The sequence below is a fragment of the Amycolatopsis sp. NBC_01488 genome, from assembly GCF_036227105.1.
Classification (GTDB): Bacteria; Actinomycetota; Actinomycetes; order Mycobacteriales; family Pseudonocardiaceae; genus Amycolatopsis.
The window spans coordinates 3,144,700-3,256,661 of sequence record NZ_CP109434.1; the positions used below are offsets into that span (position 1 = coordinate 3,144,700).

Below are 111,962 nucleotides of genomic sequence, written 5' to 3' on the forward strand. Positions count from 1 at the left end.
TCCTGCCGCCGCTCACCCTGACCGACGACGAGCTGACGCAGGGCCTGTCGATCATCGACGAGTCCATCAAGGCCGTCCTGAAGAAGTAAAGGAGTACGAACGTGCTCGTCCGCACGCTCGACGAGATCACCGACACCGACGCCGACATCAAGACGGAGAACTGGCGCAGCAAGCGGATCATCCTCGCGAAGGAAGGCGTCGGCTTCTCGGTGCACGAGACCACGCTGTACGCGGGGACGGTCAACGACTTCTGGTACGCCAACCACATCGAGGCGGTGTTCATCACCTCCGGCGAGGGCGAGATCGAAGACCTCGCCACCGGGAAGGTGTACGAGCTCAAGCCGGGGACGCTGTACCTGCTCAACGACCACGACAAGCACCAGGTCCGCCCGAAGACCGAGATCAAGTGCGTGTGCGTGTTCAACCCCCCGGTGACCGGCCGCGAAGTGCACGACGAAAACGGCGTGTATCCGCTGATCACCGAGGAATAAGCACCGGAAAGGAAAACAGGAGGCGAAGCCCGTGACGCTGATGGACACCCGGGTCGACGACACCTACCCGACCCGGATCACCGGTACGCCGGCCCACCTGCCGCGCGTGCACCCCACGGTGTGGGATACCGAAGCCGACGGTCCGATCGATGCCGCCACCCTGGCGAACCACGAGACCAAGGGCTACACCGTGGTCGAGGACCTGCTGTCCGTCGGCGAGGTCCAGACGTACTGGCAGGAGCTGGTGCGGCTGTCCTCCGACGAGGAGCTGACCCGGGACGAGCGTGTGATCACCGAGGCGAAGACCGGTGAAGTCCGGTCGATCTTCGACGTCCACGAGATCTCGGACCTGATCGCCGAGCTGGTGCGCGATCCGCGCGTGCTGGACCGGGCCCGGCAGCTGCTCGGCTCCGAGGTGTACATCCACCAGAGCCGCGTCAACTACATGCCGGGGTTCAAGGGCACCGGGTTCTACTGGCACTCGGACTTCGAAACCTGGCACGCGGAGGACGGCATGCCGGCCCCGCGCGCGGTCAGCTGCTCCATCGCGCTGACGGACAACTACCCGTTCAACGGCGGCCTGATGATCATGCCGGGCTCGCACCGGACGTTCGTCCAGTGCGCCGGCGAGACGCCGGACGACAACTACAAGTCGTCGCTCAAGGACCAGCGGGTGGGCGTGCCGAGCGAGGACGACATCACGAAGATGGCGGCCGAGCACGGCATCGACCAGTTCACCGGCCAGGCCGGCTCGGCCCTGTGGTTCGACTCGAACATCATGCACGGCTCCGGCAACAACATCACCCCGTACCCGCGCTCGAACATCTTCCTGGTGTTCAACAGCGTGGACAACGCTTTGCAGGAGCCGTTCGCGGCGAGCGCCCCGCGGCCCGCGTTCATCGCCGGCCGCGATTCGACGCCGATCTCGCGGTAGCCGCACAGCCCGCTAGTGACCGACCCGGTGCGCTTTGTTACGGTGTCGCCACCGCGCGGGCGTGTGGTCCGCGCAACAGACGTCTTCGCTGACGACCGTCGGGTGCTTCGCTCGGGGTGAGCTCACCCGCCCGGTCGCCGGCGGTGACGGACGGGCGGACCGCGCCCCCTGGCGGCCCGGCCGAAGTTCCAGCACGACCCCGTACCACCGGATCGGGACCGGTGGTACGGGGTCGTGTCACGTCCGGCCCGGTTCGCCGGTGGATGCCGCACCTCGTCCGGCTCCCCGCTGCGGAATCCGCAGAGCGACCAAACCTCCTGGTTCCGGGCCCGCGGAGTTCCCGACGGGGTGGTATTCGTCAGCGGGTGACCACGGTAGGTTGATTTTTCCGGCGAGGGAGACGCCGGCCCAACCGTGAACCCCCGGGGAGGTGGGCGCGAGCATGGCCGAATGCCGGTTCCAGCTGCTCGGGCCCGTCCAGCTCTTCGACGGCGACGTCGCCGTCCCGATCGGCGGTCCCGGGGTCCGCGGCCTGCTCGCCCTGCTCGCGCTCAAGCCCGGCAAGGTCGTCGGCCTCGACGAGATCATCGACGCCCTCTGGGGCCACGACCCGCCGGCCACGGCGCGGACCATCGTCCACGGCAACGTCTCGCACCTGCGGCGGATCCTCCGCGACATCGACGGCCCGAGCATCCTGACCACCCCGCCGGGCTACCGCCTGGAGGTCGAGCCCGACCGGATCGACGTCCACCGGGCGCGCACCCTGCTGGACCGCGCGTCCGCAGCCACCCCGGAGACGGCCGCCGCGCTGCTGGCCGAGGCGCTCGCGCTCTGGCAGGGACCGGCGCTCGGCGGCGTGCCCGATTCGTTGCAGGCGCCCGAACTCGAGGACCTGCGCCGGGCGGTGCACGGCGCCCGCGTCGACGCCGACCTCGACCTCGGGCGGCACGCCGAGCTGATCGTCGAGCTGAGCCCGATCGTGCGCGCCGACCCGCTCGCCGAGCGGACCGCCGGCCAGCTCATGCGCGCGCTGTACCACGCCGGGCGCCGCGGGGACGCGCTCGAGCTGTACCGGACCGTCTCGCGCGCCACCCTGCGCACCCTGGGCGTCGAGCCCGGCGCCGAGCTGCGCTGGCTGCACGAGCGCGTGCTCAACGACGACCTCCCGGTGCGGGACGCCGGCACCCCGGCCACCGCCGACCAGCCGGGCAAGCCGATTTCCCAGCTGCCCGCCGCGGTGCCGAACCTGGCCGGCCGCGCCGACGAGCTGGCCTGGCTCGACGGCCTGGTCACCCGCGCCGAGGCCGGCGAGACAACGATCGCGATCGTCACCGGGACCGCCGGGGTCGGCAAGAGCACGCTCGTCGTGTGGTGGGCGCACCGGGTCGCGCGGCGGTTCCCGGACGGTGTCCTGTTCGCGTCGCTGCGCGGCTTCGACCCGCACCACCCGCCGCTGGAAGCCGCCGACCTGCTCACGCAGTTCCTGCTCGGCCTCGGCGTCGAGACCGCGAAGATCCCCGAGCAGCTGCACGAACGCGTCGCGCTCTACCGGTCGCTGATCGCCGGACGGCGGATGCTCGTGCTGCTCGACGACGCCCGCACCGCCGAGCAGGTCCGCCCGCTGCTGCCCCCGAGCGCGCGGACGATGACGGTGGTGACCAGCCGCTCGCGCCTCGACGGGCTCGCCGTGTCGAACGCGGCCAAGCAGCGCGTCCTCGGCACGCTCGCGCCCGACGACGCCGTCCGGCTCATCGAAGAGCTCGCCGGCCCGGCCGACCTCAACCACGCGCTCGCGCGGCTCTGCGGCTACCTCCCGCTCGCGCTCCGCATCGCCGGGGCGCGGCTCTCGGCGAGTGCGCAGCGCACCGCCGAGGAGCTGGTCGACGAGCTGGGCAACGAGCGCACCCGGCTGGCCGGGTTGCAGGTCGAGGGGGCCGAAGACGGCGTGCGCGCCGCCTTCGACGTCTCCTTCCGCGGCCTGCCCGGCGAGATCGCCGAGACGTTCCTGCAGCTCGGCGTGGTGCCCGGGGTGATGGTCGGGCCGCACCTGATGGCCGCGGTGGCGCAGATCCCGGTCGTCGAAGCCCGGCGCCGGCTGCGCGCGCTGGCCGCGCACAACCTGATCGCCGAGACCGCGCGGGACGTCTTCGCCCCGCACGACCTCGTCTGGCTCTACCTGCGCGAACTCGCCGAGCACGAGCTGGGCGAGAAGGAGCGCGACGAAACGATCGGCTGGACGGTCCGCTACTACCAGGCGGTGGCCGACCGCGCGCGGCGCCGGCTGGGTCACGTCGCCGATCCGCTCGACTTCACCGGCGTGCTCGCCGACGAGGCGATGCCGCCGCTGACCGGCTTCGCCGAGGCACAGGACTGGTTCGCGGCCGAGTGGCCGAACCTCCTCGCGGCCCTCGACGCCGCGTACGCCGCGGGCCGCTACGACGACGTCTGGCGGCTGGCCCTGCTGGGCCACGCCTACCGCGTCGCGTGCCCGCTGCTGGACGAGTGGACGCGGATGGCCGACCTCGGCGTCGCCGCCGCCGAAGCCGCGGGCGACGTCGCGGGCCAGTGCTGGCTGCGGCTCGCGCGGTGCGAGATCGCGCTGACGTTCGACCTGCCCGGGTTCGGCTTCGCCGACGCCGAACGCGCGGCGGCGCTGTCCGCCGGGTCCGCCGACTCCCGCCTGGTCACGTCGGCCGACCTGCACCTCGGCCGCGCGCTCAGCCGCCGCGGCGAGCACGAGAAGGCCATCGGCCGCCTGACGCGCGCGATCGCCGAGGCGCCGGACGTCACGTTGCGCGGCCAGGCGCTCAGCAGCTGCGCGCAGGCGGAGAAGCGCGCAGGCCGCCTGTCCGACGCGATCGCCCACCAGCTCGCCGGGCTGGCGATCGACCGCTCACTCGGCGACGACGACCGCGTGGTCGTCTCGCTGGACAAGCTGGCCGAGCTCACCCTCCGGGCCGGCGACCTGGAGGCGGCGGAGCGCCACGTCTGGGAAGCGATCGACCTGGCGATCAGCCGTGAGTTCGCGGCCCGCGAGGGTGCGTTGAGGCTGACGCTGGGCCGGGTGCTGCGGGCGCGCGGTGATCTCGACGGCGCGCGGGAGCAGCTGGCGTTGTCGGTGCGCATTTACGAGCGGGTGCATCCGAAGCTGGTCGGCGAGGTCCGGACGGAGCTCGCCGAACTGCAGTGAGGATTTCGCGTGACAACTCTCCGGCGGGGATCCACATTCGTGGGGAGGATTTCGGTTGCGAATGGATCACGGCCCCGGAACCGTGGTCGATCCTTAGTGGATTCTTAGTGCCCCCGGGCAGCGTCCGCGTAGGTTCGGAAGGGCCGGCTGAGCCCTAGGGGAGGGGCAGGCTGAGACGCCGGCGCCGGGCCCCGTGCGGGAAAACCCCGCCGGGGCCGGGAGCCGCCAGGAGCGGCTCGTGGCGGCCCGGCCGGCCGACTTGGGGGTAGGCCGGCCGGTCGCCAGGCTCGGCGGAAGACCTCAGCTCACGTTCGCCGTGCAGAGCGCGATCGTCGTCCCGCTGTTTTCCGCGACCTTCTTGCCGTCGACCAGAATGGCGCAGCTGATTTCGTTGTTGAGTTGCGAATTGCGGGTGTCCGCGGTGAGCGTCAGCAGGTACGAGCCATTGTTGTAGGACGCCTCGCCCTGCCACGCGTCGGTGCTCGCGGGCGCGTTTTCGGTCCGCTGGTCCGACAGGCTGCCGTAACGCACGGTGGCGCCGCCGGCGGAGGTCACCTGGAACGTCACGGAGTGCTTGTCCCCGGCCACCGCGGGCAGGTGCAGCCCGGCGTCGCCGCCGCCGATGAAGGTCGAGTACAGCAGCACCCCGGCCGTCGAGAGCAGCGCCACGACCGAGACGACGCTCGCGGTGACCGCGAGCCCCCGGTTGCCCACCGTGCCCTTTTTCGCCTGGACCAGCCCGATGACCGCCAGGACGAGCCCGATCCCGCCCAGCGGCCACGCGACGAATCCGAAGTCCGGGACGAAAGCGACCACCAGGGCGGCCACGCCGAGCAGCAGGCCGGCGATCGCGAGGATGTTCCGCCCGGGCTTCGCGTTGGCCTGACGACGCTCCGTGGCCGTCACCGGTGGCGCGGGCCGTCCATGGCGCGCGGCGGTCGGCGGCGGGTACTGCGGGTCGGTCATCATGCGGGCCCCTTCGGGTGCGAGTGCGACGACGTTAACCCATAAGAGTGCCCCCGAACGAAATTGTTACATTCTGGAAAAAGTCATTGTCCCACCATTTTGCGCGCGGTATCGGTATTTCCTGACATCGCGGGCAGGGTGTGGCCCGGTGATCAATGGGAAGAATATCGGAGTTCCCACTGTTCGGCCGCCCGTCTGGGGAGATCACGGCGTGACCTCGCAGCGGAATCGTAAATACCGCACGGACATCCGCGTACCACCGTGGGGCCTACGACGACCGTCGGTACCACCGTTCAAGACGAAGGTCGTATACCGGACTTCTCAGTCGAAGAGGCTCACTTCGGGAGTGATTTCGAGGAGTTCGAAAACGGGACGGCCGCGCCGGCCGTCGATCGTCGTCGTGCGCACGACGCGCAGCCGGGCGGTCACCGGGCGGTCGAGGTTCTCCTTGATCTCGTCGAGCAGGTCCGGCGCCACCGCGCCCTGGATCGTCCCGCCCGACTCGCGGTCGAGGTAGAAGATCCGGCGCCGGGTGCGCACGCCGTCGAGCCGCCCCCGCACCGTCTCGTAGCCGACGGCCTCGCGCGACTCCCGGAGGCTGCCCTGCAGGATCCGGGCCTGCTCGGTGGTCATGCTGCGGGTGACCTGCTCGCCCGCCGTCGGCGTCAGCGCCATCCCGATGCCGGCGTTCTTCGCGACGGCGTTGACGATGTCGCTCACGGCGTTGCGGACGGTGTCGCGCTGCAGCAGCACGGCGTCGAGCGCGCCGTCGTCCGAGCCGTTCGCCGGCAGGAAGTCGCACAGCTCCTTGACGGCCCGCTCGGACAGCGTCTCGATGCCGTCGACGATCAGCGCGTCGTCGGAGACGTCGAGCTCCGGGAAGCCGAAGAAGATCGCGTTGCCCGCCTGGCCGCGCTGGATCAGCGGCGCCTTGTCGCGGTCGGCCTGCTGGACCTGGGTCACCTCGCCGGACGGGTTCCGGATGATGTGCCCGATCTTGGCCGTCGCGTCCTGCAGCGCGCGGCTGATGTCGGAGAACGTGTAGGCGTCGATGATCTGCTCGCCGATCACCGAGACGTGCAGCAGCGGCGAGCGCGACGTCCGCTCGAACTTGGCGTTCGCGGCCATCGCCGACGCGCGCGCGAGGTCGTCGAGCCACGTGCCGCCGGGGATCTCGTCGGCGATGCGCCGGAACGCGTTCCTCACCAGATCATCTCCGGGTAGCCCTTGCCGCCTTCGGCCCAGACCTCGGCCCAGACGTCTTCGTCGCCGGGGCGGCACAGGAAGCCGTCCAGCATGCCCCCGACCGGCTGAACCTGATCGAGGTACATCGCGGGCTGCCCGACGATCACGCCGCGCAGCGTGAGCAAGCCGTACAGCGCCGACCGGCCGGCGTCGTCGAGCCGCTTCAGCGCGCCCCACTCGTCCGGGATGAGGACGACGTCGAGGCCGCGCGGCGGGTGCGCGGTGCGCGTGACCAGCTCGCCGCCGATCCAGGCGCGGCCGGACGGCATGATGCGGCGGGCCACGCCGAGGTAGCTGTTGAGCGCGCTGAAGAGGATCTCGCGGTCGTTCTGGTGCGGTGCGTCGAAGACCAGGCGCTCGTAGACGTCGGCGAGGTCGCAGGCGTGGCGGCCCGGCGGCAGCACCTGCTGGGGCGTCCAATGGGGGAGCGCCACGCCACTCCTCCTCGGCCTCGCTCACAGTGCGTAGCCGAACTTACCAGGATGGGTGTCAGCCACCGCGTCCAGGCTGCTGCGGCCACCGCGGGGTGGCCTCTTCGTTCTCCGGCCAGGCCGGTTCTTCTTCGGTGGGCCAGTCCTCGGCCTCCGTGCCGCGCTGCGGCGGCAGCGGAAGGTGTCCCTCCCGGTGGCCGACCGGCTCGGGCTCGTCGTCGACGGGTTCGGCCCGGTCGGCTTCGGGCTGCATCCAGGCCGCGGGGATGAACTGCGTCTGCTCGGCGGCCGCCGGTTCGGGCTCGGGTTCGTAGTAGGCGTCTTCGACGGGCTCAGGGGTCGCCTTCGGGCGCTGCGCGGTGCGCAGGACGAGCCACGAGGTGAGCGCGCCGAGGGCGAAGGCGATGATCAGCCACAGCCAGATCTGCCCGAACAGCCACACCATTTGCTCACTCACCCCTCAAACGACCATGATCTCGACGCGCCGGTCCTCTTCGCCGCCGGTGGCCGGCCGGGTGTCGCCCAGCCCCCGGGAGGTCACGCGCTTGGCCGTCAGCCCGTTGGTGGTGAGGATCCGCGCGACGGCCCTGGCGCGGTCCCGGGAGAGCTTCAGCGCGGCGCTTTCGCCGCCCGGCCCCCGGCCGACGTGACCGGTGACGCGGTACCGGAAGGTGTCCGGCGACTTGGCGAGCGCGATCGCGACGGCGCGGGCGGCCTGCTCGCCTTCCGGGGTGAGCTGGGCGGTGTCCGGCACGAAGGTGATCGGCGCCTCGGCGAGCATCCGGTCGATCTCGGCCTGCACGCCGGCCTTGTCGGTGGGCGGCGGCGGGGCGGTGGCGCTGGTGGTCGGCGGCGGGCTGCTGGTGGCGGGCGCGGTGGTCGGTACCGGTGCCGGTGTCGCGCTGCTGGGTGCCACGGGCGTGACGTCGCCTTGCAGCTGAGCGGTCCGGACGCCGTCGACGTTCTGGACGATTTCGAGGGCGCGCAGCGCCTGGTCGGGGGCGAAGCCGCTGAGGCTGGCGTCCCGGCCGTCGAAGGTGACGTTGCCTTTGGCCAGCCCGGCGCCGACGAGCGCGGCCCCGGAGTCGGCGGTGAGATCGCGCTCGATGGTCCCGCCTCGAGCCCAGGTGACGGCCCCCGCCAGCAGCGCTGTGACCAGCACCGCGATCGGGACCACGAGGATCCAGCGCCGACCACCGGACATAAGGGGACTGTAAGCCCGGGGAAGCGGGTTGGCGACCTGGAGAAGGGTGGTCGTCCACAAGTTGTCCCCAGGTAAGTCGACATGTGGACAACTGGCTGCGCTGTGATCGCTCCGGCACTTTGTGTCAGAGATGGGCGATACGATGGACTCGGGGCAGCCCCCCTGGGAGCGGCGGGGGATGTCTGTGGGGCCTTGGGCGCCGGCAGGAGGAACCTCGCGAACCGGGCCAAGACGCGCGAAGGCCACCACCGGGCGATCCGGCGGTGGCTCCGAGGAAGCGTCAGCTGGCCTGCTGCCGCGGCTGGGCGTTGTCCGGCACCTCCAGCACCTCCAACGGCACCTCGAGCACGTCCAGCGGGACCAACGGCGCCAGCTGCGGCCGCTTCGGGGACAACCCGTCGCCCATCGACTGGCCGCGCAGCTGGCGGCGGATCCAGGGCAGCAGGTGCACCTTCGTCCACGTCAGGTCGGACCGCCGCGAGTCGATCCACCGCGAGGGGGCCGCCTCCGACGGCCACGGCTCGCGCCAGTCGCCCTCGATCGGGATGCCCAGGACCTCGGCCGACTTCAGTGCGATGCGCCGGTGGGCCTCCGGTGAGAAGTGCAGCCGGTCGTCGCTCCAGGCGCGGCGGTCGTGGAGTGGGCCCATCGTCCACAGGTCGACCATGCGGGCGCCGTGGCGCTCCGCGATCGCCCACAGGTGGGTGTTGTAGATCGCCACCTTGCCGCGCAGGACCGACATCACCGAGAGGACCTTCGTGTCCGGGCCGTTGAAGATCAGGACCGGGATGCCCGCTTCGCGCAACTTCGCGACGCCTTCCTCGAAGCGCGCCGCCACCGCGTCGACGTCCGCACCGGGGACGATGATGTCGTTGCCGCCCGCGCACAGCGTGACCAGGTCGGGCTTGAGTTCCAGCGCGATCGGGAGCTGCTCGTCCATGATCTCGTCGAGCATCTTGCCCCGGAGGGACAGGTTCGCGTACTGGAAGCCGGTGCGCCCAGCCGCCAGGATCTCCGCGAGCCGGTCGGCCCAGCCGCGGAACGAGCCGTCCGGCAGCTTGTCGTTGAGCCCCTCGGTGAAGCTGTCACCGATCGCCACATAGCTGTCGAATCCGTACACGTTGGGTCCCCTTCCCGTCCTGCGACCGACACACTCCCCGACATGTAGTTGTACACCCCAACTAACCATCCGGGCCCCACCGGTGTTCAGCCTGCGGTAACAGTGTCTTATCTTGTCGGCCTTCCCCGCCTCTCTATTACGTAGTCTTCACCCCTCGCATGCCGTGACACAGCACACTCGAAGGCAAACACCAGACAATTTGTGGCGAAGATCTCCCTGTCCACGGCCTCCCGTGCACGATCCGGCAGGCTGGAGACGTGTCCGCAGAACCCCGTGAGTCGCTCGCGCAGATCCTCGGCGGCCGCCGGGGCGCGCTCGACGCCAGCATCCCGCCCGCCGGCTTCGTCGTCGGCTGGCTCGCGGCCGGGCAGTCCATCGCGTGGGGCGCCGGCACCGCCATCGTCGTCGCCGTCGCGCTCGGGGTCTACCGGATCGTCCGCGGCGGGAAGGTCCGCGCGCTGGTCGTCAGCCTCGCCGCCGTCGTCGCGGCCGCGCTGATCGCCCTGCACACCGGCCGGGCCCAGGACTTCTTCCTGCTGCAGCTGATGTCCAATGTGGCCAGCGCGCTGCTCTGGGCGGCCAGCATCGTGGTCCGCTGGCCGCTGCTCGGCGTCGTCGTCGGACTGGTGCTCGGCCAGAAGACGCGCTGGCGCCGCGACCCCGTGCTGCTGAAGGCGTACTCGCGCGCCAGCTGGGTGTGGGTGTTCGGCCAGTACACGCTGCGCGTGGTGATCTACGGCCTGCTGTGGTGGTCCGGCCAGGTGATCGCGCTCGGCGTGGCCCGCACGGTGCTCTCGTGGCCGCTGGTCGCGCTGACCGTGGCGGTGAGCGGCTGGGTGCTCTACCGGGCGTTGCCCGCGGAACACCCCGGCCTGCGACTGGCCCCCGAAACCGGCCCGGACGACGTACCCAGGACATAAGGCGGCCCCCGGCGAGGGGGGAGGGTCCGGGGGCCACTGCCTACGTTACCCGGACTACCCGGGTTCAGTCGACGCTTTGACGTGTTCGCGCCGCGTTTCGCGGAAATTTTAGGGAAATACTGGTCTAGCCACCCCTTCGCCGAAGGCGTCCACGGCTGCGAGCCAGGCCGCCCCGAGCACCCCATCCGAGCTGGTCAGCACCTCAAGACCGGCCAATCCACGGCGAACGAGGGCGCCGACCGGGCTCTTTCCGGTCAGCACCGAGCCCACGAGCACCACGGGGGTCGTTTCGCCGGGTTCGCGTGCGGCGAGGGCGTTGCGGACCAGAAGTTCCGCCGCGTGGGTGACGATTTCGCGCGCCGCGGGCTCGCCGGCGTCGTGCGCCGCGCTCACCAACGGCGCGAAGCGGGCGAGCCGGACCGGCGCCTCGGCGTTGGCCGCGGTGATCAACGCCCGCGACGCCGCGAGCCGCTCCGCGTCGGACCGGACGTCCACACCGGACGGTCCGAGCGCGGCGGCGAGCACCGCCGACGGGAGTCCGGCCAGGGGAAGGCCGCGCCCGAGAGCCTCCAAAGTGGATCGGACGGCTTCGCGGCCCAGCCAGAACGCGGACCCTTCGTCGCCGAGCAGCCAGCCGTAGCCGCCCGCGGTGCCGGCCAGCCGGCGCTTGCGGATCCGGCCCGCGATGGAACCGGTGCCGGCGACGAGCACGGTGCCGTCCGGTGCCGACGTCGCGGACGCGTACGCCACTTCGGCGTCGGCGACCACCCGTACGCCGGTGAGTCCGATCCGCGCCCACGCCGCGTCGAATTCCGCCGCCACGCGCACGTCGCTGAGCTTGCTGACCCCGGCCATGCCGACGACGCACGCCCGCACCGCGCCCGGGTCGTGCGTGCCCAGCGCGTCGGTGATCGCGTCGGCGATCCGCCCCGCGGCGACCTCCGGCGCGTGCGCGTTGGGGTTGGCGCCTTCGCCGCGCCCGGTACCCAGGACGACGCCGGCGGCGTCGACCAGGGCAGCCCTGGTCGACGTGCCGCCGGCGTCGACGCCGATCGCGAAGCTCACCTGGTCTTGGTCACCTTCAGCAGGCCGCGCGGGCTGTCCGGGTCGCCGCCGCGGGCGAGCGACAGGCCGAGCGCGATCCGCTGGATCGGCAGGATCTCCAGGATCGGCGCCAGCTCTTCGACCGTCGGCGCGACGTCGATGCGCAGCGCCGCCGGCACCTCCGAGGCGGCCGAGCCGACCGCGAGCACGTCCGCGCCGCGCTTGCCGACGGCCTCGAGGACTTCGTGCATCGCCTGCCCGCCCTGCCCCTTGCTGGTCACCGCGAGCACGGCGGTCTCGCCGTCCACCGCCGCGACCGGGCCGTGCAGCAGGTCCGCGCCGCTGTACGCGCGAGCGGCCAGGTAGCTGGTCTCGGCGAGCTTGAGCGAGCCTTCGAGCGCGCTGGCGTAGGAGTAGCCGCGGCCGGTGGTGAGGACCCGGTCCACGAAGCGGTACCGGTCGACCGCGCGCTGGACGCCCTCGGCGGCGCCGTCCAGGGTCTGCTGCGCCAGCTCGCCGATCTTCTCGGCGTCGGCCGCCTTGCCGCCGCGGACCGCGTCGATCAGCAGGTAGAGCGCCATCAGCGTCGCCGAGTACGTCTTGGTCGCGGCGACGGCCTTCTCGACGCCGGCGCCGATGTCGACGCCGAGCTCGGACGCCGCCCGCAGCGGCGAGTCCGGGGTGTTGGTGACGGACACCGTCAGCGCGCCCTGGTGGCGCGCCGTTTCGGTGACCTCGATCAGGTCGGGCGAGCCACCGCTCTGGCTGACCGTGACGAACAGCACGTCCCGCAGATCGGGCCGCGCGCCGTACAGCGTCGCCGTGGACGGGGAGACAAGACCAGCCGGAAGGCCGAGCAGTACCTCGATCAGGTACTTCGCGTACAACGCTGCGTGGTCACTCGACCCACGCGCCGCGAGCAAAGCGAAGCGCGGAGGCCGTTGTGAGATCTTTTCCGCCACCTCGGCGATTTCCGCCTGACGCGCGACCAGTCCGGCCAGGACGTCCGGCTGCTGGGCGATCTCCGCGGCCATGTGCTCGCCGGGCCGTTGTTCGGTCATCATTTTCCTCTCCACCTCCGGCATTATGTACCGGACTCAGGCGGCGTCGGTCAGGTCTAGACCAATGTTAGTGGGGCGGCGCGTTTGGGGAAAAGGGTACGTTTCTTACGGGGACGTGGCGTGCGATGAGGGAAGACATAGGGAGTCGGGCATGTTGGAGACCACCACCACGGGCGAGGCGGCCGCCGTCGCCGGGATGCGCGGGCAGCGCGAGCCCAAGTACTGGGCGCTGAAACAGCACCTCCTCGACCTCCTGGACGTGCTGCCGCCGGGGTCGCCGATCCCGACCGAACGCGCGCTCGCCGGGGAGTTCACGGTCTCCCGCACCACCGTGCGCCAGGCGCTGGCCGACCTGACCGCCGAGGGCCGCCTGCACCGCGTGCAGGGCAAAGGCACCTTCGCGGCCGAGCCGAAGCTCGCGCAGCGGCTGCAGCTGTCGTCCTACACCGAGGACATGCGCCGGCAGGGCCTGAAGCCGTCTTCGAAGCTGCTGGAGCTCGAGGAGCTGCCGGCCGAGGGCGACCTCGCGAAACTGCTCGGAATCCGTTCTGGCGCGAAAATCCTTCGCCTTCGACGGCTTCGACTGGCGGACTCGCAGCCGATGGCGCTCGAGACTTCGCACCTGCCGGCCGGCCGATTCCGCGGGCTGCGCAAGCACGTCTCGGCGGGCGGTTCGTTGTACGCCGTTCTCCGCGAGCACTACGGCGTGGAACTGGAACGCGCCGAAGAGTCGATCGAGACGTCGCTCGCCGGTCCGGAAGAGGCGGAAATGCTCGGCGCCGACGTCGGCATGCCGGTGCTCCGGCTGACCCGGCACTCGTTCGCCACGGACGGCAAGCCGGTCGAGTACGCCCGCTCGGTCTACCGCGGCGACCGGTACAAGTTCGTCACGACGCTGATGCCGTGACCCGCTGTTGACGGCGGTCTCCGCGAACGGTGGAGTAAGCAGGTGACTGCCACCGAAGACACCGGGATCCGCTGGGGGACGCACGCCGCCCGCGGCGTGCTGGCCACCACGATCCTCGGGTCGGGCATGGCGATGCTCGACGGCACCATCGTCAACGTCGCCCTGCCCCGCATCGGCGCCGAGCTGAACGCCTCCGTCGCCGGCCTCCAGTGGATCCTCGACGGCTACCTGCTGGCGCTCGCCGCGCTCATCCTGGTCGCCGGCTCCCTCGGTGACCGCTACGGGCGGCGCCGCATGTACCTCATCGGCGTCGTCTGGTTCGGCGTCGCCTCCGGGCTGTGCGCCGCCGCCGTGTCGACCGAGATGCTGGTCGCGATGCGGATCCTGCAGGGCGTCGGCGGGGCGCTGCTGACGCCGGGGTCGCTCGCGATCCTCCAGTCGTCCTTCGCGCACGACGCGCGCGCCCGCGCGATCGGCGCCTGGTCCGGCCTCGGCGGCATCGCCGCGGCCGCCGGCCCGCTGCTCGGGGGCTTCCTCGTCCAGGTCTGGTCGTGGCGGCTCGCGTTCCTGATCAACGTCCCGATCGCGCTGGTCGTCGTGCTGATGGCCCGGAAGTTCGTGCCCGAGTCCCGCGACCCGGACGCGACCGGGCACCCGGACTTCGGTGCTGCCGCGCTCGGCGCGATCGGCCTCGCCGGGGTCACCGGCGCGCTGGTGGAGGCGCCCGGACGCGGCATCGGCGACCCGATCGTGCTGGTCGCGGGCCTGCTGGGGATCGCGGGACTGGCCGCGTTCGTCATCGTCCAGCACCGCTCGCGCGAGCCGCTCGTGCCGCCGTCGCTGTTCCGCGACCGGACGTTCACGCTCTCGAACGCCCTGACGTTCGTCGTCTACGCGGCGCTCGGCGGCGTGATGATGCTGCTGGTCATGCAGCTGCAGGTGTCGTTGCACTACTCGCCGACGGCGTCCGGCCTGGCCGGGCTGCCGCTCACGGTGATCATGCTGCTGCTGTCCGGGCGTTCGGGGGCGCTGGCCCAGCGCATCGGCCCGCGGACGCAGCTGGTGGTCGGTCCGATCGTCGTCGGCATCGGGATGCTGCTGATGCTGCGCATCGCGCCCGGCGCGTCCTACCTCGGCACGGTGCTGCCCGCGGTCGTCGTGTTCGGGCTCGGCCTGGCGACGGTCGTCGCCCCGGTGACCGCGACGGTGCTCGCCGCGGCCCCGGACCGCTACGCCGGTGTCGCGTCCGGCGTCAACAACGCCATCGCGCGCTCCGGTGGGCTCTTGGCGGTGGCGGTGCTGCCCGCCGCGGCCGGCCTGACCGGCGAGGCGTACGCCGACCCGGTGGCGCTCACCGCGGGCTGGCGGACGGCGCTGGTCATCTGCGCCGCGCTGGCCATCGTCGGCGGCCTGATCGCGCTGGGCATCCACAACGGCGTGCTCGAACCGCCGTCGGAGGCACCGGCGCCGGATTCGGCCGCGGACGAGTCCCCGCACCTGGGCGAGTGCTACCACTGCGGCGTCGAGGGCCCGCCGACGCACGTGCGCCGCGGGACCCCGGTCGCCGGCGCCTAGCCCGCGAGGATCTCGGCGAACAGCGCCGGGTCGGCGTTGCCGCCCGAGACGATGGCGACCGTGCGCCCGGCGGGCAGCTCCCCGGCGTGGAACAGGTACGCCGCCGTCGCCACCGCGCCGCTGGGCTCGGCGACCAGACGGGCCTTCCGGGCGAGGGTGCGCATGGCCTCGCGGATCTCGTCCTCGGTGACCGTGACCATCGCGTCGACGACCTCCCGCAGGTGCGCGAAGGTCAGCTCGGACGGCTGAGCGCGCAGGCCGTCGGCGATCGTGCGGGCGCGGTCGGCCTGCGGCCAGTCGACCTGGCGGCCGAGGCGCAGCCCCTCGGTCGTGTCGCCGGCCAGCGCGGGCTCGACGCCGATGACCTTCGCGCGCGGCGCGCGAGCCTTGATCGCGGTGCCGACGCCGGAGGCCAGCCCGCCGCCGCTGACCGGTACCAGCACGACCTCGACGTCGGGGAGGTCCTCGGCGATCTCGAGACCCGCGGTGCCCTGCCCGGCGATGATGGCCGCGTCGTCGTAGGGCGGGATGAGGGTCAGCCCGCGTTCGGCGGCCAGTTCGTGCGCTTTGCCCTCGTGTTCGCCGATCGGCACCTCGATCACCTCGGCGCCGTACCCGCGGGTGGCCTCCACCTTGATCCGCGGCGCGACGTCCGGCACGACGATCACCGCGGGCACGCCGTACTGCTGCGCGGCGTAGGCGACTGCCTGCGCGTGGTTGCCGCTCGAGTACGCGATGACCCCGCGGGAGCGGCTTTCGTCGTCGAGCGCGGCGATCGCGTTGAACGCGCCGCGTACCTTGAACGCGCCGACCGGTTGCAGATTTTCGGGTTTGAGCCACAGGGTTCCGCGGGGATCCCAGGTCTGGAGCAACAAGGGTGTGTGCACGGCGACACCCTGGACGCGCTTCGTCGCCGCCTCGATGTCGGATATCGTCACCAGTTCCATGTGCCGAGTATGTCAAGAAAGTGTTCGATCAGCACTGTCTATTATGGACAGTGTGAGTGGTCCTCCTCACGTCGTGGCAACGTGGGGAGTTCCTCGCGCGCCCTAGACGTTGGACAGGGGAGAAGACTTACTACCGGATCGGGATCATGAGCAAGGAGAACGCAGCGGCTTCCGAAGCGAAGGAAGAGAAGTCAGGCCTGAGGATCGCGCAGGTCCTGGCGACGGCGCTCGCGGCGGTGACCGCGGCGCTGCTGGGGTCGACGCTCGGCGTGGCGGGCACCGTGGTCGGGGCCGGCGTGGCGAGCGTGGTGTCGACGGTCGGCGGTGAGCTCTACCTGCGCTCGTTGCAGCGCACCCGCGAGGCGGCGCTCAAGGCGCGTCAGCTGGCGACGTCCGGGATCCGGCGGCGGGGTCACGCCGGGCCGGAGGTGCCGATCACCGACCAGCCGACGGTGCAGCTGGCCAAGCCGCCGGAGGAACCTTCGCGGTTGTCCGCGCGGCTGCGGAAGCTGCGCTGGCCGTTGATCATCGGGACGAGCGTGGTGGCGTTCGCGGTGGCGATCCTGGCGGTGGTCGGCGTCGACGCGGCCACCGGCGGCAAGGTGGCGGGCGGCACGGGCGCGAGCATCGGCAAGATCTTCGGCGGCGGTTCGGGGGGCACGGATCCGGCACCGTCGACCACACCCACCACCAGCACGAACGACACGCAGGTGTCCCCGAGCGAGACCCCGTCGACGACCACGGAGACGACCACCCCGCCGACGACGTCGAGCGGGTCGCCGTCGACGACATCGACAACACCCAGCACCACGGCCCAGCAGCCGACGACGTCAGCCCCGGCGACCAGCCAGGGCGCGGTGACCACCCCGACCCCGTGACGTCGGTCAGGGGAGCCGGGAGCGGAGCGCGCGGGCGGCGGCCTCGGGGTCCTCGGCTTCGGTGATCGCCCGGACCACCACGATCCGCGACGCGCCCGCGTCGAGGACCTCCGGGAGCCGCGAACCGTCGATGCCGCCGATCGCGAACCACGGCCGTGACGGCGCGGCCGCAGCCGTCGCGCGGACCAGGTCCAGCCCCGGCGCCGACCGGCCCGGCTTCGTCGGTGTCGGCCAGCACGGCCCGGTGCAGAAGTAGTCCACGCCCGGCTCCGACGCCGCCGCCGTGGCCTGCGGAACCGAGTGCGTCGAGCGCCCGATGACCACGTCGTCGCCGAGGATTCGCCGGGCCAAGGTCACCGGGATGTCGTCCTGGCCCAGGTGGAGCACGTCCGCGCCGACCGCCAGCGCCACGTCCGCGCGGTCGTTCACCGACAGCAACGCCCCGTGCCGGGCGCACGCCTCGGCCAGCACCTCCAGCGCCGCGATCTCGCCCGCGGCTTCCAACGCGCCGGTCTTGTCGCGCAGCTGGATGATGTCGACGCCGCCGGCCAGGGCCGCGTCGGCGAACGCGGCCAGGTCGCCGCGGGTCGTGCGGGCGTCCGTGCACAGGTACAGGCGCGCGCTGTCGAGGCGGGCGCGGATCTTGTCACCGGAGAGGGCGGGCATAGCGGCGACCGTACCCCGCGAGTTAAGGTGGATGGGTCCGCACGGGAGCCCGAGGACGGGCTGAGAGGGAGCTGCCGCTCCGACCGTGGAACCTGATCCGGGTCATGCCGGCGCAGGGAGCGTGATTCCCATGACGAACACCCTGGCCGTCGTCGGTGGCGGCGTGATCGGCCTGTCCGCCGCGTGGCGCGCCGCCGCGCGAGGCCACGCGGTCACCCTCCACGACCCCGAACCCGTCCGCGGCGGCGCGTCCTGGCTGGCCGGCGGCATGCTCGCCCCGGTCACCGAGGCCTGGCCCGGCGAGGAAGACGTCCTCCGCCTCGGTGAGGAGTCGCTGCGCCGCTGGCCCGGCTTCGCGAGCGACCTCGCGCAGGAGGGTGTCGACCCCGGGCTGGCCGAGCACGGGACGCTCGTCGTCGCGTTCGACAGCGCCGACGCCGGCTACCTCGACATCCTCGCCGGGCACCTGCACACGCTCGGCCGCGCGGCCGAGCGGCTCACCGGGCGGGCGGCCAAGCGGCTCGAACCGGGGATCGGATCCGTCCGAAGTGGACTCCACGTGCCCGGCGACCTGGCCGTGGACAACCGGAAGCTGCTCAACGCGCTGTACGCCGCCTGCGTCAACCACGACGTCCGGTTCGTCCGGGAACGCGTGGAACAACCCCCGGCCGCCGACGCCGTCGTGCTCGCCGCCGGCGCCTGGACCGGACGGCTGCACCCGCAGCTCGCCGACGCCGTCCGCCCGCTCAAGGGCGAGATCCTGCGTCTCAAGCCCCGGCGCGGCTGCCTGCCGCCGCCGACGCACACCGTGCGGGCCGTCGTCGAAGGCCGGCCGATCTACCTCGTCCCGCGCGGCGACCAGGAGCTGGTCCTCGGCGCGACGCAGTACGAAGCGGGTTTCGACCAGGCCGTCACCGCGCGCGGCGTGCGTGAGCTCATCGAGGGCGCCGAACGCGTCTTCCCCGCGATCACCGAGTACGAGCTGGCCGAGACCGCCGCGGGCCTGCGCGCCGGCAGCCGGGACGTGCTGCCGTACGTCGGCGTCCTGGACGACGGCGTCTTCGCCGCGACCGGGCACCACCGCAACGGCCTGCTGATGGCTCCCGTGACCGCGGACGCCGTCCTCGCCTGGCTCGAGGGTGAGAAGCCGCCGGAAGGCATCGAAGCGGCTTCGCCCGCCCGCCTGCACCAGAAGGAGCACGTGTGATGGAGATCAAGCTCAACGGGACGTGGACGGAGTTCCCGGACGGCGCGACCGTCGCCGACGTCCTCGACGCGTCCGGCGGGCAGCGGCCCGGCATCGCCGTCGCGGTCGACGGCGTCGTCGTCCGCCGGAGCGACTGGCCCACCACGGCCGTGCCCAAGGGCGCGGGCGTCGACGTGCTCACCGCGGTCCAGGGAGGCTGAAGTGGACGGAGAACCGCTGGTCATCGGCACCCGCAAGCTGACGTCCCGGCTGATCATCGGCACCGGCGGCGCCGCGAACCTCGCCGTGCTCGAACGCGCGCTGGTCGCGTCCGGCACCGAGCTGACCACCGTCGCCATGCGCCGCGCCGACGCGGAAGGCGGCTCCGGCGTCCTCGAACTCCTGAGGAGGCTCGGCATCGAGCTGCTGCCGAACACCGCGGGCTGCCGCACGGCCGCCGAAGCCGTGCTCACCGCGCAGCTCGCGCGGGAGGCCCTCGGTACCGATCTGATCAAGCTCGAGGTGCACGCCGACGACCGGACGCTGCTGCCGGACCCGATCGAGACCCTCGACGCCGCCGAACGGCTGGCCGCCGACGGGTTCACGGTGTTCGCCTACACGAACGACGACCCGGTGCTCGCGCTGCGGCTGGAGGAAGCCGGCTGCGCCGCGGTGATGCCGCTGGGCGCGCCGATCGGCACCGGCCTCGGCATCCGGAATCCGCACAACATCGAGCTGATCGTTTCGCGGGCGGGCGTGCCGGTGATCCTGGACGCCGGAATCGGCACGGCGTCCGACGCGACGCTGGCGATGGAGCTCGGCTGCGACGCCGTCCTGCTGTCCACCGCCGTCACCCGGGCGACGGACCCCGAACGGATGGCCGCGGCGATGCGGTCGGCCGTCGTCGCGGGTCACCTGGCCAGGAGCGCGGGGCGCGTGCCGCAGCGGTTCTGGGCGCAGGCGTCGAGTCCACCCCGGTGAACCGGGGTGCCTTAACGCCGAACGTGCACCGCGAACCCGTAAGGTGGACGGCACTTTCCGGCGCATCCGCGGCGGGGCCAGGGCAGAAGGAGCCAGCCGTGACCACTTCGGTTCAGGACACCTCGGGCAGGTTGTACCTCGCCGTCGGCAGGCTGTCCCGGTCCCTGCGCCAGGCCGGCGTGCCCGGCCCGGGCCACGGCGCCATTTCGGCGCTCGCGACGCTGGTGATCTCCGGGCAGCTGCGCCTCGGCGACCTCGCAGCGAAGGAGGGCGTCGCCGCGGCGACGATGTCGCGGATCATCGCGTCGCTGGTCGAGGCGGGGTACGTCAGCCGCGAGTCCGACCCGGTCGACCGCCGCGCGTGGCTGGCGAAGGCGACCGAAGAGGGCGAGCGGCTCGTGTCCGGCGTCCGGTCGACGCGGGTGCAGGAGCTGAACCGGCGGCTCGACCGCTTGACGCCCGAGCACCGCGAGGCCCTGACGGCGGCGATCCCGGCGCTGGAGGCGCTGATCGCGGACGAGGACCGCTGAGCCGTTCCGGTTGCCGCGGAAGAACGCCGCAGCGAGCGCCGTGAATGACTCGTTCCTGGCGTTCGGCCGGGCGCGTGCTCAGCGCTCCTCGGGTGCCAGCCGCCAGAAGGCCGACACCGGTCCGACCTTGGCGCCCATCGGGTAGGCGTGCTCGACCGCGTGCGAGACGAACCACTTGCCGTACCGCGCCGCCTCGACGACCGGCATGCCCTTGGCCAGCCCGGCCGTCAGGGCCGACGCCATCGTGTCGCCCGCGCCGTGCGTGTGCGGCGTCGAGTACCGCTTGCCGGGCAGCTCCACGAACGTCGAGCCGTCGAACAGCAGGTCCACGCACTCGGGGTCGGCCTGCAGGTGGCCGCTCTTGACCAGGACGTACCGCGGGCCCATCCGGTGCAGCACCACCGCCGCGGTGTGCATGCCCTCGCGGTCTCGCACGGTCATGCCGGTCAGCAGGCGGACCTCGTCGAGGTTCGGCGTGAGGACCGTCGCGCGCGGGAGCAGCTCGTCGCGCAGGGCGTGCAGGCCCGCTTCGTCGAACAGCGGGTGACCGTGCATCGACGCCGCGACCGGGTCGACGACGAACGGGATCTTCTCGTCGCGGCCGATCCCGGCCTCGTCGCACGCCTCGGCCACCGCGTGGATGATCTCGGCCGACGCCAGCATGCCCGTCTTGGCCGCGCCGACGCCCATGTCCGCCGCCACGGCCTCGATCTGCCCGGCCACGATGTGCGGCGGCAGGTCGGCGCGATCGTGCACGCCGAGGGTGTTCTGCACGGTGACGGCGGTGACCGCGACCAGGCCGTGCACGCCGCACGTCAGGAACGTGCGCAGGTCCGCCTGCAGCCCGGCGGCGCCGCCGGAGTCCGACCCGGCGATGGTCAACGCCGAGGGAGGGCTCGAGGTCATGGTCATCCCGACTTCTGGTCTAGGCCAATCGGCCGCTTTTCCTTCATCAAGAGTCAACCACGGTGGCACATTGTGGGGGCTACTCACCAGTTATGGGCGAAGGAGCCTGGATGAAGCTCTTCTCGGTGGTCCTCCTCACGGCCGGTCTCGTGCTCTCGGGCGCGACCGCCGCCAACGCGGACAGTCCCAAGCTTTCCCACGTCACGACGGTCGGCGTGCACAACACGTACGACCCGGCGGCCTACGGCTACCTGGCCCAGGCGCTCGACGCCGGCTCGTCGCTGATCGAGCTCGACGTCTGGCCGGACTTCTTCACCCACGAGTGGAAGGTCAGCCACTCGAACCCGTTGGGGAACAACAACAACTGCGTCGCGGCCACCTCGGCGTCGCAGCTCTACAGCGGCGGGACGAACAAGAACCTCGAGTACTGCCTCGACGACATCCGGATCTGGCTGGCCGCCCACCCCGGGCACACGCCGGTCACGCTCAAGCTCGAGATGAAGACGGGCTTCTCGGACAACACCGGCATGGGCCCGGACGAGCTGGACGCGACGTTCCGCGCGCACCTCGGCAGCGTCGCGTTCCGCCCGGCCGAGCTGCTCGGCGGCTACGCCACGCTCGACGACGCCTCCAAGGCGGACAACTGGCCGTCCGTGGACGCGTTGCGGGGCCGGGTGATCACCGAGATCATCCCGGGCACCGTCGAGGAGGGGAACCCGACCGACACGCTGCACACCGACGTCGAGTACGCGCGGTACCTGGTCGGGCTGAAGAACGCCGGCAAGCTCGGCGACGCGAACATCTTCCCGACCGTGCACGGCGCGGCCGGCGGTGACCCGCGGGACAAGTACACCGCCGACCTCAAGCCGTGGTTCGTCGTGTTCGACGGCGACGCGAGCGCGTGGGTGACGCAGACCGGGCCGTGGTGGTACGACGCCAACCACTACTACCTCGTGATGACCGACGGCCAGAACGTCGCGCCGGCGATCGACGCACACAACCCGACCGTCGACCAGGCCAACCAGCGCGTCGCCGACCTGGCGAAGCAGCACGCGTCGGTGATCACGTCGGACTGGACCGGGCTCACGACGGTGCTGCCGCAGGTGCTCGCCCGGGGTTAGCCGGTCAGCACGAGCGGGAAGGCCTGCTCGCCGTGGACCTGCAGCTGACCGGCTTCGATCAGTTCCCCGAGGTCGGTCAGCCCGCTGGTCCTCAGTCGAGGCAGAACTCGTTGCCTTCGACGTCCTGCATCACGATGCACGACTCGTTCTCGCCGTCGGCGTACAGCACTCGTTCGCACACCGCGCCGAGCGGGATCAGCCGGTCGCGCTCGGCCTCGAGCGCGGCGAGGCGTTCCGCGCCCACGAGCCCGGTGCCGGCGCGCACGTCGAGGTGCACGCGGTTCTTGACGACCTTGCCTTCGGGAACGCGCTGGAAGTACAGCCGCGGGCCCGCACCGGTCGGATCGACGCAGGCGAACGCCGCGCCCCGCCGCTCGGGCGGCAACGAGCGGTCGAAGTCGGCCCAGCTGTCGAACCCCGCGGGCGCGGGCGGCACGACGTAGCCCAGCACCTCGCACCAGAACCGGGCCACGCGCTCGGGTTCCGCGCAGTCGAAGGTGATCTGTACCTGCCTGATCGTCCCCATGGGCTCACCGTACTGGCGCGCCGCGCGGCTGCGGTAGTCGATCAATCCCACCCCCGCGGTGATGCCCGGTACCGGGGTGAGCCCGGACTTCTCGCGCAGGACGTGGACCGCCAGGACGTGCCGGCCTTCGGCGACCAGGGTGTCGATCTCGTCCCGCAGCGCCTCGGGCAGGAGCCACCACAGCTCTTCGTCGGTCACCGGCCCAGTCTGGCAGCGCGGCCTTCCGGTTCGCGCGCGGTTTACCGGTCCAGCACCCAGAACGGGGACACCGGCCCGACACCCGCGCCGAGCGGATACGCCTCAGCCACGCAGCGCTCGATGAACTTCTTGCCCGCCGCCACCGCGTCCGGCACCGAAGCGCCCTTCGCCAGGGACGACGTGATCGCCGACGCCAGCGTGTCGCCGCCGCCGTGGGTGTGCTGCGTCTCGTACCGCGGGCCGCTCAGCGAGATGAACTCGGCGCCGTCCGTCAGGAGGTCCACGCAGTCCGGCGTGCCCTGCATGTGGCCGCCCTTGACGAGCACCCATCGCGAACCGAACTCCAGCAGCGCTTCGGCCGCCGCGCGCTGGGAAGTCGTGTCGGACACGGAAATGCCCGTCAGCAGGCCGACTTCGACCAGGTTCGGTGTGATCAACGTCGCGCGCGGGAACAGCTCCGTGCGGATCGCTTCGAGGGCGTCTTCCCGCAGCAGGGCGTGCCCGGTCATCGACGCCGCCACCGGGTCGACCACCAGCGGGAAGTCCATGCCGATCTCGTCCAGGGTCTTCGCCACCGCCCGGATGATCTCGGCGGTGGCGAGCATCCCCGTCTTGGCCGCGTCGACGCCCATGTCGGACGCCACCGCCTTGATCTGCGCGGTGACGATGTCAGCCGGGATCTCCGTGAAACCCTGCACGCCCAGCGAGTTCTGCACGGTGACCGCGGTCAGCGCGACGAGCCCGTGCACGCCGTTGGCGAAGAACGTGCGCAGGTCCGCCTGGATGCCCGCACCACCGCCGGAGTCGGATCCGGCGATGGTGAGGGCGGTGGGCGGTGTCACGGCTGCACCACGGGCAGGTAGACCTGGTTGCCGGACTCGGAGAACTCCGCCGACTTCTCGGCCATGCCGGCCTCGATCGCTTCCACAGTGGACAGACCGTGCTCTTCGGCGTACTTGCGGACGTCCTGGGTGATCCGCATCGAGCAGAACTTCGGGCCGCACATCGAGCAGAAGTGCGCGGTCTTGGCCGGTTCCGCGGGCAGCGTCTCGTCGTGGAACGAGCGCGCGGTGTCCGGGTCGAGCGAGAGGTTGAACTGGTCGTTCCAGCGGAACTCGAAGCGGGCCTTGGACAGCTCGTCGTCCCACTCCTGCGCGTACTGGTGGCCCTTGGCGAGGTCGGCGGCGTGCGCGGCGATCTTGTACGTGATCACGCCGGTCTTGACGTCGTCGCGGTTCGGCAGGCCGAGGTGCTCCTTCGGCGTGACGTAGCACAGCATCGCCGTGCCGTACCAGCCGATCTGCGCCGCGCCGATGGCCGACGTGATGTGGTCGTACGCCGGCGCGATGTCCGTCGCGAGTGGACCGAGGGTGTAGAACGGCGCTTCACCGCAGAGCTTTTCCTCGAGCTCCACGTTCTCCTTGATCTTGTGCATCGGCACGTGGCCCGGGCCCTCGATCATCACCTGGACGTCGTGCGACCGCGCGAGGTGCGTCAGCTCGCCGAGCGTTTCTAGCTCCGCGAACTGGGCCCGGTCGTTGGCGTCGGCGATCGAGCCGGGGCGCAGGCCGTCGCCGAGGGAGAACGTGACGTCGTACTGCCGCAGGATTTCGCACAGTTCTTCGAAGTGCGTGTACAGGAAGGATTCCTGGTGGTGCGCGAGGCACCACGCGGCCATGATCGACCCGCCGCGGCTGACGATGCCGGTGACGCGCCGCGCGGTCAGCGGGATGTAGCGCAGCAGCACGCCGGCGTGCACGGTGACGTAGTCGACACCCTGCTCGCACTGCTCGATGATCGTGTCGCGGTAGATCTCCCACGACAGCTTTTCCGGTTCGCCGTCGACCTTTTCCAGTGCCTGGTAGATCGGTACGGTGCCGACCGGGACCGGCGAGTTGCGGATGATCCACTCGCGCGTCTCGTGGATCCGCCTGCCGGTGGAGAGGTCCATGATCGTGTCGGCGCCCCAGCGGGTCGCCCAGACCATCTTGTCGACCTCTTCCTCGACCGACGACCAGACGGCCGAGTTGCCCATGTTGGCGTTGATCTTCACCAGGAAGTTCTTGCCGATGATCATCGGCTCGGACTCCGGGTGCTTGCGGTTGACCGGGATCACCGCGCGACCGCGGGCCACCTCGTCGCGCACGAACTCCGGGGAAACCCTTTCGCGGGCGGCGATGTACTCCATCTCGCGGGTGATGACGCCCTGTTTGGCCCAGCCGAGCTGGGTGTTGTGCTCGCGCCCATCGGCCCACCCGGCGCGCAGCCGGTGCAGTCCACTGTGGACGTCAATGGTGGCTTCGGGATCCGTGTACGGGCCCGAAGTGTCGTAGACGTCGAAGTGTTCGCCGTTCGAGAGGTCGATCCGGCGGGCCGGAACCCGGAGTCCGGATTCGGTCTGGTGGTAAACCTTGTGCGATCCCGTGATCGGACCCGTGGTGACGGAGACGTGTTTGTTCTCCAGCGTCGTCAACGACTTTCACTCCCTACGCCGGCATTACCCGGTCAGGTTCATGCGGTCGGTGACGCCTGCGAAACGCAAGTCACCCTCTCAGCCCGCCATGGCGCGAGCTCCCGCGTTGGTGTTGTGCCCCCGACCATGCCACGCCGGGTCGGGATACTCAAGTCCGCTCACCTCACCCGACCAGTTCGGCCGGGGTGGCGTAGACGTCGACCATGGCTCCGTTGCGGAGCACGGTGATCGGCAGCGGGGTGCCGATCACTTCCGCGAACAGCTGCCGCTGGATGCCCTGGGCGTCCGAGACGCGGGTGCGTCCGACGGTCAGCACGAGGTCGCCCGCCTTGAGGCCCGCCCGGTCCGCGGGGCCGCCGGCGACGACTTCGCGGACTCGCAGCCCGGCGCTCTGCCCGGTGCGCTCGGCGACGTCGTCGGGCAGCGGCGCCGGGACGCCGACGACGCCGAGGTACGCGCGCCGCACCCGGCCTTCGACGACGAGCGTGTCGATGATCCGCCGCGTGGTCGCGTTGATCGGCACCGCGAGCCCGAGCCCGACCCCGGCGACCGCGGTGTTGACGCCGACGACGCGGCCTGCGGAGTCGGCGAGCGCGCCGCCGGAGTTGCCGGGGTTGAGCGCGGCGTCGGTCTGGATGACGTCTTCGATCACGCGGGTCGCCCGGCCCTGCCGCACCGGGAGGGCGCGGCCGAGCGCGCTGACGACGCCGGCGGTGACGGTGCCGGAGAAGCCGAGCGGGTTGCCGACGGCCACGACGAGCTGCCCGACGACGAGCCGGTCGGCGTCGCCCAGCTGAGCGGCCGACGGCGTTTCGCCACGCGCCCGCAGCACGGCGAGATCGGACAGCGGATCGGCCCCGACGACGTCGAAGGGCACCTCGCTGCCATCGGCGAAGGTGGCGACCCCCCGCCGGTGGTCGCTGACGACGTGGGCGTTGGTGAGCAGGTGGCCGTCATCGGCGAAGACGACGGCCGACCCGCTGCCGCGCGCGAGCTGGACCCCGGCGACGTGCGGGCCGACGGTCCTGGCGACCGTGCTGACCGCGCGCGAGTAGGCGTCCATCGCCTCGTCCATGACTGCACCTCGATTACACCGTTGCACGTACTACAAGTGTGCGCCGGGAAATCGGGGAAGTCCGTTCGCTGTTCGTGAACCGCCGGCCGGACCAGTGACGGTCAGTGGTTCACCGGATCGGACCATGCGCCGGTGAAGGATCGGCGGCAGACTCCCAAAGCGCTTCTGTAACGGTGCAGAAGCGATCTTCTGTGGGGTTGATATGCGCAAACTCATGTTCGGCGCCCTCGCCGGGCTGCTGGTCACCGGCTTGATCCCGGGGATCGCGGCGGCCCAGGGCGAGGCTCCCGGCGCCCCGGGCGCCCATCCCAGCTGGCTGCCCGCGAACAAGACCGGCTTCGGCACCGCCCACGACCGGTCGAGCAACGTCTGGTTCACCCTCCAGGGTGGCCAGCTGTCCGAGGTCTACTACCCGGACCTGTCGACGCCGAGCGTCCGGTCGATGAACTTCGTCGTCACCGACGGCCGCAGCTTCGCCGTCGCCGACTACACCGCGAAGTCGCAGCAGGTCCGGCGCACCGACGACGACAGCCTGACCTACGAGCAGACCATCACCGACGACCAGCACCGCTGGCGCCTGCGCAAGACCTACGTCACCGACCCGGCCGCCACGACCGTGCTGGTGGACGTCGACTTCCAGTCGCTGACCGGCCGGCCGTACCAGCTCTACGCGGTCGCCGATCCGGACCTGACCAACGACGGCTCCGACGACTCGGCCGCCCGCAAGGGTGACGCCGTCACCGCGCAGGACGCTTCGAACGCCGCCGCCCTCACCGCGAAACCCGCCTTCGTGAAGACCAGCGTCGGCTACGCGGGCGCGTCCGACGGGAACACGCAGCTCACGAAGACCTTCAAGCTGACCCAGTACGACTCGGCCGCGAAGGGCAACGTCGTGCTGACCGGGCAGACGGACGCCGACGGCGTCCGGAACCGGCACGTCACCCTCGCGCTCGGCATGGGCGCGAAGGCCGCCGACGCGCTCGGCAGCGCGCAGGCGTCGCAGCGACGCGGCGTCCGCGACATCACCCGCGCGTACGACCGCGGCTGGGAGCAGTACCTGCGCGGGGTCAGCAAGCCGCCGTCGTCGCTGAAGACCGACGCCGAACGCGACCTCTACAAGGCGTCGATGCTGACCCTCGCCGCGAGCGAGGACAAGCAGCACCCGGGCGCCTTCATCGCGTCGCCAAGCATGCCGTGGCGGTTCGGCAACAACGATCCGGAGTGGTCGCCGTCCGGCACCTACCACCTGGTCTGGCCGCGTGACCTCTACCAGATCGCCACCGGCCTGGCCGCCGGCGGCGACACCGCCGCCGCGAACCGCGCGGTGAGCTACATGTTCGGCACGCAGCAGCAGCCCGACGGGCACCTGCCGCAGAACAGCCGCGTCGACGGCGTGCCGTACTGGACGTCGGTGCAGCTCGACGAAACCGCTTTCCCGATCGTGCTGGCCCAGCAGCTCGGCCGGACCGACCTGTGGCCCGGCGTCCGCGAGGCCGCCGACTTCATCCTGGGCTACCGGGGCCCGGACGGGCAGGCTTCGCCCTACACCCAGCAGGAACGCTGGGAGGAGCAGGACGGCTGGTCCCCGTCGACCATCGCCTCGGTGATCGCCGGGCTCGTCTGCGCCGCGGACCTCGCGTCGCACAGCGGCGCTCCGGCCGACGCCGCCCGGTACCTCGCCGCGGCCGACAAGATGAAGGCCGACCTGCCCAAGCAGACGATCACCACGAACGGGCCGCTGTCGAAGGACCCGTACTTCGTCCGGCTCACCAAGGACGCGAACGCCAACGCCGGCACGACGTACAACCTCGGCAACTCGAGCGTGACGATGGACCAGCGCGCGGTCACCGACGCGGGCTTCCTCGACCTGGTCCGGCTCGGCATCTACCGCGCGGACGACCCGGTGATCGAGAACAGCGTGCGCGTCACGGACAAGGCCATCGCGTTCACCACGCCGACCGGGCAGTTCTGGCACCGCTACACGAAGGACGGCTACGGCGAGCAGGCCGACGGTTCGCCGTGGGACTACACGTTCCCCGCGGGCAGCCGCACGACGTTCGGCCGGCTGTGGCCGCTGCTCGCCGGCGAGCGCGGCGAGTACGAGCTGACGCTCGGCGACCCGTCGTCCGCCGCGCGGCGGCTGCGTGACCTCGGCCGGGTGAGCAGCTCGGCGGAAACCATGCCGGAGCAGGTGTGGGACGAGAACCCGCCGTCGGGCCAGACCGGCTTCCCGGCCGGCACGCCGACCACGTCGGCGACCCCGCTGGCCTGGACGCACGCGCAGTACGTCCGCCTGGCTTGGGACGTCAAGGCGGGCTCGACCCTGGAGACGCCGAAGGTGGTCCGCTGCCACTTCCTCGGCTGCTGACCCGGGTCCACCGCAGCTGGTCGTGAGTGGGAAACAGTGTTCTAACCCTGTTTCTCGCTCACGACCGGGGCGGGTCAGAGGACGGCGCCGTCGTCCTCGGGGGTCTTCGGCGGCAGCCACGAGTTGCCCGGAACGCCCCACTTGTTGGCCTTCAGCATCTTCTTCGCCGCACGCGCGTGCCGCCCGACCAGGCGGTCGAGGTAGATGAAGCCGTCGAGGTGGTCGGTTTCGTGCTGCAGGCAGCGCGCGAAGTAGCCGGTGCCCTCGACCTCGATCGGGTTGCCCTCGACGTCGAAGCCGGTCACCTTCGCCCACTTCGCGCGGCCCGTCGGGTACGACTCGCCGGGCGCCGAGAGGCAGCCCTCCCAGTCGTCGTCCGGGTCCGGCATGGTCTCCGGGAGCTCCGACGTCTCGAGCTTCGGGTTCACGACGAGGCCCTTGTGCCGCACGCCTTCGTCGTCCGGGCAGTCGTACACGAACACCCGCAGGTCGAGGCCGATCTGGTTGGCCGCGAGGCCGACGCCCTCGGCGGCGTACATCGTCTCGAACATGTCGTCGGTGAGCGTGCGCAGCTTCTCGTCGAACTCGGTGATCTCCCGAGTCGGCTGGTGCAGCACGGGTTCGCCGGCGATCACGATGGGGTGGATGGTCACGGCGAGCCAGTTTAGTCGGACCCTTCTGGTAGACCTGCATCAGACCGTGACGCGCCGACGCGGATGCCCACGTCGGCGTGGGCTTCCGTGGTTGAATGGCGCCCGCGGAAGAGCTAGGTCTGATTCGCCATGACGCCCGATTGAGAGGGACTCGGATGGACGCCGCGGAGTCGATGGCTGAGCCGCAGCCGTCGCCGCCGAAGCCCGTGCCCGGCCTGACCGAACGCGAGGTCGAGATCCTCGCGTTCGAGCGCCAGTGGTGGCGACACGCCGGGGCGAAGGAGAACGCCATCCGCGAACGCTTCGACTTGTCCGCCACGCGCTACTACCAGCTGCTCAACAAGCTGCTGGAGAAGCCGGAGGCGATCGAAGCGGACCCGATGCTGGTGAAGCGGCTGCGCAAGACGCGCGCCACCCGCCAGCGCAAGCGTGGCGCCCGGCGACTGGGGATCGAGCTGAAATGAGCGTGTTTTCGGGAATGTCCCGGCCGATGAAGGCCGCGGGCGTCGCCCTGATCGGGGTGGCCATCATCGCGGCGGTGATCGGCGGGATCTCCGCCCTCAACGGCGGCGGGTCGAACGAAGCCGGTCCGAGCGGCACCCCCACCCAGCCGGGCACGTCCGGCGGGCCGTCGACGCCGCCCACGACCTCGTCTTCGCCGTCGACCCCGCCGACGTCGACGTCCACTTCGCCGGCCTCGCCGTCGCCGACCACGCCGCCGCCCGGGCAGCCGACGTCACCCGCCCCCGGCCAGCCCGGTGACCACCAGGCGGGCAACAAGTGGGTGACCGTCCGGGTCTTCAACAACTCCCTGATCAAGGACCTCGCCCAGCGCGCCGCGGACGACTTCCGCGGCGGCGGCTGGACCGTCAACGAGGTCGGCAACTACTCGCAGGGCACCATCCCGACGACGACGGCGTTCTACCGCCTGGGCACCGACGAGGAAGCCGCGGCGAAGCAGCTCGCCCAGGAGTTCGGCATCAAGGCCGAGCCCCGCTTCCCCGGGATCGAGAGCGCGAGCCCGGGCGTGATCGTCATCGTGACGAAGGAATACGAGTCCGGCCACAAGGGCAGCTGACGGGGCTTCGGGTGGCGCTCCCTTTCATTCCCCGGACTGGGTTTTCGCGTAGGCCTCCAGGGTCGCGAGCTGGGCCGGGTCGAGGCTCGGGCGGACCGTCTTGCGGGCCGTCTCCAGGTGCGCGGCCGTGACTTCGCGGGCCTCCAGGGACTCACGCATCGCCGTCAGCGCCGCCTCGCGGATCAGCGCCGCGCAGTCGGCCGCCGAGTAACCGTCCAGAGTGGACGCGACCTCGGCGAGGTCCACATCGGACGCCAGCGGCGTGTTCTTCGAGCTGGCCGCGAGAATCGCCGCGCGGGCCTCGGCGTCCGGCGGCGGGACGTAGACGCGGCGCTCCAGCCGTCCCGGCCGCAGCAGCGCCGGGTCGACCAGCTCCGGCCGGTTCGTCGCGCCCAGCACGACGACCTCCCGCATCGGCTCGACGCCGTCCAGCTCGGTCAGCAGCGCCGCGACCACGCGGTCGGCGACGCCCGAATCGGACGACTGGCCGCGGCGCGGGGCGAGCGCGTCGATCTCGTCCAGGAAGATCAGCGACGGCGCGGCCTCGGCGGCCCGGCGGAACAGCTCCCGCACCGCGCGTTCGGACTCGCCGACCCACTTGTCCATCAGCTCGGCGCCCTTGACCGCGAAGACGTTCAGCGCGCCGGTGCCGGCCAGCGCCCGCACCAGGAACGTCTTGCCGCCGCCGGGCGGGCCGTAGAGCAGCACGCCGCGCGGCGGCTCGACGCCAAGCCGGGCGAACGAGTCCGGGTACCGCAGCGGCCACAGCACGGCCTCGGTGAGCGACTGCTTGACGTCGACCATGTTCCCGACGTCGTCCAGCGTCAGGCCGCCGGTGGCCAGGTTGTCCGAAGTGGACATCGAGACCGGGCGAACGGTCGCCAGCGCGTCCAGCAGGTCCTGCTGCGAGATGCGCGGTTCGTCGGCTTCGCGCTGGCGCAGCGCGGCCCTCAACGCCGCGTCGCGACGCAGGGCGATCAGGTCGGCGGCGACGAACCCCGGCGTCCGTTCGGCGAGGACGCCGCAGTCGATGCCCGCGTCGAGCGGGACGTCGCGGAGCAGGACGTTCAGCAGTTCGCGGCGCGTCTTCGCGTCCGGCAGGGCCAGGCTGAGCTCGCGGTCGAGCAGGTCGGCGGCGCGCAGCCGCGGGTCGGCGGACTCCGCGCGGGCCGTCGTCGCGACGACGGCGAAGCGGTCTTGCCGCAGCGCCGTCCGCAGCTCTTCCAGCACGACGGTCGCGACCGGCGGCGGCGTGGCCGCGGGCAGCAGCGCGTCGACGTCGGTGAGCAGCAGCACCGACGGCCCGTCCGCCGCGCGGACCGCCTCGCGCAGGCGGGCGACGGCGACGTTCGGGTCGAGCACCGCGAGGTTCGGCGCGGCCACCGGCACCACGCGGATGTCGGCTTCGTTCGCGACCGAGCGCACGAGCGTCGCCTTGCCGACGCCTTCGGGGCCGGAGAGCAGGACGCCGAGGTGCGCGGGCGCGCCGAGCCGGGCCAGCAGCTCGGGCCGGTGGAACGCCAGGTCGAACCACTCGGCGAGCTTGCGCGCGGCCGTCTCGGCGCCGATCAGGTCGGCCAGCGGCACGACCGGTTCGACGGTCTCTTCGACCACCACTTCGTCTTCGACGACCTCCGCGTCGATCCACTCCTCGGCCGCGGTCACGGCGGAGGTGCGGACGAGCGCGGTCGCCGTCCGGGGCGCGGCGGGCTCGGGCGCCGGCCGCGCGCCGTCGCGCCAGACGACCACTGTGGACGGTCCGACCGCGACGGTGCCGGCCGGCTCGGTCGCGGTGACGGTGAGCAGCTCGTTCGTCCAGGTCGCGCCGATCGCCCGCGACAGCTGGCCGCGCAGGCCGGCCGGGTCGGACCCCGGCGTCGGCGCGAGGTCCTGCGGCAGCAGGGAAACGGCGTCGCCGACGGTGAGCACCTTGCCGATCAGGGCGAGCCGCAGCATGTGCGGGCTGACCGAGACACTGGCCAGGCGCGACCCGGCGACGGTGACCGTCTTCGCCGCGGCGACCTCGGCGGGCGCGACCACGACCTCGGCGCCCTCGGTGACGCCGAGGTTCGACATGGTGACGTCGTCGGTGAGCACGATGCCGGGCACGTCGGCCTCGTCGGCGGGCGCGGCGAGGGCGGCGCTGACCCGGGCGCCGGTGAGGCGCACGGCGTCCCAGGCCCGCAGGCCGAGCGCGTCGAGGACTTCGGGGTGCAGCCGGACGACGCCGCGGCGCGTGTCCAGCGCGGACGGCGTGTGCCGGACGGTCAGCGTGATCTGCGGGTGGCTCACGCCGTTCACCCTAGCGATCCGGCGGCCTCGGAGGAGGTGATGTGCCGGGGAACCCGTGTCGACCCCTCAACCACAGGTGATGCCCCTTCAATCACGCGTGATGCCCCGCTGATCACGCGTGGTGCCGCTCGGATCACGGGTGATCGCCGTACCGGAACGGCGAACTCGCGTACCCAGACGGTCGGCTCGCGTGCCTGGAGGGTCGGTTCGCGTGATCCGGGGCGTGACTCGCGTGATCAGGGAGCGATCTCGCGTGATTGGAGACGTAACTCGCGTGACTGGGAGGGCATCTCGCGTGATTGGAGGGGCATCTCGCGTGATTGGAGGGGTATCACGTGTGATTGAGGGGGCGACGCGGCTACTTGCGGCGGAGGCCGATCTGGCGCCATGAGCGGCGGCGCGGGCCTTGGCCGTTTTGGCTGCCTCGGGGGGTGCGGACCGTCTCGCCGGTGCGGGGGAGGCGGACCGCGCGCATCGCGGCGCCCGCGACGCGGCGGCGCAGCGGGGGACGCAGGCCCAGGCGGCGCGGGGAGCGGGCGCGGCGGATCGCGCGGCGCTCGCGCGGCGGGACCGTCCAGGCCTCCGGGTGCGCGGCCAGCCAGCGGTGCCGGTAGACCGAGTACGGGATGTGCGCCAGGTACAGGACCATCGCCGCGATCAGCGCGACCAGCGGGAACTGGATGATCGCCGCGGCCAGGAGCGCGACGCCGATCAGCAGCGGCGCGATCGCCTTGGCCGGCGCCTTGACCGTCTTCAGCGACAGCGTCGGGATGCGGCTGATCAGCAGCGCCGCGATGGCGATCGTCCACGCCCACACGACCCACTGCGACGACCACCAGCCGCCACCCCACTGCAGCCAAGCCACCAGCGGCAGCATCGCCAGCAGGCCACCCGCGGGCGCCGGGACGCCGACGAAGAACTCGCTCGCGTACGCCGGCTGCTCGGTGTCGTCCAGCAGGGTGTTGAACCGGGCCAGCCGCAGGATCATGCAGACGGCGAAGATCAGCGACGCCACCCAGCCGATCCGGTCGGCGCCGGTCTGCCAGACGTAGATGACGAGGGCCGGCGCGACGCCGAACGAGATGCCGTCGGACAGCGAGTCCAGCTCCGCACCCATCTTCGACGTCGCGTCGAGGAGGCGGGCGATCCGGCCGTCCAGGCTGTCGAGCACCGCCGCGATGCCGATCGAGGCGATCGCCATCGCGTAGTTCTTCGTCAGCGCGAACTGCACGGCCGACAGGCCCGCACACAGCGCGAGCACGGTGATGGCGTTCGGGAGCAGCCGGACGCCGGGGGTGGTCACGCGGACCATCGATCAGCCTTTCGCAGGCGCGGCAGGGAGTTCGGCGATCACGGTCTCGCCGCCGACCGTGCGCTGGCCCTTGGCGACCAGCACGCGCGAGCCCGGCGGGAGGTAGAGGTCGACCCGGGAGCCGAAGCGGATGATGCCGTACGTCGCAGCCGCGCCGACCTTGTCGCCCTCGCGGATCTCGCAGAGGATGCGGCGCGCGACCAGCCCGGCGATCTGCACGACGACGAGCTCGTGGCCGTCTTCGGTGCGCATCAGCACGGAGTTGCGTTCGTTGTCGTCGCTGGCCTTGTCCAGGTCGGCGGAGAGGAACTTGCCCGGCCGGTAGGCGACGCGCTCGATCACGCCGTTGGCCGGCACGCGCTGGACGTGCACGTCGAACACCGAGAGGAACACGGACACGCGCATGCGCGGCTCGGCGGGCAGGCCGAGCTCGGCGGGCGGGACGGCTTCCTCGATCAGCGACACGATGCCGTCGGCCGAGGCGAGCGCGACGCCGTCACGTGGCGGCGGGACCCGCTTCGGCTCGCGGAAGAACGCGGCCATCGCCACGGTCGTGAGCGCCCCGAGGACGCCCAGGCGCTTGGAGAACCGGCGGGCGACCAGCGTCGCGACCGCGCCGCCCGCCACGAACGGGCGGCCCGCGGGGTGCATCGGCGGCAGCGTCTCGCGGGCGAGCTGGAGGGCGTGCGCGACTGGGTTGCCGGCGGGCTCCGGCCGGGTGCCGCTCATGGTCGGGTCCCCTGGTTTCGTGTCGGAAGAACGGTTCGGCGCCGGAGTCCGGCGGCCGCGTACGGGCGCCACCACGCTACCGCTGCCCCAGGCGGGGCTCGGCGCGTGCCCCTGGTCGGCTCCCTCGTGAGGGTGTCCCCGCCGCGGGTGGGAGCGGCCACATCCCGGTAACGCAAGGTCGAATTCGGCGACAACACTCTGTAGTTGACGCCGTTCGGGGCGCTGCCGAGCGCATCCCGCCCGATCTTGTGAGGGGACGATGAACGACCACCGCGATCCCGCCGACGCTCGTCTCGACGAGCTCCTGGGCGCGTGGTGCCGGGAGATCGACGAGGTGCCGGTGCCGCGGCTGGTCGACCCGGTGCGCGCCGTCGACGTCGTCATCGAGGCGAAACGCGGCCGGGTGCATGCGCCCCCCGACGGCGCAGGCACCCGGCCACCGGGCGATGCGCGTGAGGGCACACTTTAACCGCCGGAGCGGCATCGATCACGATTCGTCCGGCAAACGTTACGAACGGTCACTCGGGCGACGGCCGATACCGGTCGCGAGCCGCAGGATCGCCAGCAGCACGACGGCGCCGAGGATGGCCACGCCGAAGCTCGGGAAGTCGAAGTCGAACGTCTTCGCCTGGCCGGTCGCGAGCCGGTAGAGCAACCCGCCCAGAGCGGCGCCGACCACGCCGACGAGCACGCTGACCAGGCAACCCTGCCGGCGCCGGTCCCGGCCGCCGACGACGAGGTTGGCGGCCCAGCCGACGATCGCACCGAAGATCACCCACGCGACGAAACCCATGCCGGGAGCTTACGCGAGCAAACGCACAAGAGCTATTGCACAAGAGTTGTTGTACAATTACTCTTGTGCGTCATGAGCGAGAAGGACATCCGGGATATCCGGGACTCCAAGGTGCTGGCCGCGGTGTCGCACCCGCTGCGGCGCCGGTTGATGGAACTGCTCCACCTCGACGGCCCGGCGACGGCGTCGATGCTGGCGGGCAAGACCGACCAGGCGGTCGGCAACATCAGTCACCACATGAAGGTGCTGGCCGCGGCCGAGCTGGTCGAGGAGGCCCCCGAGCTGGCCCGTGACCAGCGGGAACGCTGGTGGAAGCGCAGCGTGAAGACCCTGCGGTGGGCGTCCGCGGACTTTCCCGACGACCCGATCGCCGAGGCCGCCGAGGTGCTGACCCTCGACCACCAGACGGCGATCGCGCGCGAATGGATCGCCACCCGGGAGACCTACCCGCCGCAGTGGCGTGGCGTCGCGTTCAGCACGGACACCTGGATGCGCCTGTCCGCCGCCGAACTGGAAGAGCTGAACGAACGGGTCCTGCTCCTGCTGGCCGACTTCGAGAACCGCGCCGAACCCGGTGACGGCGTCGAGCGGCACGCGGTCTTCTTCGCCGCGCGGGCTTCGCTGGGCAAGCCGTGAAGGGGCTCTGGGGGAACAGGGACTTCCGGCTGCTCTGGACCGGCGAGACCGCGAGCATGCTCGGCAGCATGGTCGCGGGCACGGCGTTGCCGCTGGTCGCGGTGGTCACGCTGCAGGCGAGCACCTTCGACGTCGCGCTGCTGACAGCGGTCGCGTGGCTGCCGTGGCTGGTCGTCGGCCTGCCCGCCGGCGCGTGGGTCGACCGGCTGCCCAAGCGGCCGGTGATGCTGGCCTGCAACACGGTGTCGATGGCGGTGTTCGGCAGTGTCCCGCTCGCGGCCGCGTTCGGGGCGCTGACGATGCCGTTGCTGCTGGCCGCCGCTCTGCTCGGCGGCGTCGCGAAGGTGTTCTTCACCCTCGCCTACCGGGCTTACCTGCCCGCCCTGCTCGGCACGGACGACCTCCTGGAAGCCAACGCGAAGCTGCAGGGCAGCGAGTCCGCGACCCAGGTCGGCGGGCCCGGCCTGGCCGGGCTGCTGGCCCAGGCGTTCGGCCCGGTCAGCGGCATCCTCGCCGACGCGGTCAGCTTCGGCTTCTCCGTGCTGTGCGTGCGGGCGATCCGGGTGCGCGAAACCGTGGCCGTCGCGCCGCGGACACCGTTGCGCAGCCAGATCGGCGAAGGCCTGCGGTTCGTCGTGGGCGACCGGTACCTGCGGTCGCTGATGGTGTTCGGCGCGGTGTCGAACCTCGCGCTGACCGGCTACAGCTCCATCCAGATCGTCTTCCTGTCGCGCACGCTCGGCGCCGCGCCCGGCCTGGTCGGCCTGGTGCTCTCGCTCGCCGCGGCCGGCGGGATCCTCGGCGCGGCGCTGGCCGGACGGCTCGGCGCGCGCTTCGGCACCGCCCGCGCGTTCCTGCTGTGCGAGGTCGCCGCGGCGCCGATGATGGTGCTCGGGCCGCTGAGCGGGCCGGGCTGGCGGCTGTCGCTGTTCGTCCTCGGCGTGTTCGGCGTCTGCGCGGGTGTCGTCGCCTCGAACGTGCTGACCACGACGTTCCGGCAGAGCTACTGCCCGCCGGAGCTGTTCAGCCGGATCACCTCGAGCGCGTCGCTCACCGCCTACGGCACGATCCCGCTGGCCGGGGTACTCGGCGGCGTGCTCGGCGAGGCGATCGGCGTCCGGGAGACGCTGTGGGTGGCCTCGGTCGTGCTGGTCGCCGCGCTGCCGATCCTCGCGCCCTTCCGGAAGCTGCGCGACTTCCCGGTCACAGCAGCAGGACGTCCACCTCGTCGCCAACCGCTGCCGACGTGACGTCTTCGGGCAGCACGATCAGGCAGTTGGCCTGGGTGAACGCCGCGAGCAGGTGCGAGCCAGGGCCGCCGCGCGGCCCGACGATCCCGGTGACCTCCCCGTCCGACGGCGTGAACACGCCCCGGCGGTACTGCCGCCGTCCGGCCGGGGAGGGCATCTCCTCGGTCAGCCGGGCCCGCACGTGCCGCCGGGAGACGTCGGCGTGGCCCAGCGCCGTCAGGATCGCCGGGCGGAGGAACGCCTCGAACGACACCAGGACGCTGACGGGGTTGCCGGGCAGGGTCACCACCGGCACGCCCTGCCAGCGCCCGCAGCCCTGCGGCCCGCCCGGCTGCATCGCGATCTTCGCGAACTCGACGCCCTGGCCGGTCAGCGCGTCCTTCACCACTTCGTACGCGCCCGCGCTGACCCCGCCGGAGGTGACCAGCAGATCGGCGTCGGCGAGCTTCGGCTCGATGACCTTGCGGAACTCCTCGACGTCGTCCACGACGCTGCGGACCACCTCGACCTCGCAGCCGAGCTCGCGGACCGCGGCGGCGAGCATCACGCTGTTGGACTCGTAGATCTGGCCGTGCCGCAGCGGGGCCGGCGCGTCGATCAGCTCGGTGCCGGTCGAGGCGATCAGCACCCGCAGCGGCCGGTGCACCCGGACCTCGGCGAGCCCGACGGCAGCCGCCAGGCCCAGCTGCGAGTGGCCCAGCACGGTCCCGGCGGACAGCGCGACGGTGCCTTCGAGGACGTCTTCGCCGGAGCGCCGGATGTGCGCGCCTTCCTTGGCGGGTGCGGAGATCGTCACGGTCTCGGTGCCACCGTCGGTGTCTTCGACCATCACGACGGCGTCCGCGCCGGGCGGCAGCGGGGCGCCGGTCATGATCCGGTGCGCGGTGCCGGCTTCGAGCGTCCCGACGTCGACGCGGCCCGCCGGGATGTCGTCGGCGACCGGCAGGGTCACCGGCACTTCGGCGACGTCGGCGGCCCGGACCGCGTAGCCGTCCATCGCGGAGTTGTCGAACGGGGGCAGAGAGACGCCGGCCCGCACGTCCTCGGCCAGGACGAGGCCGGCCGCGGCGGCGAGGGGCAGGGCGGTCGCGGGGGAGGTGCCGAGGAGCGCGGCAACCCGGTCGCGGTAGTCGTCGACGGAGATCACCGGACCATCCTCCACCCCCGGGAGGGGCGTGCAAGACTCTGCGTCGTTCGAAGGCACGCCACAGGGGAGCACGCATGCAGGTCGGAGTCCGTCAACAGCCCTCGTTCGCCGTCGCCCGGCTGATGCTGGCGCCCGGCGAGCCGTGCCAGGTGGAGTCCGGCGCGATGATGGCGACCAGCTACGGCGTGCAGGTCCAGTCGCAGGCGCAGGGCGGGATCATGAAGGGCCTCGGCCGCGCGTTCCTCTCCGGCGAGTCCTTCTTCATCTCCACCTTCACCGCGCCGCCCAACGGCGGCTGGGTCGACGTCGCGGCCAACCTCCCCGGCGACATCCAGGTGATCCCCCTCGACGGCCGGATCGGCTGGGCCGTCACCCGCGGCTGCTGGCTCGCGTCGTCGCACGGCGTGCAGACCGAGACCAAGTGGGGCGGGATGAAGAACCTGATGGGCGGCGAAGGCGGGTTCCTGACCCACGCCACCGGCCAGGGCCAGCTGCTCGTCGCCTGCTACGGCGCCGTCGAGACGATCACGTTGCAGCAGGGCGAGATGGTGACGATCGATACCGGGCACGTCGTCGCGTACGCCGACACCGTGCAGTACCAGATCCGGAAGGTCGCGACGGGCATCATCCAGTCCATGAAGAGCGGTGAGGGCCTCGTGTTCGACTTCGTCGGCCCCGGCCAGGTCATGACGCAGACGCGCAACCCGTCGGCGCTGGTCAGCTGGCTCGTCTCGCACGTCCCGTCCCGCTGATGCGCGTCCAGACCCGGCACACCCCCGGCTTCGGCGTCGCCCGCGTCCTGCTCGACCCGGGCGAGTCCGTGCAGGCCGCGCCCGAGACGCTGCTCGCGAGCCGCTTCGGCGTCACCGAGGCGGCGTCGGCCCGCGGCGGGGTCCGCGCGGGCAAGTCCACGACGGCCGTCTACACCGCGCCGTCGGACGGCGGCTGGATCGACTTCGCGCCGCTGCGCCCCGGCGACGTCTACCCGCTGGAGCTGGGCGGCGGCACGGGCTGGTCGGTGCACCGCGAGGCCGTGCTCGTGCGGCCTTCGACCGCCCGGCACGACCCGAACTGGACGCCGTTGCAGCAGCTCTTCGGCGCCGACTCCGGGTTCCTCGAGCACTACAGCGGAACCGGGCCGCTCGTGCTGGCCGCGCCCGGCCCGGTGGACGCGTTCGAGCTGGGGCCGGCCGAGCTGGTCACCGTCCGGCCGGACTACCTGCTGGCCTACCCCGACTCCGTGCAGTGCCGGCTGCGGGCACTCGATCCCGGCGGGCCGCAGTCGGTGCGCACGGGCGAAGGGCTCGCGGTCGACTTCGCGGGGCCCGGGACGGTGCTCGTGCAAGCGCGCAACCGCCGCCTTTCCCGCTCGTGATCTTCGGACGAATTGCCCATTGCCGAGGGGAATAATTCCGGTAGCGTGATTGGCACTTCCGCCGCTGGCATCCGCTCGGGCCAGCGGATCCTTTGTGCTGAGGGAGGGCGCCGTGGCTGTCGGCACCGTCAAATGGTTCAACTCGGAAAAGGGCTACGGGTTCATCGAATCCACCGACGGTCCGGACGTGTTCGTCCACTATTCGGCCATTCAGGCCGAAGGATTCCGCACTTTGGACGAGGGTGACCGCGTCGAGTTCGAAGTCCAGTCCGGGCGTGACGGGCGGAGTCAGGCGGCGGACGTCCGCAAGGTGTCGTAACCACCGCGATCACCCGATTGGCGAACCCCCGGCAGCCTCGGAACCTGGGACGTTAGGCTGCCGGGCGTGACAGGCGATGTGTCGGGGGACCTCACCGGTCGCCGGCTGGGCAACTACCGCATCGACGGGGTGCTCGGCAAAGGCGGCATGAGCGTGACCTACAAGGCCACGGACGTGCGCCTGGGCCGCAAGGTGGCCCTGAAGGTCATCGGGGACCACCTCGGGACCGACGCCGAGTTCCGCGAGCGGTTCGTCGACGAGGCGCGCAACACGTCGGCGATCGACCACGCCAACGTCGTGCCGCTGTACGACTTCGGCGAGCTCGACGGCATGCTCTACATCGCCATGCGGATGGTCGACGGCGGCGATCTCGCCGGCCTGATCGCCGGCGGCCCGATCGCGCCCGCGCGCACCCTGACCATGCTCGACCAGGTCGCGGACGCCCTCGACACGCTGCACAACCGTGGTCTGGTCCACCTCGACGTCAAGCCGGCCAACGTGCTCGTGACGAAGAAGGAGACGTCGCGCGAGCACGTGTACGTCGCCGACTTCGGGCTGACCCGCCGCGGCGCGACGGGGCACCGGACGCGCGGCGGCGACTTCCTCGGCTCGCCGACGTACGCGGCGCCCGAGCACCTGCGCGGCGAGCCGCTGGACGGGCGCACCGACCAGTACGCGCTGACGTGCGTCCTCTACGCGTGCTTGACGGGGAGCCCGCCGTTCAAGGGCGACGTGCCGACGGTGATCAAGGGGCACCTCAACGGCGAGCCGCCGGCGATCTCCCGCGCCGTCGCGCTGCCGCCGGCCATCGACGAGGTCATCCGGCGCGGCATGGCCAAGAACCCGGCCGACCGCTACCCCAGCTGCGTCGAAATGATCGCCGCCGCCCGCCGCGCGCTCGGTGCCCAGGCGGCGTCGGACACCCCACCGGGTCCTCCCGGGTCCAATTCGGGGGGAATTCCCGCGCTGCAGCGCCTTGGTCAGGTACAACAGGGGCCGCACCAGAACAGCGCACCGCAGGGAGAGGGGGTCCCCGTGCACCCGTACGGAGGACAGCAGCAGCCCGGCTACGGCCCGGGGCCGCAGGGTCCGCAGGGCCCGCCGCCCCAGGGCCCGCCGCCTGGCTACGGCTACCCCCAGCAGGGCCCGCCGCCCGGGATGCCGCCGCAGGGCCCGCCGCCCGGCTACGGCTACCCGCCTCAGCAGGGCCTGCCCCCGCAGGGCTACGGCCAGGACCCGATGCGGCTGCGCCCGCCGATGCCCGCGGGCGGCGCGGGCGCGTTCCACCAGCCGAAGAGCGGCGGCGGCGCGAAGTGGGTGTTCATCATCCTCGGCGTCCTCGTCCTGGCGGGCCTGGTCGTGGGCGCGATCTTCCTGTTCGGCGACAGCGGCGGCAGCGGTGGCGGCGGCACGACGACGGCCCCGAACATCCCGGTCGGCCCCGGCGGCTCGCAGAGCACCCCGACGTCGTCGCTCAAGACCCCGCCGACGTCGATCTCCATCAAGCCGGGCAACTGAATCCGTGCGGCGCTGAGCTGGCCTTCTTGCACTCTCCCCCCGAGAGTGCTAAACACGGACTTGGCACTCGACGCCGTCGAGTGCCAAAGGTCGGGACGGTGAGGCTGGCCCCCACCCGGGTCCAGTCGTCCGTCGCGGGCACCGAGCCTGGCCGAGGAAAGAGTCCTGCTGCCGCCGCTGCAAGAACCACAGCGCGGCGGCTGCGCCCAATACCGGAGGACCACACCGCAATGGCCAAACTGATCGCGTTCGACGAGGACGCCCGCCGCGGTCTCGAGCGTGGCTTGAACATCCTCGCCGAAGCCGTCAAGGTGACCCTCGGCCCGCGGGGCCGGAACGTCGTGCTCGAAAAGAAGTGGGGCGCGCCGACCATCACCAACGACGGCGTTTCCATCGCCAAGGAGATCGAGCTCGAAGACCCGTGGGAGAAGATCGGGGCCGAGCTCGTCAAGGAAGTTGCCAAGAAGACCGACGACGTCGCGGGTGACGGCACCACCACCGCCACCGTGCTCGCCCAGGCCCTGGTCAAGGAAGGCCTGCGCAACGTCGCGGCCGGCGCCGACCCGATCAGCCTGAAGCGCGGCATCGAGGCGGCCGTCGAGGCCATCACCGAGCAGCTGCACAAGGCCGCCGTCCAGATCGAGACCAAGGAGCAGATCGCTGCTACCGCCTCGATCTCGGCCGCTGACCGCACCATCGGCGAGCTGATCGCCGAGGCGCTGGACAAGGTCGGCAAGGAAGGCGTCGTCACCGTCGAGGAGAGCAACACCTTCGGCCTCGAGCTCGAGCTCACCGAGGGCATGCGCTTCGACAAGGGCTACATCTCGGGTTACTTCGTGACCGACCCGGAGCGTCAGGAAGCCGAGCTGGAGGACCCCTACATCCTCCTCTTCGGTTCCAAGATCTCCACCGTCAAGGACGTCCTGCCGCTGCTGGAGAAGGTCATCCAGTCCGGCAAGCCGCTGCTGATCATCGCCGAGGACGTCGAGGGCGAGGCCCTGGCCACCCTCATCGTCAACAAGATGCGCGGCACCTTCAAGTCCGTGGCCGTCAAGGCGCCGGGCTTCGGTGACCGCCGCAAGGCGATCCTGCAGGACATCGCGATCCTGACCGGTGGCCAGGTCATCTCCGAGGACGTCGGCCTCAAGCTGGAGAACGCGGACCTGTCCCTGCTGGGCAAGGCCCGCAAGGCCGTCATCACCAAGGACGAGACGACCATCGTCGAGGGTGCGGGCGACGCCGACCAGATCCAGGGTCGCGTCAACCAGATCCGCGCCGAGATCGACAACTCGGACTCGGACTACGACCGCGAGAAGCTGCAGGAGCGGCTCGCGAAGCTGGCCGGCGGCGTGGCCGTCATCAAGGCCGGCGCCGCGACCGAGGTCGAGCTCAAGGAGCGCAAGCACCGCATCGAGGACGCGGTGCGCAACGCGAAGGCTGCCGTGGAAGAGGGCATCGTCGCCGGTGGTGGCGTGGCCCTGATCCAGGCCGCCGAGGCCGCGTTCGCGGGCCTGAAGCTCGAGGGCGACGAGGCCACTGGCGCCAACATCGTCAAGGTGGCCGTCGAGGCCCCGCTCAAGCAGATCGCGATCAACGCCGGCCTCGAGGGCGGCGTCGTGGTGGAGAAGGTCAAGGGCCTGCCGCAGGGTCACGGCCTCAACGCCGCCACGGGTGTCTACGAGGACCTGCTCGCCGCCGGCGTGCCGGACCCGACGAAGGTCACCCGCTCCGCGCTGCAGAACGCCGCGTCCATCGCGGCGCTGTTCCTGACCACCGAGGCCGTCGTGGCGGACAAGCCGGAGAAGGCTTCGGCCGCTCCCGCCGACCCGTCCGGTGGCATGGGTGGCATGGACTTCTGAGTCCGGTCGCTTGACTGGAAAGCCCGGTCCGCTTCGGCGGGCCGGGCTTTTCTCATGGCTTGGTGAAGAACCAGACGGCGTACGCGCCGAGGATGACGACGCCGAGCGCGAGCACGCCGAGGCCACCGAGCCAGGCGGTGCTCGCTTCTTCCGCCTCCATCGCGACCACGATGGCGCCGATCCCGGTGAGCAGGATCCAGATCGCGAGCGCGGCGGCGGCGTAGAGCACGGTCTTGGTGACGGTCGTGCTGCCGGTGTCGTGGACGGCGAGCGCGACGAAGGCGGAGAAGGCGGTCAGCCCCAGCCCGGCGATCAGGTAGAGCCCGCCCAGGATCCCGACGACGATCTTGGCGGCCCGTCCGCTCCCTTGATCCACGACCGCGAACCCTAACCCCTCGTCCGGGGTGCACGTCGAGCTTTTTGGGCTGGTCGGCCTACGGTGCTGCGCCGAACGGCCCGGACGTCCCCTTGGCGTCCGGGCCGTTCATCGTGCCGCGTCCCCCGACGGCGGCGTTCCCCCGGCCCTCTGTGTCCGGCGGGCCCCGGCTCCCCCTGCGAGCCGGCGCCCGCCCGGTGTCAGGAGTCCTCTTCCGGCGTCAGGATCGCGGCGGCGACGTAGACCGGGATGGCGATGCCGACGGAAAGGAAGACGGCGGCGACCATGCCGATGCGCAGCACGCTGGCGTCGATGCCGAGGTAAGTGGCCCAGCCACCGCAGACACCGGTGAGCATCTTGTCGCTCGTGCTGCGTCGGAGCTTCTTGGTGGTTTCCGGGGTGTACACGCTGTTCGTCATGCGGCAATGTTCGCTCGCCGGGGCCCTGGCCCACATCGGGAACGGCCCGGACCCCGACCCTGAACTTGCCCTCGGGGAAAACCGGAAGCTCCCGGGGGTGGCCGCCCGCTGCCGCGAGTTGTCCCCAGGCGGGCCGTGATGTGGACAGATCGCTGCCGCGGGCCCGATTTTCCGGCTTCCGTCGGTGGCCGCCGATACGATGGACTCGGGGCAGCCCCCCTGGGAGCGGCGGGGGACGTTTGGTCCCGTGGCGGCGGGATCCTCGCAGCAGTGGCCACGAGTCCGCCCCCGGCTAGCTCAAACCCACGTTCTCTCCACCCCGGCGATCTCGACCTCATCGTCTACTCGCTGCGCGAGTGGATGCGGCTCGCCCTCACCGGGAACCCGACCGTCCTGCTGCCGCTGTTCGTGGCCGGTCACGAGATCGTGCGGATCACCGAGCTCGGCCACGAGCTGCGTGCGAACGCCACGAAGATCGTGTCGCGGCAGGCCGGCCTGCGGTTCGCCGGCTACCTGCGGACGCTGGTTCGGGGTGGCTCGTGCGGGCCTACCGCGCGGCCTGAGGTCGTGAGTGTGGAACAGGGTTAGAACCCGGTTCCACACTCACGACAACCCGCGCACCCGCTCGAGCCGGGCTTCCCACGCGGCTCGCACCTCGGCCGACGCCGCATACGCGTCCGTCGGTTCCGGCGCCTGTCGCGGCACCGGCAGGTAACCGTCCACAGGGGACAGTGGTGACGTGCAAACATCACCTTCCAGCAACGAAATCGTCCCCAGTCCACACGCGAACTCCAACGAAGGCAGCGCGCCCGCCAACGCCAGTCCCGCCGCCAGGCCGACGCTCGTCTCCACCGCCGACGACACCACGCACGGCAGCCCGCACGCCTCCGCGACCTCCAGCGCCCGGCGCACGCCACCCAGGGGGGCCACCTTCAGCACCGCGATGTCCGCCGCCCCCGCGACCGCCACCTTCAGCGGGTCCTCGGCTCGGCGGATCGACTCGTCGGCGGCGATGCGGACCGGGACGCGACGGCGGACCGCCGCCAGGTCCTCGATCGTCGGGCACGGCTGCTCCGCGTACTCCAGGCCGCCCGCCGCCTTGTCGAGGTCGGTGATCGCGCGGACGGCCGTGTCGACGTCCCAAGCCATGTTCGCGTCGATGCGCACCGCGCCGGCCGAGCCGAGCGCGTCGCGGACCGCCGCCACCCGCTCGCAGTCGTCCGCCACCGAGGAGCGCGGGTCTGCCACCTTCACCTTCGCCGTCCGGCAGCCGGAGGCGCGGACCAGCTCGTGCGCCTTCTCCGGGCTGACGACCGGCACGGTCGTGTTCACCTCGACGCGGTCGCGGACCGGCGCCGGCCAGCCCGTCTCGCTCGCTTCGAGCGCCGAGCGCAGCCAGGGGACGCTCTCGGCGTCCGAGTAGTCGGCGAACGGGCAGAACTCGCCCCAGCCCGCCGGGCCGGGCAGCAGGACGCCTTCCCGGACCGTGATGCCGCGGAACCGGTTGCGCAGGGGGATCGCGTAGACCTTCATCACCGCCGATCATGCCATCCCCGACTTTGGCAAACGGGTGCCGAACAGCGCGTTTCCGGCCAGAATGACTTCGTGGTCCTCGACTTCCGCGTGCTGGGTCCGGCCGAGGTCACGGCAGACGGCCACCCGGTGCCACTCGGGGGCAGCCGGCCGTTGATCGTGCTGGCCGGGCTTCTGCTGCGCGCGAACCGCGTCGTGCCGGTCGACGAACTCGGCCGCTGGCTCTGGAACGACGATCGCCGCCGCTCCAAGGGCGCGCTCCAGACGTACGTGCTGCGCCTGCGCCGCGCCCTCGGCGACCAGGTCGCGATCCGCACCGAGAGCGGCGGCTACCTGATCGAGCTCGACGACGACCTGCTCGACCTCTCCCGGTTCCGCGCCCTCGCCACCCGGGGCAAGGCCGCGATGGACCGCGGCGAAAGCCGTCGGGCGGCCGCGCACTTCGCCGAAGCGCTCGGGCAGTGGCGCGGCCCGGCGCTGCTGAACGTCGAGTCGGACGCCCTGCACCGCGACGAGGTCGGCCAGCTGGCCGAAGAACGGCTGCGCGTCCGAGAGCAGTGGGCGGACGCTCTGCTCGACGTCGGCGAGTACGGCACCGTCATCCCCGAGCTGACCAGGTTGACCAGGGAAAACCCGCTGCGGGAGCGGCTGCACGAGCAGCTGATGACCGCGCTGTACCGGTCGGGCCGCCAGGCCGAGGCGCTCGACGTCTACCGCCGGATCAGCGGCGTGCTGGCCGAGGAGCTGGGGCTCGATCCCGGGCCGTCGCTGCAGCGCACCCGCCAGGCGATCCTCACCGGGACCGACGACCCGGCCCCGGTCCCGGGGCGCTACCGGCTCGGCGTCGAGCCGCAGGTGCCGCACCAGCTGCCCGCCGACCTGCGGGCCTTCTCCGGGCGCGACTGCGACCTGAAGGCGTTGCACGCGCTGCTGCCGGAAGCCATCGACGCCGACACGTCGACGCCGATCGCGTCCGTCGAAGGCATGGGCGGCATCGGCAAGACGACGCTGGCCGTCCACTTCGCGCACGAGATCGCCGACCGGTTCCCCGGCGGGCAGGTCTACCTCAACCTGCGCGGCTACGGGCCGGGCGAGCCGGTCGAGCCGTCGGCGGCGCTGGAGGCGATGCTGACCGCGCTCGGCGTGCCGTGCGAGGCGATCCCGGACGACCTCGACGGCCGCGCGGCGAGCTGGCGGACGCACAGCGCGGGACGGCGGCTGCTCGTCCTGCTCGACAACGCCAACCGCACCGAGCAGGTGCGGCCACTGCTGCCGGGGCCGGGCTGCCTGGTCGTGATCACGAGCCGCTGGCAGCTGCGGACGCTGGTCGCGACGCACGGCGCGCGGCGGATCGCGCTGGAGGAGCTCGGCGAGGAGGACGCCGTCGAGCTGCTCGCGTCGTCGATCGGCCTCGATCGCGTCGCGCGCGATCCCGCCGCGACCGAGCGGTTCGTGCGCTACTGCGGCGGCCTGCCGCTGGCGATCCGGATCCTCGCGGTGCGGGCCGCGCAGTTCCCGGACCTGCCGCTCGACGAGTTCGTCGACTCGCTCGAGGCCGACCTGCTCGGCTCGTTCGACCTCGCCGACGGCGAAGGGACGAACATCCGCTCGGTGTTTTCGTACTCCTACCAGGCACTCGAGCCGGCGACGGCACGGCTGCTGCGGCTGCTCGGGCTGCCCACCGGCGTCGACTTCAGCGCACCGGCGGCGGCCGCGATCGCCGGTCTGGACCTCGCGACGACCCGGCCGATGCTCGAGACCCTGACCGCCGCGCACCTGCTCGCCCAGCCGCGCCCGGGCCGCTACCAGTTCCACGACCTCATCCGCGCGTACGCGGGCGAAGTCGCTTCGCAGGTCGACACGGCTTCGCAGCGCGACGCGGCTTTGGACCGGCTGCTGGACTGGTACCTGGCGTCGGCGCTGAACGCGTCACGCCGGATGCGGCCCGAGCGCTACTACCGGCTGCTGGAACTCGACGACCTCGACGGCGGTCTCGAGTTCTCCGGGTACCACGACGCGCTGGACTGGTTCGGCGAGGAAGCGGGCAACCTGATCGCCGCGGTCCACCTGGCGCGGCGCCGGCGTGACGACGTCTGCTGGAAGCTCGCGTGGCTGCTGCAAAGCTATTTCGTGACGAGCTCGCGGCTCGACGACTGGCGTTCGGTGTTCGCGGTGGCGCTCGAAGCGGCGCGGGCGAGCGGTCACCGGCCGGGCGAAGCGGGCATCCTCAGCGGACTCGGCGTGGTCAACGGCGTCGCGCGCCAATACGACGAGTCGCGCCGGTTCCTCGAGCAGGTGCTCGCGATCCAGCGTGAACTCGGCGCCCGCGAGGGCGAAGCGCGGGCGCAGTACAACCTGGCGATGGCGGCGCACAACCTCGACGACTACGCCTGGGCGTACGAGCACGGGATGCAGGCGCTGGAGATCGTCCGCGAGCTGGGGCTGGGCGCGTTCGAGGCGAGTGTGCTGCGGGCACTGGGCGACATCTGCACGTCGATGGGCGACCACGAGCAGGCGCTGCGGCTGGCCGACGCGGCGCTGGCGGTGCTGGGCCCGGACGGCGAGCCGGTGGACACGCGGTTCACGGTGCACACGCGCGGGCTGGCGCTGGTGGGTCTCGGCCGGGTGGCCGAGGGAATCGCGTGCATCCGCGACTCGGTCTCGATGTTCTTCGAGATGGGCGAGCAGTACGAGGCAGCGGACGTGCTGGCCCAGCTGGGGACGATCCACCTGCGGAACGGCGATCGGGCGCTGGCCCGGGAGTGCTGGGTGCGCTCGGTGCGGCTGCTGACGGAGCTGGGCCACCCGGACGCGGACGACGTCCGTGCGAAGCTGGCGGCTTTGGTGGGCCCGGGTTCGCCGGGCTGACGCGCGCGGTGGCGAGGGGCGCGTGGCGGACCGCCCGCGTGCCGACCCCCAGCGACAGCACGCAAGCCGGTCCGGCCCGCGTGCCCACTCAAGCCGATGGCGCTCACTGTCCACTCACTGTCTCGCCGACGGGGCCACGCCGAGCAGATCGGCGAGGGTCTCGGCGTTGCGGGTGCCTCGACCTTGACGTCGTTGTCGAAGTAGACGTGGACGTCACGCTTCCCGCTGTCGTGCCAGGCCCGGATCTTGTCGGCCCACCCGCGCAGGGCGCGGTCCGAATAGCCGCTGACGTACAGCTCCTCGTCGCCGTGGAGGCGGACGTAGGCGAAGTCCGCCGTCTGGTCCTCGAGGAACGGCCACTTGCCCGCGGTGTCGGCGACGACCAGGGCGATCCCGTGCTTTCGCAACAGCTCTTTCGCCGCGGGCTCGGCGAAGCTCGGGTGCCGGACCTCGAGCGCGTGCTGCAACCGCTTTCGCGGCCCGGCTTCGAGGTACGGGTCGCACTTCAGCTTGTCGTCGTGCTTCGTCGCGAGCTGGGCCGCCTCGGTGGTCGTGCGTGGGAGGAGGGCGAAGAAGCTCGCGAGCCGGTCGGGGTCGAACGTCAGCCTCGGCGGCAGTTGCCAGAGGAACGGGCCCAGCTTCGCGCCGAGGGCGAGGACGCCGGAGGCGTAGAAGTTCGCGAGCGCCGTCTCGACGTCACGGAGCTGCTTCATGTGCGTGATGAAGCGGCCGCCCTTCACCGCGAAGAGGAACCCGGCGGGCGTTTCGTCGAACCAGGCGCGGTAGCGCTCCGGGCGCTGCAAGGAGTAGAAGGAACCGTTGATCTCGACGGCGTTCATCCGCCGCGACAGGTACTCGAGTTCTCGGCGCTGGGCAAGGCCTTGCGGGTAGAACACCCCGCGCCACGGCGGGTAGCGCCATCCCGAAGTGCCGATGCGAATTTCGGCGATCGCTCTCACCGCCTTTCCGCGGTGGGTGATGCCCGCTCGCCGGTGCGGCCAAACGCGTTCGCGTCCGCGCCGTCCGGACGGGTGGACCGCCGGGCGGGACACGTGACCTGGTTTTGTGGACGCCCGTCTGAGGGGGCCTTTGCTGTGCTTGCTCATCGGGGCGTCCAGGAGGTGAGTGCTGCTGGTTCGAAAAGACTGTCCTCACCCGGACGGGCAGGCGACGGGATGACCACCCAGCTCTTTTGGGCTGCCCGCCCGGCCGGCTTCTATGCCCAGGAGAACCGCCAAACCCGCGACTGCACCAACCCCGACGCGTACTCCCGCAGATTTCCCGGCTGCCCCGTGAACGTCGGCAGGCTGAACGCCCGGTGCTCCGCCGCCACCGTCAACGCCCGCGCCTGGTTCCTCGGCGGCGCCGACACCGACAGCTCCAGCGTGTCGAAGCCCAGCACCACCAGCGTCGCGCCGAAGCGGTCTTCCCAGCTGCGCAACACCGCGGACAGCTCGGCCACCTGGTCCGTGCACTTGATCATGCCCGTCCAGCCCAGTAGGGCCGGGATGTCCGCCGGGCGCTCGGTCTGGACCAGGCCCAGGCGGTGCGGGGCGCGTGCCGAGAGGATCGAGCCGGTGTTGCCCGCCTCCGCCAACGGGTCCGACCGGCGGGGGCTGCGCTTCGCCAGGCCCGGGAACCGCGCGCCGAACGGGCGGAGGCACGCGCCGTCGCAGCAGGAGCCGTCCCACCAGCGGGACAACGCCCCTGCCACGTCGGCCGAAGCCACCCGGTGGCCCGCCGGGGCCAGGCGGCCGCGGTCGTCGATCCAGTCCTCGCCGTTCGCCGCGAAGCGCTGGTCGTGGGGGATCAGCACCGGCCACAGCCCCGACCGCTCGAACTCGGCCACGCAGCCGAGGTAGCGCTCGGGCCGGGTGAGCGGCAGGTCGGACACCCACAGCCGGCCGTGCCACGACCCCGGTGGCAGGGTCTGGACCGGCGGCGCGGGCGTACCGGGGCGGAGCGGTGCGATCGTCATGACGTCCCCTCGAACTTGTGTTCGGCTGGTGCATGTCGAACAGTAGTTCGAGGGTCTGACAATTTCCAGCGTCCGACCCGCTCATCCGTTCGAGTGAATCCGGAAAAGCGCAGGTCAGGACGCTGCGAGAAAGCAAAGTGGCGAAAGTTGCTCCTGTGACGATCCGCTAGGCCGAAGGGGTGCCCGGCCACGGGACCGTGCGGCCGGTGAACGCTGCCAGCCGGTCCAGGGGCGACGCGCCGGGCGCGACCGGCCGGGGCTCGGCGAACCGCCCGCCCCGCCGCTGCGAAGGCAGCTGAGCCCGCGTGAACGAGAGAGACCGCTCGGCGAGGTCGTCCGGCACGTCCGCCGGCACGCCGGTCGCCTGCGCGAGGTCCCAGGAGTGCGCGAGCAGGTCCGCGATCCGCCACCGCAGCCGTTCGGCGCCGGTCGTGGTGCCCACCGGCGTCGTCTGGACGCGTTCGAGGACCTCGGGAAGCGAAGCGGCCCCCCGAAGCGCCGCGGACGACCGGCGGAACGCCGCGGCGGGGTCGGCGCCGAGGTGGTCGACGTCGCGGCCGGGCGGCGGCGCGTCCGAGAACATCGCGGTGAGCACCAGGTCCATGCCGACGAGGTGGCCCGCCAGGTCCCGCACGGTCCACTCGTCGCACGGGGTCGGCGTCGTCCACTGCCCGGGCTCGACCCGGTCCAGCAGGTCACCGGTCGCGGCGGACGCCAGCGCGAGGTCGTCGAGCAGGGGCATCAGAGCGGCCGGCGCAGGTCGTCCGCGTCCACGATGTGGTACGCGTACCCCTGCTCCGCGAGGAACCGCTGCCGGTGCGCCGCGTACTCCGTGTCGACCGTGTCGCGCGAGACGATCGAGTAGAAGTGCGCCTGACGGCCGTCTCCCTTCGGGCGCAGCAGCCGTCCCAGCCGCTGGGCTTCCTCCTGCCGCGATCCGAACGTTCCCGAGACCTGGATCGCCACCGACGCCTCGGGCAGGTCGATCGAGAAGTTCGCGACCTTCGACACCACGAGCGTCCGGATCTCGCCGCGCCGGAACTTGTCGAACAGCTCTTCGCGCTCGTTGTTGCGGGTCGCGCCCTGGATCACCGGGGCGTCCAGCTCGTCGCCGAGCATCTCGAGCTGGTCGAGGTACGCGCCGATCACCAGGGTCGGCTCGCCCGCGTGACGCTCCACGATGGACTTGATCACCGGGGTCTTCGTCAACGCCGTCGCGGCCAGCTTGTAGCGCTCGTCGGCCTCGGCCGTCGCGTAGTCCAGGCGCTCCGCGTCCGTCAGCGTCACGCGGACCTCGGTGCACTCCGCCGGCGCGATCCAGCCCTGCGCCTCGATGTCGCGCCACGGGACGTCGTAGCGCTTCGGGCCGATCAGCGAGAAGACGTCGCCCTCGCGGCCGTCTTCGCGCACGAGCGTCGCGGTCAGGCCGAGGCGCCGCCGCGACTGCAGGTCCGCCGTCATCCGGAACACCGGCGCCGGCAGCAGGTGCACCTCGTCGTAGACGACCAGGCCCCAGTCGCGCGAGTCGAACAGCTCCAGGTGCCGGTACTCGCCCTTGGTCTTGCGCGTGATCACCTGGTACGTCGCGATGGTGACCGGCCGGATCTCCTTCTTCTCGCCGGAGTACTCGCCGATCTCCTCCTCGGTCAGCGACGTCCGCGCGATCAGCTCCCGCTTCCACTGCCGCCCGGCGACGGTGTTCGTCACCAGGATCAGCGTCGTGGCCTTCGCCTTCGCCATCGCCGCCGCGCCGACCAGCGTCTTCCCCGCGCCGCACGGCAGCACGACGACGCCGGAGCCGCCCGCCCAGAACGCCTCCGCCGCCTGGCGCTGGTAGTCGCGCAGGTGCCACTCCCGCTCGTCCAGGGCGATCGGGTGCGCCTCGCCGTCGACGTACCCGGCGAGGTCCTCGGCCGGCCAGCCGACCTTCAGCAGCGCCTGCTTCAGCCGCCCGCGCTCGGACGGGTGCACGATGACTGTGTCCTCGTCGATCCGGGCGCCGATCATCGGGCTGATCTTCTTGTTCCGGACGACCTCGGTCAGCACCGCGCGGTCGGTCGTCGACATGACGAGGCCGTGCGCCGGGTGGTTGGCGATCTGCAGCCTGCCGAACCGGCCCATCACGTCGACGACGTCGATCAGCAGCGGCTGGGGCACCGGGAAGCGCGAGTACGTCGTCAGCGCGTCGACGACTTGCTCGGCGTCGTGGCCGGCAGCGCGTGCGTTCCACAAGGCCAGTGGCGTGATCCGGTAGGTGTGGACGTGTTCCGGTGCCCGTTCGAGCTCGGCGAACGGCGCGATCGCGATCCGCGCGTCGTCGGCCTGGGGGTGGTCGACCTCCAGGAGCACGGTCTTGTCGGACTGGACGATCAGCGGGCCATCAGTCACAACTACTGTTATACGTGCCTCGCCGGTGGGACGAGGTGCCGAGGGGATCACTGGAGGGCACGTTGACCACACCACCGTTCGACGACAACCCGTTCCGGTCGCCGGACTACGCGACGGCGCCCCCGCCGATGCCGGGGGTGCCGGGCCGGCCGCCGATCCCGCACTGGTTCACGACGAAGGTGAAGATCACGCTCGCCGCGTGCGTCGTCCTGGCGCTGGCCCTGGGCTCGCTGGGCGCGCTGAGCATCCGCTGGATCGACCGCGCGGGGCCGCCCGGCGACGGCGACTGCCTGTACCTGACGCGCGAGAGCGGCGGCAAGCTCGCCTACCACCGCGTCGGCTGCGGGACCGACAGCGCGACCTACAAGGTCGACGACACCTACACCGGGGCCTTCCACTGCGGCTCCGGCGACTACGTGCGGTTCCAGATCACCGGGACCGGCTCGGCCGCCCGCACCCTCTGCCTGGCGCTGAACGTCAGCACCGGCGACTGCCTGCGCGACGTCGACGACCAGGCCACGATCGGCAAGGTGAGCTGCACCGACCCGGCGGCGAAAGAGCGCGCCGAGGTCATCACGGGCTACCGGGGCGACGACAGCTGCCCGGACGCCGACCAGGTGCTGAGCTACCCCGGGCCGCCGCGCCGGACCGTGTGCCTGGCGCCGCCGGGCGAGAACATCTAGCCGAACCACCGGGCCAGGTCCGCGGGGTCGCCGGCGTAGCCGTCCGGCCGGACGAGCAGCAGCCGGCCGCGGTACCCGGCGTCGGTGGTGGCCGCGCGGACGAAGCCGACCTGCCCGCGGAACCCCGGCGGCTCCGGGTGGTCGCCGAGGTCGAGCAGCAGCCCGCGGCCGTCGTGCAGCAGCGCCGAAAGCAGCACCCGCGGGTGGCGGGTCTGCCAGACGCGGTAGTCGAGCGGGACCGGCAGGCCGCCGAAGTGCCCGCTGGGGCCGTCCTGCGCCGGGCCGGTGTCCAGGCCGCGCAGGTCGAACAGCTCCGCGGTGCGGGGCTGGAGGCCGACCGGACGCGGGAGCCCCGGTCCTGCGCGGCGTTCGAGGACGGTCACCGACACCCCCGCCATGGCGAGTTCGGCGGCGGTCAGCAGGCCGGCCGGGCCGGCTCCGGCGATCAGGACGTCGGTCATCACGCACTCCTCAAGTAGACTGAGTGCAAAAGTAGACCAGGTGCAAGTTTGGCGACAGCTAATAACTGTTCTGGTCGGGGAGCAGGCTCTGCACGTCGAGGCGGTCGGCCAGCTGGCCGGAGTTGTGCATCAGGTCCGCGACGCGCTGCAGGCGGATGCCGTTGAGCGACGCCGGGTACGAGCCGAGCGAGATCAGCGCCGCCGTGGTCGGGTCGATGTCCGAAAACTTCGGCAGCGCGTCGCGGACGATGGCCGGGTCGGTCGCGCTCTGCTGGGCCGCGCCCAGTGCCGTGCGGAACGCCGCGAGCGTGCGGGGATTGGCCTGGGCGAACGGCTTGGCCGACGCGTACGCGGACAGCGGGAAGTCGAGCGTCGCGCCGCGGGCGCCGTCGGCGAGGATGTGGGCGCCGAGGTCCTTCTCGGCGCGGGTGATGTACGGCTCGATCATCAGGGCCGCGTCGGCGTCGCCCGCCTGCAGCGACTGCGGCATGCGGTCGAACGCCACCTGCTTGAACTTGATCTTCGCCACGTCCACGCCGGCCGTCCCGAGCACCGAGCGCGCGGCGAGCGCGCCGACGTCGTCGAGCATGTTCACCGCGATGTCGGGCGACTTCTTCGACGTCGGCACGGTGTAGTCCGACCCGGGCAGCGTGACCAGCGCCATCGTGTTGGGACCGGCCGTGTAGGCCTCGCCCTGCAACTGCAGGGCCGTCCCGGCGGCCGCGACGCGGAACAGCGCGATGTCGGAGGCGAAGGTGACGTCGAGGTCGCCGGCGGCCAGCTTCGCCAGCCCGTCGTCCCCGCCGAGCTCGACGAGCTGGACGTTCAGCCCCGCGGCACCGAACTTCCCGGCCGCGACGGCGATCCGCAGCGGGGCCGTGTCGATGGCGTTGCCCACACCGACGCGCAGGGTGGTCCGTTCCAATGGCGGCGGGGCGGCGGGCGCGCCGGAAGAGAACACGCTGCACCCGGCGGTCGCCAGAAGCGCCGCCACCAGCGGAATCGTCCTTCCGCGTCTGATCATGAACCTTCACCTACCGCGAGAATCTCGTTCTCGTGCTGGATCGTATGGTCCGCGCCCCATACGATCGCGGGCAGGGCCGTATCGCGCCAGCACGGCTTTCGGATCTTCATGGAGCGGGCTACCGTTCAGTAGGTTCGAGGTGTCGTCAGATCCGCGGGTTCCCGCCCGCGGCGGAAAAGGAAACCAGGTGACCCGTCGCGACCAGCGTCCCCGCAAGGGCGGCGACGCGGCGGACCCACGTCCGGCCGGTGGCCGGTGGCGGCTCCGGAACTGGCGTCTGGGCACGAAGCTCTTCGCCGTCCTCCTCATCCCCGCGCTGGCGGTGATCGCGCTCGTCGGCCTGCGGATCAGCTCGGACCTGCGCGACGCCCGGCAGCTCGCCGAGTTCGCCACCCGCGGCCGCGTGGACAGCGCGGTCGCCGAAGCCATCCACGAGCTGCAGCGCGAACGCGACCTCACCGTCCGGTTCGTCGCCCAGGACCGCCAGGGCGACACCGCCGACCTCACCGGCCAGCGCAAGCGCGTCGACCAGGCGATCGGCACGTTCGAACGGACCCTTGCCGACAGTAAACCCCGGCTCGACGCCAAGGCGGCGGAAAGCCTGCAGCAGACCGACGACCGGCTGCGCGTCCTCGGCGGTCTCCGCTTCTCCGCGGAGCATTCGGCGTTTCCCGCCGACGCCGTGCTGCGCTCCTACAGCGAGCTGATCTCCGGCCTGCTCGACATCAGCGACTCGGCCGCCGCCGACGTCTCGGACCCGGAACTCGCGCGGCTGCGCCTGGCCGGCAACGCGCTGGCCCGGATCAAGGACCAGATGTCGGTGAAACGCGCGGTGCTGGCCGAGGCGCTCGCCGCCGGCAAGCTCGACCGCGACCGCACGCGCGCGTTGCTCGGTGCCGAAGCCGAACTCGCCGCCGCGCGCAACGACTACCGCACCTTCGCGACGCCCGAGCAGCAGCGGATGTTCGACGACACGGTGATCGGCCTGGTCGTCGACATCGGCAACGACATGGTCGAGTCCGCGCTCACCCGCACCGAGAACGGCCAGAACCTCGACGGCCTCGACCCGAACCAGTGGGACGTTTCCGCGACGCACACGGTGAACCTGGCCCACCAGGTGCAGCAGGCGCTGCTGGTCCAATTGCAGGAACGCACCGACGCGCTGGCGGCGCAGGCGCGCGCGGCGGCGATCTGGGACGGCGGCGTCGTGCTCGGCGTCCTGCTCGTCGCGGGCGTGCTGTCGGTGGTCATCGCGCGCTCCCTGTTGCGCCCCTTGCGGATCCTGCGCCGGACGGCCCTCGAAGTCGCCGAGCACCGGCTGCCCGCGGCCGTGCAGAACCTGCTCACCGACCCGGAGCCAGCGCCGGAGAACCTGCGGAAACGGCTCGCCGTCGCGCCGGTCCCGGTGTTCACACGCGAAGAACTCGGCCAGGTGGCGCGGGCGTTCGACGCGGTGCACGGCGAAGCCGTCCGGCTGGCGGGCGAGCAGGCGATGCTGCGCGAGAACGTCAACGCGATGTTCGTCAACCTCTCGCAGCGCAGCCAGGACCTCGTCGAGCGGCAGCTGTCGGTGCTCGACCGGATGGAGGCCGACGAGCAGGACCCGGACACCCTCGCCGGGCTCTTCGAGCTCGACCACCTCGCGACGCGGATGCGGCGCAACAGCGAGAACCTGCTGGTCCTGTCCGGTCAGGACTCGGCGCGCGAGGACGCCGGCGCCGTCTCGGCCGACGAGATCATCGGCGCCGCTCTCTCGGAGGTCGAGCACTACCAGCGCATCGAGCTCGGCCCGGCGCCGCAGGTCGCGGTGCGCGGCGAGGCCGTCAACGACCTCGTGCACGTCGTTTCGGAGCTGCTGGAGAACGCGACGCGCTACTCCGGCAACACGACGGTCACCGTGGCGAGCGCCGAAACCCACGACGGCGACTGGCAGATCGAGATCATCGACCACGGCGCGGGCATGCCGCAGGCCGAGATCGACCGCACCAACGCGCGGCTCGCGCACCCGCCGGACGTCGACGTCGAGGTGTCCCGCCGGATGGGCCTGTTCGTGGTCGCGACGCTGGCGACGCGCCACCGCATCGACGTCAGCCTGAGCTCGGGCCACGACGGTGGCCTGATCGCGACCGTGCTGGTGCCGTCCGCCCTGATCGTCGAGCTGCCGCCGATACCGGGCCCGCCCCCGCCCGCCGAGCCCGCCGAGGCCCCCGAGCCCGAGCTGCTGGCGCCGCTGGCCCCGCTCACGCCGCCGGAACCCGAGCCGGAGCCGGCGGAGCTGACCCCGCCGTCGATCGAGGCCGGCCCGCCGCGTCGCGCCCCGGTGGTGGCCCGCGACCACAGCCCGGAGTGGCCGACGGCGGACGACGACTCGCACCTGGACCTCGACGCCCCGACCGAGCGGATGCCCGCCTACCGCGACGTCCTGTCGCGCTGGTTCGACGCGTCCGCGGCGCCGCCGGCGGCGCCGCCGCCCGAGGTGCGGCGGCAGCCGGTGGAACCGCGTCCGGTGGCCGAGGCGCCGCGGCCGGTCCAGCCCGAGCCGCGGCACGCGCTGGCCCCGCCGCCGCCGATTTCCCGGGAAAGCGGATCGAGCCCGGACGACGAGGACACCGAGCCGCAGCTCACGCCCGTCGCGCCGCCGGCCGCGATCGAGCCCGACTACGAGTGGCCGACGCCGGCCGAGCTGGAGCAGGAGGACGGCGCGGAGGACACGTGGCCGTTCCTGCAGCCCGCCGACGCGGCGGCGAGCCCCGGAGCGGTGCCGGAGCAGCGGCCGATACTCTCTCTTTCCCCGGAAGCGGTACGCGAGCGGATGACGAGCCTTCAAGGCGGCTTCCGGCGAGGGCGGCACGCGAGGGGAGACGACACCCGGAACCAGTGAAACGGATGAGGCATGAGCTCGAAGACGCCCCTGCTGGAAGTGATCGCGCTGGACGCGGCGGACGCCGAAGGCGCGCAGGCGGGCGGGGCCGACCGCCTCGAACTGGTGACGGACATGGCGCAGGACGGCCTGACGCCGACGGTCGAAACGCTGCGTGACGTGCTGTCGGCGACCGACCTCCCGGTGCGGGTCATGCTGCGGGACAACGGTTCCTTCGCCATCGGCGACCTCGAGGGGCTGCGTGCCGACACCGCCCGGCTGATCGACGCGGGCGCGCGCGAGTTCGTCTTCGGGTTCCTGAACATCGACAGCGAGATCGACCTGGACGCCTGCGAAGCGCTGATCAAGGAGGTCGACGGTCTGCCGTGGACGTTCCACCGCGCCATCGACCGCACGCGGGATCCGTTGCGCGCCTACGACCAGCTGGCCGCGCTCGGCTGTGACACCGTGCTCGCGGCCGGGCACCCGAACGGCGTAGCCAGCGGGCTTTCGGTGCTGCAACGGCTCGCGCAGCGTGAGAGCGGTCCGGCCCTGCTCGTCGGCGGCGGGCTGCGCGCGCAGCAGGTGCACCTCTTGCGCGCCGGCGGGGTGCGCGGGTTCCATGTCGGGAGTGCGGTCCGGCCCGGCGGCTGGCAGTCCTCTGTGGACGCCGAAACGGTGCGCACGTGGGTGGACCTCGTCAAATCCTGAAGCACTGCGGAAGCCGCACATCGGGCGGGTGCACCACGCGGAATTCGCGGTCGGCCGGCGATCGGTTTGGTTGATTCGCCGGCCGGTTATACCAGTATTTCGCCAGGTGAATCGTGCTCATGAAATTGCATTCGGTTCTTGCTGATGCCGAATAGCCACCGCATGTGCAGGCGCACGTGCGGGGCCGTGGTTGGGCTGCTTGGTGGCTGATGACTCGGCAGGTTGCTGGCTATCGTGGTCGGAAGCCGGGAAACGCCGGTCTTTCCGGCGGGGCGGGGTGACGCGCGGCGAGCAGGTCGCCGTTCACCCGGATGGTGTCAAGAATTGTTCGGCCAGCACGGGAGGCGGCGCTGTGGGCGCGCGTATTCGGTTCGCGGTCAATTCACTGAGAAGCCATCGGGAAACCAGGATGTCGACCATCCGGTGGATTTCTGCCGCGCGGGAGCGGCTGATTTCCCGCGGATATCGCCCGAGTGCGCCCGGAGCAAGCCGGAAGGCCGGATCGTGACCGGCGCGATACCGCGTCAACGCGGAACCGAGACCTCCGAAGACGAGTTCGCGAAGCTGGGGCTCGGCGGCTCGCTCGCCCTCACCGGCCTGCTGGCCGCCGTCAAGATCGCGGAAACCGCCACGGGAGTGGTGCTGACCGCCGCCGGGGTGCTGCCCGGCGCCAGTCCCTCGAAGGAGCGGGCTCCGGCCTGGCCCGGCGGGGAATGAACGGGAGCTGCCCGGCAGCTCTCTAGGGACGGAGGGCTGCCATGAACGGCAGTGGAGGGCGGGACGACCAGCGCGGCACGCGCGTGGGTCTCGCCGACGTGCGCCGGCTCGAGGACGTCGTCGCCGAGCTCAGGGGCCTGGACTACCGCTACGGCGGCGGCGCCTGCCGGGCGGCCGTCGAAGCGCGGCTCCCCGCCGCCACGGCGCTGCTTGACGGCGTGACCAAGACCGTCGTCCTGGCGCGGCTGTACACCTCGGTCGCCGACCTGTACAACCTGGCCGGCTGGACGAACTTCGACCAGGACCGCCCGGCCGCCGCGCTGGAGGCGTTCGCGCGGGCGCTGGAGCTGGCCGAGGAAGCGGGCAACGACGACCTCCAGGCCAACATCCGGTACCGCATCGGGCGCCTGCACCTGCACTACGGTGCCGTCGACGCGGCGCTGGCGGAGTTCGCGCGCGGCCGGGAAGCGGCGCTGCTGGCGCACTCCGACCTCGCGCTGGCGATCCTGTCGGCCAACCAGGCCTGGGCGCACGCCAAGAAGGCCGACGTCACCGGGGCGCTGACCCACCTGCGCCGCGCCCGCGAGGAGTTCGCGGATGCCGAGGGGCGCGAACCATCGCCGTGGGACGCGTTCTTCGGCGCCTCCGACATGGCGGCCATGGTCGGGACCGTGCACGGCGAGCTGGCGCAGGTGGTCGACATCCGGCACGGCCGCGACGGCATCCCCGCCCTCGTCGAGGCGATCGGCGGGTACCGCCGGGGCATGACGCGCAGCCGGTCGCTGACCTTGATCTGGCTGGCCACCGTGCACGCGCTGGACGGCGATCTCGACGTCGCCGGCACCGTCGGCGAAGAGGCGATCGAGCTGGCGGCGGCCCTGCGGTCACCGCGGACGCGGCAGCGGCTGCACTCGCTGTCGGCGGCCGCCCGCCGGTTCGCCGGCAACGCCGACGCCCGGGAGATCGTCGACCGCATCGATGATCTCGGGCATTCCGGACGATAATCGAATGGCCATGGAAGAGTAAACACGCGGGAAAATGAAAATGAGATCCGTCGAAGCTCAGCCAAAAGTAGGTTCCTCGGCGCGATCAGAGCTTCTTATGCTTCTCGGCAACCTGCGGCGAGTATTCCGCGCAGGCCCGGTCCCCGCCGCCGAGAGGAAATCCTCCCATGCGCTTGCGCAAGCTCGTCGCGGCCGCCGTGCCGCTGCCGGCGTTGCTCGGCCTCGCCGTGGTCGTCCCCGCCGCCGCGGCGACGGAACCGCTGGTCACCCTGGCCGACAACGCCGCCCCGCTCGTCAACAGCGCCCGCACGGGCGACGTCGCGGGCGGCCAGCGGATCACCGCGGCGCTCTCCCTGAAACTGCACAACCAGGAGGCGCTGGAAAAGTTCCTCGCCGACGTGCAGAACCCGGCGTCGCCGCAATACCACCACTTTCTGACCCCGGCGCAGTTCAATGCGGAGTTCGGCCCGACCCAGGCCGACGTGCGCAAGGCCGTCTCATTCCTCGAGAAATCCGGCGCCACCGGGATCGAGGTTTCCGGCAACCGCCAGGCCGTCACGTTCACCGGCTCGGCGGCCCAGCTCGAGTCGGCGTTCCACACCCGGCTCGGGACCTACCACGACCAGTCGTCCGGCCGGAACTTCTTCGCCAACGACGCCGCGCCGACCCTGCCCGCGGACGTCTCGAGCGTCGTGGGCAACGTCGTCGGCCTCGACAACCACGCCCTGCGGACGCACACCACCGCCGTCGCGAAGCCCAACGTCGTCAAGGCGGTGACCCCGCCGGTGCTCAAGACCGCTTACGGCACCAGCGGCCTCTCGGCGACCGGCAGCGGCGTGAAGGTCGGTTTCGTCGAGTTCGACGGCTACCAGAAGTCCAACATCACCAACTACGACAGCACGTACGGCCTTTCGGCGGGCTCGGTGACCACCGTGCCGGTCAGCGGCGCGAACTACGACTCGTCGCCGGGCGACGGCCAGATCGAGGTCGAGCTCGACATCGAGGTCGTGCACGCGCTGGCGGCCGCGGCGAACGACTACGTGTACGAGGCGCCGAACACCAGCGCCGGCGAACTCGCGATGTACCAGAAGATCGCGTCGGACCACACGGTCAACGTCGTCTCGATCTCCTGGGGCGCCTGCGAATCCGCGGAGGGTTCGAGCGCGGCCAAGAGCATCAGCAGCGCGGTCGCGACGGGCACCGCGGAGGGCATCTCGTACTTCGCCGCGGCGGGCGACGACGGCACGACCGACTGCTACCGCCAGACGGGATCGACGGCGAAGGCCGTGGACTTCCCGGCGTCGAGCCCGAACGTGACCGGCGTCGGCGGCACGCAGCTGACGGTGACGTCCTCGAACGCGTACAGCAGCGAGAAGGCGTGGAACGACGGCGCGTCCAACGGCTCGACGGGCGGCGGCATCTCGACGGTGTTCACGGCGCCGTCGTGGCAGTCCTCGCAGAGCACGACGTACCGCAAGGTCCCGGACGTCTCGGCCGACGCGGCCAGCGGTTCGGGCTACTACATCTACACGGCGGGCTCGTGGGAGACGGTGTGGGGCACGTCGGGCGCGGCCCCGCTGTGGGCGGCGTTCGCGACGCTGCAGAACCAGGTCCACGGCGGTGGCCTGGGCAACCTGAACCCGAAGTTCTACTCGATCGGCAACGGGTCCTCGTACGGCACGGGCTTCCACGACGTGACGACGGGCAACAACACCCTCCACGGCACGACGGGGTTCAGCGCGGGCACCGGGTACGACCAGGTGACGGGCTGGGGCTCGTTCAAGGGCAGCGGCTTGTCCGGCCTGATCGGCTGAGTGGTTTCGGGACCGGAGCTGTCGCATCCGTGCGACAGCCCCGGTTTTCGGGCTTGTCGGTGGCCGGTGACAGAATGCGCACATGGCAGCACTGGTAGCGACACCGAGGTCGCGCGCGCTGGGCTTCGGCCTGCGTACGGCGAGGGAGGCGCGAGGCCTGGGCGTCCGCGAACTGGCGCGGCTGGCGCAGGTGGTGGCCCAGGATGTCTCGCACTGGGAGAGCGGGCTGCGCGTGCCCAAGCTCGAGCAGGTGGGGGTGCTGCTGGGGGCGCTGCGGGTGGAACCGGCGGAGCGGGAACGGCTGGTGGAGCTGGCGCGGAACGCTCGCGAGCCCAACTGGCTCGAACGCACGGTGCTGGGTGTTTCCTCGGCTACGGCGACCTACGTGGAGTACGAGCGCACCGCGACCGCGATGGTCGATTGGGAGCCCTTCCTGGTGCCGGGGTTGTTCCAGACCCCCGGCTATGCCAGGGCCATCCTGGAGTCGCATCGGTTGCCGGCCCGGATGATCGAGCAACAGCTGGCGATCCGGTCGCGGCGGCGAGAGGTCCTCACACGCAGTCATCCGCTGGAGTGCACCGTGCTTCTCGGCGAAGCAGTCCTTCGCCAGCGCTTCGGCGAACCTGGCGACATGGTCGAGCAATTCCACTTCCTGGTGCGCGCGGCGCAGCCGCGCACCACCACGATCCGGGTGGTGCCCGCGGATGCGGGCTACCACCCAGGGCTGCGGGGCCACTTCGTGATCTTCGATTTCGCCCAGCTGCCGTCGATCGTGCACATCGAGCACATCCGCGGCAGTGCCCACGTCTACGATGGAGATCACCTGGCCACCTATCGCGCGGCCGCGGAAGCCATGTCGGCCCTGGCTCTGACCGAGCGGGATTCGCTCGCACTCATCCAGGGGGTGATCGCCGAACTGGAGTGAGATGTCCGAGTGGCGCAAGTCGAGCTACACCGACGAAACCAACTGCGTCGAGGTCTCGCCGGGTCCGGTGTCGCAGATCCGCGACACCAAGGATCGCTCGGGGGGCACGCTTGTCGTCACCGCGGCCGCTTGGCGGGCCTTCCTTCGCAAGGCCAAGGATTAGCCTGGGGCCATGGTCAAGCGCACGGTCCGCCGCGCCGTCGTCTGTCCGAAGTGGACTCAGCTGCCGGCCTTGCTGCTCTCCGTCACGTCCGAAGACTGCTCCGCCAGCTCCCACTCCGCCGCGTCGGACGCGGCCGTCGCGGCCTCTGCGGGACTGCCGCCGTGCAGCAGACGGGCCACTTCGCCGCGCAGCGTCACGAACTCCGCCGACTCGCGCGTCGTGATCTGGTCCCGCGAAGCGGGCAGGCCGACCGGCAGGTCCGCCACGATCGACGCCGGCGACTTCGACAGCACCAGCACCCGGTCGGACAGGTAGACGCTCTCGTCGATGTCGTGCGTGACGACCAGGATCGTGCTGCCCTGCTCGCGCTGCACGCGCCGGGTCAGGTCCTCGAGCTCGAAGCGCGTCTGGGCGTCGACCGAGGCGAACGGCTCGTCCATCAGCAGCAGCGCCGGGCGGCTGGCCAGCGCGCGGGCGATCGACACCCTTTGCTGCATGCCGCCCGAGAGCTGCCACGGGAACTTGCCGCCGACCGCGGACAGGCCGACCTGCTCCAGCGCCTCGGCCGCCCGCGAACGCCGGTCCGCCCGCGAGATCGGCCGCCAGCGCAACGGGAACTCGACGTTCTTCTGCACCGAAAGCCACGGGAACAGCGACCGGCTGTAGTCCTGGAACACGACGGCGAGGTCGTCCGGCACGCCCGAGACGCGGTCGCCGTGCAGGCTCACCGTGCCCTCGGTCGGCGGGGTCAGCCCGGCGACGCAGCGCAGCAGCGTCGACTTCCCGCAGCCCGACGGGCCGACGATGCTGGCCAGCTGCCCGGCCTCGACGGTGAACGACAGGTCGTTCACCGCGGTGTGCGCCTTCGCGCCCGTGCCGTAGCGGTGGCTGAGGCCGGACACTTCGAGCATGGTTGACATGGGGAGATGCCTTTCCAGCGTCAGTCGCGGCCGAGGCGGGCCGGCTGCCAGGCCAGCACCCGCCGTTCCGCGGCCAGGAAGATCGTGTTGAAGACGTAGCCGAGGATGCCCAGCAGCACCAGCCACGACCACATGGTCGGGAAGTCGAAGTCCTGCTGGGCGTTCAGCAACGACCGGCCGATGCCGTTGTAGGCACCGACCAGCTCCGAGACGACCATCAGCAGCAGGGCGATCGACAGGCTCACCCGCAGCCCGGCGAAGATCTTCGGCGCCGCCGCGGGCAGCACCACCATCGCGATCCAGTACCGCTTCGGGGTGCGGAAGGACCGTGAGGTCTCCACCTTCACCTGGTCGACCGAGCGGACGCCGTCGACCGCGTTGAGCAGCACCGGCCACACGGCACCGAAGATGATCGAGCCGATCTGCATGCCCGAGCTCAGCCCGAACAACACCGCGAACACCGGGATCAGCGTGGGCGGCGGGATCGAGCGGAAGAACGCGAACAGCGGGCCGACGTAGTCCATCGCCTTCGCGGACCGGCCGAGCAGCACGCCGAGCACGATGCCGACGACCGCGGCCAGCACCCAGCCGCCGAGCGTCCGGCCGAGGCTCGGGAACACGTTGTCGAACACCGCGTCGGTGAGGAAGAGGTGCGACGCCGGCCCGGTGAACCACAGCTTCCCGGCCGCGACCGCGATCTCCGTCGGCGGGGGGAAGAACTTGCTGCCCCCCGCGCGGGCGGCGAACTCCCAGGCGACCACGAGGATCGCGAACAGCAGCCAGTTGCGGACGACGGAGGCGGCGCCGCGCGCGGCTCGCCTGCCGACCCGGCCGGAAAGAGTCGCGGCGGTCACGCGATCGCCTCCCGGTCCACCGTGCTCCAGCGGAACAGCCGCTTGCCGAGCTGCTCGAGTCCTTCGTTGATGAGGTAGCCCAGCAGCCCGGCCACCACCGTACCGGCCAGTACCAGGTCGAACCGGACCGAACCGGTGCTCGCGACCAGGATGAAGCTGCCGAGGCCGACTTCGGAACCGGCCAGGAATTCCACGCTGACGACGGCGATCAGCGAAATGATCGCGGACAGCCGGATGCCGGTGAAGACGAACGGCGCGGTCTGCGGCAGCGCGACCGACGACAGCATGCGGAACCGGCTGGTCCCGCACGCGCGCGCGGTCTCCATCAGCACCGGGTCGATCTCACCCATGCCGTAGATGGTGTTGAACATGATGGGCCACAGCGAGGCGTACACCGCCAGGCTGATCTTCGCGTCCGGGCCGGAGCCGATCACCAGCAGCACCAGCGGCACCAGCGCGGTGACCGGGATCGGGCGCAGGAACTCGACGATCGCGGCGGTGGCGGTGCGCAGCACCGGGACGCTGCCCAGCAGCAGGCCGGCGGGCACGCCGATCACGATGGCGATCGCGATGGCGATCAGCCAGGCGAGCATCGTCGCGACGACGTCGCGGAGGAATTCGGGGTCGCCCAGCAGGTCGCCGACGGTGACCAGGACGACGCTCGGCGGCGGGATGAACGTCTTACTGACCAGGCCGACCTGGACGACCACCTCCCAGAGCAGGAGGAAGCCGACCAGACCGACCAGGCCGCGAAGCAGTTTCGTCACGTCAGCTGGTCGCCTGCGGGGCGATCATCGGCGCGGCGTCGACCTTGCTGGTGATGACGCCCATCTGCAGCAGCAGATCGGGCACCCGCTGCAGGCGCCGGGCGTCCAGGGTGGAGCCGTACCCGGGCAGGGTGAGCAGCTTGGCCGTGTCTTCGTCGATCTTCGCGTACTTGACCAGCAGCGGTTCGACCTTCGAACGGTCGTTGATCGCGTCGCTGGTGGCCTTCTTCATCGCGCGCTGGAAGGCCGCGAGGGTCTTCGGGTTCGCCTGCACCCACTTCGTCGTCGCGCCGTAGCCGGTCAGCGGGAAGTCCTGGCTGGCGCCGGTGTTGATGTCGATGACCGGCGTCGCGCCGACGAGCTTCGCCGCCTGCGAGAGCATCGGCTCCGGCATGTAGGCCGCGTCCACCTGGTTGTCCTTCAGCGCCGCCGCCATGTTCGGCAGCGGGACCAGTACCCAGTTGACCTTGCTGAAGTCGACCCCGTGGTCCTTCATGACGGACTTGGTGAGGATGTCCGACGCGGTGTTCTTGGCGGTGATCGCGATCCGCTTGCCGGCGAGGTCCTGGACCGTCTTCACGTTCGAGTTCGGCACCGTGACGATGGCGTTGCTCTTCGCGTTCACCGACGTGCCGTCCGCGACCAGCTGCACGTCCGCGGCGCCGGTGCTCTTGGCGATGAAGAACGGCGTGTAGGTCGACAGCGCGATGTCCGCCTCGCCGGAGATCGCCTTCGTCATCGACGCCTGGCCGCTGTTGGCGACGACCTGCTCGACCTGGAGGCCCTCGGCCTTGAAGTAGCCGCCGTCCAGGGCGAGCCAGAACGGGGCCAGGTCGGTGGTGGGCATGATCGAGACCTTGATCTTCGACTTCTCCAGGCCGCCCCCGGTCGACGAGGCGCTCGAGTCGTCCGAGCCGAGCGCACTGCAGCCGGTGAGGGCCGTGGCGGCTGCGACGGTGAGGGCGAGCCCGAGCGCGGCGCGGCGAGTGCGAACCCGGCCACTGCTCATGGCGTTTCCAAGCAAGGCCTGCTCCTTGAAGAACGTGACGGTTCGTGAACCGAATTCGGTGGGAGTGCGTGACTCATTTGCGAGAGCCACGCGGGCCACTGTAGAGAAGGTGACAGCTCGCTCACAACGGGTTCGAGAAATACCCTAGAGGGTGGTGCACGTCACTCGATGGGCCTCTGGTCTAGACCCACTGCTCCACTCGCAGTAGCCGTTCACCCAGCGTAGGACCAAGATCTTGAATATGAGATGACCGGCTGTGGACCGACTGAGCGAACGCTGTGCAACATCGCGTACGTGGGGTCGGGAGGGTTACATCTTCCCCGGCCGTTCGCTACCCTCTGCACCTGCGGGGAGGTATCAACCTCCGATGTAGTGAGAGAGAGCGCCTGGATGGCCGATCAAGACGATCCACTTCGGTGTACCAGGGCACGCTGTGCTTTTCCTGAGAGATTCTCCCCCGCGGAGACCACTGCCTGGCCGGGCTCAGCCGCCGTGCCGGTGGGCTAGGCCGAACCAGAGACCGATGCGAGACCAGCGCAGGGACCCGACCGTGATGCTCGAGCTGAACCGATTCCGTCCGGCCGGACGTGGTTCAGGAACCCCCGTCGAAGACGATCTTTTCACCCGTACGGGTACCGTCTCGCGCTGGGCTCCTACCGACCGGCCGGTGAGCCGGAGCGCCGGGAGCGTGCAGACGAGTGGCTGAGGAGAACGCGATGCGCCCTGGCGGGCGCTGGACCGACCAGGGTTTCACGAGCACGAACGATGATGGTGGTGCGGCGGTGCCGAACGAAGACGCCGCGGGGGTAGGAGGGGCCCCTGCGCAGTCGCCCGGAGATGCTCCGGGCCGGAAGGCCGGGCTGTTCTCCGGCATGCGTGACTGGCGGCTGCGGTCGAAGCTGGCCGCGATCCTCCTGATCCCGACGCTGACCGCGCTCGTGCTGGGCACGCTGCGCGTGGTCGACGACGCCCAGCAGGCGACCGAGTTCCAGCACACCGCCGACCAGGTCGCGTTCGCGGTCAAGGTCACCACGGTGGTGCACGAGCTGCAGAACGAGCGCTCGCTGGCCGTCGCACGGATCTCGTCCGCCAACTCGTTGTTGCAGACGGGGCTGGACTCGCAGATCGCCAAGGTCGACCGCGAGGTCACCGACCTGCGCAACGCGGCGGCGACCCTGAGCTACGACGACCAGGCGACCAAGGACCGCTACACCCGCGGTCTCCAGCGCCTCGACGCCCTGCGCCCGCTGCGCGCGGCGTTCAACACCGCGAACGGCCTGCCCGACATCACGGTGATGACCGCCTACTCCGGCATCCTCGACGCCCTGATCGAGCTCGGCCGCGAGGTGACCACGTCGGTCACCGACCGGGACGTGCTGCGCCTCGGCACGAGCACGCAGGCGATCAGCGAGGCCAAGGAGTTCACCACCCGCTCCGACGCCGAGCTGCAGATCGCCGCGAACCGCGGCAACTTCCCCGGCGACCTCCTGGACCAGACGCGCGCGTCGGCGTCCAGCGCGGACGCCTCCGTCGCGTCCTTCCTCGCGAACGCCGACGACGACCAGCGCCAGCTCTACAACGACACCTACTCCGGCCCGGAGGTCGACGACCGCCGCCGGATCCAGACCGCGGCGTTCTCCTTCGCCCAGCTGGGTGCGGCGCCGAGCATCGACACGACGGCGCTCAGCAAGGACAGCACCGTGTCGGCGGACAAGCTGCACGCGGTCGAGTCGAACCTGCTGGCCCAGCTCAAGACCCGGGCCGACGACCTCGCCACGGCGGCGGTCAACTCGGCGTGGGTCGGCGGTGGCGTCGTCCTCGCCGCGCTGGCCGCCGCGATCGCGCTGATGCTCGTCGTCGCCCGGCTCATGCTGCGCCCGCTGCGGGTGCTGCGGAAGAGCGCGCTGGACGTCGCCTACACCCGGCTGCCCGAGACCGTGCAGGCGATCCTCGACGACCCGGACCCGGTCGGCGCCTCGAAGCGGGCCGTCCAGCCGGTGCCCGTCAACACCCGCGACGAGATCGGCGAGGTGGCGCGCTCGTTCGACATCGTCCACGAGCAGGCCGTCAAGATGGCCGCCGAGCAGGCCCTCCTGCGCGAGAACGTCAACGGCATCTTCGTGAACCTCTCCCGGCGGTCGCAGCGGCTGGTGGAACGCCAGCTCGGCGTCATCGACCGCCTCGAGGCCGACGAGCAGGACCCGGACCACTTGGCGAGCCTGTTCGAGCTCGACCACCTGGCCACCCGGCTGCGGCGCAACGGTGAGTCCCTGCTGGTGCTCTCCGGCGCCGGCCTGGCCAAGTCGGTGCCCAAGCCGGTGCCCGCCGCCGACGTCATCGGCGCCGCGGTGTCCGAGATCGAGCAGTACGCCCGGATCGAGGTCGGCATCGTGCCCGACGTCGCGGTCCAGGGCCTCGCGATCCACGACCTCGTGCACGTCCTCGCCGAGCTGCTGGACAACGCGACCTACTTCTCCGAGCCGGAGACGAAGGTCATCGTCCGGGCCGTGGTGACCCGCCGGAAGGCACTCGCCATCCAGGTCACCGACCACGGTGTCGGCATGAGCGACGAGCGGCTGGCCGAGGTCAACGCCCGGCTCGCCGAGCCGCCGGACCTGGACGTGTCGGTGACCCGCCGGATGGGCCTGTACGTGGTCTCGCGGCTGGCCAAGCGCCACGGCATCGAGGTGCGGCTGCGCGAGAACGAGGACATCGAGGGTGGCGTGATCGCCCGCGTCGTCGTCCCGGCCGAGCTGCTCACGCCGCTGCGCCCGGGCATGGCGCGGCAGACCCCGCTGCCGGCGAACCGGTCCGAGACGTCGATGTCGATGCCGAGCATCCCGATCCCGGCCGCGCGTTCGGACTTCGACCAGACGCAGGCACACACGCCGATCCCGCCTTCGGCACCGCCACCCCCGGCCCAGCCGGCGCACGAGCCGGTGGCCAACCAGGGCGGCCTGGTCCCGCTCGACCAGCCGATCAGCCTGGACGACCTGGTCAGCGGCGGCCGCGCGGCGGGCCCGTTCCTGTCGCCCGAGCTGCCGAAGCCCGAGACGCCCGCCTGGCCGACCGCCGAGGACCTGGCCCCGCTGACGCCGTCGCAGAACGGCGAAGGCGCCAGCTCGCGGGCCGGTGACACGCAGTTCGCGCCGCTGGTCCTGCCGAAGCGCGAGCCGAAGTACGTCCCGCCGGAAGACCCGCCACCGCCCCCGCCGCGCGCGGAGGAGGTCGGTTCGTCGGCCCTCGAGGACGATGTACCCACCCGGCGGCTGCCCATCTACCAGTCGGTGCTGTCACGCTGGTTCAGTGAGGGCGACGACTCGGCTGCCGACCCGGTGCCGCCGCAGGCCGCGGGCGAAGACCCCAACCTGCCGCCGCTCACCGGGTCCGACGAGCCCTACGCGCAGCCCGTCGCCGAGCCGGCGGCCCGCCGCCCGGAGCCGCGTCCGGAGCCCGTGGACGAGCTGCAGCCGACCGCGGCGACCCGGCACCCGCTGCTCCCGGCCGACGACGGCTGGCACAGTGCCTCCGACGACGGCTGGCAGGCGGCGCAGTCGCTGCTGGAGGCCAAGAACGAGGAGATCACCCCCGCCGGGCTGCCGAAACGCGTCCCGAACGCCTACCTGGTGCCGGGGTCGATCAGCAGTCCTTCGGCCGACGCACCGGCGCAGAACAACTTCGCGGACAACACCGCGGGCATGCCCGGAACGGGTGCGATCACCCGCTCGGCGTCCGCGGCGCGGAACCGGATGGCAAGCTTCCAACGGGGCTACACCTCGGGACGGCACGCGTTGAAGGAGCTCCCGGCTGAAGAACAGCTGGAAAGCAGCAGGGTTCCGGGGCGTGGCAACACCACAGACAGCAGTGAGGAGTGAAAGTGACACGGGCGGGTGCAATGCAGCCGGGTGGCTCCGCGCAGCCGAACGGCCAGGCGCATGCCAAGGCGAACAATGCCGGCAGCTTCGCTTGGCTGATCACGGATTTCGTGCACCGGGTGCCCGGCGCGGCCCACGCGGTCGTGGTGTCGGCCGACGGCCTGCTCCTGGCGGCTTCGCGTGGCCTGCCGAAGGACCGGGCGGACCAGCTGGCCGCGGTGGCGTCGGGGCTCACCAGCCTCGCGCGCGGCGCGGCCAAGGTGTTCGAAGGCGGGACGGTCGCGCAGACCGTCGTCGAGATGGCCAACGGCTTCCTCTTCCTCATGTCGGTTTCCGACGGTTCCTGTCTGGCGGTGCTCGGTTCGCCGGAAAGTGACATCGGCCTGGTTGTCTATGAGATGACCCTGCTGGTGGAGCGGGTCGGCCAGCAGCTGACCCCGGAGATGCGGGCGCAACTGCAGGGAGCAGCGGTCCGCCGCTGAGGACCCGGGAACCGAGGAGAGAGCCGTGGACGACGGGCGCTTGAGGGGCGATGGCCGGCTCGGTGACGACTTCTCCGGCGGGTGGTCCGACCAACCGGACGACGGCCGCGAGGACTGGCAGTCGTTCCGGGAGCGGGTCGACCGCGAGTGGCGGTCGCGCCGGGTGCAGGCCTCCGACAACGACCCCGTGCGGGAACCGCCGAACTGGCTGACCGACAGCAACGCCGGGCAGGAGCCGATCCGGCCGATCCAGGCCGGCAGCGGCGAGTACCGCGACCGCCTGCTCGGCGGGCCGGGCGCGGAGCTGTTCGGCGGGTCGAGCGGGCCGCTGTACGACGCGGCGGAGTTCGCCGCGTACAGCAACGGCCGCGACCGGGACTACTCGCAGGGGCCGGACTCCGGTGAGCTCGCGGCGGCGCTGCCGCGGCAGGCCCACCAGGAGTACGTCGACGAGCCGCCGGCGACCGAGATGGAGACCTCCGGCCTGGTCCGGCCGTACTTCCGGACCCGCGGCCGGACGAAGGCGACGCTCGACCTGGCGATCGAAGCGTTGATTTCGACCAGCGAACAAGGCCGGATGCTCGACCGGGTCCGGGTGCCCGAGCACCGGTCGATCTGCGACCTGTGCATCGACACCCGGTCGGTGGCCGAGGTGGCCGCGCTGCTGCGGCTGCCGCTGGGCGTGGTGCGGGTGTTGATTGGTGACGTGGCGGGCCTCGGGCTGGTGCTGGTGCACTCCAGCACCCCGACCGTGGGCGACCGCCCGAGTATCGAGTTCATGGAAAGGGTGCTCAGTGGGCTTCGGAGAATTTGACTCCGACGCGAACGCGCCGCAGGTGACGGGTCCGACCTCGTCGGCCAAGATCGTGGTCGCCGGCGGGTTCGGTTCGGGGAAGACGACCATGGTCGGGGCGATCTCGGAGATCGACCCGCTGACCACCGAGGCCATGATGACCGAGGCGAGCGTCGGACACGACGACACCTCGGCGACGCCCAACAAGACCACCACGACCGTGGCGATGGACTTCGGGCGCATCTCGCTGGACTCGGACCTGGTGCTGTACGTCTTCGGCACGCCGGGTCAGCACCGGTTCTGGTTCATGTGGGACGACCTCGCGGTCGGCGCCATCGGGGCGGTCGTGCTGGTGGACACGCGGCGGCTCGCCGACGCGTTCCCGTCGATCGACTTCTTCGAGAACCGGAAGCTGCCCTACGTCGTGGCGATCAACTGCTTCGACCGGCTCCTGCACCACCAGATCGAGGACGTCCGGCACGCGCTGACCATCGCGCCGTCGGTCCCGATCATGGCGTGTGACGCGCGTGAGCGCGACTCCGCCAAGCAGGTGCTGATCTCCGTCGTCCAGCACGCGATCGCGCACGATTCGGCCCTGCGCGCGGGCTGAGGGTATGACGCCCCGAACCGGATGCGGCCGTTGGAGTGAACTCCGCGTGCTTCACCCACTTCGGGGAGCGCTGCCGCCGTCCGGAGGACGAAGTGGCCGCCGCGGTTCGGTACCGTCGGGAACGGCGTCGCCGGCCCGGCCCGCCGTCGACCGGGCTGACCTGCGCGGACACCCCGCCACCGCGGGCCGCGGAGCGCGTCCCCTGCGCGTCGGCCGGACCGGGCCGGTGCGGAGCGCGGTCGTGCGCACACGTAGGGTGCGCAGCGGCCGGCCGGTGGTCGACTCGACACCACCGGCGGGGCGAATACGCTTGAGCGTGGGCCGTGCCGGCCACTCCGGGGTGCGGCGTGCGGCGCCGCAGGAGCAAGGAGGGGCAGTAGTGACGGCATCCGGCCAAGGCTCGTTCGGCTGGCTCATCACGGACTTCGTGCGCCGGGTACCCGGCGCCGCGCACGCCGTTCTGGTGTCCGCCGACGGGCTGCTCCTCGCGCCTTCGGAAGGGTTGCCGCAGGAGCGCGCCGAGCAGCTGTCGGCGGTCGCGTCCGGGCTGATCAGCCTGACGCACGGGGCCGCGCGCTGCTTCGAAGCGGGTGGCGTCAACCAAACCGTGGTGGAGATGGAGCGCGGCTACCTGTTCCTGATGTCCGTTTCCGATGGTTCGTCGCTGGCGGTGCTGGCCGCGCCGACGTGCGACATCGGCACGGTCGCGTACGAGATGACGCTGCTCGTCGAGCGGGTCGGCCAGCAGATCACCCCCGAGCTGCGCGCCCAGCTCCAGGGCGGCGTGCGTGGGTAGGACACGATGAGGATTTCGGGATTCGACGATCCGGACTCCAGCGGCTGGGACGCACTGCACCGCGGTACCGAGCGCGAGGGTTTCGATTCGCCCAGCAAGTTCGACATGTCGACGCTGTCGATGATCATGCCCAAGCGCAAGCCGGCCCGGCCGCAGCCGGATCCGCAGGGGTACACCGACGAGGACACCCGGGAGTGGGGTTCGCCGTCCGACTTCGACGAGGGCTACGGCGACGCCTACGACCCCGCCGAGCCGCAGTGGCAGGACGAGCAGACGTACGAGCCGGAGCCGCCGCCGCTGGAGCCGGCCTGGACGCCCCCGCGTGGCGCGCGCCAGCCGGCCCCGCCGCGGCCCCCCGCCCCGCCGGCGCCCCGGCCACCGGCACCGCGGCCCCCGGTGTCCAGACCCCAGGCGGCGCCCCCGCCGTCGTGGGCTCCGCCGATCGACCCGCGGACCGGCTGGACGCCCCCGCCGGACCCGGAGACCCGCTGGATCCCGCAGCCGGAGCCGTGGGAGGAGCCCGCCGCCCGCGTCCTGACGCCGTCACCCACCGCCTCGGTGGGTTCGCGCGTCCGGCCGTACACCCGCACGGGCGGCCGCACGCGATCCGACCACAACCTGGCGCTCGAGGCGCTGGTCTCGACGTCCGACGACGGACGCCGGTACCGCGGGGTGCGCTCGGTCGAGCACCGCCGGATCTGCGACCTGTGCCTGGACACGCGGTCGGTGGCCGAGATCGCCGCCCACCTGCGGCTGCCGCTGGGCGTGGTGAAGGTGCTGGTCGGCGACATGGCCGACATCGGGCTCGTGCTGATCCACCAGACCGAGCTGATCCTCGGGGACCGCTCGTCGCGCGAGTTCATGGAACGCGTCCTGGCGGGCCTGCGGGCGCTCTAGCCCCGCGGCGGGGCCGAGGCGCTCCCCGGCCCCCCGCGGAATCAGGCCGGGGGCCAGGTCAGGTTCAGCGCCAGCGTGTTGCCCGGGCCGGGGACGGCCGCGTTGACCAGCGCGGTCGCCGAGCCGCAGTTCGCGAAGCTGCCGATCGAGTACGTCGAGGTCAGGTGGCCGCCCTTGGTGAGCTGCCAGTCGGCGGACGCGAGTTCCGTGGTGACCGGCTCGGCGGTGCCGCAGGCCGGGCCGACGTCGAAGGGCGCGCCGTTCACGGTCACGTCCGAGACCTTCACCGGCCACTTCGCGGTGGCGGTGAACGCGCCGAAGTCCTGGCCCGTGACGGCGCCGGGCCCGAAGGTGACCTTGCCGCGGACGGTTCCCACGCCGGGCACGGCCCGGGTGATCGTCACCGGCGGCAGCGTGACCGTGCCGTAGAACGTGTACGGCCCGATGTCGGTGTACAGCTCGGCGAGCCCCGGCCCGAGCGTGACGTCGGCGTTCGGCTTGGCCACGTGCGTGGTGCCGTTGACGTCGTACTTCGTGTAGACGGGCGGCCCGGCGGCGTCAGCCGCTCCGGCGAACCCGAGCCCGCCGACGACGGTCGCCGCCGCCAGCGCGGTCACGCGCGTACCCCACTTCATGGTTCCCTCCCTGGTTTCCGAAGATCCGGCGAACCAGACTTACCACGTGGCCCGGCGTTGCGTCGGGGATTCACGGAACCGGGCGATCAGTCCTCGACGAGGGCGGCCGAGGTGATCCGGTGCAGGGAGTACCGCTCGTTGTTGTCGCCTTCGAGGACGCCGCCGCCGACGCGGACCGGGCGGATCACGCGCTGGCTGGCCGTGCCGCGGGAGTCGACGAACCCGATCCAGACCTCCCGCCGTTCCAGCGTCGCCCGGGACAGCAGCTCCAGCGTCGCCGAGGTGTCCGCGCCGCCGCCGACCGGCGCCCGCACCGCCGACCCACGACGCCGAGCGGTCGCCGCGTCCCCGGCCCGCAGGTTGGAGACGATCCGGGCCGCCTGGTCGGCCGTCAGCACCGCCTGCTCGCCCGGGCTGCGCCGGGCCGCCCTGGCCTTCGCCGGCAACCGGCGTCCACCCGGCCGGATGTCGACGACGCGGCCGTCCGGGCCCTCCGCCGCCGGGGCGAACCCCGCCGCGCGCAGGCCCGCGAGGACCTCGTGCAGCGGGTCGGGGCTGACCACGACCGTCGGCGCGATCAGCCGCAGGTCGAGTTCCGCCGCGACCGGGTTGGCCAGCACTTCGGCCAGCAGCGCCTCGTCGTCGCAGCGCAGGAACGACGCCGCGACGCCGCCGCGCAGCCGGCCGTGCCGCCGGGCGACGTCGTCGACCAGGTAGCTCAGCGACTGCGGCACCGGCGTCGCGGACTTGGCCTTGAACAGCGCGTGCAGCTCGCCGGCCGTGCGCCCGGTGTCCAGCGCCCGCCGGACGGACGCCTCGGTGATCCGGTAGACCGTCGCGTGGCCCGCCGACTCGACGTCCGCGGCGGCTGAGATTTCTGCCGCCAGCTCCGGCTCCAGTGGCCCCGGCGCGACGACCGTCAGGTCGGCCTGCAGCAGCACGTGGTCCACCGGCGCGGGCAGCGCGTCCAGGATCGCCTCGACCGCGCCCGGCCGGTCTTCGGCGAGCAGCGCCCTGGTCGCCGTCGTGAGGCCGCCGAGCCCGACGATGCCCAGTGCCGACGCCTCGGCCATCGTCCAGCGGACGGTCTCGTCCCGCAGCCGGCCGCCGCGCCGCGGGGCCCGCCAGGCCAGCACCGCGACCAGCTCGTCGACGCTCTTCACCCCGGCGCCCCGGGGCAGGTCGGCCAGCGCGGCCAGGACCCGCCGCCGCGCGACCGGCGCCAGCGGGCGGCGCAGCTCCTCCGACAGCGGCGCGATGGGCTTGTCCTTGGCGTCGCGCCCGCCGGCCAGCCCCGGCAGCCGCGGCAGCTCCAGCCACGCCTGGGCCAGCGTCATCCAGCGCTGCGCGGTCGGCGACGCGAGCCACGAGTCGGTCAGCGTCGTCGGCACCCACTCGGGGGTGGTCGCCTCGCTGTCCGCGACCAGCCCGGCGCCGACGGCCAGCTCGGCCAGCAGCACCGCCTGCGTCTCGTCGATCTCGAGGTCCTTGGCCAGCTTCTTCAGCTCGCGCACGCCGAGGCCGCCCGACTTGAGCACCGGCGGCGGCGCCGCGGACCACGAGCGCAGCAGGGATTCGGTGTGGCGCAGGAACTCCATCGCCTCACCGGCCGCCGCCTCGTCCAAAGTGGACGTCTGGTGCCGGTGCAGCGGCAGCTCCGGCTCGGTGAGCGTGCCCGGCGCGAAGACCCCGCCGCGCACCGCGACGCCGAGCTCGCGCGGCAGCTCGACGGTCTGGTCGTCGCGCCGCAGCAGCAGGCCGCGGGCGAGCAGCTTCTGGACCGGCGTCCCGGCCTTCTCGAGCGTGAGGTCGAGCCCGGCGTCGCGGGTGCGGCCGATCGGCGGCCCCGCGGCGAGGGCGGTCAGCACGCTGCGTTCGTCGTCGGACAGTTCCGCGAGCCGAGGCTCGAGGTCTTCACCGGCGAGCGACGGCGAAGACGCGCCGAGTCCGGCCGGGAACGGCCCGAGCGCCTCCCGCACCGCGGGCGGCACGCGCAGCGCGTCGTCCGGACCCCAAGCCAGCGCCCGCGCGCGCAGCCGGGCCAGCGGTTCGGCGACGTCGGTACCGACGAGGTCCGCGATCTCGGGAACCGGCACCGGGTCGCGGTCGGCGCCGGCCAGCAGGCACGCCTCGAGCACGGCCAGGGTGACCGTGTCGAGGTCTTCGCAGGCGCGCGCGACCGAGCCCGGCGTACCGGCGCGGGTGGCCAGCACGGTGCTGTCGGAGGGCGGCGGCGTGGACAGGTCGCGCCGCGTGCGGAGCAGCTCTTCGAGGGCGGCGTCGGACTCCGCACGCAGCCAGTCCGCCAAGGAGGTCGCGGGCATAGAAGGCCAGCGTACCGGGCGGTTGCGACAGGTCGCGCGGGCTCAGGCAGACTAGGCGGCGAGAACCGAGCACGGCTGTGGAGGACGTTGTGGCCAAGGGTGAGAAGAAGCACAAGGGCGTCGACCCGACCTGGCCGGGCGAGGACGGTGAGCACCCCGTGACCGAGCTCGCGGCCGACCGCCAGGGCGCGCTGTCGCCGTTCGGGGAGATCACCTTCCCGCTCGACTCGGTCCCGTACGTGCACCCGGAGACCGAGATCAACCGCTGACCCTGTTGTTACTGGTCAGTACCGGTATCGGGGCGCCGGTGAGGGCGGTCACGGGAGTAGGTTCGCTCCCGTCCCGACCCACCTTTCCCACGCGGGGGTAAGCGCCATGCCGGTTCCCGGTCCCGGATACTCGATCACCGTCCGGGTGGAGGCCCCGGCCTCGTCCACCGCGGCCGGTGACCTCACCACCGCCGTCGGGCGGGTCGGCGGCGTCCTGACCGCGTTCGACGTCGTCGAGTCCCACTCCGACTCGATCGTGGTCGACATCAGCGCCAACGCGCTGTCGGAGAACCACGCGAACGACATCACCCAGACGCTCGACTCGCTGCCCGGCGTCAAGGTCCGCAAGGTCTCCGACCGGACGTTCCTGATCCACCTCGGCGGCAAGATCGAGGTCACCCCGAAGGTCGCGCTCCGCAACCGTGACGACCTCTCCCGCGCCTACACCCCGGGCGTCGCCCGCGTCTGCCAGGCCATCGCGAACAACCCCGAGGACGCGCGCCGGCTGACCATCAAGCGCAACACCGTCGCCGTCGTCACCGACGGGTCCGCGGTGCTCGGCCTGGGCAACATCGGCCCGGCCGCCGCGCTGCCGGTGATGGAGGGCAAGGCGGCGCTGTTCAAGAAGTTCGCCGACGTCGACGCCTGGCCGGTCTGCCTCGACACCCAGGACACCGAGGAGATCATCAAGATCGTCAAGGCGATCGCGCCGGTGTACGCCGGGATCAACCTCGAGGACATCGCCGCACCGCGCTGCTTCGAGATCGAGAAGCGGCTGCGCGACCAGCTCGACATCCCGGTGTTCCACGACGACCAGCACGGCACCGCGATCGTGGTCGTCGCCGCGCTGCGCAACGCCCTGCGCGTGGTCAAGAAGAACATCGAGGACTGCAAGATCGTGGTCAGCGGGGTCGGCGCGGCCGGCTCGGCGATCATCCGGCTGCTGCTGCGCAAGAACCCGGGTGACATCGTCGCGGCGGACATCGACGGCATCGTCCACTCCGCGCGCGGCAACCTCGACGACAACCTGGCCTGGATCGCGTCGCACACCAACTCCGACCAGGTCAGCGGCACCCTGCACGAGGCGCTCGTCGGCGCGGACGTCTTCATCGGCGTCTCGGCGCCCAACCTGTTCGGCGCCGAGCAGGTGGCGACGATGAAGTCCGACGCGGTGGTCTTCGCGCTGGCCAACCCGGACCCGGAGATCGACCCGCTGGAGGCGCAGAAGCACGCCGCCGTCGTGGCGACCGGCCGCAGCGACTTCCCGAACCAGATCAACAACGTGCTGGCCTTCCCGGGCGTCTTCCGCGGCCTGCTGGACGCGCACGCGCACAACATCGACGACGAGATGCTGCTCGCCGCGGCCGACGCGATCGCCGACGTCGTCGACAACGGCAAGCTCAACGCGTCGTTCATCGTCCCGAGCGTGTTCGACAACGCCGTGGCGCCCGCGGTCGCCGAGGCCGTGCGGAAGGCCGTGCGCGCCGAGCAGCGCTAGTCGTCCGTCCGGCGGACGCCCGGAGCGCCGCGGTCCCCCTACGCTGAGGTTTCGGCTCGCGTGGGGGGAGTTCGCAATGCTGAAGAGCTTGCTGGCCGCGGTGGTCGTGGCGGCCGCCGTGCCGGGCGTGGCGGCGGCGGCGCCTATCGCGCCGACGTGGGGCGCCTGCCCGGCCGACGTCGCGATGCCGGGCCTGGAGTGCGCGACGCTCGACGTCCCGCTGGACTACCGGAAACCGGCCGGGCAGCAGATCCAGCTCGCCATCTCGCGCCTGAAGAGCACCAACCCGGCGCACCGCCGCGGCGTGCTGCTGACGAACCCGGGCGGCCCCGGCGGCCCTGGCCTGGACCTGCCGGCGATCCTGAAGCTCGCCGGACTGTCGCAGAGCGTCCTGGACGCCTACGACATCATCGGGTTCGACCCGCGCGGCGTCGGGCACAGTGCGCCCGTGACGTGCGATCTGACGCCCGCGCAGCAGGTGAGCAACGTGCCGACGTACGCGCTGAACCCGGTTGACGTCACCGCGCGCGCCGAGTACGTGAAGGGGCATCGCGCGGCAGTGCGGAGCGTCGCGGACGGCGTCGATGCTGCCGTACGTCACGACCGCGAACACCGCCCGCGACATGGACCGGATCCGCGCCGCATTGGGCGAGCCGAAGCTGTCGTACTTCGGCATCTCGTACGGCACCTATCTCGGCGCGGTGTACACGACGCTGTTCCCGCAGCACAGCGACCGGATCCTGCTCGACAGCAACCTCGCCCCCGGAGGTCTGGACGTCACCGCTTCCCGGTTGTTCGCCCGCGGCTTCGAGGACCGCTTCCCGGACTTCGCGGCGTTCGCCGTCGCGCACCCCGAGTACGCGCTCGGCACGACGCCGGCCCAGGTGCAGGCCAAGTACTTCGACCTCGCCGCGCGGCTGGACGCTTCGCCGAACTCGCAGGGCGTCGACGGGAAATTGTTCCGCCTGCTGACGTTCGGGGAGTTCTACAGCGACGCGACCCTGCCCTACCTGGCCGCGGCGTGGCACGCGCTCGACACCGGCCGGCCGGTCCCGCCATCCCCGACCGGCCCGATCCCGGGTATCGAGAACCTGCTGTCGAGCCAGCTGTACGTGGTGTGCGGAGACTCGGACTGGCCGGAATCGGTCCGGACGTACCAGCAGAACGTGGCGATCGACCGGGTCCGGCACCCGATGTTCGGCGCCGCGGCGGCCAACGTCTGGCCGTGCGCCTACTGGCCGTCGGACCCGGTGGAGCCGCCGGTGCGGATCGGCGACCGCGGCCCGTCGGACGTGCTGATGCTGCAGAACCTCCGCGACCCGGCGACGCCGCTGGTGGGCGCGATCCGGCTGCGGCAGGCTTTCGGCGACCGTGCGCGGATGGTGACGGCCGACCAAGGCGGCCACGGCGTCTACTTCGGACCCAACACGTGCGCGAACGACGCGGCGACGGCCTTCCTGGCTTCGGGGGTGCGCCCGCGGCAGGATGTCGCGTGCGCGGCGGAGCCGGCCCGCCCGGTGCCCACCGCCGCGGCGCGCGTGCTCGGAAGTAGCCTCGGCATGTGAGTGAACTCAGCCACGTCGACGAGACCGGCGCCGCCCGGATGGTCGACGTCTCCGGCAAGACCGCCACCGCGCGCACCGCGCTCGCGGCCGGCACCGTGCGGACGACCGCCGAGGTGCTCCGGCTGCTGGCCACCGACGGCCTCCCCAAGGGCGACGCCCTCGCCACCGCCCGCATCGCCGGGATCATGGGCGCCAAGCGGGTGCCCGAGCTGATCCCGCTGTGCCACCAGATCGCGCTGTCCGGGGTCAAGGTCGAGTTCACCCTCGGCGAGGCCGAGGTCGGCATCCGGGCGACGGCGAAGACCACCGACGTCACCGGCGTCGAGATGGAGGCGCTGACCGCGGTCGCCGTGGCCGGGCTGACGCTGCACGACATGATCAAGGCCGTCGACCCGGCGGCGACGCTGGACGACGTCCGCCTGCTCCGCAAGGACGGCGGCAAGACCGGGACCTGGGAGCGGCCGTGAAGCGCACCGCACGCGTGATCGTGGCGTCCAACCGCGCCGCGAAGGGCGTCTACGAGGACAAGACCGGCCCGGTGATCGTCGCCTGGCTGGCCGGACGCGGGTACGACGTGCCCGCTCCGGTCGTCGTCGAGGACGGCGACCCGGTGGGGGTCGCGTTGCGGGCCGCGCTGGCCGACGACGTCGCCGTGGTGCTCACCACGGGAGGCACCGGCATCTCGCCGACCGACCGCACTCCGGACGTCACCCGCGCGCTCCTGGACCACGAGCTGCCGGGCGTCGCGGACGCCATCCGCGCGGCCGGGCTCCCCAAGGTGCCCACAGCGGTCCTCTCGCGCGGTCTGGCGGGGGTGGCGGGGAGGACCCTCGTGGTGAACCTCCCGGGCTCCAGCGGCGGCGTGAAGGACGGTTTGGGGGTGCTCGAGGGCATCCTGGACCACGCGGTCGACCAGCTGGCCGGTGTCGACCACCCGCGTCCCGCCGCCGCGGCGCCTTCCGTGCGCGTCGCGCGGGCGCTGGTGACCGAGGAGGCGCTGTCGGTCGAGGAGCACGCGCGGCTCGTGGAGGACGACGCCGCCGGCGCGGTGGTGACGTTCGCCGGGGTGGTCCGCGACCACGACGGCGGCAAGGGCGTGCGCGACCTGACGTACGAGGGCCACCCGAGCGCGGGTGACGTGATCGCCGAGGTCGTGGCCGAGTTGTCGGCCCGCTGGACCGGCGTCCGGGCGGTGGCGGTGAGCCACCGCGTCGGCCACCTGGCGATCGGAGACGTGGCGCTGGCGTGCGCGGTGGCGGCGGAGCACCGCGGCCAGGCGTTCTCGGCGTGCTCGGACCTGGTGGACGAGGTCAAGGCGCGGCTGCCGGTCTGGAAGCACCAGCACTTCACCGACGGCACGGACCAGTGGGTCAACTCACCGTGACCCGCGAACGCGCGAGCCCTCCACCGCCCGGGGGATTGGCGGTGGAGGGCTCGTGTGTCACGGCGTGGAGCCGGACTTGCGCATCACTGCGCGATCGTCACTTGGTGGCGATCTTCTGGCCGACGAGGATCAGGTCCGCGTTCGGGATGTACTTCGCGTTCAGGTCCTGCAGCTTCTTGTAGCCGCCATCGACGTTGAACTGCTTGGCGATCTTCGACAGCGTGTCGCCCGCCACGACGGTGTAGTCACCGGCCGGGTTGGAGCTGGCCACACCGGTCGCCGCCGGGGCCGCCGCCGTCTTCGGGGCGGTCGTGGTCTTCTTCGGGGTCGACTGCTTGGCGGTCGTCTTGTGGGTGGCCTTCGGGGCCGACGAGCCGCCGCCCTTCCCACCACAGACCGGCCACGCGCCGATGCCCTGACCCTGCAGGACACGCTCGGCCACGGCGATCTGCTGCTCGCGGGACGCGCCCTGCGGGCTGCCGGTGCCGCCGTAGGCCTTCCAGGTGCTCTGCGTGAACTGCAGGCCGCCGTAGTAGCCGTTGCCGGTGCTGGTGCTCCAGTTGCCGCCGCTCTCGCACTGCGCGATGGCGTCCCAGTTGGTCGCCGACGCGGGGGTCGCGGCGATGGCGAGGGGAGCGCCGACCGCAATGCCCGCGATGGCGACGCGAGCGACGGTGCGGGTGGCAGCGGACATCTTGCGGTGCTTGCCTCGGTAAGACATCTGAATGCATCTCGGTTTCCCAGCGCCTACGAACCTGTGCTGAGGGTCAGGATCGGGGTCCTGGCACCGGCCGTCTCAGACCGGCAGACGAGTCCGACGCACGGCGCGTCTTCGTCGTCCCCTCGTCCCTGTCCGGAAATGCTTTCGCTCGGGGTATGGGTCCGGGGATCCGTTGGACAGGGCTAGGCGCTACGGATTCCCGGTCGTGCTGGTTGGTCGGGGCCAACCGAAAAGCGACGGTACGTAACGACGGCCGTGATCGGAAATTATTCGGGGCGTGACCTACGTCACAGTAACAGCACGCAACCTCCGTCGATACGGCTGTTTGTGCAGGTCAGCGGGCCGTTATCTGCCCGTTTCCTTGCCGAGATAAAACACGGATCGTGAGGCTTGCATCACGTGTTTTGCGCAGCGAATGGACCATTCGCGTCGCCTCGCCGGCGATTGAAGCGCGCATCTTATGACTGACCGCGGGAGTGCGCCAGACTTGACAACTCTGCCCCGTGTGCCCCTTGAGTCACAGCAGTCCCACCTCTTCGGAGGGTTTGAAGTCATCCCCGGAGCGGCTCCGGCCGGCGCCGGTCCCCAGGTGGGCTGACGCACCGCGACGGACCAGGTGAAACACGTCACCGGATGGCGTTGCGGCAGGGCGCGATCAGCTTCTCGCGAACACCCGGATCCGGTGACGCGCCACGCCGGGCGCGCTCAAGGACGTCGCCGAGCGGTCGACGGCCGTACTCGAACGGCAGCCCGCGTATAGAGAGGACGAACTCGTCCCCAGACGGACGGCCCGCCTGATCACGCGTGTCGGCCCTTCGGACACGGCCGCGGGGCGGTCAGCCGCCGGCGAAGGGCGGGAGGACGTCCAGCTCGGCGCCGTCCCGGAGGGGGCGGGTGAGGTCCCGCACCGCGATGCCGTCGAGCAGGTAGCTGGCCGCGTCCAGGACGCGCGGCAGCGCGGCCGGGTGGAGCTCGCGCAGCTCGGCCACGGCGTCGCCGACCGACGCGCCGGACGGCAGCTGCACCTTCTCCTCTTCCGCGCCCGCCGCCGCGCGCGCCGAGGCGAAGTACCGCACCACGATGGTCCAGGTGGTCATCTCAGCCGCCGATCGCGCTCATCGGCCGGATCGGCTGCGCGAACCCGGCGTCGTTGATCTCGTGTCCCGCGAGCTTGGCCCACATCGTCGCGCGCCAGGCGTCGGCAATCTCTTCATCGCGCGCGCCCGCGCGCGCGAGAGAGCGCAGGTCCGTCTCGTCGTTGCTGAAGAGGCAGGAGCGCACCGCGCCGTCGGCGGTCAGCCGCGTCCGCTCGCAGGCGGCGCAGAACGGCCGGGTCACCGACGCGATCACGCCGACGTCGCCGGGGCCGCCGTCGACCAGCCAGCGCTCGGCCGGCGCGCCGCCCCGCGCCACCGGGAACGGCGAGAGGGTGAACGAGGCGCCCAGCATCTCGAGGATCTCGGCCGCGGTGATCATCTCGCCGCGGTTCCAGCCGTGCTGGGCGTCCAGCGGCATCTGCTCGATGAACCGCAGGTGGTAGCCCTCGGCGAGGCAGAACTGCAGCAGCGGCACGGCTTCGGCCTCGTTGAGCCCGCGGATCAGCACGGCGTTGACCTTCACCGGCGTCATCCCGGCGTCCCGGGCCGCGGCCAGCCCGGCCACGACGTGCGAGAGCCGGTCGCGGCGGGTGATCTTGACGAACGTGCCGGGGTCGACGGTGTCGAGCGAGACGTTGATCCGGTTCAGCCCCGCCGCCGCGAGCCCGGCCGCACGCTTGGCGAGGCCGATGCCGTTGGTGGTCATCGACAGCCGGGGCCGCGGCTCCAGGGCCGTGATCCGCGCCACGATGTCCTCGAGGCCGGCCCGCAGCAGCGGCTCGCCGCCGGTGAGCCGGATGTCGGTGACGCCGAGCCGCTCGACGGCGATCCGCACGAGCCGGACCAGTTCGTCGTCGGTCAGCACCTGCTCGCCCGGCATCCAGTCGAGGCCCTCGGCGGGCATGCAGTAGGTGCAGCGCAGGTTGCACCGATCCGTCAGGGAAACCCGGAGATCGGTGGCCACCCGGCCGAAGGTGTCGATGAGCCGGGGGTTCTCGGGTCTGGGCACGCGAGAGGAACCTCGTGTGCCGGGGACGCGAGGAAACCCGAGATCCACTGCCGTCATTGCGCACAGCCTAACTCTGGAACGCGCGAAGTGAGCTGATCGCTAGGATACTTTGCGGAGTGAGTGGCTCAGTGGCCGAGCGACCCGGTCGGCACACCGGGAGAAGGACGCGTGATGTCGAGCACGACGGAAAACACTTACCCGGTCTCCGAAGCGGAACTCTTCCGCTTCGCGGAATTGGGCCGGGCGGGCAGCACGCTCACCGTCCTCCGGCACGCCAGGATCGCCGAGAAGATGGGCCTCTCCGGCACCGACCACAAGACGTTCGACCTGGTCATCCAGTCGGGCGGACCGTTGACCGCAGGCCGGATCGCCGACCTGACGGGGCTGTCCACCGGCGCGGTGACCGGCGTCATCGACCGGCTGGAGAAGGTCGGGCTGGTGCGCCGCGTACGCGATCCCGAAGACCGCCGCAAGGTCCTCGTCGAGGTCGTGCCGGGGGCCGCGGAGCGCTTCGCGCCGCTCTTCCAGTCGGCCTTCGATGCCCTTCGTGAGACGCTGGCACAGTTCTCACCGGCCGAGCGAAAAGCCATCGAGCGTTATCAGAACGTCATGCTCGAACAGCTTCGCGCCGAGATCTCGCACAATTCACGCCCCGCGTAGCTTTTCCTCAACTGCGGAGATAATGTCTGCGCCATGCCGCAATTTCGGTTGTCCGAGGCCGCGCGCCTGCTCGGCGTCAGCGACGACACCGTCCGGAGGTGGGTGCGCGCGGGGCAGCTGACCGCGACCGACGACGCCGCCGGCCGCAAGGTCGTCGACGGCGCCCAGCTGGCGGGGTTCGCCCGGGCACAGGCCTCCGGCCCCGAGGACCCCTCCGCCGTCGGCCGCTCCGCCCGCAACAGGTTCGTCGGGCTGGTCACCGAGGTCGTCGCCGACAAGGTGATGGCGCAGGTGGAAATGCAGTGCGGGACCCACCGGGTGGTGTCCCTGATGAGTACGGAAGCCGTCCGCGAGCTGGGCCTGCGCCCCGGGGTGCTCGCGGTCGCGGTGGTCAAGGCGACCACTGTCGTGGTGGAAACACCGGAAGGAAGTCGATGAAGAACCTCGCTTTTCGGGGGTCCGGGGCGAAGCCCCGGTTGTCACAGCTCGCTCTCGCCGTCGCGGCCGTCGCCCTGTTCGCGGGCGCGTGCAGCAGCTCGGACCAGCCCAGCACGCAGACGACCGGCGGGTCGTCGGTCACCGCGCCCGCGCCGAAGGGCACCGGTGACACCGGCGGCTCGCTGACCGTGTTCGCCGCTGCGTCCCTCACCGAGTCGTTCACCGCGCTCGGCAAGGAGTTCGAGGCCCAGCACCCGGGCGTCAGCGTGAAGTTCAGCTTCCAGGGCTCGTCCACCCTGGTCCAGCAGCTGACCAACGGCGCGAAGGCCGACGTCTTCGCTTCCGCAGACCAGGCCAACATGGACAAAGCGGTCCAGGGCGGCGTGATCGACGGGCAGCCGACGGTCTTCGCCACCAACAAGCTCGCCATCGCCGTCGCGCCCGGCAATCCCAAGGGCATCAAGTCCTTCGCGGACCTGAACAAGGCGGGCCTGACCGTGGTCACCTGCGCGCCGCAGGTGCCGTGCGGGTCGGCGACCAAGAAGGTCGAGACGGCGACCGGCGTCACGCTCAAGCCGAAGAGCGAAGAGAGCGACGTCAAGCAGGTCCTGAACAAGGTCGCCTCCGGGGACGCCGACGCGGGGCTGGTCTACGTCACCGACGCCACCTCGGCCGCGGGCAAGGTCGACAAGGTCGACTTCCCCGAGGCGAGCGGGGCGATCAACAGCTACCCGATCGCCGTGGTCAAGGGCGGGCAGAGCGCGCTGGCCAAGGAGTTCGACGACTTCGTCCTCGGCACCGAGGGCAAGACCGAGCTGACCAAGGTCGGGTTCGGCCCTGCGCAGTAAGCGTCTCTCGAGCGGCCGGCCGGGATCCGTCCCGGCCGGCCGTTCGCGCGTCCCGTGGGTGCTCGCCATCCCCGCCACGCTGGCGCTCGCGCTCGTCGTCCTGCCGGTCGTCGGGCTGCTGGTGCGCTCGGACCTGACGCGGCTGCCGTCGCTGATCGTCTCGCCGTCGTCGTGGCACGCGCTGCGGCTGTCGCTGATCACGGCCGCGTTGTCCACTCTGGCGTGCGTGCTGCTCGGCGTGCCGCTGGCCGTCGTGCTCGCCCGCGCCCGGTTCCGGGGCGTCCGGCTGCTGCGCTCGGTCGTGCTGCTGCCGCTGGTGCTGCCGCCGGTCGTCGGCGGCCTCGCGCTGCTCTACCTGCTCGGCCGCAAGGGCTTCCTCGGCATCCTGATCACCACGCTGACCGGGGAGTCGGTGCCGTTCACCACGACCGCGGTGGTGATCGCGCAGACGTTCGTCGCGATGCCGTTCCTCGTCGTCAGCCTCGAAGGCGCGCTGCGCGGGGCCGGCGACCGCTACGAGCAGGTCGCCGCGACGCTCGGCGCGCGCCCGTGGACCGTCTTCCGGCGCGTCACGCTGCCGCTGCTGCTGCCCTCGCTCGGCTCCGGCGTCGTGCTCAGCTTCGCCAGGGCGCTCGGCGAGTTCGGCGCGACGATCACCTTCGCCGGCAGCCTCGAAGACGTCACCCGCACCCTGCCGCTCGAGGTCTACACGCAGGCCGAAGTGGACATCGACAGCGCCGTCGCGCTGTCCCTGCTGCTCATCGTCGTCGCGGTCGCCGTGATCGCCGTCGCGCGGCCGCGCTCGTGGGAAGGCGGCCTGCGGTGAGCCTGACCGCCCGGCTTGAGGCCGTCCGCGGCTCGTTCTCGCTGGACGTCGACCTCGACGTGCCCACCGGGTCGGTGCTCGCGCTGCTCGGCCCGAACGGCTCGGGCAAGTCGACGGTGCTGGGCTGCCTGTCCGGGCTGATCACGCCGACGTCGGCGGAGATCACCGTGGCCGGGCGCGCCTTGGCCGCCGTGCCGCCGCACCGCCGGGGGATCGGCCTGCTCTCCCAGGACGCGCTGCTCTTCCCACACCTCTCCGCGGTCGACAACGTCGCGTTTTCGCCGCGCTCGACCGGCGCCGGCCGCCGTGCCGCGCGGGAGCGCGCCTTCTACTGGCTGGCCGAAGTGGACGCCATCGCGCTCGCCGACCGGCGGCCCGGGCAGCTGTCCGGCGGCCAGGCCCAGCGCGTCGCGATCGCCAGGGCGCTCGCCGCCGAGCCGGACCTGCTGCTGCTCGACGAGCCGTTCGCCGCGCTCGACGTCGACGCCGCGCCCGCGATCCGCGGCCTGCTGCGGCGCGTGCTCAAGACCGGGCCGACGACCGTGCTCGTCACGCACGACCCGCTGGACGCGCTCGCGCTCGCCGACCACGTCGCGGTCATGAACCGCGGCCGGATCGTCGAACGCGGCCCGACCCGCGAAGTGCTTTCCGCCCCGCGAACGGCGTTCACCGCACGGATCGCCGGGCTCAACCTCGTCGCGGGCACCGCGGTCTCCGGCGGCCTGCGGACGGCGTCCGGCGAGGTCGTGAGCGGGATCCCCGCGGCCGACGTGGTGCTGGACGAGCCCGCGGTGGCGGTGTTCCCGCCGAACGCCGTCGCCGTCTACCCGCACGACGGCGAGCACCGCGGCAGCCCGCGCAACACCGCCGACGCCGTCGTCGCGGCCCTGGAACCGCACGGCCCGGTGATCCGCGTCCGGGCCGAGGGCGACGGCTGGTCGCACGGCCTGACCGCCGACCTCACCCCGGCCGCCGTGGCCGAGCTGGCGCTGGAGCCCGGCTCGGCGGTGACGCTGTCGGTGAAGGCCGCGACCGTGGTGGTGCACCCGGCCGCGGCCTCCTGAGACCCGGTCAGCCGTCGTGGTGGTGGCCGCCGCCCGGGTGGACGTGGAACTTCGCCACCTCCGGCGGGTGCACGACGAACGGCCGCATCATGCCTTCGTCCTCGTGGTCGAGGATGTGGCAGTGGAACATGAACTCGCCGGTGCCCCCGCCGAACTGCCCGGCGACGCTCACCCACTGGCCGGGGTTCACGATGATCGTGTCCTTCCAGCCCTCTTCGTACTTCTCCAGCGGGACGTCGGTGAACCCGCTGATCGGCGCGGTCGTCCGCTCTGACGCCTGGTCGAACGTCGTGGTGAAGCCCCGCCGGAAGAGCGCCTGGAACTCCGTCAGGTGGATGTGGATCGGGTGCGCCGGGCCGCCGTTCGCGACGTGCACGAGGTTCCACACCGCCCAGCGATCGTGGTCGATGAAGATCCCGGTGGTGTCGTCGAAGAGGCGCCCGGTCATCCGGAACGTCTTGAGCCCGCCCGCCGGATCCTGCAGCTGGACGATCCCCGCGCCGCCCGGGTCGGCGTCGACCTGCTCGAGGTCCCACATCTCCGGGTGCCCCTCGGCGTTGAGCAGCAGCGCGATCCAGACGTGGTCGTGGTCCTCCGGCAGCGTCGAGCCGTGCTGCAGCCGGACGTAGGACGACGAGACCTTCTCCGGCAGCGTGAAGTTGTCGTGCTTCGCGCGGCCGTCGACGCGGAACTCCATGACGTCCGGCTCGATCCCGCCGAGCCGCGGGTCGGCGTTGCGCAGCTTGAGCTTCTGGCCCGTGAAGCGGCTGAAGTCGATCAGGACGTCGAAGCGTTCGGCCGGGGCGACGGTCAGGCCGTTCGCCGGGAGCGCCGCCGGTGCGGGCAGCAGGCCGCCGTCGGTGCCGATCAGGCGGACGGCGTCGTTCACCGGGTTGTCGTTCTCGTCGACCAGGTTCAGGGTGAAGAACCGCGAGTTGGCCGCGTTGAGCAGCCGGCAGCGGTACCACTTCGCGTCGACGTCCAAGTGCGGCCAGATCACGCCGTTGACCAGGGTGAAGGGCCCGGAGAACGGGATCATCGGGCCGTTCGGCACGTACGGGAACTTGTACAGCAGCTGGCCGGTGAGCGTGCCGGTCGCCGGGTCGGTGTCCAGGTTGCGGTCGGTGAGGATCAGCGGGATCTCGCGGTCGCCGCGCGGCAGCTCGAGCGCGTCCTCCTCGTCGTCGCGGATCAGGTACATCCCGGCCAGGCCCCGGTGGACGGTGAAGCGCGTGATCGCCATGGCGTGGTCGTGGTACCACAGCGGCATCGCCTGCTGGCGGTTCTGGTACTCGGCCAGCTGCGACGTGCCCGTCAGGCCGGCGTTGTGCGCCCAGCCGTCGTTGCCCGCGTTGGTGCGCGCGCCGTGGAGGTGCACGACCGTCCACGCCGGCAGGTCGGCGACGCCGTCGACGATCGAGTAGCCGGGCCGGTCCAGTTCGCGCCCGGGACGGCTGGTCGGCGCGTCCGTCACCGGACCGTGAACGGCGACCAGCGGGAACTCGCCGTCGATTTCGTTCGACCACGAAATCCGCAGCTGCTTGCCGCTGCGCACTTCGATCGTCGGACCCGGGAAATGACCCGCGTACGTCCACAGCGTGGTTTCGGGCAATTGCGAGTGCAGTCGCTGCCGCTTGGTCACCATCGGAATGGTGATCGTTTCCCGGCTTCGGGGCCGGAGTACCGGCGGAATCGGCAGTGGGTCGAGGAACTTGGTGAGCCCCCAGTTCGGCCCGGTGGCGGGCGCGGCCGTCGCCGGACGCTCGATGATTTCGGTCATGCGATTCTCCCCCTTCAGGTTCGGGGGCAGGAAGAATTGCGCCACGGCGCGCACGCCGGTGACGTGGAAAGTTATTCCCCCGAACCCCCTCGGTGGCCGGGAACGCGACTCCCCTCGCGATACCGGCAATTCCCACTGTAGCCGTTTTCGCCGAGGACCGCAGGTGTCTCGCGCGCGTGATAGGTTCCGCGCATGAACGAACGCCGGTGGACGTATCTCTCCGACATGGACGGCGTCCTGGTCAAGGAGGAGCACCTCGTCCCCGGGGCCGACGAGTTCCTCGCCGAGCTGAAGGCGAACGGCATCGACTTCCTGGTGCTGACGAACAACTCGATCTACACCCCGCGCGACCTGCGGGCCCGGCTGGAGCGCACCGGGCTCGACATCCCGGAGGAGTCGATCTGGACCTCGGCGCTGGCGACCGCGAAGTTCCTCTCGTCGCAGCGGCCGAACGGCTCGGCGTACGTCATCGGCGAAGCGGGTCTCACCACGGCGCTGCACGAGGTCGGCTACGTGCTGACCGAGCGCGACCCGGACTACGTCGTCCTCGGCGAGACCCGCACGTACAGCTTCAGCGCGATCACGCGCGCGATCCGGCTGATCGAGGGCGGCGCGAAGTTCATCGCGACCAACCCGGACGCGACCGGCCCGAGCGTCGAAGGCTCGATGCCCGCGACCGGGTCCGTCGCGGCGCTGATCGAGAAGGCCACCGGGCGCTCGCCGTACTACGTCGGCAAGCCGAACCCGCTGATGATGCGCTCGGCGCTGCGCCGACTGGGCGCGCATTCGGAGTCGACGCTGATGATCGGCGACCGGATGGACACCGACGTGCATTCGGGCATCGAGGCCGGGCTGCAGACCATCCTGGTGCTCACCGGCATCTCCACCCGGGAGTCGGCCGAACGCTATCCCTACCGGCCCACCCTGGTGATCGATTCGATCGCCGACCTGATCGGGCGAACCACGGACCCGTTCGGCGAAGGCTGACGGTGGGCCGGGGCGCGGGAGGGCTTATCGTCACCGGATGAGCAAGTCCACGTACGTAGTGGGCGACGTGCACGGCCACCGTGACGAACTGGCCGAGGCACTGCGCGCCGAAGGCCTCCTCGACGACGAAAACACCTGGTCCGGGGGCGAGGACCAGCTGTGGTTCCTCGGCGACTTCGTCGACCGCGGCCCGGACGGCGTCGGCGCGATCGACCTGGTCATGCGGCTGGAGCAGCAGGCCGCGGCGGCCGGCGGCCAGGTGCAGACGCTGCTGGGCAACCACGAGATCCTGGCGCTGGGGATGTACCACTTCGGCGACGAGCCGGTGCCGTCCGACTTCGGCCCGCGCAGCTTCGCCCGCAGCTGGGAGATCAACGGCGGGCTCCTGTCGGACCAGGACCGCCTGACGCCGGAGCACATCGAGTGGCTTTCCCGGCGTCCGCTGGCGGCGCTGGCGGCCGACCACCTGCTGCTGCACTCCGACACGCTGGAGTACCTGGACTGGGGATCGACGGTCTCGGAGATCAACGAGGCGGCGGCGGACATCCTGGCGGGCTCGGACATCGAGGCGTGGTGGGACGTGTGGCGCCGCATGACGACGCGCTACGCGTTCCGCGGTCCGGAAGGCGAAGAGAACGCGCAGAAGCTGATGGACGCCCTCGGCGGTTCCCGGATCGTGCACGGCCACAGCGTCATCGCCGACCAGCTGGGCATCCACCCGACGCAGATCGAGGGGCCGTTCCTGTACGCGGGCGGCAAGGCGCTGGGCGTCGACGGCGGGTTGTTCGTCGGCGGGCCGTGCCTGGTGGTGGAGCTGCCGTACGAACCGGAGTCGTGATCAGCCGATCTCGACGATCTCCTTGCCGAGCGGCATCAGGGACACCGGGATCATCTTGAAGTTCGCCACGCCGAGCGGGATGCCGATGATCGTGACGCACAGCGCGATGCCCGTGAACACGTGCCCGATCGCCAGCCACAGCCCGGCGAAGAGGAACCAGATGACGTTGCCGACGAAGGACGCCGCGCCCGCGTCGCGGCGTTCGACCACCGTGCGGCCGAACGGCCACAGCGCGTAGCGCGCGATCCGGAACGACGCGAGCCCGAACGGGATCGTCACGATCAGGACGCAGCAGATCACGCCCGCGAGCAGGTAGCCCAGTGCCATCCAGAAGCCGCACAGGACAAGCCAGATGATGTTCAGCAGCGTGCGCATCAGACGTGCAGCTCCCCGCTCACGATCGTGACGGCCTGTCCGGCCAGGTGGACGCGGTCGCCGTACTGGCGGGTCCGGACGATCCCGCCGCGTTCGGAAATCTGGTGGCCGGTGAGTTCGTCGCGCTGGAGCCGTTCGGACCAGTACGGCGACAGGATGCAGTGCGCGGAGCCGGTGACCGGGTCTTCGTCGATGCCGACGCCCGGCGCGAAGAAGCGGCTGACGTAGTCGTCGCCTTTCGCGGTGACCAGCAGGCGGCCGGTCCAGGTGTGCTTGAGCTTCGCGAGGTCGGGTTCGAGGTTCTTGACCGTCTCGGCGTCGGGTAGGACGGCGAAGAGGTTCTCGACGCCGCGTCCGACGTACTCGATCTCGACCCCGGGCAGGATTTCGGACAGGTCGTCGTCGGTCGGGGTCGGCGGGTCGGAGGGGAAGTCCAGCTCGACCCAGCCGTCTTCGGCCTTGGCGCGCAGCTCCCCGCTTTTCGTGGTGTAGGTCTGCTCGCCGCCGAGGACGTGGGTGACCGCGACGGTGGCGTGGCCGCACAGCGCGACTTCGACCGCCGGGGTGAACCACCTGAGCGACTTCGGGCCGGTCGTCGTGGTGACGACGAAGGCGGTCTCGGCGTGCTTCATCTCCGTGGCGACGGCTTGCATCCAGGTGGGGTCGGCGGGTTCGTCCAGGAGGACGACCCCGGCGGAGTTCCCGGCGAAGGCCCGGTCGGTGAAGGCGTCGACGACGAAGAAGCGCATGCTCCCAATGTAGCCCGTGACCTGGGCGTGTTGATCTTTTCTCAGGGAGATTCAGGGGTTGTCCCTTACGACTCCCCGATGGTCGGCTTGACGATCTTCTCGCCGTCCGGGCCGAGTTCGGGCTTGAGGTCGAAGACGTCCTCGTCGACGGCGTACTTGTTCTTGTGCTCTTTGTCGTCTTCCTTCTTCTTGCCGCCGGCCCCCGCACCCGCGGCACCGGCACCTGAGCCCTTGCCCTTCGCGGCCGCGGCGGCGGTGGCACCGCGTTCGAGCCGCTCGCCCGGTGCCTTGCCGCCGGTCTTTCCGGCCCCGGCGGCTTTGCCTTCACCGGGGGCTTCCTTCGGATCGCCGGTGTAGCCACCACCGGAGACGCGGGAGCCGGCGAACCCGCTCCCGGCACGCCCGACACCGGACTTGCCGCGCGTGATGTCTTCGCCTGCGGAGGTGCCGCCGGTGGTGCCGGGCATGGCGAGGCCGTCCGGGGTCATCCGCGGGAAGGCGCTCGGGGAGGGCGTGCCGCGGAAGCCGGTGGTGCCGCCGGTGAAGTTCGTCCCGCCGACCCCACTGGTGGTCCCGGGCTGAACGAAGTTCGGCGGCGTGGTGCCGGGGGGTGCCACTCCGGGTGGGGTCGTGCCTCCGGGGACGTAGCTGCCGCTCGTTCCGCCTGGGCCGGTGCCGCCGACGGTGGGGGTGCCGGTGAAGCTGGTGCTGCTGGTGCCGTGGAATCCGGAGACGGAGGTGGAGTCGCTGCCGAGCTGCGGCGGCGGTGCGTAAGTGGGCTGGGAGCTGGCGGTCTCGTGGTAGGTGCTGTCGAGGTTTTGGAGTACCTGAACGGCTTGCTGGTGCACGGCGTCGGCCTGCTGTTGCTTGGCCTGGATGCCGGCCATGGTGCCGCTCATGCCGATGAGGTCGCCGTTGTTGTACTGCTGTTTGGCCTTGTCGAGCTCGGCTTGCTGGTTGAAGCCGGTGGGCTCGGGCATGTTGGTCTTCGCGTAATGGGCGGCCGCGGACTGCTGGGAGTAGTGATTCGACGCCAACTGCATCGCGTTGCCGGTTTGTTCGGTGTGGCTGGCTGTGTTCTGGAAAAAGCCGTTTGCCTGGTCGGCTGCGGGGCCTTGCCACGAGCCACCGGCTGCGGTGGCGGCGTCGCGGAATTGGTTGGAAGCGTCGGCGAGCCAGTTGCCGTAGGTGTTGGCCACCCTGCTGCGGTCGTTGAGGTCCTCGAGGTTCATGTTCTTGTGGACCATGTCGTACAGCACTTCGTGCGGCTGGTTCGCGTAGTTCTCGTCCGGCGTGGGGGCACCTCCACGCAGGGTTTGCCCTTCCTGCAGGAGCTTTCCCTGGGCAACCGAATAGTCCGACGCCGCTTTCTGGGTTGTCCCCTGTACGTCGGCGCCGTGGCCTTGAAGCTTCTGCTCGGTGGCCGCGTAGTAGTCACCCTCGGACTGGCGATGCTGCGCCCGGTGCGGCTGACTCATGGCTGGACTCCGTATCAGTTGTTCTTGGGCAGCAGGGGTTCGATCTTCTCCGCGAATCTTTCGACGAGTTTGCAAGCGTTCGCTGTATCCGATCCCGACGACACCAGGATCAGGGCTCGGGACGCCGGTTTCACTTCCAGCCAGATGCCACATTGCCCGGGTGACTGCTGCGGTTCCCGTTCCTCGACCGCCGCCCGGCCGTGGACCGATCCTTCGCTCGCCTGACTCGGATTTCCGACGTTGTTCTTGTAGCCGCGGCCGGGTTGAAGCGAGAGTGCGAGATCCACCGGGTTCACATCGCCCGCACGCGGCTTGGTGGCAGCGCAGGTTTCTTTCGCGTCGGCGACAGTGGGAACCGCCGGCGGAAATCCTTGGCCGGTGAGAGCTTGGTCTAAGATCGAGCACGGGTTCATTGAAGCGAAGGGGCTGTCCGGATTGCTGGACGGAGCGGGCGCGCCGGACGTATCCGTTCCACCGACGGTCGAACTCGGGTTCGCCTGGCCGCCCACCTGGTTCGTGCACGCGGCCAAAGCCACTGTCACGCACGCGACGACGGCCAGGAGACCCGGGATGCGTTGAGAGATCACTGCCCCTGCAGATTCTTGTTCAGCGCGGTGAACGCCACGGTGTGGGCGTCTTCGGTTTCGCGGTAGTTCTTTCGGGCGATGACCATCGCCTCACGCGCGTCTTCTACCCCGCGTCTCATGAGGAGGAGATTGGGGATCAACGCCTCCGGGTCGCCATCGGCCACCGTCGCGTTGAACTGGGCGACGGCCTTGGCGTAGGTGCTGCCGCCCATCTGAGCCGCGCCTGCGAGAACTCGCACGTCGCGGATCATCTTGTCGTAGCCGTCGATGAAGAAGTCGCAGGCCTTGATGTATGCCTGGAACCCCTCCTCGTTCACCGCGAACTTGCCGCCCTCGGCGAGAGCCTTGAGGTTGCTGCCGCCTGTGCTTACCTGCTTGGCCGCTTCGGCATCCGCTGGTCCGGCAATCACGCCCGAGAGGAAGTTGGAGCCCGCATCACCGGCCGCCGGTGGGGGCGTGAACGATCCCGGCGCGCCGAACTGCGAACCGCCCATGACGCCCTCCCAGTCGTCGATACCACCCTGCGTGGTCTCTCGCACTGTACTAGTGACGAACCGTCGACGTCAGTGGTTCCGGCCACGCTCGTGGAGCCACGTGCGCAGGTGAGAACCATCCGATGGGGTGAACGTCACCCGGGTTTCGCCGCCCGTTAAGGCCTCGCTGAACATCAGGAACCGGCCGCCCGCGTTGTCGACGAACGTCACCGTGCCTACCGGCTGCAAAGACGCACGACGCACTGACAACTCGAACGTGCCGTAGCGGTGCAGGGGCCACGACGAGAACTCCGTCGCCGCGTCCGCGTCGCGGCGGGTGCCCGGCTCGGTGAACGTCAGCTCCGCCAACGGCACCGGGCGGTACGCGGGGAGCATGCCCACCACCAGGTCGACCAGGCGGTCCGGGCGGGTCTGGGCGAACAGGATCTCCTCGCCCGCCAGCTCCGAAAACACGCCCAGGCCGTGGCCGATCGCCGCGCGGTAGAACACCTGGCGGCCCTCCTCGGCCGCGCGGACGATGATCAGCACGTCCGGCTGGGTCCACGCCCGGAGTGTCTGCTCCACCTCGATGTCCAGCTTTTCCGGGCCCGCCAGGCCTCGTGACCGCATCGACTCCCACGAACGAGAAGCGATGCGCTCGTGCTCCGCCAGCGTGCGGCCGGGGCTGCGGATCTCGAACGGGTGCCAGTTCGCCGGAAGGCCGGTACGCCGGACCGCCGCGTCGACCTCAGCCAGGCCCAGTGCAAATTCCTCCGGCACGTCCCCGAGCGTAGCGGACCGGCCACCCCGCGCTCAGATGTCGAGCTGCCGCACACCCGTCTCGCGCAACGGCACCCGGCCGGCCCTCGCCCGTTTGCGCAAGCGGACGATTTCGTGCGGCTGTAACCCGATCGCGACGCCGAACGCCTCCACGTCCGGGAACCCGCCCTGCCGCTGCCGCAGCTCCAGCGCCTTGGCCACCTGCTCCGGGGAGAGCAGGCGCGCCAGCTCCGGCCCCGAAGCCGCGTTGATATCCACCAACGGAACAGCAACAGCAACAGGCGGCGGAGCCAGCGGGACCTCGTCGGCCGGGACGTAGGTCTCGATCCGGTCGTTCTGCCGCAGGTCCCGGAACGCCAGCCCGACGGTGAACGTCCGCACGCCGCCGTTCGTCCGCACCGCGACGCCGCCGCGGGCCAGCGACAGGATCCGCAGGTCCGCCGCGACGACCGTGCTCCGCTCGTTGAACGTCGTCCCCGCCGGCCGCAGCACGCGTGCCCGCGAGCCCACGGTGAACAGCGAAGCCGGCCCCTCCGGGACCTCGACCGCCGCGACCACCGAACCGTTGCCCAGGTCGTTCAGGCCGTGCACCACCGCGACGCCTTCCCGCCGCTCCAGGTGTTCGCGCGCGGGCTCGTCGAACGCCCTCAGCACGTCGCCCGCCATGGGCGGCACGTCGCACTGGAAGCCGAGCAGCACCGTGCCCTGGCGCCCGGCCGGCAGTTCCTCCACCGGTCCGGGACCGAACAGCCCGAGCACCCGCATCGGCTGGCCTCCGCGCGGCAAGGCCGTCAACGCGCCGAAGCGCAGGACACCCTCCCGGACGAGCACCTGCACGTGGAACCCGGTCAGCTGGTCGTACGCCGGCGCGACGACCTGCGCCAACCCCTCCTGACGGCTCAAGTCGGGGCCGACGGCGTCGTCGGTGTACAGCTCCAGCGCGTCGCCGCTCCCGACGTCGCGCCGCCCGATCGCCACGAAGACGTCCTTGAGGAACCCGGCGTCGGTCACCGGCTCGACCTCGCTCGAGAAGAACTTCTTCCGCACCATGATCCCGAGGCGCAGGTTGTCCGCGAGGATCCGGTCGGCGCGCTTCAGCCGCGCGCGGGCGCCGCGGACCGCGCGCCCGAGGCTCACCTGCCCGCCGGGCAGCTCCCCGAGGCCGGGGAGGGAGACCGAGTCGTTGAGCGCCTTCCCGAACTCGATCAGCCCGACCCTGACCTCGGTCACGAGGTGGCGGCCAGGGTGACGCTGATCGACTGGTCGGCGTTGACGCGCTCGGACTCGACGACCATCCCGTTGGACGCCGCGCGCTCCTTGAGCCGGGCGAGAACAGCGCGCTGCACTTCGGCCGCGTACGCCTCGTCGACGGACAGGACCAGCCGCTGGGCTTCGGCTTCGGCGAGGCCGGGGCCGTCGACGTGGGCCACCTGGACGCCGTCGGGGCCGTAGCCGAACGTGATCCGCCGTCCTTCCCACGCGGCGACGACGGCCGTGCCGTCGTCGGTGACCTGCGCCCGCAGCCCGGTCAGGGCGCGGGCGAGCAGGTCGCGGTGGCGCATCCGGGTCCGCACGGTGACGACGCCGGGCTGCGCCTGCGTGTGCGCGGCGATCGTCGCGGCGTTGAGCTGGGCCAGCGCCTCACTGCGCAGCTTGAGCGTGACGCTCATCGGTGATCCCTTTCGAGCAGCGCTTCGAGTACTTCGGTGGTGGCGAACCCGTTCAGCTCGATCGCGCCGTCCGGGGCGATCGTCAGTTCCAGGCGGTTCGGGGTGGTGAAGATCGACTCGTCGTAGCGGTCGGTCAGGAAGTGGAACCGCTGGTTCACCGAGCCCACCCACGGCCGCGACGGTTCCGGCCGGTCGGCGAGAAAAGGGCCGTCCACCAGCAGATCCGTCGAGTCCAGGAGCTTCGACGGCGGCAGTTCCTCCAGGACGTGCCCGGTGAACGTCATCACCGAAAGCCCCGCCGAGCGCACCGCGGAGGCGAAGAGCCCCAGCGGCTCCGGCTGGTCGAACGGCTCGCCGCCGAGCAGCGTGACGCCCTCGATGCCGTCGATCGCCACCACGCGCGAAACCAGCTCCTGCCACGGGACGAGCGTGCCGCCGCGGGTCGTCCACGTCTGCGGGTTGAAGCAGCCGGGGCAGCGCACCGAGCAGCCCTGCGTCCACACCGCGCACCGCAGGCCGGGGCCTTCGGCCGCGGTGACGTCGACGATCCGGTGGAGGTTCAGGAGTTCCATTGCGACTGCTGCTGCGAAGCCGTGTTCTCCGCGGACGCCGACGTGCGCCGGTAGTCCTCGGTGAACTCCGACGTCACGGTCTCCGCGCCGAGCAGGTCCTCCAGCAGCGGGATGTAGTCGAGGCACTTGGACCCGGTCATGCCGTGGGTTTCGGCGCTGATCGAGCCGTCCTTGCCGATCGTGACGGTCACGCGGTGCGTCATACGTCGATCGCCCTTCCCCTCGGGGACTCCGGCAGCGGCGGCGCGACGGGTGCCGCGTCGACCTCCGCTTCGGTGTCCGTCGCCGCGACGGCCCGGGTCTGCGCCCAGTTCCGGATGGCCAGGATCTCGTCGGCCTGGGTGACCGACAGCGGCACGGTCGACTTGACCGCCCGCACCAGGTCGTCGCGCCGCAGCGGCCGCTGCTCGGCGAACGCGTCGACCAGCCCGGCCAGCACCGCCTGCTCGATTTCGGCGCCGCTGTAGCCCGCGCTGACGTCGGCCAGTTCGGTGCACAGCGCGTCGTCGAGCCGCAGCTCACTCGCGACGAACTGGTCGGTGACGCGCCGGCGCAGGTGGATCCGCCAGATCGCCACGCGCTCGGGAGCCGACGGCAGGTCGACGAAGAAGATCTCGTCGAAGCGGCCCTTGCGGAGGAATTCCGGCGGCAGCGAGCCGACCTGGTTCGCCGTCGCCATCACGAACACCGGCGCCGTCTTCTCCTGCATCCACGACAGGAACGTGCCGAAGACGCGCCGCGCGGTGCCGCCGTCGCCACCGCCGCCCGCGCCGGCGAGGCCCTTCTCGATCTCGTCGACCCACAGCACGCACGGCGCGATGCCTTCCGCGGTGCGGATGACCGTGCGGATGTTCTTCTCGCTGGAGCCGACCAGCCCGGCGAAGACGCGGCCGAGGTCCAGGCGCAGCAGCGGCAGCCGCCACATGTTCGCGACGCACACCGCGGACAGACTCTTGCCGCAGCCGGGGACGCCGGTGAGCAGCAGGCCCTTCGGCGCGGCGAGGTTGTACGCCGCCGCGGCGGGCGTCCAGGTGCCGGTGCGCTTGGTGAGCCACCGCTTGAGCCGGTCGAGGCCGCCGACGGCGTCGAAGCTGGTGTCCGCGGGCACGATGTCGAGCATGCCGGACCGCCGGACGGCCTGGCGCTTCTCGGCGAGGATCAGCTCCAGGTCGCTGGGGTCGAGGCCGCCGCCTTCGACCAGGGCCCTGGCGAACGCGTTTTCGGCTTCGGGGAGGGTGAGGCCGCGCGCGGCGGCGACGATCCGGTCGCGGTCCTCGTGGTCGATGCTGATCCGGACGTGCTGCCGGTGCGCGGCGACCATGCCGTCGAGCAGCTCGCCGATCTGGCGCTGGTCGGGCAGCGGGAAGTCGACGACGGTTGCGTCGTGCTCCAGCTCCGGCGGCACGGGCAGCGAGGGCGACACGAGGATCAGGCCGAGCGGCACCGGCCGCGTCTTGAACGCGGCGGCGACCTCCCGCAGCCTCCGCACGACCTCCGGATCCGGCCGGTGCCCGCCCTCGGAGACCAGTTGGGGGTGCAAGTCGACGAAGACGAAGACGGCGGGCTCACCCCAGCCGTAGACGCGTTCGAGCGCGGCGGACGCGGCGCGGGTCTCGGAGATCGGCGGCCCGCCGGCGGGGGCGAGCCCGGTGGTGGACGACCAGACGTAGACGCGCCGCGGCGTGCGGAGCCGCTGCTGGTCCTCCGCGACCGCGCGGATCTCCCGGATCACCCGCTGCTCTTCGTGCGTCTCGACGACCAGCAGCGGGTACCGCGCCTGCAGCAACTGGGTCAGCTCATCGCGAAACCCCTGGCCGGCCATCGATCGCCCCCTCGAAGTCCGCCCGGACCTTACCAGCGCTTCGATCTCGAAACGGCTCCGAGCGGTCGCGACCGGCGGGTTCGGTTCCTAGACTCGGGTCGCCCGACGAAGACGTCCCTGGGAGGCACCATGCCCGACGCGCCCGCCCTGCCGAGCTATGCCTCGGGGATCTCCGAGGTCCCGCTGCTCGGGGACACCATCGGCGACAACTTCGACCGGACGGTGGCCGCGTACCCCGACCGCGACGCCCTCGTCGACCGCACCGCCGGCCGCCGGTGGACCTACCGGGAGCTGGCCGCCGAGGTGAACGCGCTCGCGCTGGGGCTCGTCGCGCAGGGCATCGGCAAGGGCGACCGGGTGGGGATCTGGTCGCCGAACCGGGCCGAGTGGACCTTCCTGCAGTACGCGACGGCCAAGATCGGTGCGATCCTCGTCAACATCAACCCCGCGTACCGCTCGCACGAGCTGGAGTACGTGCTCAACCAGGCCGGGATCCGCCTGCTCGTCGCTTCCGACAAGTTCAAGACCTCCGACTACCCGGCGATGGTCGACGAAGTCCGCGAGAAGTGCGCCGCGCTCGAGCACGTCGTCATCCTGGGCACCGACGGCTGGCAGGCGCTGGTGGACGCGGGCTGGCAGGGCGACCCGGCGCAGCTGGCGCACCTGCAGGCCGGGCTCTCGGCCGACGACCCGATCAACATCCAGTACACCTCGGGCACGACCGGGTTCCCCAAGGGCGCCACGCTGTCCCACCACAACATCCTCAACAACGGCTACTTCGTCGGCGAGCTGTGCACCTACACCGAATACGACAAGGTGTGCATCCCGGTGCCCTTCTACCACTGCTTCGGCATGGTGATGGGCAACCTCGCGTGCACCAGCCACGGCTCGTGCATGGTGATCCCGGCTCCGGCGTTCGACCCGAAGGCCACCCTCGAAGCCGTCGCCGCCGAGCAGTGCACGTCGCTCTACGGCGTGCCGACGATGTTCATCGCCGAGCTGAACCACCCGGACTTCGCGAGCTTCGACCTGTCGTCGCTGCGGACCGGGATCATGGCCGGGTCACCGTGTCCGGTCGAGGTGATGAAGCAGGTCATCGATCGGATGGGCATGACCGAGGTGTCGATCTGCTACGGCATGACCGAGACGTCGCCGGTGTCGACGCAGACCCGTGCGGACGACTCGGTCGAGCGCCGCGTGTCGACGGTTGGGCGGGTCGGGCCGCACCTGGAGGTCAAGGTCGTCGACCCGGAGACCGGGCTGACGGTGCCGCGCGGCGAGCCGGGCGAGCTGTGCACGCGCGGGTATTCGGTGATGCTCGGGTACTGGGAGCAGCCGGACAAGACGGCGGAAGCGATCGACAAGGCGCGCTGGATGCACACGGGCGACCTGGCGATCATGGACGGCGACGGCTACCTCAACATCACCGGCCGCATCAAGGACATGGTCATCCGCGGCGGCGAAAACCTGTACCCGCGCGAGATCGAGGAGTTCCTCTACACGCACCCGGACATCCTCGACGCGCAGGTCATCGGCGTCCCGGACGAGAAGTACGGCGAAGAGCTGATGGCCTGGATCCGCATGCGCGAAGGCGCTTCGCCGTTGACCGCGGAGAAGGTGCGCGAGTTCTGCGAAGGCAAGCTCGCGCGGTACAAGATCCCGCGGTACGTCCACATCGTCGACGAGTTCCCGATGACCGTCACCGGCAAGGTCCGCAAGGTCGAGATGCGCGAGAAGTCGATCAGCTTGCTGGGCCTGGAAGAAGCGGCGTCGGCGAAGCACGCCTGAGGGTCATGAGGGCACCTTCATGGCGTTGAAGGCGATGAAGGTGCCCCTCATGGCACGCGTCAGCCGACCGCTGCGGCTGCCTCGGCGATCGCCTTCGCGTCCTCTTCGCCGAACGTCTCCTCCAGTTGCTCCGGCGAATAGTCGACGTCGATCTGCTCCACCGGCATCCCGCGGGCCGACTCGATCGCACCCAGCCGGCGCTGGGCACGATCCGCCGCGTACTGGACGATCTCCTGCGGGTCGTTGTCGAAGGGCAGTTCCTCGAACTGGTCCTGCACCCACTGGATCATGTTGAGCGCGTGGGGAAGCAGCTCGCCCATCCGCTGCTGGACCGCGTCCCACAGGGAGTCGTCGGCGGCGACGTGCCGGCGGCAGGTGAACGTGCCCCACGCCATGTGGCGGCGCTCGTCGTCGCCGATGCGGCGGACCAGCTCCTGCATGCCCGGCAGGATGTCGTGCTGGGTGCAGATCAGCTGCCACGAGTAGTAGCCCGTCAGCGCGAGGCTGCCCTCGATCACGTGGTTGTACGTCACGCTCGCCCGGATCTGGTTGAGCGGGCTCGGGTCGTCTTCCAGCGCGCGCAGCGACTGCGGTAGTTCTTCGTAGAACAGCTTGCGGTAGTGCGGGTTCTCCGCGACGTACGGGTGCAGGTCCTGGGTCAGCCCGACGGCGTCCATCCAGCGCCGGAACACTTCCGTGTGCTTGGCTTCCTCGAAGCAGAACTGGGTCAGGTACATCTCGTCGCCGAAGCGGCCGGTCGCCGACATCGCGCGCATGAACGGCTGGATGTCTTCGGTGACGGCCTCTTCGCCGGCGATGAACTGCGCGACCAGGTACGTCGTGCTGCGCTGCTGCTCGGGGTTGAGCGTGTCCCAGCCTTCGCGTTCGCGGCTGAAGTCGATGTCGGCCGGGTTCCAGAACTTCTTGTTGCCCTTGACGAACAGCCGCAGCGGGAACGAGTCCCAGTTCAGCCCGCCCTTGCGCAGCGAGGAGAAACCGGTCCGGAGTTCGGAGAGCGTGTCGGTCATCGTGTTACTCCATTGTGGACGAATTGGCGGATGGCGGGTGCCATGACCGCGGTGACGGCGTCGGCCGCCTCCGTCGCCGAGTGCGTCGGAAGCACCAGGTGCGACAGGGAAAGCCGCACCACGGTCTCCGCGAGCAGCGCGGCGGCCTCGGCGGACAGCGCCGGTTCGAATTCGCGGTACTGCTCGGCGGCGAGATCGGCGGCCGCGGTCAGGATCGGCTCGCCCCTGGTCGTGAGCAGCGGCAGCAGGTCCTCGCCCGCTTCGGTACCGAGCGCCGCCGCGACCAGGCGGTTCTCCCGCGCGTGCTCGATCGTGTAGACGACGGCGTGGTGGATGCCCGCGAGGAGCCCGTCCGCCGTCTCGAACCGCTGCCGGATCCCGTCGAGGAACTCCGACGCGGTGCGCAGCGCCACCGCCTGGGTCAGCGCCGCCTTGTTGCCGAACTCGTTGTAGACGGTCTGCCTGCTCACCCCGGCCCGCGCCGCGACGTCGGCCATCCGCAGGCCCGCGTAACCGGCCTCCGGCAGCAGGTCGGCGGCGGCGTCGAGCAGCGCTTCCCGCAGGGACGCCTTCGTCCGGTCAGTGAAGCTGGTCACACCCTCACTTTGACACAGATGACTCTGCTGTCAAGACGCTGTACATGATCAGACGGTGTGTAAATCTGTCGGTGGTGGCAGCTACGGTGCAGGTGTGGGCATCACCGTGGGGTTCGACCTCGACATGACACTGATCGACGCGCGGCCGGGCATGGCCGCGGCGATGAACGCGCTCGGCGTCGAATCCGGCCTGCCGCTGGACGGCGACGCGTTCGCGGCCAACCTCGGCCCCCCGCTGGACGACATCCTGCGCGGCTTCGAGGCGCCCGAGGAACGCATCCCCGGCCTCGTCGACCGGTTCCGCGCGCTGTACCCCGAGATGGTCGTGCCGAGCACGGTCGCGCTGCCGGGCGCGGTCGAGTCGCTGCGCGCGGTCCGGAAAGCCGGCGGGCGCACGCTGGTCGTCACCGGCAAGTACGGGCCCAACGCGCAGCTGCACGTGGACGCGCTCGGCCTGGACGTCGACGAAGTCGTCGGCGAGCTGTGGTCGACGCGGAAGGCGGAGGCGCTCCTGGCGCACGACGCGCGCGTGTATGTCGGAGATCACGCCGGCGACATCCGGGGAGCGCTGGCCGCCAACGCGATCGCGGTCGGCGTCACGACGGGTCCGTGCGACCGCACGCTCCTGCTCAGCGAAGGAGCGGAGGTGGTGTTCGAGTCGCTGACGGAGTTCCCGGACTGGTTCGAGAAGACCTTCGCGGCCGTCTCTTAGTTCTTGCCGCGCGCCTCGCGGACCAGCGCGATCAAGCCCAGCAGCAGCCCAAGCGGGGTGACGACACCGGCGGCGACCGACAGCCAGATCGGCAGGTTCTCCAGGCCGGCGGCGAACATGATGAACACGGCGAGCACGGCGAGCATGCCGAGGCCGAACAGCCCGATGCCGATGCGCATCAGGAACGGTTTGCCGGGGGCTGCCACAGCGGCCTCCTTCGTCGCGGTCTTCATGACGCAGAGGGTACTGATCGGGCCAAAAGCAGGCCGCCCCACGCGGCAAAGTGCCGTTGCTGCGAAGTCTTTCGGCCGTGACTGCGGCCGGATCAGTACCGGTCGGCACAGTATCCGCCGGTATCGACTTCTCCCCAGGGCCTGTGGCGAGATACCCTTTACCCAGCGCGCCCTGGGTACGCCCTGGGCGCGTTCGTCGTGAGCGGGACAGCAGAAGGATTGGTGAGGGAAGTGCCGACCGGCAAGGTCAAGTGGTACGACGCGGAGAAGGGGTTCGGCTTCGTCACGCAGGACGGTGGCGCCGACGTCTACATCCGCAAGGCCGCGCTGCCGCAGGGCGTCGAGGGGCTCAAGGCCGGTCAGCGGCTGGAGTTCGGCGTCGCCGACGGCCGCCGCGGTCCGCAAGCGCTTTCCGTCCGGCTGCTCGACCCGCCGCCGTCCGTCGTCGAGGCGCGCCGCCGCCCCGCGGAGGAGCTGCACGGCCTGATCGAGGACATGATCAAGCTCCTCGAGCTGAAGGTGCAGCCGGACCTGCGGCGCAACCGCTACCCGGACCGGAAGCACACCAAGCAGATCGGCGAGATCATGCGCGCGGTCGCCCGGGACCTCGATCCCTAAAACACTCGAGCCCTAAGCCTCGAGGCGCAGGCCCCACACGTCGCTGGGCAGCAGGCCCGACTCGCCGGTGCTCGAGTTCAGCACGGCCGTGTACTTCTGCACGTCGACCGCCGAGATGCGGTCGGCGGGCGTCGGCGGCGTCACCGTGTACGCGTAGCGGTCCAGCGACGTGAACGGGATCGGGTCGCTCTGCTTGTACTCGCCCTGCGGGGTCACGTACTCGTAGACGATCTGCCACGGCGCGTCCGCGACCTCGCCGGGCACCGAGATCTGCACGGGCCTGCCCGGGCGGACCTTCAGCGTCTGCGTGTCGCCCTTGGCGCTGCACGGCTGCGCGAGCTGCTGGGAATAGTCACACGTCAGCACGGGCGTGGTGGTGATGGTGTGGCCGTCGGCGAAGAAGGTGACCTCGGCCGGGCCGGGCGCCGAGCACCCGGCCACCGCGAACCCACCGGCCGCAAGCAGGGCCACCACCCGGGAACGTCGCATGCGCCGGAGCCTACCGGCGAGGCGTCGGGTCCCTGGGCAGGCCCTGGGCCGGGAAGCTGCCGGTCGGCTCCGGACGCAGCGGCCGGTCGCCGCCGAGACCCGGCACGAGCGAGCCGCCGCGGCGCACCAGGTACGTCTGGGTCGTCCCGACCGCCAGCAGGATCGTGATGACCATGAAGCCGATCCAGTACGTCGGCGGCAGCAGCAGGCCGATCGCGCCGCCGAAGCACCAGGCCAGCTGCAGCACGGTCTCCGAGCGGCCGAACGCCGACGCGCGCGACTCCTCGGGCAGGTCCTCCTGGATGACGGCGTCGAGGCTGATCTTGGCCAGCGCGCTGGCCGTCGCGCCGACCAGGCCGACGATCGCGGCCGTGGCGAGGCCGGGCAGGACCGTCGCGACCAGCGCGGCCAGCACGCAGCCCGCCACGCACCCGACGATCACCTGGTCCGGGCTGCCGAAGTGCAGGCGCGAGCCCAGCGCGTTGCCGAGGAAGCCGCCGGCCCCCGCGGCGGCGCCGATCACGCCGAGCAGCAGCAACTGCATGAACGGCGTCTGCCCGCTGCCTTCGGTCTGGGCCTTCACCGCGAACGCGGCGAACATCATGAGGAAGCCGGTGAGCACGCGCACCGAGCCGTTGCCCCACAGGGCGACGACGATGTGGCGCCCCATCGGCTGGCGGCGCTTCTTCTCCGTCGGGTGGGCCCAGAGCGACGTCGGGACCTCGCCCTCGGTCGCCTCGACCCAGGCCGGGATCCGCATCGACTGCACGGCGGCGGCAACGCAGATCAGCGCCGTGAACCACAGCGCGCCCGCGGCGCCGGAGATCGCGTTGACGCCGCTGGCCAGCGCGCCGAACACGCCGGCGGCGACCAGCCCGAACGTCGTCAGGCGGGCGTTGGTCTTGGAAAGCGTGATCTCCGAGGGCAGCACCCGCGGTGTCACCGCGGCCTTGAGCACGGTGAACGACTTCGACAGCACCATCATCCCGAGCGCGGCCGGGTAGAGCAGCCAGTCGTCGAAGTGCAGGGCCATCACGACGGCCATCAGGCCCTGGCCGATCGAAGACGCGCACATCGCCAGCCGCCGGCCCCGCTGCACCTTGTCGAGCGCGGGGCCGATCACCGGCGCGACCAGCGCGAACGGCGCGATCGTGATGAGCAGGTAGAGCGCGACCTTGCCCTTGCTCTCGCCGCTGGTCGCGGCGAAGAACAGGGTGTTGGCCAGCGCGATCGCCATCGCCGCGTCGCTCGCGTAGTTCAGCATCACGGCGTAGGTCAGCGAGGTCAGGCCGGACTTCTCGGCGCCGTCGGCCTTCGTCGCGCGCTGGAACGCGCCGACGGCCTGGCCGGTCAGCTGCCGGCTGCGCATCGCCGCGACCCGGGTGACGGTGATCTTCTTCGGCAGCTTCGGCGTGCCGCCCGGGGTCCGCGGTTCTTCCCGCGGCGGCTGCGGTTCCGGCTCGGGCGGCCGCGGCTCGCCCGCGTAGCCGCCGGTGTCGTAGTGCTCGTACTCACCACTGCCGGGACGGCGTTCACCCTGGTAGAAGCCGGGCGGTCCCTCGCGGCGGACGGGCTCGGTGCGGTTCGGGTCGTACGGCCGCGCACCACGCGGGGGTGGTCGGTGTCCCCTCGGCGCGGCGGCGGTCGGGGCCTCGTTCGCGTTCGGCACGCGGTCGTCGTAGTGGCCCCCACGCGGGGGCGGCGGCGGGACCGGCCGTGCGACGCGGGTGGGCGGCGGCGCGCTCTGGTGCTCGACGCGGGTGGGCTGCGGGGCGACCGCGTCCCGCCACGGCTTGGCCTGGCCCGCGCCGGGCTCCGGCGTCCAGCGCCGCTTCGGCTTCCGGCCGCGCGACTGCGAGCCGGAGCCGTCGGAGCGGGAGCCGAAGAGTGCCACGTCTCAATCCTGCCTTACCGGGGGTCGGTTCCGCCTGCTCATCCGTGCTTCAGGTGCTCTTCGGGACAAACCTCACCCGGAACGTGACCTGCCACTGCTTCCCGGTGAGGAGGAATTCGTCCGTGCCCGGCACGGCGGCTATGCCGTTGAGCACGTCCTCGCTGTCGGTTGTGTTCACCTGGGCGCGGAGCTGACCGGCGTCGATCGTCCCGGTGACGTGTCCGGTGGCGGCGTCGATCCGCAGGATGGTGTCGGTGTGCCAAACGTTTGCGTAGACGTCGCCGCCGACGCACTCGAGCTCGTTGAGCTGGTCGCGCCCGACGTCGACGCTCCCGGTGACGGCGAAGGTCTTCGGGTCGCGGAAGGTCAGCCGGGCCGAGCCGTTGCTCATGACGAGCCGGCCGCCGGGCTGGTGGCACAGGCCCCAGCCTTCGCCTTGGTAGCCGACTCGGCGCAGCTCGGCGAGGGTTTTCGAGTCGCGTTCGATGGCGAAGCCGTCCTGCCAGGTGAGCTGCCACAGCGTCGGCCCGAGGACGGTGACGCCCTCGCCGAAGAGGGGCGGGGGGAGGGTGGCTTTCGTGGTGGGCGGTCCGCCGGGTGGTCCCGCGGTGAGCGTCGACTGCCCGGCGAGGCCGGTGCTTTCGTAGAGGGTGCCGCCGGCGAACTCGAGGCCTTCGGTGAAGGCGGCAGGGTCGTGGGGCAGGGTCGAGACGACCTGGACGGTGAGCTGCTCGGGGCTCGTCTCCTGGCCGGGGGCACCGGCACAGCCGCCCAGCGCGGCGGCCAGCAGCAGCGTGGTGATGATCGGCGTGCGCACAGGAACAGCCTGGCACGGGCGCCGATGATGCGTGCGGCACAATTGGCCGCATGACGCTGCTGCTGACCCTCGACGACGGTTCCGTGCAGCGCAAGCTCGCCGATGCGGTGGAGTTCGCGCGCGCGGCGGTGCTCGACGAAACGCCCGAGGAGCAGATCGGCACCCACGTGGGTGTCTCGCGTGAGGACGCGGTCACGGCGAGTCACCTCTTCGAGGCCCAGGTGCCGGGTTACCGCGGCTGGCGCTGGTCCGTGACGGTCGCCCTGGCGGGTGACGACGAGCCGGTGACGGTCAGCGAGGTCGTCCTGGTGCCCGGCCCGTCGGCGTTGATCGCCCCGGCGTGGGTCCCGTGGGAGCGCCGGGTCCGCGCGGGCGACCTCGGCGTCGGCGACATCTTCCCGACGGACGAGAACGACCCCCGCCTGGTCCCGGCGTACCTGCAGTCGGACGACCCGTCGGTGGAGGAGGTAGCGCGCGACGCGGGCCTGGGCCGCGTGCACGTGCTGTCCCGCTTCGGCCGCACGGAAGCGGCGACCCGCTGGCACTCCGGCGAGTTCGGCCCCCGGTCGGACATGGCCCGCAGCGCCCCGGACGTGTGCGGGACGTGCGGGTTCTTCGTCCCCCTGGCGGGATCGCTGCGCGGCGTGTTCGGCGTGTGCAGCAACGACATCGCCCCAGCGGACGGCCACGTGGTCGACGTGGAGTACGGGTGCGGAGCCCACTCGGAGGTCGAGGTCGAGGTGACCTCATCGATCCCGGTGGCCGAGCTGGTGTACGACGACTCGCTGTTGGACTTCACCCCATCGGAGGTAGCGGAGACGCCGGCCGCCGAACCGGAGACGGCGATCGCGGAGGCGGACGTCTCACCGGCGGAGGTGGAGCCGGAGGAAGCGGCCGAGTCGGCGGTCTCGCCTGAGCCGACGGATGCGGTTGCGGAGCCCGCGGCGGCTGATCCTGACTCGACGCAGGCCGACGCGGTTGCGGAGCCGGTTGCGGCCGAGCCGGTTGCGGCGGAGCCGATGGATGCAGTTGCCGAGCCGACTGCGGCCGAACCCGGTTCGGCGCAGGCCGACCCGGCTGCCGAGACGATTGTGGCCGAGTCGACCGATGCGGCTGCGGCTGACTCTGACTCGGTGCAGGCGGAGGCGGACGAAGCAGTTGCCGAGACCGAGCCGGGCGCGGTCGATGCTCAGCCGACCTCTGTCCGCGATGAGACTGCCGAGACGCCTGCGGCTCAGGCCGCTCCCGTCGAGGCTGATGTTCCTGAGCCTGCCGAAGCCGAGCCCACCCAGGCAGAGGTGACCGATGCGGTTGTCGAGCCGCGGCAGGCCGAAGATGCTCCGGTGCCCGAGGCGGTCGAGCCCACTCAGGCTGAGGTGACCGATGCCGTCGCCGAGCCGCAGCGGGCCGAGGACGCGTTGGTGCCCGAAGCGGTCGAGCCCGCTCAGGCCGAGGCGCAGGCGGCGGTTGAGGCTGAGGTGCCGGAGGCGGTTCATGCCGATGCGGTCGCTCACGGTGCGGCCACACCCCAGGCAGGTGAGCCTGCAGAGGCTGAGGCGAGTGAGCCGGTCGTGAGTTCGGTGCCCGAACCTGCCGAAGCCGAGCCCACTCAGGCTGAGGTGACCGATGTGGGTGACGTTGAGCTGGGTGCACTGCCCGCCGATGATGTCGGCACCGAGGATGGGGGACCGGTCGCCGCCGCTGGGCGGGGAGAAAGCGTTGAGCCTGCGGTGCGCGACGTGGAGCCGACTCGAGGCGAAGACACCGGTGAGCAGCGGGACCTCTGAGCCGCACGGGGCCGATCCCTTCGGCACCGCGCGGCTCCGTGACTCCACCCTGCGCGCCTGGCAGGACTCGCCCACTCGGCTGATCGAGGACACCAACGTCGAGCGCGACCTGCGCGTCGGCGCCTATCGGGATCGGCTCTTCGTCGAGCTGGCGCAGAACGCCGCCGATGCCGCCATGGCCGCCGGGCGGGCGGGGCGCGTCGAAGTGTCCCTTGTGGACCGGGAACTCAGGTTCGCCAACACCGGTGCTCCGCTCGACGCGCGTGGGGTGGCTTCGCTTGCCTCGCTGAGGGCATCCGGGAAGACCGGGGACACCGTGGGGCGGTTCGGTGTCGGGTTTGCTGCTGTTCGCACCGTTTCCGACGCGCCGAGCGTCCTCTCCGCCAGTGGTGGCGTGGTCTTTTCCGCGGAGCGGACCCGTGCCGCGGCCGGTATCTCGGGGGACGTTCCTGTTCTCCGCCTGCCCTGGCCGGTGGACGGCAATCCGCCGGACGGCTTCGACACCGAGGTCCGGTTGCCGCTCAGGGATGACGTTGACGGGCAGGCTCTTCTCGATCAGCTCGGCGAAGACATCGGCGATCTGCTTCTCGCCTTGCCGTGGCTGGCCGAAGCCGATGTGGACGGTCGCGTTTGGACAAGGAAGACCGACGGCAACGTGGTCGAGATCCGGGGTCCGCAAGGGGAAACGCGATGGCTGACCCATCGCGGTGACGTCGTATG

General features: G+C 71.3%; 112 protein-coding genes, 2 pseudogenes and 2 riboswitches (2 of these 116 only partly in view). Of the genes and pseudogenes, 57 read left to right on the forward strand and 57 right to left on the reverse strand.

Translation table 11 applies throughout. The annotated features are described in order from the left end of the window. From ectB to OG738_RS15260, 4 genes are all read left to right on the forward strand, one after another. On the forward strand, positions 1 to 89 hold the 3' end of the coding sequence (gene ectB / locus OG738_RS15245) for a diaminobutyrate--2-oxoglutarate transaminase (RefSeq protein WP_329054559.1). It extends 1,165 nt beyond the left edge of the window; 89 of the gene's 1,254 nt are visible here — the last part of the coding sequence; the start codon falls outside the window, past its left edge; its stop codon occupies positions 87 to 89. A 12-nt stretch (positions 90 to 101) separates the two neighbouring features. Next, the gene (locus OG738_RS15250) at positions 102 to 491 is read left to right on the forward strand and encodes an ectoine synthase (RefSeq protein WP_329054560.1); all 390 of its coding nucleotides are present in this window, start codon (positions 102 to 104) and stop codon (positions 489 to 491) included. A gap of 31 nt (positions 492 to 522) precedes the next feature. After that, entirely contained in the window at positions 523 to 1,425 is a 903-nt protein-coding gene (gene thpD, locus OG738_RS15255) for an ectoine hydroxylase (protein WP_329054561.1), read from the forward strand. Between the two features lie 442 nt (positions 1,426 to 1,867). Then, positions 1,868 to 4,615, forward strand: a complete 2,748-nt coding sequence (locus OG738_RS15260) for an AfsR/SARP family transcriptional regulator (RefSeq protein WP_329054563.1) — start codon at positions 1,868 to 1,870, stop codon at positions 4,613 to 4,615. 300 nt (positions 4,616 to 4,915) lie between these two features. Here OG738_RS15260 and OG738_RS15265 read toward each other — a convergent pair whose 3' ends face one another. From OG738_RS15265 to OG738_RS15290, 6 genes are all read right to left on the reverse strand, one after another. Continuing rightward, a complete protein-coding gene (locus OG738_RS15265) occupies positions 4,916 to 5,584 on the reverse strand; it encodes a DUF4190 domain-containing protein (protein WP_329054565.1) in 669 nt (222 codons plus the stop codon). Between the two features lie 318 nt (positions 5,585 to 5,902). Further along, positions 5,903 to 6,787 (reverse strand): hypothetical protein, encoded by an 885-nt coding sequence (locus OG738_RS15270; RefSeq protein ID WP_329054567.1) that lies wholly within the window; start codon positions 6,785 to 6,787, stop codon positions 5,903 to 5,905. Then, complete coding sequence (locus tag OG738_RS15275; RefSeq protein WP_329054568.1) at positions 6,784 to 7,260, reverse strand: DUF6932 family protein; 477 nt, start codon at positions 7,258 to 7,260, stop codon at positions 6,784 to 6,786. Before OG738_RS15275 ends, OG738_RS15270 begins: the two co-directional genes overlap by 4 nt. 55 nt (positions 7,261 to 7,315) lie before the next feature. Continuing rightward, positions 7,316 to 7,714, reverse strand: a complete 399-nt coding sequence (locus OG738_RS15280) for a hypothetical protein (RefSeq protein ID WP_329054570.1) — start codon at positions 7,712 to 7,714, stop codon at positions 7,316 to 7,318. Positions 7,715 to 7,717: 3 nt separating this feature from the next. Beyond that, complete coding sequence (locus tag OG738_RS15285; RefSeq protein WP_329054572.1) at positions 7,718 to 8,461, reverse strand: OmpA family protein; 744 nt, start codon at positions 8,459 to 8,461, stop codon at positions 7,718 to 7,720. 280 nt (positions 8,462 to 8,741) lie between these two features. Then, a complete protein-coding gene (locus OG738_RS15290) occupies positions 8,742 to 9,581 on the reverse strand; it encodes an SGNH/GDSL hydrolase family protein (RefSeq protein ID WP_329054573.1) in 840 nt (279 codons plus the stop codon). Between the two features lie 257 nt (positions 9,582 to 9,838). Here OG738_RS15290 and OG738_RS15295 point away from each other — a divergent pair, with 257 nt between their 5' ends. Then, positions 9,839 to 10,501, forward strand: coding sequence for a DUF3159 domain-containing protein (locus tag OG738_RS15295; RefSeq protein WP_329054575.1), 663 nt, complete (start codon positions 9,839 to 9,841; stop codon positions 10,499 to 10,501). A 108-nt stretch (positions 10,502 to 10,609) separates the two neighbouring features. Here OG738_RS15295 and OG738_RS15300 read toward each other — a convergent pair whose 3' ends face one another. Together OG738_RS15300 and OG738_RS15305 are read right to left on the reverse strand one after the other, a co-directional pair. Further along, complete coding sequence (locus OG738_RS15300; protein WP_329054576.1) at positions 10,610 to 11,566, reverse strand: N-acetylglucosamine kinase; 957 nt, start codon at positions 11,564 to 11,566, stop codon at positions 10,610 to 10,612. Next, positions 11,563 to 12,609, reverse strand: coding sequence for an SIS domain-containing protein (locus tag OG738_RS15305; protein WP_329056709.1), 1,047 nt, complete (start codon positions 12,607 to 12,609; stop codon positions 11,563 to 11,565). The genes OG738_RS15300 and OG738_RS15305 overlap by 4 nt, the downstream gene beginning before the upstream one ends. Positions 12,610 to 12,757: 148 nt before the next feature. Between OG738_RS15305 and OG738_RS15310 the strand changes: the two genes are divergently transcribed. Continuing rightward, entirely contained in the window at positions 12,758 to 13,513 is a 756-nt protein-coding gene (locus OG738_RS15310; RefSeq protein ID WP_329054578.1) for a GntR family transcriptional regulator, read from the forward strand. A gap of 42 nt (positions 13,514 to 13,555) precedes the next feature. Continuing rightward, positions 13,556 to 15,088 carry an MFS transporter gene (locus OG738_RS15315; RefSeq protein ID WP_329054579.1) on the forward strand — a complete coding sequence of 511 codons (1,533 nt, stop codon included), beginning with the start codon at positions 13,556 to 13,558 and terminating at the stop codon, positions 15,086 to 15,088. On the opposite strand, the gene OG738_RS15320 is transcribed toward OG738_RS15315, so the two are convergent. After that, positions 15,085 to 16,035 carry a threonine ammonia-lyase gene (locus OG738_RS15320; RefSeq protein ID WP_329054581.1) on the reverse strand — a complete coding sequence of 317 codons (951 nt, stop codon included), beginning with the start codon at positions 16,033 to 16,035 and terminating at the stop codon, positions 15,085 to 15,087. The two genes, OG738_RS15315 and OG738_RS15320, sit on opposite strands and share 4 nt — an antisense overlap. A 146-nt stretch (positions 16,036 to 16,181) precedes the next feature. Here OG738_RS15320 and OG738_RS15325 point away from each other — a divergent pair, with 146 nt between their 5' ends. Then, a complete protein-coding gene (locus tag OG738_RS15325; RefSeq protein ID WP_329054582.1) occupies positions 16,182 to 16,913 on the forward strand; it encodes a hypothetical protein in 732 nt (243 codons plus the stop codon). Positions 16,914 to 16,919: 6 nt separating this feature from the next. Here the strand turns inward: OG738_RS15325 and thiE are convergent, their stop codons facing one another. Next, complete coding sequence (thiE, locus tag OG738_RS15330; protein ID WP_329054584.1) at positions 16,920 to 17,579, reverse strand: thiamine phosphate synthase; 660 nt, start codon at positions 17,577 to 17,579, stop codon at positions 16,920 to 16,922. Between the two features lie 31 nt (positions 17,580 to 17,610). After that, positions 17,611 to 17,715, forward strand: a riboswitch (TPP riboswitch). Between thiE and thiO the strand changes: the two genes are divergently transcribed. The 4 genes from thiO to OG738_RS15350 all read left to right on the forward strand — a co-directional run bounded on the left by thiO (position 17,710) and on the right by OG738_RS15350 (position 20,276). Next, positions 17,710 to 18,786, forward strand: coding sequence for a glycine oxidase ThiO (thiO, locus tag OG738_RS15335; protein ID WP_329054586.1), 1,077 nt, complete (start codon positions 17,710 to 17,712; stop codon positions 18,784 to 18,786). It overlaps the preceding riboswitch by 6 nt. Beyond that, entirely contained in the window at positions 18,786 to 18,986 is a 201-nt protein-coding gene (thiS, locus tag OG738_RS15340) for a sulfur carrier protein ThiS (protein WP_329054587.1), read from the forward strand. Before thiO ends, thiS begins: the two co-directional genes overlap by 1 nt. Position 18,987: 1 nt before the next feature. Then, a complete protein-coding gene (locus tag OG738_RS15345; RefSeq protein WP_329054589.1) occupies positions 18,988 to 19,746 on the forward strand; it encodes a thiazole synthase in 759 nt (252 codons plus the stop codon). 98 nt (positions 19,747 to 19,844) lie between these two features. Next, entirely contained in the window at positions 19,845 to 20,276 is a 432-nt protein-coding gene (locus tag OG738_RS15350; RefSeq protein ID WP_329054590.1) for a MarR family winged helix-turn-helix transcriptional regulator, read from the forward strand. Positions 20,277 to 20,354: 78 nt separating this feature from the next. Here OG738_RS15350 and thiD (OG738_RS15355) read toward each other — a convergent pair whose 3' ends face one another. Next, the gene (gene thiD, locus OG738_RS15355) at positions 20,355 to 21,188 is read right to left on the reverse strand and encodes a bifunctional hydroxymethylpyrimidine kinase/phosphomethylpyrimidine kinase (protein ID WP_329054591.1); all 834 of its coding nucleotides are present in this window, start codon (positions 21,186 to 21,188) and stop codon (positions 20,355 to 20,357) included. Positions 21,189 to 21,292: 104 nt separating this feature from the next. Here thiD (OG738_RS15355) and OG738_RS15360 point away from each other — a divergent pair, with 104 nt between their 5' ends. After that, positions 21,293 to 22,303, forward strand: coding sequence for a phosphatidylinositol-specific phospholipase C domain-containing protein (locus tag OG738_RS15360; RefSeq protein WP_329054592.1), 1,011 nt, complete (start codon positions 21,293 to 21,295; stop codon positions 22,301 to 22,303). A gap of 91 nt (positions 22,304 to 22,394) precedes the next feature. Here the strand turns inward: OG738_RS15360 and OG738_RS15365 are convergent, their stop codons facing one another. From OG738_RS15365 to OG738_RS15380, 4 genes are all read right to left on the reverse strand, one after another. Then, positions 22,395 to 22,829: a VOC family protein gene (locus tag OG738_RS15365; RefSeq protein ID WP_329056710.1), complete on the reverse strand. Its 435-nt coding sequence runs from the start codon at positions 22,827 to 22,829 to the stop codon at positions 22,395 to 22,397. 239 nt (positions 22,830 to 23,068) lie between these two features. After that, entirely contained in the window at positions 23,069 to 23,869 is an 801-nt protein-coding gene (gene thiD / locus OG738_RS15370; RefSeq protein ID WP_329054593.1) for a bifunctional hydroxymethylpyrimidine kinase/phosphomethylpyrimidine kinase, read from the reverse strand. Continuing rightward, positions 23,866 to 25,500 (reverse strand): phosphomethylpyrimidine synthase ThiC, encoded by a 1,635-nt coding sequence (thiC, locus tag OG738_RS15375; RefSeq protein WP_329054595.1) that lies wholly within the window; start codon positions 25,498 to 25,500, stop codon positions 23,866 to 23,868. The genes thiD (OG738_RS15370) and thiC overlap by 4 nt, the downstream gene beginning before the upstream one ends. Continuing rightward, positions 25,494 to 25,615: riboswitch (TPP riboswitch) on the reverse strand. (Overlaps the previous gene by 7 nt.) Positions 25,616 to 25,663: 48 nt before the next feature. Further along, complete coding sequence (locus OG738_RS15380) at positions 25,664 to 26,575, reverse strand: S1C family serine protease (protein ID WP_329054596.1); 912 nt, start codon at positions 26,573 to 26,575, stop codon at positions 25,664 to 25,666. Positions 26,576 to 26,777: 202 nt separating this feature from the next. Between OG738_RS15380 and OG738_RS15385 the strand changes: the two genes are divergently transcribed. Next, a complete protein-coding gene (locus OG738_RS15385; protein WP_329054597.1) occupies positions 26,778 to 28,943 on the forward strand; it encodes a glycoside hydrolase family 15 protein in 2,166 nt (721 codons plus the stop codon). Positions 28,944 to 29,017: 74 nt separating this feature from the next. Here OG738_RS15385 and OG738_RS15390 read toward each other — a convergent pair whose 3' ends face one another. Next, positions 29,018 to 29,596 carry a peptide deformylase gene (locus OG738_RS15390; RefSeq protein WP_329054598.1) on the reverse strand — a complete coding sequence of 193 codons (579 nt, stop codon included), beginning with the start codon at positions 29,594 to 29,596 and terminating at the stop codon, positions 29,018 to 29,020. A gap of 155 nt (positions 29,597 to 29,751) precedes the next feature. Between OG738_RS15390 and OG738_RS15395 the strand changes: the two genes are divergently transcribed. Together OG738_RS15395 and OG738_RS15400 are read left to right on the forward strand one after the other, a co-directional pair. Then, positions 29,752 to 30,060, forward strand: a complete 309-nt coding sequence (locus OG738_RS15395; protein ID WP_155544154.1) for a DUF3263 domain-containing protein — start codon at positions 29,752 to 29,754, stop codon at positions 30,058 to 30,060. Continuing rightward, the gene (locus OG738_RS15400) at positions 30,057 to 30,674 is read left to right on the forward strand and encodes a LytR C-terminal domain-containing protein (RefSeq protein ID WP_329054601.1); all 618 of its coding nucleotides are present in this window, start codon (positions 30,057 to 30,059) and stop codon (positions 30,672 to 30,674) included. Before OG738_RS15395 ends, OG738_RS15400 begins: the two co-directional genes overlap by 4 nt. A gap of 24 nt (positions 30,675 to 30,698) precedes the next feature. Here OG738_RS15400 and OG738_RS15405 read toward each other — a convergent pair whose 3' ends face one another. The 3 genes from OG738_RS15405 to OG738_RS15415 all read right to left on the reverse strand — a co-directional run bounded on the left by OG738_RS15405 (position 30,699) and on the right by OG738_RS15415 (position 35,007). Further along, complete coding sequence (locus OG738_RS15405) at positions 30,699 to 32,966, reverse strand: AAA family ATPase (RefSeq protein ID WP_329054603.1); 2,268 nt, start codon at positions 32,964 to 32,966, stop codon at positions 30,699 to 30,701. A 358-nt stretch (positions 32,967 to 33,324) separates the two neighbouring features. Further along, complete coding sequence (gene pssA, locus OG738_RS15410; protein ID WP_329054604.1) at positions 33,325 to 34,278, reverse strand: CDP-diacylglycerol--serine O-phosphatidyltransferase; 954 nt, start codon at positions 34,276 to 34,278, stop codon at positions 33,325 to 33,327. 3 nt (positions 34,279 to 34,281) lie between these two features. Continuing rightward, a complete protein-coding gene (locus tag OG738_RS15415; RefSeq protein ID WP_329054605.1) occupies positions 34,282 to 35,007 on the reverse strand; it encodes a phosphatidylserine decarboxylase in 726 nt (241 codons plus the stop codon). A gap of 259 nt (positions 35,008 to 35,266) precedes the next feature. Between OG738_RS15415 and OG738_RS15420 the strand changes: the two genes are divergently transcribed. Further along, positions 35,267 to 35,476, forward strand: coding sequence for a hypothetical protein (locus OG738_RS15420; protein WP_329054606.1), 210 nt, complete (start codon positions 35,267 to 35,269; stop codon positions 35,474 to 35,476). A 39-nt stretch (positions 35,477 to 35,515) separates the two neighbouring features. On the opposite strand, the gene OG738_RS15425 is transcribed toward OG738_RS15420, so the two are convergent. Beyond that, entirely contained in the window at positions 35,516 to 35,800 is a 285-nt protein-coding gene (locus OG738_RS15425) for a GlsB/YeaQ/YmgE family stress response membrane protein (RefSeq protein WP_329054608.1), read from the reverse strand. Positions 35,801 to 35,872: 72 nt separating this feature from the next. Here OG738_RS15425 and OG738_RS15430 point away from each other — a divergent pair, with 72 nt between their 5' ends. Together OG738_RS15430 and OG738_RS15435 are read left to right on the forward strand one after the other, a co-directional pair. After that, complete coding sequence (locus tag OG738_RS15430; protein ID WP_329054610.1) at positions 35,873 to 36,436, forward strand: ArsR/SmtB family transcription factor; 564 nt, start codon at positions 35,873 to 35,875, stop codon at positions 36,434 to 36,436. Continuing rightward, complete coding sequence (locus OG738_RS15435) at positions 36,433 to 37,686, forward strand: MFS transporter (protein ID WP_329054611.1); 1,254 nt, start codon at positions 36,433 to 36,435, stop codon at positions 37,684 to 37,686. Before OG738_RS15430 ends, OG738_RS15435 begins: the two co-directional genes overlap by 4 nt. On the opposite strand, the gene moeA is transcribed toward OG738_RS15435, so the two are convergent. Beyond that, complete coding sequence (moeA, locus tag OG738_RS15440; RefSeq protein WP_329054613.1) at positions 37,640 to 38,833, reverse strand: molybdopterin molybdotransferase MoeA; 1,194 nt, start codon at positions 38,831 to 38,833, stop codon at positions 37,640 to 37,642. The genes OG738_RS15435 and moeA overlap by 47 nt on opposite strands. 74 nt (positions 38,834 to 38,907) lie before the next feature. Here moeA and OG738_RS15445 point away from each other — a divergent pair, with 74 nt between their 5' ends. From OG738_RS15445 to groL, 5 genes are all read left to right on the forward strand, one after another. Further along, a complete protein-coding gene (locus tag OG738_RS15445) occupies positions 38,908 to 39,585 on the forward strand; it encodes a TIGR00266 family protein (RefSeq protein ID WP_329054615.1) in 678 nt (225 codons plus the stop codon). Next, positions 39,585 to 40,208: an AIM24 family protein gene (locus OG738_RS15450; RefSeq protein WP_329054616.1), complete on the forward strand. Its 624-nt coding sequence runs from the start codon at positions 39,585 to 39,587 to the stop codon at positions 40,206 to 40,208. The genes OG738_RS15445 and OG738_RS15450 overlap by 1 nt, the downstream gene beginning before the upstream one ends. 112 nt (positions 40,209 to 40,320) lie before the next feature. Further along, positions 40,321 to 40,527 carry a cold-shock protein gene (locus OG738_RS15455; RefSeq protein WP_329054617.1) on the forward strand — a complete coding sequence of 69 codons (207 nt, stop codon included), beginning with the start codon at positions 40,321 to 40,323 and terminating at the stop codon, positions 40,525 to 40,527. Between the two features lie 66 nt (positions 40,528 to 40,593). Further along, positions 40,594 to 42,045, forward strand: a complete 1,452-nt coding sequence (locus OG738_RS15460; protein ID WP_329054618.1) for a serine/threonine-protein kinase — start codon at positions 40,594 to 40,596, stop codon at positions 42,043 to 42,045. A 230-nt stretch (positions 42,046 to 42,275) separates the two neighbouring features. Continuing rightward, positions 42,276 to 43,904, forward strand: a complete 1,629-nt coding sequence (gene groL, locus OG738_RS15465; protein ID WP_155540626.1) for a chaperonin GroEL — start codon at positions 42,276 to 42,278, stop codon at positions 43,902 to 43,904. A gap of 52 nt (positions 43,905 to 43,956) precedes the next feature. On the opposite strand, the gene OG738_RS15470 is transcribed toward groL, so the two are convergent. Together OG738_RS15470 and OG738_RS15475 are read right to left on the reverse strand one after the other, a co-directional pair. Beyond that, entirely contained in the window at positions 43,957 to 44,280 is a 324-nt protein-coding gene (locus tag OG738_RS15470) for a hypothetical protein (RefSeq protein WP_329054621.1), read from the reverse strand. A gap of 200 nt (positions 44,281 to 44,480) precedes the next feature. After that, positions 44,481 to 44,699 (reverse strand): PspC domain-containing protein, encoded by a 219-nt coding sequence (locus OG738_RS15475; protein ID WP_329054623.1) that lies wholly within the window; start codon positions 44,697 to 44,699, stop codon positions 44,481 to 44,483. A gap of 270 nt (positions 44,700 to 44,969) precedes the next feature. On the opposite strand from OG738_RS15475, the gene OG738_RS15480 reads away from it, so the two are divergent. Next, entirely contained in the window at positions 44,970 to 45,287 is a 318-nt protein-coding gene (locus OG738_RS15480; protein WP_329054624.1) for a DNA polymerase beta superfamily protein, read from the forward strand. 15 nt (positions 45,288 to 45,302) lie between these two features. On the opposite strand, the gene OG738_RS15485 is transcribed toward OG738_RS15480, so the two are convergent. Beyond that, positions 45,303 to 46,232 (reverse strand): o-succinylbenzoate synthase, encoded by a 930-nt coding sequence (locus tag OG738_RS15485; protein WP_329054625.1) that lies wholly within the window; start codon positions 46,230 to 46,232, stop codon positions 45,303 to 45,305. A 72-nt stretch (positions 46,233 to 46,304) separates the two neighbouring features. Here OG738_RS15485 and OG738_RS15490 point away from each other — a divergent pair, with 72 nt between their 5' ends. After that, entirely contained in the window at positions 46,305 to 49,100 is a 2,796-nt protein-coding gene (locus OG738_RS15490; protein WP_329054626.1) for an AfsR/SARP family transcriptional regulator, read from the forward strand. Positions 49,101 to 49,214: 114 nt separating this feature from the next. On the opposite strand, the pseudogene OG738_RS15495 reads toward OG738_RS15490, so the two are convergent. From OG738_RS15495 to OG738_RS15510, 4 genes and pseudogenes are all read right to left on the reverse strand, one after another. Further along, positions 49,215 to 50,059 (reverse strand): annotated as a pseudogene (locus tag OG738_RS15495) (DUF72 domain-containing protein). A gap of 257 nt (positions 50,060 to 50,316) precedes the next feature. After that, the gene (locus OG738_RS15500; RefSeq protein WP_329054628.1) at positions 50,317 to 51,078 is read right to left on the reverse strand and encodes a DUF4253 domain-containing protein; all 762 of its coding nucleotides are present in this window, start codon (positions 51,076 to 51,078) and stop codon (positions 50,317 to 50,319) included. A gap of 166 nt (positions 51,079 to 51,244) precedes the next feature. Next, positions 51,245 to 51,820: a TIGR03086 family metal-binding protein gene (locus OG738_RS15505; protein WP_329054630.1), complete on the reverse strand. Its 576-nt coding sequence runs from the start codon at positions 51,818 to 51,820 to the stop codon at positions 51,245 to 51,247. Continuing rightward, positions 51,820 to 53,466, reverse strand: a complete 1,647-nt coding sequence (locus tag OG738_RS15510) for a DNA repair helicase XPB (protein WP_329054631.1) — start codon at positions 53,464 to 53,466, stop codon at positions 51,820 to 51,822. Before OG738_RS15510 ends, OG738_RS15505 begins: the two co-directional genes overlap by 1 nt. Before the next feature lie 62 nt (positions 53,467 to 53,528). Here OG738_RS15510 and OG738_RS15515 point away from each other — a divergent pair, with 62 nt between their 5' ends. Further along, on the forward strand, positions 53,529 to 54,149 hold the full coding sequence (locus tag OG738_RS15515; RefSeq protein WP_329054632.1) for an LppU/SCO3897 family protein: 621 nt from the start codon (positions 53,529 to 53,531) through the stop codon (positions 54,147 to 54,149). Here the strand turns inward: OG738_RS15515 and OG738_RS15520 are convergent. Together OG738_RS15520 and OG738_RS15525 are read right to left on the reverse strand one after the other, a co-directional pair. Beyond that, positions 54,146 to 54,610, reverse strand: a complete 465-nt coding sequence (locus OG738_RS15520) for an FAD-dependent monooxygenase (protein WP_329054634.1) — start codon at positions 54,608 to 54,610, stop codon at positions 54,146 to 54,148. The two genes, OG738_RS15515 and OG738_RS15520, sit on opposite strands and share 4 nt — an antisense overlap. Before the next feature lie 58 nt (positions 54,611 to 54,668). Then, positions 54,669 to 55,634, reverse strand: a complete 966-nt coding sequence (locus tag OG738_RS15525) for an ABC transporter substrate-binding protein (RefSeq protein ID WP_329054636.1) — start codon at positions 55,632 to 55,634, stop codon at positions 54,669 to 54,671. A 187-nt stretch (positions 55,635 to 55,821) separates the two neighbouring features. Between OG738_RS15525 and OG738_RS15530 the strand changes: the two genes are divergently transcribed. The 7 genes from OG738_RS15530 to OG738_RS15560 all read left to right on the forward strand — a co-directional run bounded on the left by OG738_RS15530 (position 55,822) and on the right by OG738_RS15560 (position 63,828). After that, the gene (locus OG738_RS15530) at positions 55,822 to 58,515 is read left to right on the forward strand and encodes a sensor histidine kinase (protein WP_329054637.1); all 2,694 of its coding nucleotides are present in this window, start codon (positions 55,822 to 55,824) and stop codon (positions 58,513 to 58,515) included. A gap of 12 nt (positions 58,516 to 58,527) precedes the next feature. Continuing rightward, positions 58,528 to 59,205 carry a copper homeostasis protein CutC gene (locus OG738_RS15535; RefSeq protein ID WP_329054638.1) on the forward strand — a complete coding sequence of 226 codons (678 nt, stop codon included), beginning with the start codon at positions 58,528 to 58,530 and terminating at the stop codon, positions 59,203 to 59,205. 504 nt (positions 59,206 to 59,709) lie between these two features. After that, positions 59,710 to 59,922: a hypothetical protein gene (locus OG738_RS15540; RefSeq protein ID WP_284749629.1), complete on the forward strand. Its 213-nt coding sequence runs from the start codon at positions 59,710 to 59,712 to the stop codon at positions 59,920 to 59,922. A 41-nt stretch (positions 59,923 to 59,963) separates the two neighbouring features. After that, entirely contained in the window at positions 59,964 to 60,926 is a 963-nt protein-coding gene (locus OG738_RS15545; protein ID WP_329054641.1) for a hypothetical protein, read from the forward strand. Between the two features lie 167 nt (positions 60,927 to 61,093). Further along, entirely contained in the window at positions 61,094 to 62,740 is a 1,647-nt protein-coding gene (locus OG738_RS15550) for a S53 family peptidase (protein ID WP_329054643.1), read from the forward strand. An 82-nt stretch (positions 62,741 to 62,822) separates the two neighbouring features. After that, positions 62,823 to 63,665: a helix-turn-helix domain-containing protein gene (locus OG738_RS15555; RefSeq protein WP_329054645.1), complete on the forward strand. Its 843-nt coding sequence runs from the start codon at positions 62,823 to 62,825 to the stop codon at positions 63,663 to 63,665. A 1-nt stretch (position 63,666) separates the two neighbouring features. Further along, positions 63,667 to 63,828, forward strand: coding sequence for a DUF397 domain-containing protein (locus tag OG738_RS15560; RefSeq protein ID WP_329054647.1), 162 nt, complete (start codon positions 63,667 to 63,669; stop codon positions 63,826 to 63,828). A 56-nt stretch (positions 63,829 to 63,884) separates the two neighbouring features. On the opposite strand, the gene OG738_RS15565 is transcribed toward OG738_RS15560, so the two are convergent. From OG738_RS15565 to OG738_RS15580, 4 genes are read right to left on the reverse strand one after another with little or no spacing between them, the layout of a single operon-like run. Next, on the reverse strand, positions 63,885 to 64,748 hold the full coding sequence (locus OG738_RS15565; RefSeq protein WP_329054649.1) for an ABC transporter ATP-binding protein: 864 nt from the start codon (positions 64,746 to 64,748) through the stop codon (positions 63,885 to 63,887). Positions 64,749 to 64,768: 20 nt separating this feature from the next. Next, on the reverse strand, positions 64,769 to 65,602 hold the full coding sequence (locus tag OG738_RS15570) for an ABC transporter permease (RefSeq protein ID WP_329054651.1): 834 nt from the start codon (positions 65,600 to 65,602) through the stop codon (positions 64,769 to 64,771). After that, on the reverse strand, positions 65,599 to 66,369 hold the full coding sequence (locus OG738_RS15575) for an ABC transporter permease (RefSeq protein ID WP_329054653.1): 771 nt from the start codon (positions 66,367 to 66,369) through the stop codon (positions 65,599 to 65,601). Before OG738_RS15575 ends, OG738_RS15570 begins: the two co-directional genes overlap by 4 nt. A 1-nt stretch (position 66,370) precedes the next feature. Beyond that, on the reverse strand, positions 66,371 to 67,378 hold the full coding sequence (locus OG738_RS15580) for an ABC transporter substrate-binding protein (protein ID WP_329054654.1): 1,008 nt from the start codon (positions 67,376 to 67,378) through the stop codon (positions 66,371 to 66,373). A gap of 716 nt (positions 67,379 to 68,094) precedes the next feature. On the opposite strand from OG738_RS15580, the gene OG738_RS15585 reads away from it, so the two are divergent. The 6 genes from OG738_RS15585 to OG738_RS15610 all read left to right on the forward strand — a co-directional run bounded on the left by OG738_RS15585 (position 68,095) and on the right by OG738_RS15610 (position 74,831). Further along, on the forward strand, positions 68,095 to 71,253 hold the full coding sequence (locus OG738_RS15585; protein WP_329054655.1) for a sensor histidine kinase: 3,159 nt from the start codon (positions 68,095 to 68,097) through the stop codon (positions 71,251 to 71,253). 20 nt (positions 71,254 to 71,273) lie between these two features. Next, positions 71,274 to 71,735 (forward strand): roadblock/LC7 domain-containing protein, encoded by a 462-nt coding sequence (locus OG738_RS15590; RefSeq protein ID WP_003085376.1) that lies wholly within the window; start codon positions 71,274 to 71,276, stop codon positions 71,733 to 71,735. 25 nt (positions 71,736 to 71,760) lie between these two features. Continuing rightward, entirely contained in the window at positions 71,761 to 72,549 is a 789-nt protein-coding gene (locus tag OG738_RS15595) for a DUF742 domain-containing protein (protein WP_329054657.1), read from the forward strand. Continuing rightward, entirely contained in the window at positions 72,530 to 73,138 is a 609-nt protein-coding gene (locus tag OG738_RS15600; protein WP_247017872.1) for a GTP-binding protein, read from the forward strand. Before OG738_RS15595 ends, OG738_RS15600 begins: the two co-directional genes overlap by 20 nt. 379 nt (positions 73,139 to 73,517) lie before the next feature. Then, positions 73,518 to 73,934: a roadblock/LC7 domain-containing protein gene (locus OG738_RS15605; protein WP_329054659.1), complete on the forward strand. Its 417-nt coding sequence runs from the start codon at positions 73,518 to 73,520 to the stop codon at positions 73,932 to 73,934. Positions 73,935 to 74,231: 297 nt separating this feature from the next. Then, positions 74,232 to 74,831 (forward strand): DUF742 domain-containing protein, encoded by a 600-nt coding sequence (locus OG738_RS15610; RefSeq protein ID WP_442875941.1) that lies wholly within the window; start codon positions 74,232 to 74,234, stop codon positions 74,829 to 74,831. A 41-nt stretch (positions 74,832 to 74,872) separates the two neighbouring features. Here the strand turns inward: OG738_RS15610 and OG738_RS15615 are convergent, their stop codons facing one another. Then, positions 74,873 to 75,466, reverse strand: a complete 594-nt coding sequence (locus OG738_RS15615; protein WP_329054663.1) for a hypothetical protein — start codon at positions 75,464 to 75,466, stop codon at positions 74,873 to 74,875. An 86-nt stretch (positions 75,467 to 75,552) separates the two neighbouring features. Continuing rightward, entirely contained in the window at positions 75,553 to 77,790 is a 2,238-nt protein-coding gene (locus OG738_RS15620; RefSeq protein WP_329054665.1) for a helicase-associated domain-containing protein, read from the reverse strand. 89 nt (positions 77,791 to 77,879) lie between these two features. Between OG738_RS15620 and OG738_RS15625 the strand changes: the two genes are divergently transcribed. The 5 genes and pseudogenes from OG738_RS15625 to OG738_RS15645 all read left to right on the forward strand — a co-directional run bounded on the left by OG738_RS15625 (position 77,880) and on the right by OG738_RS15645 (position 82,506). Further along, the gene (locus tag OG738_RS15625; protein ID WP_329054667.1) at positions 77,880 to 78,059 is read left to right on the forward strand and encodes a hypothetical protein; all 180 of its coding nucleotides are present in this window, start codon (positions 77,880 to 77,882) and stop codon (positions 78,057 to 78,059) included. Between the two features lie 106 nt (positions 78,060 to 78,165). Further along, positions 78,166 to 79,557, forward strand: coding sequence for an NAD-dependent malic enzyme (locus OG738_RS15630; protein ID WP_329054668.1), 1,392 nt, complete (start codon positions 78,166 to 78,168; stop codon positions 79,555 to 79,557). A gap of 76 nt (positions 79,558 to 79,633) precedes the next feature. Further along, positions 79,634 to 81,122 (forward strand): annotated as a pseudogene (locus tag OG738_RS15635) (alpha/beta hydrolase). Continuing rightward, complete coding sequence (gene moaC / locus OG738_RS15640) at positions 81,119 to 81,589, forward strand: cyclic pyranopterin monophosphate synthase MoaC (protein WP_285476874.1); 471 nt, start codon at positions 81,119 to 81,121, stop codon at positions 81,587 to 81,589. Before OG738_RS15635 ends, moaC begins: the two are co-directional and overlap by 4 nt. Next, positions 81,586 to 82,506 carry a molybdenum cofactor biosynthesis protein MoaE gene (locus OG738_RS15645; protein ID WP_329054670.1) on the forward strand — a complete coding sequence of 307 codons (921 nt, stop codon included), beginning with the start codon at positions 81,586 to 81,588 and terminating at the stop codon, positions 82,504 to 82,506. Before moaC ends, OG738_RS15645 begins: the two co-directional genes overlap by 4 nt. A gap of 97 nt (positions 82,507 to 82,603) precedes the next feature. Here OG738_RS15645 and OG738_RS15650 read toward each other — a convergent pair whose 3' ends face one another. From OG738_RS15650 to moaA, 3 genes are all read right to left on the reverse strand, one after another. Then, positions 82,604 to 83,227 (reverse strand): transglycosylase family protein, encoded by a 624-nt coding sequence (locus OG738_RS15650; protein ID WP_329054671.1) that lies wholly within the window; start codon positions 83,225 to 83,227, stop codon positions 82,604 to 82,606. Between the two features lie 836 nt (positions 83,228 to 84,063). Next, complete coding sequence (locus OG738_RS15655) at positions 84,064 to 84,324, reverse strand: MoaD/ThiS family protein (RefSeq protein WP_329054673.1); 261 nt, start codon at positions 84,322 to 84,324, stop codon at positions 84,064 to 84,066. A gap of 1 nt (position 84,325) precedes the next feature. After that, a complete protein-coding gene (gene moaA, locus OG738_RS15660; protein ID WP_329054674.1) occupies positions 84,326 to 85,333 on the reverse strand; it encodes a GTP 3',8-cyclase MoaA in 1,008 nt (335 codons plus the stop codon). Between the two features lie 171 nt (positions 85,334 to 85,504). Here moaA and OG738_RS15665 point away from each other — a divergent pair, with 171 nt between their 5' ends. Genes OG738_RS15665 through OG738_RS15685 form a run of 5 tightly spaced genes read left to right on the forward strand, consistent with a single transcriptional unit; the run spans position 85,505 to position 89,169 of the window. Then, positions 85,505 to 85,993 carry a MarR family winged helix-turn-helix transcriptional regulator gene (locus OG738_RS15665; RefSeq protein WP_329054676.1) on the forward strand — a complete coding sequence of 163 codons (489 nt, stop codon included), beginning with the start codon at positions 85,505 to 85,507 and terminating at the stop codon, positions 85,991 to 85,993. Positions 85,994 to 86,026: 33 nt separating this feature from the next. Next, complete coding sequence (locus OG738_RS15670) at positions 86,027 to 86,431, forward strand: TOBE domain-containing protein (RefSeq protein WP_329054677.1); 405 nt, start codon at positions 86,027 to 86,029, stop codon at positions 86,429 to 86,431. 38 nt (positions 86,432 to 86,469) lie between these two features. Continuing rightward, complete coding sequence (modA, locus tag OG738_RS15675; protein WP_329054678.1) at positions 86,470 to 87,279, forward strand: molybdate ABC transporter substrate-binding protein; 810 nt, start codon at positions 86,470 to 86,472, stop codon at positions 87,277 to 87,279. 58 nt (positions 87,280 to 87,337) lie between these two features. Further along, on the forward strand, positions 87,338 to 88,105 hold the full coding sequence (locus OG738_RS15680) for an ABC transporter permease (protein ID WP_329054679.1): 768 nt from the start codon (positions 87,338 to 87,340) through the stop codon (positions 88,103 to 88,105). After that, positions 88,102 to 89,169 carry a sulfate/molybdate ABC transporter ATP-binding protein gene (locus OG738_RS15685; RefSeq protein WP_329054680.1) on the forward strand — a complete coding sequence of 356 codons (1,068 nt, stop codon included), beginning with the start codon at positions 88,102 to 88,104 and terminating at the stop codon, positions 89,167 to 89,169. The genes OG738_RS15680 and OG738_RS15685 overlap by 4 nt, the downstream gene beginning before the upstream one ends. A 7-nt stretch (positions 89,170 to 89,176) precedes the next feature. Here OG738_RS15685 and OG738_RS15690 read toward each other — a convergent pair whose 3' ends face one another. Continuing rightward, positions 89,177 to 90,949, reverse strand: coding sequence for a multicopper oxidase family protein (locus OG738_RS15690; RefSeq protein ID WP_329054681.1), 1,773 nt, complete (start codon positions 90,947 to 90,949; stop codon positions 89,177 to 89,179). A 192-nt stretch (positions 90,950 to 91,141) separates the two neighbouring features. Between OG738_RS15690 and OG738_RS15695 the strand changes: the two genes are divergently transcribed. After that, positions 91,142 to 91,936, forward strand: a complete 795-nt coding sequence (locus OG738_RS15695; RefSeq protein WP_329054682.1) for an HAD-IIA family hydrolase — start codon at positions 91,142 to 91,144, stop codon at positions 91,934 to 91,936. A gap of 37 nt (positions 91,937 to 91,973) precedes the next feature. Then, positions 91,974 to 92,774 (forward strand): metallophosphoesterase, encoded by an 801-nt coding sequence (locus OG738_RS15700; RefSeq protein WP_329054684.1) that lies wholly within the window; start codon positions 91,974 to 91,976, stop codon positions 92,772 to 92,774. Here the strand turns inward: OG738_RS15700 and OG738_RS15705 are convergent, their stop codons facing one another. The 11 genes from OG738_RS15705 to OG738_RS15755 form a co-directional block, all read right to left on the reverse strand. Continuing rightward, positions 92,775 to 93,149 (reverse strand): YccF domain-containing protein, encoded by a 375-nt coding sequence (locus tag OG738_RS15705; RefSeq protein ID WP_329054686.1) that lies wholly within the window; start codon positions 93,147 to 93,149, stop codon positions 92,775 to 92,777. Next, positions 93,149 to 93,898 carry a PhzF family phenazine biosynthesis protein gene (locus OG738_RS15710; RefSeq protein ID WP_329054688.1) on the reverse strand — a complete coding sequence of 250 codons (750 nt, stop codon included), beginning with the start codon at positions 93,896 to 93,898 and terminating at the stop codon, positions 93,149 to 93,151. The genes OG738_RS15705 and OG738_RS15710 overlap by 1 nt, the downstream gene beginning before the upstream one ends. Before the next feature lie 65 nt (positions 93,899 to 93,963). After that, positions 93,964 to 95,376 (reverse strand): hypothetical protein, encoded by a 1,413-nt coding sequence (locus OG738_RS15715; RefSeq protein WP_329054689.1) that lies wholly within the window; start codon positions 95,374 to 95,376, stop codon positions 93,964 to 93,966. 14 nt (positions 95,377 to 95,390) lie between these two features. After that, complete coding sequence (locus OG738_RS15720; protein WP_329054691.1) at positions 95,391 to 95,963, reverse strand: DUF3558 family protein; 573 nt, start codon at positions 95,961 to 95,963, stop codon at positions 95,391 to 95,393. Continuing rightward, on the reverse strand, positions 95,960 to 96,502 hold the full coding sequence (locus OG738_RS15725; protein WP_329054693.1) for a hypothetical protein: 543 nt from the start codon (positions 96,500 to 96,502) through the stop codon (positions 95,960 to 95,962). The genes OG738_RS15720 and OG738_RS15725 overlap by 4 nt, the downstream gene beginning before the upstream one ends. A 24-nt stretch (positions 96,503 to 96,526) precedes the next feature. Then, the gene (locus OG738_RS15730) at positions 96,527 to 97,216 is read right to left on the reverse strand and encodes an ESX secretion-associated protein EspG (RefSeq protein WP_329054695.1); all 690 of its coding nucleotides are present in this window, start codon (positions 97,214 to 97,216) and stop codon (positions 96,527 to 96,529) included. A 33-nt stretch (positions 97,217 to 97,249) separates the two neighbouring features. Further along, positions 97,250 to 98,446 carry a hypothetical protein gene (locus tag OG738_RS15735; protein WP_329054696.1) on the reverse strand — a complete coding sequence of 399 codons (1,197 nt, stop codon included), beginning with the start codon at positions 98,444 to 98,446 and terminating at the stop codon, positions 97,250 to 97,252. Then, positions 98,443 to 98,886 carry a hypothetical protein gene (locus tag OG738_RS15740; protein ID WP_329054698.1) on the reverse strand — a complete coding sequence of 148 codons (444 nt, stop codon included), beginning with the start codon at positions 98,884 to 98,886 and terminating at the stop codon, positions 98,443 to 98,445. Before OG738_RS15740 ends, OG738_RS15735 begins: the two co-directional genes overlap by 4 nt. Next, positions 98,883 to 99,458, reverse strand: coding sequence for a 4Fe-4S single cluster domain-containing protein (locus OG738_RS15745; protein WP_329054699.1), 576 nt, complete (start codon positions 99,456 to 99,458; stop codon positions 98,883 to 98,885). The genes OG738_RS15740 and OG738_RS15745 overlap by 4 nt, the downstream gene beginning before the upstream one ends. Continuing rightward, entirely contained in the window at positions 99,446 to 99,649 is a 204-nt protein-coding gene (locus tag OG738_RS15750; protein ID WP_329054700.1) for a DUF2997 domain-containing protein, read from the reverse strand. The genes OG738_RS15745 and OG738_RS15750 overlap by 13 nt, the downstream gene beginning before the upstream one ends. Positions 99,650 to 99,657: 8 nt before the next feature. Beyond that, the gene (locus OG738_RS15755; protein WP_329054701.1) at positions 99,658 to 101,280 is read right to left on the reverse strand and encodes an AAA family ATPase; all 1,623 of its coding nucleotides are present in this window, start codon (positions 101,278 to 101,280) and stop codon (positions 99,658 to 99,660) included. Between the two features lie 129 nt (positions 101,281 to 101,409). Here OG738_RS15755 and OG738_RS15760 point away from each other — a divergent pair, with 129 nt between their 5' ends. Continuing rightward, positions 101,410 to 103,068 carry an AMP-binding protein gene (locus OG738_RS15760; protein ID WP_329054703.1) on the forward strand — a complete coding sequence of 553 codons (1,659 nt, stop codon included), beginning with the start codon at positions 101,410 to 101,412 and terminating at the stop codon, positions 103,066 to 103,068. Positions 103,069 to 103,127: 59 nt separating this feature from the next. On the opposite strand, the gene OG738_RS15765 is transcribed toward OG738_RS15760, so the two are convergent. Then, a complete protein-coding gene (locus tag OG738_RS15765; protein WP_329054704.1) occupies positions 103,128 to 104,096 on the reverse strand; it encodes a R2-like ligand-binding oxidase in 969 nt (322 codons plus the stop codon). Further along, entirely contained in the window at positions 104,093 to 104,692 is a 600-nt protein-coding gene (locus OG738_RS15770) for a TetR/AcrR family transcriptional regulator (RefSeq protein ID WP_329054706.1), read from the reverse strand. The genes OG738_RS15765 and OG738_RS15770 overlap by 4 nt, the downstream gene beginning before the upstream one ends. 94 nt (positions 104,693 to 104,786) lie before the next feature. On the opposite strand from OG738_RS15770, the gene OG738_RS15775 reads away from it, so the two are divergent. Then, positions 104,787 to 105,404, forward strand: coding sequence for an HAD family hydrolase (locus OG738_RS15775; protein ID WP_329054707.1), 618 nt, complete (start codon positions 104,787 to 104,789; stop codon positions 105,402 to 105,404). Here the strand turns inward: OG738_RS15775 and OG738_RS15780 are convergent. After that, complete coding sequence (locus OG738_RS15780; protein ID WP_329054709.1) at positions 105,401 to 105,637, reverse strand: hypothetical protein; 237 nt, start codon at positions 105,635 to 105,637, stop codon at positions 105,401 to 105,403. The genes OG738_RS15775 and OG738_RS15780 overlap by 4 nt on opposite strands. Before the next feature lie 231 nt (positions 105,638 to 105,868). Between OG738_RS15780 and OG738_RS15785 the strand changes: the two genes are divergently transcribed. After that, positions 105,869 to 106,255 carry a cold-shock protein gene (locus OG738_RS15785; RefSeq protein WP_247025487.1) on the forward strand — a complete coding sequence of 129 codons (387 nt, stop codon included), beginning with the start codon at positions 105,869 to 105,871 and terminating at the stop codon, positions 106,253 to 106,255. 12 nt (positions 106,256 to 106,267) lie between these two features. On the opposite strand, the gene OG738_RS15790 is transcribed toward OG738_RS15785, so the two are convergent. From OG738_RS15790 to OG738_RS15800, 3 genes are read right to left on the reverse strand one after another with little or no spacing between them, the layout of a single operon-like run. After that, complete coding sequence (locus OG738_RS15790; protein ID WP_329054711.1) at positions 106,268 to 106,744, reverse strand: DUF2771 family protein; 477 nt, start codon at positions 106,742 to 106,744, stop codon at positions 106,268 to 106,270. A gap of 10 nt (positions 106,745 to 106,754) precedes the next feature. Next, positions 106,755 to 108,638, reverse strand: a complete 1,884-nt coding sequence (locus tag OG738_RS15795; protein ID WP_329054713.1) for an MFS transporter — start codon at positions 108,636 to 108,638, stop codon at positions 106,755 to 106,757. 49 nt (positions 108,639 to 108,687) lie between these two features. Beyond that, the gene (locus OG738_RS15800) at positions 108,688 to 109,455 is read right to left on the reverse strand and encodes a glutaminyl-peptide cyclotransferase (protein WP_329054715.1); all 768 of its coding nucleotides are present in this window, start codon (positions 109,453 to 109,455) and stop codon (positions 108,688 to 108,690) included. 50 nt (positions 109,456 to 109,505) lie between these two features. Between OG738_RS15800 and OG738_RS44665 the strand changes: the two genes are divergently transcribed. Both OG738_RS44665 and OG738_RS15810 read left to right on the forward strand, forming a co-directional pair. Further along, positions 109,506 to 111,242 carry a DUF3027 domain-containing protein gene (locus OG738_RS44665; protein ID WP_442875900.1) on the forward strand — a complete coding sequence of 579 codons (1,737 nt, stop codon included), beginning with the start codon at positions 109,506 to 109,508 and terminating at the stop codon, positions 111,240 to 111,242. Then, positions 111,223 to 111,962 carry the 5' end (the start) of a sacsin N-terminal ATP-binding-like domain-containing protein gene (locus OG738_RS15810; protein WP_329054716.1) on the forward strand. 2,080 nt of this gene lie beyond the right edge of the window, so the window shows 740 of its 2,820 coding nt (coding positions 1-740); it begins with the start codon at positions 111,223 to 111,225; its stop codon lies off the right edge, out of view. The genes OG738_RS44665 and OG738_RS15810 overlap by 20 nt, the downstream gene beginning before the upstream one ends.

What these genes read in the sequence shown, in the direction of transcription:
- OG738_RS15260 (WP_329054563.1), top strand. Translation starts at nt 1,868, where the DNA reads ATGGCCGAATGCCGGTTCCAGCTGCTCGGGCCCGTCCAGCTCTTCGAC.
- OG738_RS15265 (WP_329054565.1), bottom strand. Translation starts at nt 5,584, where the DNA reads ATGATGACCGACCCGCAGTACCCGCCGCCGACCGCCGCGCGCCATGGA.
- OG738_RS15285 (WP_329054572.1), bottom strand. Translation starts at nt 8,461, where the DNA reads ATGTCCGGTGGTCGGCGCTGGATCCTCGTGGTCCCGATCGCGGTGCTG.
- OG738_RS15305 (WP_329056709.1), bottom strand. Translation starts at nt 12,609, where the DNA reads ATGATGACCGAACAACGGCCCGGCGAGCACATGGCCGCGGAGATCGCC.
- OG738_RS15310 (WP_329054578.1), top strand. Translation starts at nt 12,758, where the DNA reads ATGTTGGAGACCACCACCACGGGCGAGGCGGCCGCCGTCGCCGGGATG.
- OG738_RS15320 (WP_329054581.1), bottom strand. Translation starts at nt 16,035, where the DNA reads ATGGAACTGGTGACGATATCCGACATCGAGGCGGCGACGAAGCGCGTC.
- OG738_RS15325 (WP_329054582.1), top strand. Translation starts at nt 16,182, where the DNA reads ATGAGCAAGGAGAACGCAGCGGCTTCCGAAGCGAAGGAAGAGAAGTCA.
- thiE (WP_329054584.1), bottom strand. Translation starts at nt 17,579, where the DNA reads ATGCCCGCCCTCTCCGGTGACAAGATCCGCGCCCGCCTCGACAGCGCG.
- thiO (WP_329054586.1), top strand. Translation starts at nt 17,710, where the DNA reads ATGACGAACACCCTGGCCGTCGTCGGTGGCGGCGTGATCGGCCTGTCC.
- thiS (WP_329054587.1), top strand. Translation starts at nt 18,786, where the DNA reads ATGGAGATCAAGCTCAACGGGACGTGGACGGAGTTCCCGGACGGCGCG.
- thiD (WP_329054591.1), bottom strand. Translation starts at nt 21,188, where the DNA reads ATGACCATGACCTCGAGCCCTCCCTCGGCGTTGACCATCGCCGGGTCG.
- OG738_RS15360 (WP_329054592.1), top strand. Translation starts at nt 21,293, where the DNA reads ATGAAGCTCTTCTCGGTGGTCCTCCTCACGGCCGGTCTCGTGCTCTCG.
- OG738_RS15365 (WP_329056710.1), bottom strand. Translation starts at nt 22,829, where the DNA reads ATGGGGACGATCAGGCAGGTACAGATCACCTTCGACTGCGCGGAACCC.
- OG738_RS15380 (WP_329054596.1), bottom strand. Translation starts at nt 26,575, where the DNA reads ATGGACGAGGCGATGGACGCCTACTCGCGCGCGGTCAGCACGGTCGCC.
- OG738_RS15385 (WP_329054597.1), top strand. Translation starts at nt 26,778, where the DNA reads ATGCGCAAACTCATGTTCGGCGCCCTCGCCGGGCTGCTGGTCACCGGC.
- OG738_RS15395 (WP_155544154.1), top strand. Translation starts at nt 29,752, where the DNA reads ATGGACGCCGCGGAGTCGATGGCTGAGCCGCAGCCGTCGCCGCCGAAG.
- OG738_RS15400 (WP_329054601.1), top strand. Translation starts at nt 30,057, where the DNA reads ATGAGCGTGTTTTCGGGAATGTCCCGGCCGATGAAGGCCGCGGGCGTC.
- pssA (WP_329054604.1), bottom strand. Translation starts at nt 34,278, where the DNA reads ATGGTCCGCGTGACCACCCCCGGCGTCCGGCTGCTCCCGAACGCCATC.
- OG738_RS15415 (WP_329054605.1), bottom strand. Translation starts at nt 35,007, where the DNA reads ATGAGCGGCACCCGGCCGGAGCCCGCCGGCAACCCAGTCGCGCACGCC.
- OG738_RS15420 (WP_329054606.1), top strand. Translation starts at nt 35,267, where the DNA reads ATGAACGACCACCGCGATCCCGCCGACGCTCGTCTCGACGAGCTCCTG.
- OG738_RS15425 (WP_329054608.1), bottom strand. Translation starts at nt 35,800, where the DNA reads ATGGGTTTCGTCGCGTGGGTGATCTTCGGTGCGATCGTCGGCTGGGCC.
- OG738_RS15430 (WP_329054610.1), top strand. Translation starts at nt 35,873, where the DNA reads ATGAGCGAGAAGGACATCCGGGATATCCGGGACTCCAAGGTGCTGGCC.
- OG738_RS15445 (WP_329054615.1), top strand. Translation starts at nt 38,908, where the DNA reads ATGCAGGTCGGAGTCCGTCAACAGCCCTCGTTCGCCGTCGCCCGGCTG.
- OG738_RS15450 (WP_329054616.1), top strand. Translation starts at nt 39,585, where the DNA reads ATGCGCGTCCAGACCCGGCACACCCCCGGCTTCGGCGTCGCCCGCGTC.
- groL (WP_155540626.1), top strand. Translation starts at nt 42,276, where the DNA reads ATGGCCAAACTGATCGCGTTCGACGAGGACGCCCGCCGCGGTCTCGAG.
- OG738_RS15475 (WP_329054623.1), bottom strand. Translation starts at nt 44,699, where the DNA reads ATGACGAACAGCGTGTACACCCCGGAAACCACCAAGAAGCTCCGACGC.
- OG738_RS15485 (WP_329054625.1), bottom strand. Translation starts at nt 46,232, where the DNA reads ATGAAGGTCTACGCGATCCCCCTGCGCAACCGGTTCCGCGGCATCACG.
- OG738_RS15500 (WP_329054628.1), bottom strand. Translation starts at nt 51,078, where the DNA reads ATGACGATCGCACCGCTCCGCCCCGGTACGCCCGCGCCGCCGGTCCAG.
- OG738_RS15505 (WP_329054630.1), bottom strand. Translation starts at nt 51,820, where the DNA reads ATGCCCCTGCTCGACGACCTCGCGCTGGCGTCCGCCGCGACCGGTGAC.
- OG738_RS15520 (WP_329054634.1), bottom strand. Translation starts at nt 54,610, where the DNA reads ATGACCGACGTCCTGATCGCCGGAGCCGGCCCGGCCGGCCTGCTGACC.
- OG738_RS15525 (WP_329054636.1), bottom strand. Translation starts at nt 55,634, where the DNA reads ATGATCAGACGCGGAAGGACGATTCCGCTGGTGGCGGCGCTTCTGGCG.
- OG738_RS15535 (WP_329054638.1), top strand. Translation starts at nt 58,528, where the DNA reads ATGAGCTCGAAGACGCCCCTGCTGGAAGTGATCGCGCTGGACGCGGCG.
- OG738_RS15545 (WP_329054641.1), top strand. Translation starts at nt 59,964, where the DNA reads ATGAACGGCAGTGGAGGGCGGGACGACCAGCGCGGCACGCGCGTGGGT.
- OG738_RS15550 (WP_329054643.1), top strand. Translation starts at nt 61,094, where the DNA reads ATGCGCTTGCGCAAGCTCGTCGCGGCCGCCGTGCCGCTGCCGGCGTTG.
- OG738_RS15555 (WP_329054645.1), top strand. Translation starts at nt 62,823, where the DNA reads ATGGCAGCACTGGTAGCGACACCGAGGTCGCGCGCGCTGGGCTTCGGC.
- OG738_RS15560 (WP_329054647.1), top strand. Translation starts at nt 63,667, where the DNA reads ATGTCCGAGTGGCGCAAGTCGAGCTACACCGACGAAACCAACTGCGTC.
- OG738_RS15565 (WP_329054649.1), bottom strand. Translation starts at nt 64,748, where the DNA reads ATGTCAACCATGCTCGAAGTGTCCGGCCTCAGCCACCGCTACGGCACG.
- OG738_RS15580 (WP_329054654.1), bottom strand. Translation starts at nt 67,378, where the DNA reads ATGAGCAGTGGCCGGGTTCGCACTCGCCGCGCCGCGCTCGGGCTCGCC.
- OG738_RS15585 (WP_329054655.1), top strand. Translation starts at nt 68,095, where the DNA reads ATGCGCCCTGGCGGGCGCTGGACCGACCAGGGTTTCACGAGCACGAAC.
- OG738_RS15590 (WP_003085376.1), top strand. Translation starts at nt 71,274, where the DNA reads ATGCAGCCGGGTGGCTCCGCGCAGCCGAACGGCCAGGCGCATGCCAAG.
- OG738_RS15615 (WP_329054663.1), bottom strand. Translation starts at nt 75,466, where the DNA reads ATGAAGTGGGGTACGCGCGTGACCGCGCTGGCGGCGGCGACCGTCGTC.
- OG738_RS15620 (WP_329054665.1), bottom strand. Translation starts at nt 77,790, where the DNA reads ATGCCCGCGACCTCCTTGGCGGACTGGCTGCGTGCGGAGTCCGACGCC.
- OG738_RS15630 (WP_329054668.1), top strand. Translation starts at nt 78,166, where the DNA reads ATGCCGGTTCCCGGTCCCGGATACTCGATCACCGTCCGGGTGGAGGCC.
- OG738_RS15650 (WP_329054671.1), bottom strand. Translation starts at nt 83,227, where the DNA reads ATGTCTTACCGAGGCAAGCACCGCAAGATGTCCGCTGCCACCCGCACC.
- OG738_RS15655 (WP_329054673.1), bottom strand. Translation starts at nt 84,324, where the DNA reads ATGACCACCTGGACCATCGTGGTGCGGTACTTCGCCTCGGCGCGCGCG.
- OG738_RS15665 (WP_329054676.1), top strand. Translation starts at nt 85,505, where the DNA reads ATGTCGAGCACGACGGAAAACACTTACCCGGTCTCCGAAGCGGAACTC.
- OG738_RS15670 (WP_329054677.1), top strand. Translation starts at nt 86,027, where the DNA reads ATGCCGCAATTTCGGTTGTCCGAGGCCGCGCGCCTGCTCGGCGTCAGC.
- OG738_RS15690 (WP_329054681.1), bottom strand. Translation starts at nt 90,949, where the DNA reads ATGACCGAAATCATCGAGCGTCCGGCGACGGCCGCGCCCGCCACCGGG.
- OG738_RS15695 (WP_329054682.1), top strand. Translation starts at nt 91,142, where the DNA reads ATGAACGAACGCCGGTGGACGTATCTCTCCGACATGGACGGCGTCCTG.
- OG738_RS15700 (WP_329054684.1), top strand. Translation starts at nt 91,974, where the DNA reads ATGAGCAAGTCCACGTACGTAGTGGGCGACGTGCACGGCCACCGTGAC.
- OG738_RS15705 (WP_329054686.1), bottom strand. Translation starts at nt 93,149, where the DNA reads ATGCGCACGCTGCTGAACATCATCTGGCTTGTCCTGTGCGGCTTCTGG.
- OG738_RS15710 (WP_329054688.1), bottom strand. Translation starts at nt 93,898, where the DNA reads ATGCGCTTCTTCGTCGTCGACGCCTTCACCGACCGGGCCTTCGCCGGG.
- OG738_RS15715 (WP_329054689.1), bottom strand. Translation starts at nt 95,376, where the DNA reads ATGAGTCAGCCGCACCGGGCGCAGCATCGCCAGTCCGAGGGTGACTAC.
- OG738_RS15740 (WP_329054698.1), bottom strand. Translation starts at nt 98,886, where the DNA reads ATGAGCGTCACGCTCAAGCTGCGCAGTGAGGCGCTGGCCCAGCTCAAC.
- OG738_RS15745 (WP_329054699.1), bottom strand. Translation starts at nt 99,458, where the DNA reads ATGGAACTCCTGAACCTCCACCGGATCGTCGACGTCACCGCGGCCGAA.
- OG738_RS15755 (WP_329054701.1), bottom strand. Translation starts at nt 101,280, where the DNA reads ATGGCCGGCCAGGGGTTTCGCGATGAGCTGACCCAGTTGCTGCAGGCG.
- OG738_RS15760 (WP_329054703.1), top strand. Translation starts at nt 101,410, where the DNA reads ATGCCCGACGCGCCCGCCCTGCCGAGCTATGCCTCGGGGATCTCCGAG.
- OG738_RS15765 (WP_329054704.1), bottom strand. Translation starts at nt 104,096, where the DNA reads ATGACCGACACGCTCTCCGAACTCCGGACCGGTTTCTCCTCGCTGCGC.
- OG738_RS15780 (WP_329054709.1), bottom strand. Translation starts at nt 105,637, where the DNA reads ATGAAGACCGCGACGAAGGAGGCCGCTGTGGCAGCCCCCGGCAAACCG.
- OG738_RS15790 (WP_329054711.1), bottom strand. Translation starts at nt 106,744, where the DNA reads ATGCGACGTTCCCGGGTGGTGGCCCTGCTTGCGGCCGGTGGGTTCGCG.
- OG738_RS44665 (WP_442875900.1), top strand. Translation starts at nt 109,506, where the DNA reads ATGACGCTGCTGCTGACCCTCGACGACGGTTCCGTGCAGCGCAAGCTC.